Here is a 111,609-nt window from a genome sequence, read left to right as displayed (position 1 = left end):
AAGCTTTTGTCGGCGAGAACCGCGTCTGCTTCGCCGTTCTTGACGGCGGCAACGGTTTCATCGGGGGTTGCGAATTCGACCAGCGTCCAGCCTTTTTCGGCGATGAAGGCCGCCTGGATGGTGGTCGCTTGTGCCGCGATCACGCCGCCTTCGACATCCACGTCAGCCGACATGGCGACATAAGCGGACGGATCCGGCGGGGTGTAGGCTTGGGTGAAGTCGATGACTTCATCGCGCTCGGCGGTGATCGACATGCCGGCGATGATGGTGTCGTAGTTGCCCGAGACGAGGTTCGGAATGATCGAATCCCAGTCGTTCTTGACCCATTCGCAGGTCAGATCGGCGCGTTTGCAGAGCTCGTCGCCCAGTTCACGCTCGAAGCCGTCGATTTCGCCAGCGTCGTTGACGAAGTTCCACGGTGCATAGGCGCCTTCGGTGCCCATGCGCACGGTGTCTGCCGCGGCGAAGCCTGCGGTCAGCGCCAGTGCGGCGGTGGTCAGGATCAGTTTTTTCATTGATACACTCCCGTTTGGTTGGTTGTTAATGGGCCGTTGCGGAAAGGAACCCGCGCAGGCGTTCTGTCTTGGGGTTTCCGAACAGCTCTTCCGGTGCCCCTTCTTCTTCGATTTTGCCTTGGTGCAGGAACACGACGTGATCAGACACGTCATGGGCCATCTTCATATCATGGGTGACGATCATCATGGTGCGCCCTTCGGCGGCGAGATCCTTAATGACGCGGATCACCTCTTGCTCGAGCTCGGGGTCGAGCGCCGAGGTTGGCTCGTCAAACAAGAGCGCCTCAGGCTCCATGCACAGTGCACGGGCGATGGCGGCGCGCTGTTGCTGGCCGCCCGAAAGCTGGGCCGGGTAGACATCGCATTTGTCGCCGATCCCCACCTTGTCGAGATAACCCCGTGCGGCCTGTTCGACCTCGGCGCGGTCGCGGCCCAGCACGGTCAGCGGTGCTTCCATGACGTTTTGCAGGATCGTCATGTGGGCCCAGAGATTGAATTGCTGGAACACCATGGAAAGATTGGTGCGGATGCGCAGAACCTGTTTCGGGTCGGCCGGGTGGCGGCCATGGCCAGTGCCTTTCCAAGTCACCGGTTCGCCCTTGAACAGGATGTCGCCCTTTTGGCTATCCTCAAGAAGGTTGGCGCAGCGCAGAATGGTCGACTTGCCGGAGCCGGACGACCCGATCAGGGAAACGACATCGCCACGGCGTGCCGTGATGTCGACGCCCTTGATGACTTCGAGGTCACCATAGGCTTTGTGCAGGTCACGGATGTCGAGAACGGGCGTGTCGTCAGGCAAGGGCAATCCCAGGGGTCAGTGGCAGTTTCAGGGGAACAATAGGACGGAAAAAACGGCTGATTGCAATGCGCAAAACGGCTGACGCAGGGGGAATTCCGGCGAAATGGGCGTTTGGCTGTGCGAATGGTCAGTCGCGATGCACAGGCGCGGGCGGGATCGGCTGGGCAAGGTAGTCGGCGGCGGGCAGGCGGCAGAGGCCGCGCAGGCCGAGCGTGGCGCGATCTTCGTCCGAGAGATCGGCAATGGCCCCCTCAAGCGCGGCGGCAAGAGCTTTGGCGTCGCGGGCGGAGGCGGTGATGAAGGGCAGGGCGGGCGTCGGCGCGGTGCGTGTCACCTCGACCAGATCGGCGGCGAAGGCGTCATAGCGCCGGATCAATTCCCATGTCAGGGCGTCGAGCGCGGCAAAGCGGGCAGTGCGGTTGGCAACGGCCTCGGCGGAAGCGCGGTGGCCGCCGGTTTGTACCAGTGCGGCAGGCACAAGACCGAGACCCGACAGATGCGCCTCGGGCGCGGCCCAACCTGATTGTGAGAGCGGTTCGTTATAGGCGAGCGCGCCGGTGGCGAGTTCTGCGAGGGAGGCGCCCGCATCGTCGCGATGGGCGACAAAGACACTATTGTAATGACCGGGCGGACAGCCGGGCAGGCCGTAATCAGGAGTCGCCACGAGCGTCACCTTGTCATGCAGGCGGGCGCGATAGGGCAAGCCACAGGTCTGGGCGAGCAGGAGGTCGGGCGATTGCCATGCCTCCCAGAAATCGCAGCCTCGGCTCAGAGCCTCGGGGCCATAGCCGAGACGGGCGCGGATCGCCGTCCAGAACCGATCATTGGCCGCCGCCGTCTCGGGGCGGTCATACATCCCGAGCAGAACGATCATGTGTCAGGCGTCACGCGTTGGCGAGCGAGCGCCGAATCGCGGTCATTGATGCCAAGCAGGTTTGAGGCGAGGCGCACCAGCGCGTCTTCTTCGGCGTCGCGGATGCCATCGGCAAGGACGACTTTCCAAAGCGCCTCGATCACGCCAATCCGGTCGTCGTAGGGCACGGCGTCCTTGATGGCGCGGGTAAAGCGGACGGTGTCGGGGGCGCTGGCCTCGACCTCTTCGGCCTGTTTGCGCAGTTCGGTCGCCTCAAAGGGGGACAGGCCGTAGCGGTCGCGCGAAACGCGGTCGATCTGGTCGGCCTCTTCGTGGGCATATTCGCCATCGGCGCGCGCGATCCGCACCAGAAGCGCGGTCAGGGCAAGGCGGGCATCGTCATGGGAAACGGTTTCGGGGCTGGCCTGTGTCAGGCGTTTGAAGAACTCTGCAAGCATGGTCTTGATTTACGTCCCGGCCCGGATGGGCGCAAGGCACCTCCTCAAAGCGTGATCCGGTCTTCGGGTTTGATACCGAGCATATCCTCGATTTCAAGCACAGTGTCCTCTTCGGCCTGCACGTGCACGCCATCTGCGATCACCACGCGACGAAAGGCGGGCAGGATCGAAAGCCGGTGGGCATAGTCGATGTTCTGGCGGATCAAGAGGGCAAAATCCGGCGTGCCGGGGGCCTGTGCCTCGAGACGTTCGCAGGTGGCGCGCATCTTGGCGGCCTCGACCGCGTTCAGATCAAAACTTTCCTGCAGGATATGGTCGATCTCGGAGATTTCCTGAATGTGGTAGTGCGAATCGGATTTTGCGATCCGTACCAGAAGTGCGCCAAGGGCGAGGTGTTCGTCCGGCTCGGGCAGGGGCGGCGTCGACGGTGTGCCGGTCAGGCGCTTAATCAGGTTCTCAAACATCAGGCGTCATACCCTTCCACGATCACGAGTTCACCAGTGCTCACCGGGTCGCGAAGGGCTTTCGCAGCCTGATAGCCAGCGGAATGGTAGCAGTCGAGCGCAGCCTTGTAAGAGGGAAATTCGATCACCACGTTGCGCGACCGGGCCGCGCCCTCGACGGCCTCATAGGTGCCGCCACGCACGAGAAAGCGCGCACCATATTCGGCAAAGGGGGCGGCGTTGGCTTTGACATACTCCTTGTAGGTGTCGATGTCGTCCACTTCGATGCGCCCGATCCAATACCCCTTGGCCATTGCGGTCTTCCCTTCGTTTTTAGAAATCTCAGTAAAGTCTTTGGGTAACTTGGAAGAGGATGTCGTCCAAGGCAATCCCTCCCGGATCGAGATTTGTCACGAGCACGCCTGCGATGCGGGGCAGGTCATCGGAGGTGCGCAAGCCGATCTCGGTGATGCCGGGGCCGGGGCGGAGGGTGTTGCGGGCAAGCTGCTTGCCGGAACGGTCGTAGATATGGAGGGTGACGACGCCTTGGGGGCGGGCGCGACCGAGGGGGGCGGCGTAGTCGGTATGAAGCCGCAGGCCAAAGGCGGATTGGTCGCTATCGAAGAGGAGCGCCACCGCGCCTTCGCCACGTCCGGAGAGGCGGGCAAAGCCGTCAGGGCCGAGTGGCAGAAGCGCGTTGGAGCCAAAACCGCGGGGAAAGGCCACGGGGAGGGTTTGGCCGGGCGCATCGGTGCGCAGCGGGAGGGGGCGGGGCGGCGTGCCGGGGCCAGGGGCGTCATGAGAGGCGCCGGGGGGGCCTTGGCGCGTGATCAGGGGCTGCCCCGCGAAATGGCTGCCGATGGTGAGGCCGGGGGTGCGTATGTTCTGATTGAGGTTGAAGCCCGGCTCTGGCCGGAGCGGCAGGGTCTCGAAATCCTGCCTCGCGCCCAGTGTCGCGGCGAGCTCAGCGTAGGGCACAGGCCGAATCTCGGCCCGCAAGGGAAGGGCCGAGAGGCAGAAGGCGATGAAGAGGGCCAAGCGCATGGGCAAAGGATAGCGCGTTTGGCCAAGGGACCAACGCCTTTTGAAAGGCGTTGGTGCGCGGGCCTCAGACGAGGCGCGAATTGTCCTTGGCAGCGCGGATGAAATCCTTGAACAGCGGATGCGGATCGAAGGGTTTCGATTTCAGTTCCGGGTGGAACTGCACGCCGATGAACCACGGGTGATCCTGCCATTCGACGATCTCGGGAAGGCGGCCGTCGGGGCTCATGCCGGAGAACTTGAGACCGACCTCTTCGAGCTTTTCGCGGTAGGTCGTGTCGACCTCGTAGCGGTGGCGGTGGCGTTCCTCGATGGCGGTGTTGCCATAGACCTCGGCCACTTTGGACCCGCCTTCGAGCACGGCGTCATAGGCGCCGAGGCGCATCGTCCCGCCCTTGTCGTCGCTGGCCTTGCGGGTGACCTTGGCGTTGCCCTGCACCCATTCCTTGAGGTGATAGACCACGGGTTCGAAACGTTTTTTCCCGGCCTCGTGGTCAAACTCCTCAGAGCCTGCGTCTTTGATGCCGGCCATATTGCGGGCGGCCTCGATGACGGCCATCTGCATGCCAAGACAAATGCCGAGGTAAGGCACCTTACGCTCGCGGGCGAATTGCGCCGCCTTGATCTTGCCTTCGGTGCCGCGCTCGCCAAAGCCGCCGGGTACGAGGATGGCGTCGAAGCCTTCGAGATAAGGCGCGGCGTCTTCCTTGTCGAACACCTCGGCGTCGACCCATTTGACATTGACCTTGACCCGGTTGTGCATTCCGCCGTGGATCAGGGCCTCTTTGATCGACTTATAGGCGTCTTCGAGTTGGGTATATTTGCCGACGATGGCGACATTGACCTCGCCATCGGTCTTGTGGATGCGGTCGTTGACGTCTTCCCAAGTGCGCAGGTCCGGTTTTGGCGCAGGCGCGATGTTGAAAGCGTCGAGCACCGCTTGGTCGAGGCCTTCACGATGATAGGCCAGCGGCGCTTCGTAGATCGAGTTCAGGTCATAGGCAGCGACCACGGCCTCTTTGCGCACGTTACAGAACAGGGCGATTTTCTCGCGTTCCTTTTCGGGGATCGGCTGTTCCGAGCGGCACACGAGGATGTCGGGGGCGATCCCGATGGATTGCAGCTCTTTCACGGAGTGCTGGGTCGGCTTGGTCTTCAGTTCGCCCGAGGCCGCAAGCCATGGCAGAAGTGTCAGGTGCATGAAGATGCACTGGCCGCGCGGTTTGTCATGCGAAAACTGGCGGATCGCTTCGAAGAAGGGCAGGCCCTCGATGTCGCCGACCGTCCCGCCGATTTCGCAGAGCATGAAGTCGACCTCGTCATCGCCGATATCAATGAACTCTTTGATTTCGTTGGTGACATGCGGAACGACCTGGATTGTCTTGCCGAGGTAATCGCCGCGGCGCTCTTTCTCGAGCACGTTGGAATAGATGCGGCCCGAAGAGACGGAATCCGTCATGCGGGCGGGGACGCCGGTAAAGCGTTCGTAATGGCCAAGGTCGAGATCGGTTTCGGCGCCGTCATCGGTCACGAACACTTCGCCATGTTCAAAGGGAGACATCGTGCCGGGGTCAACGTTGAGGTAGGGGTCCAGCTTGCGCAGGCGCACGGTGTAGCCGCGGGCCTGAAGCAATGCGCCGAGCGCGGCAGAGGCAAGGCCCTTGCCCAGAGACGACACAACACCACCGGTGATGAAAATATACCTTGCCATGGGTCGGCAACTCCCGTGATTTCAAACTTTCTGAGGTGCCCACGACAGGAGTTTCCAAACAGAATCTGTCGCAGCATCACGGGACTTAAGTGTATCAGGATTCGCACAGGCTTGGCAACCGAACCGCAAGATGCTGTTGCGATTCAGAGGGATTAATCAAGCAGTGGTGGGGAGGGTGCACAGCAAGGCGCACCCGAATGAACCGGTCGGGACGTGCCGATCAGTCGGCGCGCGGCACCAGCGGCGCGTCTGCGTCATCGCCGCTCGGCGGCAGAAGCGTATCGCTTGCCGGTGCGTCCTCGGTCTCTTCGACCGCGGCGGGCTGATCGCTCAGACGATCGAGCACCGAGCTGCCGGAAGCGTTTTGCGCGGCAAGAATGGTCAGGGTGATCGAGGTCGCGATAAAACCAATGGCAAGAATCCAGGTCAGTTTGCCAAGCGCGGTTGCCGCGCCACGGCCGGATACGGCACCGCCGCCCCCGCCACCCATACCAAGGCCACCGCCTTCCGAGCGTTGCATCAGCACGGCGCCGATCAGCGCCAGCGCGAGGAGGAGATGGATTGTAAGGACGACGTTTTCCATGGGACCTGTCAGCGTTCGGTTGGTTCAGCGCGCTATGTAGGCAAGTTTGCCGCGCGGGGCAAGCGGGTTTCCGAAAGGAATCTGGCGCGCGCGGTCCGTGCGTGCTCAGTGTTCGACGTCGTCGGTATCGAACTGCCCCGAGAGCATCCGGCGCACGATCGACCAGCCGAGACCGATCCCGAGCACCGCCGACAGCGCGAAGATGCCGAGCCATGTGTTGAGGTCAGGGTTTTGCAGCGAGAGCATCTCCCAATCATAGAGCACCCAGATCAGTGCCCCGACCACAGACAGCACGAGGAACATGCCAAAGCCACCGATCGAGCGCAGGGTGGCGCGCAGATAGATGATATAGCCAATCGCAAGGAGCAGCCCCAGAAGGACCGTCAGCGGCGTCTCCTCAAGATAGTTGCCCCGGCTCCAACGGACGTAATTCCATTGGGTGGGATTGTAGGTGAGGGCCAGCAGAATGAATGCAAAGACCCAACGCAGGAACAAGCCCATTGTCTCTCCAAATGCTTTTACAATGGTTTGCTAAAATTTGCGCCCGCTGTCCAGTGCCATGGCACATTTGCGGTTTCGCGCGCCGAACAACGCAGCTAAAAGGGCGCGGGTTTGACCTCTGAAAGGACCGGATATGGCTAACGTTGTCGTCGTGGGCGCCCAGTGGGGCGATGAAGGCAAGGGCAAGATTGTGGATTGGCTGAGCGAGCGTGCCGATGTGATCGCGCGTTTTCAAGGCGGTCACAATGCGGGCCATACGCTCGTGATCGACGGGAAGGTTTACAAGCTGCATGCGCTGCCGTCTGGCGTGGTGCGGGGCGGCAAGCTTTCGGTGATCGGCAATGGCGTCGTGCTTGATCCGTGGCATCTCATGAACGAGATCGAGACCGTGCGTGCGCAAGGGGTCGAGATCAGCCCCGAGACATTGATGATCGCGGAGAATACGCCGCTGATCCTGCCGATTCACGGCGAATTGGACCGGGCGCGCGAAGAAGCGGCCTCGAAGGGCACGAAGATCGGCACCACCGGGCGCGGCATCGGTCCGTGCTATGAGGACAAGGTCGGTCGCCGGGCAATCCGGGTTGCCGATCTCGCCGATGATGCGACGCTCGAGGCGCGCGTCGACCGCGCCCTTCAGCATCATGATCCGCTTCGCAAGGGGCTTGGGATCGAGGCTGTGGATCGCGACGCGCTTTTGGCGCAACTCAAGGAAATTGCACCGAAAATCCTGCCTTTCGCGGCACCGGTCTGGAAGGCGCTTAACGAAAAGCGCAAGGCGGGGAAGCGGATCCTGTTCGAAGGGGCGCAGGGCGCGCTTCTCGACATTGATTTTGGCACCTATCCCTTTGTCACCTCGTCGAATGTGATTTCGGGGCAGGCGGCAACGGGCGTCGGCATCGGGCCGAACTCGATTGATTACGTGCTTGGTATCGTGAAGGCCTACACCACCCGCGTGGGAGAAGGGCCGTTCCCGACCGAGCTTGACGATGATGACGGGCAGCGCCTTGGCGAACGCGGGCATGAATTCGGCACCACCACCGGGCGCAAGCGGCGCTGTGGGTGGTTCGATGCGGCGCTGGTGCGGCAGACCTGTGCGATCTCCGGCATCAACGGTATTTCGCTGACCAAGCTTGACGTGCTCGACGGGTTCGAGACGCTGAAGATCTGTGTCGGGTATGATCTCGATGGTGAGCGCCTCGACTATCTGCCGACGGCGGCAGATCAGCAGGCGCGCTGCCAGCCGATCTACGAAGAAATGCCGGGCTGGAGCGAATCGACGGAAGGTGCGCGCAGCTGGGCCGAGCTTCCGGCGAACGCGATCAAATACGTGCGCCGCGTCGAGGAGTTGATTCAGTGCCCTGTGGCCCTACTTTCCACATCGCCGGAGCGCGAGGATACGATTCTCGTCACCGACCCGTTCGCGGATTGAGGAAAGGGCGATCATGGCACTGAGCTACAAGGCGCGCAAACGCTGGGCATTGTTGATCCTGCTGGTGGGGATTCCGGTCTATCTCGGGGTCGCTTGGGGCGTGCTGAGCCGGTTGTCACTCTGGCAGTTGCCGGTGATGCTTGAGTTCGCGATCTACGTCTTCTTTGGCGTGATCTGGGTCTTTCCGCTCAAGCCGATCTTCAAGGGGATCGGACAGCCCGATCCGGAAGATCCGGATCAGGACCTGTCGTGATCGCGACCAAATAAAAAGGCCTCCCGCTTGGGAGGCCTTTTTGGTTTCCGCCGGGGCGGGCGATCAGCCGGCCGCGCGCTCTTCGGGTTTGAAGGCGATGGAGTCGGAGGCGGTAAAGCGGCCGCCCTCGAGCTTGGCGATCTTCTTTTCGCGCAGCAGTTGGCCAAAGGAACGCAGCGTGTCCTCGCGCGAACAATTGTCCTCGTCGACATTGCGGGCCATGCGGATCACCTGCGGGCGCGAGAATTTCTCCCGGCCCTCGACGAATGTCAGGTAGGCCGCGGCCGCCTCGAGCACGTCGGGCAAACGTGTGGCCCCCATGTTCTCGGCGAAGTCGGCAAAGTCTTGCGCGCTGGCGGCTGCCGCAGCGACCGGCGCAGTGCTGCGCGGCGCGGGGTCGGCCTCCTTGCGTTCTGTTGCGGAGACGCGGCGCGGACGCACGGGCGCGCGCGGCGCTTCCGCGGCCTCTTGCGGGGCGGCGTCCTCCTCTTGGGGGCTGTCATCGACACGTTGCTCGGCGACGAGCTTGAGCGGGGCAGGGCGCTGACCGGCGGGGCGCTTGGGCGTCTCACCGACCACCGAGGCAAGATCTTCGCGATAGGCTTCGGTCTCGTCCGCGGCGTCTTTGGCGTCCCCGGCTTTCTTTTCGGCCTTGGTGGCCGCGACGGCGGCGCGCAGATGGGCGATGGCCTGGCGACGGCGGTTGCCTTCAGGTTCGTCCATATGGTTGTCGGTTTCGCGCATCAGGCGCGACATGTCAGTGCCAGCTTCCGAGAGCGCTTTGGGACGTTTCGGCGCGACGGGGGCGGCCTCTTCCTCAGCGGCGGCGGCGTCGCTCCGGTTCAGTTCGGCCTCGACCTGCGCCAGTTCTGCCAGAAGCTCGGCCTCGTCCTCCGGAGAGAGGCTTGTCGGCATGTCCTGCGCGTCGGCGGCTTGGGTCGCGTCGGCCTCGGCGATTTCGTCGGTGTCTTCTTCTTCTGGCTCGGCCTCGAGAAGACCGTCTGAGACGGCGGCTTCGAAATCGGACTTTTTGAGACGCAGCACGCGGGCACGCACCTCGCGCGGGGCGGGGTCGGCGTCCGGCATGGCGTCTTCGGCGACGCTTTCCACATCGTCCTCAACCGCGGCGGCGGCCATTTCGTCGTCCAGCTTCAGAACGGATTCGATTTCCCGGCGGGTGTCGGCCAAGAAGCTCTCGGCGTGCTCATCCTCGGAAAAGTCCTCTTCGTCCGGCTCTTGTGCGGATTTGGAGACAACGGCGCGAATGCGCTGAAGCTTGGCTGCGATGCTATCGTCTTCGGCCTCGAAATTCTCTTCCGGTTCAACGATTTCGGCGTCTGCGAAGTCGGCCTCGTCTTCTGTGATGACCTCGGCCGTCTCTTCGACCGCTTCGACGACGACGTCGGCAGCGATTTCACCTTCGGCGGTGTCTTCGATGTCGTCCTCAGGTGCACCGGCTTCGTCCATGGGGGCTTGGGCCTGCACAGCTTCGAGGATTTCTTCGGTCACGTCCTCGACTTCGACCTCGGGCTCGGCTTCGACCTCGGGCGCGCCCTCGACCTCTGCGACGTCGGGCGTTGCCTCGGCCTGCTCTTCGAGTGGCGTTTCCTCCGGTGCGTCGGCGGGTGCCTCGGCTTGCGGTTCTTCGGGCGTCTCGAGGTCGGGCTGCGGAGTGTCCGCCGCCACGTCGACAGCGGCCTCTGCGACGCCTTTATTGTTCGCGCTCAGATAGATGGCACCCGCTTCGGTGCGCGCGCTGACACGGCGTTCGATCTCGCGCTCGGCAATACGAGCGAGCATCTCGGCATCAGGTGTGGGCGGTTCAGCCCCGAAATAGCGGTCGTCGGCGGCAAGATCGCGGAAATACTCGGCAATCGCCTTCATCGTATCAAATGAGTCGTCGAACCCTTCGAGGGTGCATGAAAAAGTCCCATACGAGACCGTCAAAACTTTGTTATTCGTAACCATAGAAGCGGGTCCTTTGAACTACTCGGCGTTCTGTTTACCACGTAAGGCAAGACGAAAGCTGACCGATTCTGTGCAATGCAGCGTATCATTTCTGGGCCAATTTGTGGCGAACTTGCTAATAAAGGGTAAGAATTGACTGTATCCTCCGAGATTGTTGAAGATTTGGAACCAATTACACTGGTCGGGGCCGGGCGTCTCGATCTGGGCGACATTGCGCTCGCGCGGGGGCATGCGCCACGTGTTGTGGCGGCAGATGGTGGCGGGATTACCTGTCTCGATGCGGGCATCGAGCCGGAGCTTATCATCGGAGATATGGACAGTAGTGCGGGCCTTGAAGGGCGTGACACCGGCGCAGCGCGGATCCTTCGGATCGACGAACAGGACAGTACGGATTTCGACAAGGCGCTGCGCCATATCCGGTCGCCGTTGGTGATTGGCGTCGGGTTTTCAGGGGCGCGGATCGATCATGAGTTGGCGTGCTATAATGCGTTGGTGCGCCATGCAGAGCGACGGTGTCTCTTAATCGGGGGCGAGGATCTTGTGTTCCTGGCGCCTCCGCATATCACGCTACCGCTTGCGGCGGGCACGCGGGTGTCGCTTTTCCCGATGGGGGAGGTGCAGGGGCGCTCAGACGGCTTGCGTTGGCCGATTGAGGGGCTTCGGTTTGCGCCGGATGGCCGGATTGGCACGTCGAACGTGGCGGACGGGCCGGTGGTCCTTGAGATGACGGCGGCAAAGATGCTTGTGATGGTGCCGCGCGCCTGTCTTGATCTTGTGGTGGCGGCGCTATTGGAGACCGAGGCGGGCTGGACCCGCTAAAAAAGCGGGCCGGTACAAGACCGGCCCGACAGGGAGCGAGTTCGGCGGATACACAATAGCCGAACATCGGGGAAGGTCCTTGGGACGTTTCCGGGAGTAGGAACCCGCCCCCTCCGAATGCAAGCAACAGGTGGAGGGAGCGGGACATCCGACCTTAGATGGCCAGATATTCGGAGCGCAGCTCTTCGTTGGCGAGCACTTCGTCGGCAGAGCCGTCAAAGACGATGCCGCCCGTGTCGAGGATCACCGAACGGTCCGCCAGTTCGAGCGCGCGCACGGCGTTCTGTTCGACGATGACGGTGGTGATGCCTTGTTCCTTGATGATGCGCAGGGTCTTTTCGATCTCGTCAACGATCACCGGGGCGAGGCCTTCGTAGGGTTCGTCGAGCAGCAGCACCTTGATGTCACGGGCCAGCGCGCGGGCAATGGCGAGCATCTGCTGTTCGCCGCCCGAGAGCGTCACGCCTTCCTGCTTGCGGCGTTCACCGAGGCGCGGGAAGAGTTCGTAAAGACGATCCAGTGACCAGCCGATGGGCGGGGCGATCTGGGCCAGTTGCAGGTTTTCCTCGACCGTGAGGCCGGGGATGATGCAGCGATCTTCGGGCACAAGGCCGATCCCGGCCGCCGAGGCCTCATGGCTTTTCATCAGGTGCAGCGGCTTGTGGTCGAGCCAGATTTCACCATGCGTGACCTGCGGGCTATCCATGCGGGCGATAGAGCGCAAGGTCGAGGTCTTGCCCGCGCCGTTGCGGCCAAGGAGGGCAAGGATCTCGCCCTCGTGCACGTTGAACGAGATGTTCTGCACGATGTAGCTCTCGCCGTAGTAGCTCTCCATGTTCCACACAGAGAGGTAGGCGGGGGCGGTTTCGGCCAGGTTGTGGCCCTTGGAGAAGTCGGGTTTGACGTTCATGGCAGGGTCTCCTTATGCCGTCTCGCCGAGATACGCTTCGCGCACCTTCGGGTTGCCGCGGATGTTTTCCGGGTCGTCTTCGACAAGGGGCGTGCCTTGGGCGAGGACGGTGATCCGGTCGGCCAGCGAGAACACCACGTGCATGTCGTGTTCGATGATGGCGATGGTGATGTCGCGCTCGTCGCTGATCTGCTTGAGTAGGTCGATCGTGTTGTTGGTATCGGCGCGCGCCATACCGGCGGTCGGTTCATCAAGTAAGAGCAGGCGCGGTTCTTGCGCAAGGCACATGCCGATCTCGAGGCGGCGCTTGTCGCCGCGCGACATCGAGGCAGAGTGCATGTCCTTCTTGTCGGCCATGTTCATATCAACAAGCATGGCTTCGGCTTTTTCGACCACATCCTTCTCGTTCATCATGCTTTCGATCGCATGCATGCGGAACGATCCGTCGCGCTTGGCGAAGCAGGGGATCAGCATGTTTTCCATGACGGTCAGTTCGCCGAAGATCTCGGGCGTCTGGAACACGCGGGAAATGCCCATCTGGTTGATCTCGTAGGGCTTGCGGCCGAGCACGGACTGGCCGTCGAACATGACGGAGCCGGTATCCGGGATAAGCTTGCCCACGAGGCAGTTGAGCAGGGTCGATTTGCCGGCACCGTTGGGGCCGATGATGGCGTGAACGGTGTTTTCCTTCACGCTCAGGTTGACTTCGGAGAGCGCCTGGAGGCCGCCGAACCGTTTGCCAACGTCTTTGACTTCAAGAATACCCATCGGTCAATTCTCCTTATTCTGCCGGTTCGGTCTTGGCGGTGTTGCTGTTGTCGTCTTTCTTGCTCACGAGCTTCTTGAGGCGCTGACCGCCTTCCACGAGGCCACCGGGCAGGAAGATCACGACGAGCATGAACAGGATGCCGAGGGTCAGGTGCCAGCCCTTGCCGATGAAGGGGTGGATGATGAAGACAACGAAGTCTTCGAGACCATCGGGCAGGAAGCTGAACCAGCCGTGCAGGATGTTGTCGTTGATCTTCGAGAAGATGTTCTCGAAATACTTGATGAAGCCTGCACCGAGGACCGGTCCGATCAGGGTTCCGGTGCCGCCGAGGATGGTCATCAGCACGACTTCGCCAGAAGCGGTCCACTGCATCCGTTCCGCACCAGCGAGCGGGTCCATTGCGGCCATCAGGCCACCGGCAAGGCCGGCATACATGCCCGAGATCACGAAGGCCGCAAGCGCATAGGGGCGCGGGTTGAGGCCTGTGTAGGCCATGCGGGTGTTGTTGGACTTGATCGCGCGCAGCATCATGCCGAAGGGCGAGCGGAAGATGCGGATCGCGAGGTAGAACATCACCATCAGGACCACGGCACAGAAGTAATAGCCATTGTTGAAGGTGAACTCCCAACCGCCCATGGTCAGCTTGCTTGACTGGTTCATCACCAGACCGAAGAGATGCGGCGAGTTGGCTTCCGTGGCCCCCAAGAGAACCTGCGGGTCTTCGGTATAGACCTGAAGGCCGGTCTCGCCGTTGGTGATCGGGGTCAGGACCGAGTAGGCGAGGTTGAAGGACATCTGCGCAAAGGCCAGCGTCAGGATCGAGAAGTAGATGCCCGAGCGACGCAGGGAGACATAGCCGATCAGGAGCGCGAAGACGCCCGCCGTCGCGACGGCCAGGGGCAGGCCCCAGATAACGTTATAGTCGAGCAGCTTGTACATCCAGACGACCGAGTAAGAGCCCACTCCGAGGAAGGCCGCGTGGCCGAAGGAGAGGTAGCCGGTCAGGCCGAACAGGATGTTGAAGCCGATGGCGAAGATGCCGAAGATCGCGAAACGCTGCATCAGGTCAGGATAGCCCGCGTTGAACTGCGCCATGGCGCTGTCGACGGGGAACGGGTTGAGCAGGATCGGCGCGCCGAGGGCGAGGATCGCCACCACGATCATAAGGCTGGTGTCTTTTTTGTTCATTCCGAGCATGGCTTATTCCTCCATCACGCCTTTGCGGCCCATGAGACCCCGCGGACGGGTGAGCAGGATGATGATTGCAACCAGGTAGATGATGATCTGGTCGATACCGGGTAGGATGGATTTCACTTCGTTCATCGAAGCGAAACTCTCGAGCACGCCAAGGAGGAAGCCTGCGGCCACGGCGCCCGGAAGCGAGCCCATGCCGCCAACAACCACCACGACGAAGGAAAGGACGAGGAAGTCCATGCCCATGTGATAGTTTGGCGAGTTGATCGGCGCATACATGACGCCCGCAAGTCCCGCCACGGCGGCGGCGATGCCGAACATGATGGTAAAGCGGCGGTCGATGTTGATGCCGAGAAGGCCGACGGTTTCGCGGTCTGCCATACCGGCCCGCACCACCATGCCGAAGGTGGTGAACTGAAGGAAGGCAAAGACCCCGCCGATGACGGCGGCTGCGAAGAAGAAATAGACGAGACGCCAGTAGGGGTAGATCACCGTGTTGGGATCAAAGCCGAGCAGCGTGCCGAAATCGAACGCGCCGGTCAGAGCGTCGGGCGCACCGGTGGGGATCGGGTTCGCGCCGAAGAAATATTTGACCACTTCCTGCAGGACGATGGCGAGGCCGAAGGTCACGAGGATCTGGTCGGCGTGCTCGCGCTTGTAGAAATGTTTGATCAGGCCGCGCTCCATGATGAAGCCGATGGCGATCATGATCGGGATCGAGAACAGGATCGAGAGCGGCACCGCCCAGTCGATCAACGAGGCGCCGAACTCGGGGCCGAACCAAGCCTCGACATAAGGGGTCTTCACAACCAGCGGATTGCCGAGGAAGTCCTTTTGCGTCGGGTCGATGGTCTCGAAGCTGATGGTCAGGATTTTCGAGAGGGTGACGGCACAGAACGCGCCGATCATGAACAGCGCGCCGTGTGCGAAGTTCACAACACCGAGCGTGCCGAAAATAAGTGTGAGCCCCAGCGCGATCAGCGCATAGGCCGAGCCCTTGTCGAGCCCGTTCAGAATCTGAAGGATGATTGCGTCCATGGTCCCCACCATTTGACTATTGGGAAAGGCGCCTCATTGGGACATCTGTTGCGTCCCTGTCGCGGCGTTGGCGCTTGCCGGAAAGTGGCGGGCGGAAACCCCGCCCGCCACTCCGCGTGTCGCTAGGATCAGGCGCCCGGGTTGCAGGTGCCGAGCGATGCTTCGGCGCCGCCGAACATTGCGTGATCCGGTGCGTAGGTGACCTGATCGACCGGCGTCTTCTCGACCACTTCGAGCGTATCGTACTCGTTGGTCGGGTTGTCGCGGCCTTTCATGACCAGCACGTCTTTGAAGCACTGGTGGTCTTCTGCGCGGTAGAGGGTCGGACCGTTGCCGAGACCATCGAATTCGAAGCCTTCGAGGGCTTCTGCGACGGCGCAGGGGTTGAACGAACCGGCGCGTGCCACGGCGTCTGCATAGAGCAGGGTCTGGGCATAGCAGGTCTGAGCCGAGTTGGACGGCGGACGGCCATACTTCTTGCCGAAGGACTGCACGAATGCCTTGGTGCCTTCGTCCTGAAGCTGCCAGTTCCAGTTCATCGAACCGTAAACGCCTTTGATGTTCTCACCGGCACCAGCCGCCATCAGCTCGGAGTAGAGCGGAACGACGATCTCGAACTGTTTGCCGTTGACCATCTTGTCACGCAGGCCGAACTGAATCGCGTTGGTGAGCGAGTTGACCATGTTGCCGCCGTAGTGGTTCAGAACCAGCACGTCCGCGCCGGAGTTCAGAACCGGGGCGATGTAGGACGAGAAGTCGGTTGCGGCGAGCGGGGTCAGCACGTTGTTGACGGTTTCCCAGCCCATGGCTTCGGTTGCGGCCGCGATCGACTCCTGCTGGGTCCAGCCCCAGGTGTAGTCGGCGGTCAGGTGATAGGCGCGACGGTCCTTGCCGTATTCTTTCGCCAGCACCGGTGCCAGAGCGGCAGCGGACATGTAGGCGTTGAAGAAGTGACGGAAACCGTTGGCCTTGCGGTCCTTACCGGTGGTGTCGTTGGAGTGGGTCAGGCCAGCCATGAAGATGATGCCTGCCTCTTGGCAGAGACCCTGAACAGCCACGGCCACGCCCGAGGACGAACCGCCGTTGATCATCACGACGCCGTCTTTTTCGATCATCGACTTGGCCGATGCGCGGGCTGCGTCCGATTTCGTCTGCGTGTCGCCGGTGACGAACTCGACCTTCTTGCCGAGAACACCGTCGCCGCCAAGAGCCTTGGAGCTGAAGGTGTTCAGCGCGCCGCCGTCACCCATGCCGTTGATGTGCTCGATGGCGAGCTCCTGAGCGCGCAGCTCGTCCATGCCTTCGTCGGCATAGGGGCCGGTCTGGGGCACGTTGAAGCCGAATTTCACGGTCGAGCCGGTCGGTTCGTTGGTATAGGCAGCCGCCGAGCTGGCGGTGAAGATGGTCGGCAGCGCAACACCCGCGTCAGCAACGGCACCGGTCTTGAGCACGCCGCGACGTGTCATAGTGGTTTTGGACATGTAATCCTCCCATTTTGTAAATCTTGGCACGCGGCTCCTCTTCCGCAGGCCAAACGCACAGATGTGCAAAGTCATTATCAGGGAGGGATGGAAAATTTCGCAACAACTGCTTTCAAAGCAACAATTTTTTTGTAAAGTAATCCACAATACCATGGTATGCATTGTAAAGAAATTATTCTGCGTTGCGGAAAGCTGTTGAAATAACGGAGAAATGCCCTTGGCTCGTGACACCTTGACCGGAAGCCGTATCCGCGAGCGCCGCGCGATGTCGGGAATGCGTCAATCGGAACTGGCGCGGGAGGTCGGGATCTCGGCGTCCTACCTCAACCTGATCGAGCACAACCGGCGCAGAATCGGCGGCAAACTCCTTGTAGATATTGCGCAGGTATTGGGTGTCGAGCCTTCTTTGCTCAGCGAAGGCGCGGAAGCGGCGATGATCGCGACGCTGCGTGAGGCGGCAGCGGGCACGGGGCGCGCGCAGCCCGAGCTTGACCGGATCGACGAATTCGCGGGGCGGTTTCCGGGCTGGGCGGAGTTGGTGGTCGAGAACCATCGGCGGATTGCTTCGCTGGAGCGGGTGGCGGCGACGCTGACCGACCGGCTTACGCATGACCCTCATCTTGCGACCTCGATGCATGAGGTTCTGACGATGGTGACGGCAATCCGGTCAACCGCGTCGATCCTTGCCGAAACGCAGGAAATCGAACCCGAATGGGAGAAGCGGTTTCAGCGCAACCTCAACGAGGACAGTCGCCGTCTTGCCGAGAGCACCCAGCAGCTTGTGTCATACCTCGACGGAGCCGGGGACGTGGGGGCGAGCCTCACCTCACCGATGGAAGAGGTTGAGGCGATGCTTGCGGCGCACCGCTATCACTTTCCGCAGTTCGAAGAGGCGGACGCGGAGGCGCAGCTTGACCTCGAGGCCTTTATCGCAGAGCAGCCGCAGCTGACCTCGCAGGGCGCGCGCGATCTCGCCTTGGCGGCGCTGCGTCAGTTGCGGGCCGATGCGCGGGTGATGCCGCGGGACGAATTGTCGGGCGTGCTTGAGCAGCACGGCATGGAGTTCACGCAGATCATGCAGCATTTCCGGGTGTCGATGGCCACCGTCTTCCGGCGGCTCGCGATTTTGTCGGACACGCTCTTGCCGCAGTCTCTTGGGCTTGTGATGTGTGATGGGTCCGGCACCTTGATGCTGCGCAAGCCGGTCGAGGGTTTTCCGGTGCCGCGGTTTAGTGCCGCCTGTCCGAAATGGCCGCTTTTCCAAGCGTTGAACCGTCCGTTGCGCCCCATTCGGCAGGAGGTCACGGTCACCGGGCGCGAGGCGCGACCGTTTGAATGTTTTGCCGTGACAGAGGCCATCGGCACGGCCGCGTTCAACGAAGATCCGCTCTATCATTCTTATATGTTGGTGGTGCCGATGGAACGCGCGGTCGCGCAGGCGCGCGAGGTTGGGTCGAGCTGTCGGGTCTGCCCGAGCGTCGATTGCGAAGGGCGCCGGGAGCCTTCGATCCTCATACAGGGTCTCTGATTGTGGTTTGGCCTGCTTTTTTCTACCAGGACCAACAGGCGCGGGGCCTTTGGGATGGCCACGCCTCAACGCCGAAAACGGCGCGAGATCAGGGGATTGCTTTGCACGGTCACGGCCGGGTGGTATGACAGGAAAAGCACGCAGTTGAGGCCGAGCCTTCCGCTCGCCCCTTCGGGTTTCGCGGGGTTCGCGCCATACGTCGTTGCATGGCTTTGAAATAGAACCACTATTCCTGCGCCCATGTGCCTTGTGAGCTGCGAGAGCTGCGGAACTGAGGCGTGGACATTAACGGGCCCTGTGCATAAGATCGCCAGACTACATAAGACGCACAGCGCGTGTCGGGGAGGGCAAGCGGTATGGGCAAAAGGGTTCTTCTTATTGAAGACGAGCCGAATATCATTGAGGCCATCAGTTTCATTCTTTCGCGGGATGGCTGGGCCGTGGCCACCCATTCCAATGGACATGACGCGGTCGATGTCGTGCTAGGCGCGCCGCCGGACCTACTCATCCTTGATGTGATGTTACCGGGCAAAAGCGGGCTCGATATCCTGCGAATGCTGCGCGAAAAGCTCGGGCCGGGGGACTTGCCGGTGATGATGCTGACGGCGCGGGGACAGCTCAAGGATCGTGAGATGGCCGAAAAGGCCGGGGTCAATCGCTTTATGACCAAACCGTTCTCGAATGCAGAGATGCTGGAGGCGGTGCGCGAGTTGGTCGAGACGTGAGCGAAGGACGCTCTCCTCTCTTCCTCGAGCGGCAGGGCTATCGTGGCCGTCGCCTTGTTGATTTTCTGCGCATCCTTCCCTTGATTGGCGGCCTGCTTTGGGCTGTGCCGCTGCTCTGGCCAAGTGGGCCGGACAGTTCGGTGACCACTTCCGAAGCCATCATCTATATATTCGGGGTCTGGTTCTTCATGGTCTTGGTGAGTGCGGTTGTGTCGCTTTTCCTGCGTCGCTCGGGGCTCGATCTTGAGCGCAAGGACGGGTAGGCCGCCATGGCGACAATGAATATCCTTGTCGCGGTTTGCCTTGTTTACGTGACTTTCCTGTTCGCGGTGGCCTTTGGTGCCGAGCGCGCGGCGCGGCAGGGACAGGGCGGCTGGTTGCGATCGCCGTTGGTCTACACGCTCTCCCTTTCGATCTATTGCACCGCTTGGACGTTTTATGGCGCGGTTGGGTATGCGGCGCGTTCGGGGATGGAATACCTGACCATCTATATCGGTCCGACGCTTGTGATGATCGGCTGGTGGTGGTGCCTGCGAAAACTGGTGCGGATCGGACGCACGCAGCGCGTCACCTCCATCGCCGACTTGATTTCGTCGCGCTATGGCAAATCGAACCTGTTGGCGATCGGAGTCACGGTGCTCGCCGTGATCGGCACGACGCCCTATATCGCGTTGCAGCTTCAGTCCGTGACCCTCAGTTTCTCGGTGTTTGCCGATGCCTCCGAGAGCAATGGCGCGCTGGCCGATATGGATTCCACGGCGCTTCTCGTGGCGATGGGTCTGGCGCTTTTCACGATCCTGTTCGGGACGCGCAACCTTGATGTCAATGAACGCCACCATGGGGTCGTGATCGCCATTGCGGTCGAAGCGATTGTGAAGCTATTCGCGCTATTGTGCGTCGGGGCCTTCGTCGTCTGGGGCGTTGTCGGGGGTGTCGGTGAAATGATGGCGCGCATTGATGCGTCAGAGATCGGACATTGGCAGATGCGGGGTGATCGCTGGGCGTCTCTTATCTTCCTGTCGGCGGCGGCCTTCCTCTGCCTGCCGCGGATGTTCCAGGTCATGGTGGTCGAGAATGATGACGAGGGCCATCTGCGCACCGCGTCCTGGGCCTTTCCTGCCTATCTCATGGTGATGAGCCTGTTTGTGGTGCCGATTGCCGTCACCGGGCTCGACCTGTTGCCGGAAGGGTCGAACCCGGACCTTTTTGTCCTGACCTTGCCTTTGGCCATGGGGAAGGAGGGGCTTGCGATGCTTTCCTTTATTGGTGGGTTTTCTTCGGCAACCTCCATGGTCATCGTCGCGGCCTTGGCGCTTTCGACGATGGTTTCGAACCATATCGTTATGCCGATCTGGCTCTCGTTGACGGGCAGCGGTGCGATGGTGTCGGGCGACGTGCGCAACGTGGTTATCATGGCGCGGCGGTTCTCGATCGCAGGGGTTGTGGTGCTTGGCTATCTCTACTTCCGCTTTTCCGGCGGCGGCGCGGCGCTGGCCTCGATCGGGCTTGTCTCCTTTGCCGGGGTGGCGCAGTTTCTGCCGGTGCTTCTTGGCGGTGTGTTCTGGCGCGGGGCAACGCGGGTTGGCGCGTTCACGGGGCTGAGCGTTGGCTTTGTGGTCTGGGTCTATTGCCTGCTTCTGCCGAGTTTCGGCCCGGATGTGCTCATGCCGACACAGATTATGCAGGAGGGGTTGTTCGGTTGGTCCTGGCTGCGTCCACAGGCGCTATTCGGGATCGAGGGGATCGACCCGATGGTGCACGCGATCCTGTGGTCTATCTCTCTCAACGGGTTGAGCTTTGTGCTTGCTTCCATGCTCGGCTTCCCGACGCCGCTTGAGCGTTTGCAGGGCGCGCAATTCGTCAACGTCTATGAACATAGCTCAACCCCGCAAAGCTGGAGCGGGAATGCGGCGCAGAGCGAAGACCTGATGATCATGTCGCAGCGTATCCTTGGGGCGCGCGAGGCGCAGGCCCTGTTTGAGAGCGAAGCGCGGCGGCAGGGTGTGAGCGGCTATCTCCCGGACACCACGCCGGATTTCCTACAGGCGCTGGAACGCGCGTTGTCCGGCTCGGTCGGCACGGCAACGGCGCATGCGATGATCGGGCAGATTGTCGGCGGCGCCTCTGTCTCGGTGGAAGACCTGCTAGCGGTGGCGGATGAGACGGCGCAGATGATGGAATACTCCAACCGTCTTGAGGCGAAATCCGAAGAGCAGGCGCGCACGGCGCGGCAATTGCGGCAGGCCAACGAGAAGCTACAGCAGATTTCGGTTCAGAAAGACGCCTTCCTCAGTCAGGTGAGTCATGAATTGCGCACGCCGATGACATCGATCCGGGCGTTTTCGGAAATCCTGCGGGACAGCGAAAAGCTTAGCGAGACGGAGCAAGTCAAATACGCCTCGATCATCCATGATGAAGCGCTGCGCTTGACGCGGCTTTTGGATGATCTTCTTGACCTCAGCGTGTTGGAAAACGGTCAGGTGAACCTCAATATCCAGCAAGGACAGCTCTCGCGGGTTCTTGACCATGCGATTGCCTCGGCGCTGACGGGAAGCGGGCAAGAGGGCCTAAAGATCAGCCGCGACACGGCGCAGGAAACGGTGCTGCTTAGCACGGATCTCGACCGGCTTAGTCAGGTGTTTATCAATCTCATCTCGAACGCGCGCAAATATTGCGACGCGGAGGTGCCCGAACTCGTGCTTCGGGTGACCCATCGTGATGACACCATTTTGATTGATTTCATCGACAACGGGTCGGGGATATCGAAGAACGATCAAGCGGTGATCTTCGAGAAATTCGCCCGCGTTGGCGCGATGCGTGCCGGCGGGGCGGGGCTTGGGCTGGCGATCTGTCGCGAGATCATGGCGCGGCTTGGCGGATCGGTCAGCTATCTGCCGGGACAGGGCGGTGCGGCGTTTCGTGTGATCCTGCCAGCATCAAGCGCAATGGCCGCGCAATGACAGGCCTGTAAAGGGCTTGGTAACCCAGGCGCGTTAAGGATTGGGCATGACGCAGAATGCCATGACCCATGCCTGAGACCGCCAAACCATCGATCCTGCAGAAGATGACCTCGCCGAAAACCGGTGCGGGGCTTCCGGTTGCGCGCCAGTTGCGGCGCGCGTTGGAAACCGCAGCGGACCGCAGGCTTGGATTGTCGGTTGAGGTGCGGGCGGTGCATCAATCCCTGCGCCCGCTCGAAGAGGTGCGCGGGCTTCTTGACGGAAGCGGCTTTCTTGCCCTCTTGGAAGGGCGCCCCGGGGCCGGGTTCGGCCTCGACATGGCGCTGCTTGGTGGCTTGGTCGAGCACCAGACGATTGGTCATATCCCGTCGCGGGCCGATGTGGCGCGGGCGGCGACCCGGGTAGACGCGGCGCTCCTTGCCCCGTTGCTAGACGATTGCCTTGTGCGGTTCAGCGAGGCGCTCGTGGCGGATGGCGGGGGGCCTTGGGGCTGTGGCTATGGGTTCGGAGCGATGGTCGGCGCCGCGCGGGCGCTTGTTCTGGCGTTGAATGAGGGGCTTTACCATGTGTTCGAATTGGACGTGGCGCTCATGGGGGGCGTGCGGGAAGGGCGGATGGTTTTTGCCTTTCCCGACAAGGTCGAGGCCCCACAATGCGCAGAGAAAGAGGAAAAGACCCCGGTCCCCCCGGGCGAGAGCCTGCGCGCGGGTGTGTTGACGGCACAGGCGACGCTCGATGCGGTGCTGGCGCGGGTACCCTTGCCGTTGGCGCGGCTACAGGGGTTGCAGGTTGGAGAGATGATTGCCCTCCCGCCGGGTGCCCTCAAGGAGGCGCGGCTCGAGATGGGGGGCGACGGCGGCGGTCTTTCGGTCACGCTTGGCCAGTTGCATGGTTTTCGTGCCGTGCGGCTTAGAACCGGGCAAGACCGGAGCCGCGACGAGGCGGTCCTGGAGACATCGAAGCCCCCCGCGCCGTCATTGCGCGATGCGCTTTCGGAGACGCCGGATGTGGCGGAGGTGCCGCTTGAGGCGGTGGCGGTCGCGGAGGAGGTTGACGCAGCAGAGGGCCTTGATGCGCCTGTCGCGCCTTCGGCGGAAGACCCGCTAGAGGATCTCGATGATTTGTTGGACGAAGCGGAGCTGCCAGAGGCGTTACCCGCCTGAGTCACCCTGTGACTGTGCTTCGAGATAGGGTTGGATCGGCGAGAGATCATAGCCGGCCTCTGCCGCGGCGGTGAGAATGGTCTCGGGCGCGAGAGCCCCGGCATTGGCGAGGCCCCAGACGAAGGTCGACCGTGTGCCAGAGCGGCAATAGGCCAGCGTCTTGCCGGTTTCCGTCGCCAGCGCGTCTTGCTGAAGGGCGATGTTGTCCGGGGTCATGCCAGCATTCGAGACCGGATTGAGCACGAACGCGAGACCCGCGGCCTCTGCGGCCGCGCGCAGGGCGTCGGCCTGAAGCTCTGGCGGCACTTCTTCGTCCGGGCGATTGCAGATGATCCGGGTAAATCCGGCCTCGGCAAGGGCAGGTATGTCTTCCACCGCGATTTGCGGGGCAACGAAATAGCTATCGGTGATTTTACGCGCGTCCATATGGTCTTCTATACCGTATCGAGAAAGGCCTGCAACGAGGCTTTTGCAACAGGCGGCCTCTGGTGGGGAGATCGCCTGCCGGTGGTCTCGGGCTGGTGTCAGGCGGCAGAGCCGCGCCCATCGACCGCGCGTCGCAGGGCCGGGGTCAGGGCCATGCCAAGGAGCATCGCGCCGAAGAAGACCCAATGGGGCCAGCCGCCGTAGCTTAGCGAAGCGATGGCCGGGCCGGGGCAAAGGCCGGCGAGCCCCCAGCCTGCGCCGAAGAGGACCGAGCCGACGACAAGGTCGGAATCCGTTTCCGCCTTGGCGCGCTCGGGGAAGGTGCCGCCGACAAGCGGTTTGCGGCCCTGTGTGAGGCGCCAAGCGATGAGCATCGGCAGGATCGCCCCGCCCATGACGAAGGCCAGTGTCGGATCCCAGTCGCCAAAGACATCAAGCCAGCCCTGCACCTTCTTGGTGTCGGTCATGCCGGAGATGAATAGGCCTGCGCCAAAGAGGCCCCCAGCGAGAAAAGCAAAGATCTTGCGTTGCATCAGATGACCCCCAGGATGTGACGGAACAGGAGGACGGTCAGGCCGCCCGCGAGGATGTAGAACACCGTTGCGACGATGCCGCGCAGGGAAAAGCGCGAGATGCCACAGACGCCATGCCCAGAGGTGCAGCCATTGGCGATGCGTGTGCCGATGCCAACGAGAAGTCCTGCCGAGATCAGCACTGCGAGGTTCTCGCTCGCATGGGTGGAGAAGGGGCGGTAGATCGGGTTGAGGAGGATTGGCAAAAGCACCACCCCGGCGAGGAAGGCGAGGCGCTCGCCCGCGCTATTGCGGCCAGACCCATCGACGAGCCCGCCGAGAATACCGCTTGCGCCCATAATGCGGCCATTGGCGAGGAGGTAAACCGCGCCGCCGGTGCCGATCACTAGGCCCCCGATCAGGCCCCAGATCCAGTCTGCGGGAATGGAGTCAAACATATGCGTTTCCTTTTTCAGTCCTTGGCACCGCCGAAGCGATGAGAAAGCGCGGCGCATCCCTGTTCGCGGTGGATGCGCCGTCTTGTTGGGGGTGGCCCTTATAGTTTGTTGACCGGCACTTTGAGGAAGACATCGCCCTGCTCGTCGGGCTCGGGCATTTGGCCCGCGCGCATGTTGACCTGCAGCGAGGGGATGATGAGCTTGGGCATGGCGAGGGTGGCATCGCGGGTGTCGCGCATCTCCACGAAGGTGTTCTTGTCCTTGCCAGCGCCGACATGGATATTCGCGGCCTTCTGTTCCCCGACCGTGGTTTCCCATGCGTATTCATCACGGCCCGGCGCCTTGTAATCGTGGCCGACGAAGATGCGGGTTTCATCCGGCAGGGCGAGGATTTTCTGGATCGAATTGTAGAGCGTCTCGGACGAGCCGCCGGGGAAATCGCAGCGCGCGGTGCCGAAATCGGGCATGAAAAGCGTATCGCCCACAAAAGCCGCGTCGCCGATCACATAGGTGAGGCAGGCGGGCGTATGGCCCGGCGTGTGCAACACGTCGCCGCGCAGCTGGCCGATGTGAAAGCTGTCGCCTTCTTGGAACAGCTGGTCAAACTGGCTCCCGTCGCGTTGGAATTCGGTGCCCTCGTTGAAGACCTTGCCGAACGTGTCCTGCACGATCTTGATCCGATCGCCGATGCCGATCTTGCCGCCGACGCGTTCCTGAATATAGGGCGCGGCCGAGAGGTGGTCGGCATGGACGTGGCTTTCGAGGAGCCATTCCACGGTCAGCCCTTCCTTCTGCACATGCGCGATCACGGCGTCTGCGGATTTGGTATCTGTGCGGCCCGAGGAATAGTCAAAGTCGAGGACACTATCGATGATGGCACAAGAAGTGCCTTGCGGGTCTTTCACGACGTAGGAAATCGTATTCGTGGCGTCGTCAAAGAATGCGGTGACTTCAGGGTTCATGTCGCTACCTCCGTTTCGAAGGAACATATAAGGCTTTGCGCATGTGTCGCAAGGGGCGACTGACGGTTGACCTATGTCAATGCCTTCTTGAAGTGTTCATGACAGGGTGTTTCGGCAATTGAAGGAACACGCGATGATTGATATCGAAGCACGCAAGACCGCGCTTATGGACCGTCTTCGGGAGTTGGATACGCGTCTTCACGAGATCGAAGACGAGCTGGACAATCCGCCCTCCAAAGACTGGGAAGAAGCTGCCGTGGAGCGGGAAGGGGACGAGGTTCTCGAACAGCTTGGGCAAAGCGGGCAAGACGAAATCCTGCGTATTCGTGCAGCATTAAAGCGGATACGTGATGGAGAATACGGCATTTGCGTCCGGTGTGGCGACGAAATCTCGCCTGAACGTTTGGATGTGCTTCCGGATGCGCCATTGTGCAAAGATTGCGCGGCAGCCGTCGCGCGGTGACATTGGGACAGATTGAGGAGGATCCCGCCGTGACCATTGAAGACCTTTTGGAAAAAGCCAAATCGCTTGAAGCAAAGATCGCGACCGCTGAGGGGGATGCGCGCTATGCGTTGCATCAAGAGCTCCATCGCGCGCTTGAAAACATTCGCGCCAAAGGCGGCGCCGTGCCTGCGCATTTGCGCAATCTCGATCTTGAGCTCGTGGATGAGGAGGTCGAAGACTCCTTCGACAACATGCCGGTCTGACGCCAACACAAGATCGGTTCTGACATCTACCACACCGGGCGCGCGCAGGTTTCTGCGGGCGCCTTTTCCATTGCAGGCTTGCGTGAAAGGGCGGTCCGCCTAAAGATAAGGTTAAGGTTTTGTGAAAGTGTGTCCGGGAGGGCAGCGGCACATGGGAGAGACGGTCGGCTACGAGGTCAAGGAAGGGATCGCGGTGTTAGCGATCCGCAATCCGCCGGTCAACGCGGTTGGCGCGGACGTCCGCAAGGGATTGGCCGAGGGGCTGCGTCGCGGCATGGCCGATTCACAGGTGGCCGCAATCGTGATCCTTGGGGCTGGGCGCACCTTTCCGGCGGGGTCGGACATGCGCGAGTTTGGCGAGAGGCCAGCCGATCCATGGCTGCCGGGGCTTTGCAACGAGATCGAAGCCTGTCCGAAGCCGGTCGTGGCGGCCATTCACGGCACAGCGCTTGGCGGTGGGTTCGAACTGGCCTTGTCGGCGCATTATCGTATCGCCTCAGAGCGCGCGCGGATCGGTTTTCCGGAGGTGACGCTTGGCATTCTGCCCGGTGCGGGCGGGACGCAGCGCGCGCCGCGCCTTGCCGGAGCGGCGGATGCGCTTGACCTCATGTTGTCCGGACGCCCGATCGGCGTCACACGCAAGGAGGCGGCGCCCTATATTGACCAGATCGTGCATGGCGATCTTGAGACCGAGGCGATTGCCTTTGCGCGGGGCCTCCTGGCGCAGGGCAAAGGGCCAAGGCCGACGCGGGACTGTCGGAAAGGGTTTGACGATCCCGCCGCGTATCAGAGGGCGATCACGCTTCGCAAAGAAGTGGTCGCGGACCGACCGGACCGCGCGCCGGGGGAGATCGTCAAATGCGTCGAGGCGGCCGAGCTATTGTCCTTCGATATGGGGATGGCCTTTGAGCGCGCGGCCTTTGAAGATTGCGTGCGCTCGGATCAAGCCGCGAGCTTGCGGCACGTTTTCTTTGCCGAGCGGCGGGCCGCCAAGTTTCCAGAGCTTGATGGCACACAGCCAAGGCGCGTTGCGCAGGTCGGGATCGTGGGGGGCGGCACCGCGGGGCGGGGCCTTGTCCTTGCCTGTCTCGAGGCCGAGTTCGATGTGGTCCTGATCGAGCGCAATGGGCCGGCGCTGCGCGACAGTCTTGGCAAGATCAATGCCTATCTCGACCGACAGGTGGCGCAGGGGCGCCTCCGGGGGCAGCTGCGCGACGAACGCATGATGCGGCTACATGGCAAGACAGATTTTGTTGCCCTGTCAGAGGCCGATCTGGTGATCGAAGCGGTGGCAGATGACCTACGCGAAAAAGAGCAGGTGTTTTATCAACTTGATGCTGTGGTGCCGGAGGGCGCGGTGCTTGTCACTACGACGATGCGCCATGATGTCAGCCGGATTGCAAAGCAGACCGGCGATCCGGGGTCTGTGCTTGGGCTTGGGATCGGGACACCTGCGCATCTTCAGCGGGTGGCAGAGGTGATCGTGCCCAGCGAGGCCTCGGCGGATGCGGTGGCTGCGTTGGTGGGTGTCTTGCGCCAGATCAGAAAAATTCCTGTCCGGGTCGGGGGCGCGACGGCGCATATCGGACGTGCGATGGCTGATGCCTGTCGTCATGCGGCCGAGCTCATGGTCGAAGATGGGACGACGCCTTACCTCGTAGATGAGGCGATGCGTGCCTATGGCATGGCGATGGGGCCATTCGAACGGCTTGACCGCGACGGTCTTCGGGAGGACTGGGCGCTGCGTCGGACGATGGCGGAGCGCGGTGCGCCGGAGGGGCGGCAGGTTGCCATCTTGGACCGGCTTTGCGAGGCGGGGCGTTTTGGCAAGGCCGCGGGCAAAGGGTATTACATTTATGACAGCGAGAGCCCGCATGGCCGCAGGGATCCCGAGGTGATCGCGCTTATTCGGGCCGAACGCGAAAGCAAGGGGATTCAGGCGCAGGGGATCTCGGCGGACGAGATCCAGCGCCGGTGCCTTGCTGCGATGGTCAATGAGGGAGCGCGGCTCTTACGGCTTGGCGTGGCGCGGTGCCCGTCGGATATCGACGTGGTGATGGTGCACGGCTACGGGTTTCCGCGGTGGCGCGGCGGCCCGATGAAGGCGGCAGACCTTATCGGCCCGCGCATCATCCAGAGGGACATCGAGAGCTTTGCAGCGCAAGACGGCGTGTTTTGGTCGCCAGAGCCCGTCTTTGACAGTTTGTTCAAGGCCGGGCAGGGCTTTGATGCGCTGAACGCCTAGCCGAGAAAAATGCCGAGGATCACCAGCATCAGGCCGATGACCGACAGGAAGAGCGAACCGAGGTTAAGCGGCATAACCTTTTGAACGGCGGCGCGCAGCTCTTCGTCCGACAGGCCAGCCTTGCGGGCGCGCGCGACGCGCACGATCGAGAGAACGAGGCCACAAAGCCCCACGAGCGAGACGGTTGCCCCGCCCCAAACCAGCCATTCCATGCGTTCATTCCTTCAGGCATTGATTGCGCAGGACGTAGCCGATGGGCCCGGATTGGGCAAGCGGGCAAATTTTCGCGCGGGCGGGGCTCTTGGCCGCTTGCGACGCCGCAGGGAGGGCGATAGGTTGCGGCTTCGTTCCCATTGCCGATCCGCTTCGGCCAATCCCATAGGAGTGCTCAATGAGCGATAATCCAAGCGATGAAAGCTATCGCGTGACGGCTGGCGAGCTGCGCCAGTTCATTGAACGGTTCGAACGGCTCGAGATCGAGAAGAAGGACCTTGCGGACCAACAGAAGGAAGTCATGGCCGAGGCCAAGGCGCGCGGGTACGACACCAAGGTGATGCGCAAGATCGTGGCGTTGCGCAAGCGCGACAAGGACGACATTGCCGAGGAAGAAGCGGTTCTCGAGATGTACAAGGAAGCGCTCGGGATGTGAGCGCGGCGCGGGGTCCTAGGGGGAGATGAAGGTCACCCCGGGCATCCGCGCGATTTCATAGACGTCCTCGTCGTAGATATCTGTCAGGGCGTCGACGACATCCTCGGTCCAGCCGGGGATGTCCAATTCTTCCTCAAGCTCTTCCTCAATCGCAAATTTATCGAGGAAGGCGGCGATGACCCGGCGCTTTTGCATCTCGGTCAGGCCGGGGTGTTTCTCGACATAGGCATCGAACCGCTCGAGCCCTTCGACTGTCATGATTTCATGCAGAAGGTCGTTGCCCCCATCCAGCGGTTGAGTCGGTTCGACTCCCGAAAGCTCTCGCAGCAATTGCTCCCAGATCAGCGGCGTATCTTCGTTGCACCAGACCGTCAGCGAGGCGTTCGGCAGGGCGTGACGCACGCGGTGGATCATTTCTGACCAGCGCAGCGCGGTCGGTGCAGAGCCGCCGGTGATATCGTCAATACGGTCGTCCGGCGTGCCGTCGAGCAATGCAGGAAGGAGCGTGGCCGGATTGCGGATCGCAAAGAAGATTTCGACCTCGTCACTATGGAAGATGCTGCAGAAATCCTGCAGCCGTTCCTCGCCACGCGGATAGTAGGCATTGTTGCGGATCGCGAGGCGCGGCACGCAAAAGAAGCTGCTATTGGAGAAAATGATGCGGTCCGGTTCGCTGACGCTTGGGTCTTTGAGGTCGGAAAGCACGTCTTCGCGCACGGTTTCGTCGATCAGATGGTCATGCAGGAAGCCACGCAACTTGTTGCGATAGCTTCGCGGTTTGGGAATGGAAACACCGCGTGCCGCCAGAACGTCCCGGTTTTTCCCCAAGGATTTCAAGAGCCTGTCATCGTCAGTGAAATGGGCGCCTGCGTGAAGGACTATCTGCATTGCGTTTCGGAAGGCCTTTGCTATCAGCGTCTCATTATATCTTCGTTTCTGGACAGTGAAACCAGATTCAGGCAACACGGGGCGCATGAAACTGTCGCAGTCATTTTCGGGGCCGTTCCCCTTCCGAATCCGGGTACCAAGCATCTGGTCCATCGGGGCGCTGGTGATTGCCGCGGTCGTGCTGCTTCCGATCGCCGCGGTGGTCGTTTTGGCGCTCAATCCGACCGAGAACATCTGGGGGCACCTGATCTCGACGACCCTGCCGCGATACATGCGCAACACGGTTGTTCTCATGCTTTGTGTCGGGCTTGTTGCTGCGAGTATCGGGACGGTGGCGGCGTGGCTCGTGACCCGATACCGCTTTCCGGGCGTCGGCTGGCTGCAATGGGCGCTCTTGTTGCCGCTGGCGATCCCGGCCTATGTCGGGGCCTATGCGCTCGTGGATTTCCTCGAATATGCCGGACCGGTGCAGACGGGGCTGCGCACGCTGTTTGGTTGGCAGAGCGCCCGAGACTATTGGTTCCCGGAAATCCGCTCTCTCGGCGCGGCGATCCTGGTCTTGTCCGCGTCGCTATTTCCTTATGTCTATATCCTTGCGCGCGCCGCGTTCCGCGAGCAATCCGGCGCAGGCGAAGAGGTCGCGCGCTCGCTCGGGGCGGGGGCCTTTGAACGGTTCTGGCGCGTCGGCCTTCCGATGGCACGCCCGGCAATCGCCGCAGGCACAGCGATTGTCATGATGGAAACCGTGAATGATTTCGGCACTGTCGACTATTTCGCCGTGCAAACACTGACCACCGGCATTTTCAGCGTCTGGCTTGAAAGCAACAATGCGGGCGGCGCGGCACAGCTTGCCTGTGTCGTCCTTGCTTTGGTGATCTTGCTGGTGACCATGGAGAAGGTCAGTCGCCGCAAACTCCGTTATTTCAGCATGACAACGCGCCAACGCCGGCCCGAGCCGACAGAGCTTCATGGGGGCGCCAAATGGATCGCGACCTTGGCCTGTCTGATGCCGTTCCTCATTGGTTTTGTCTTGCCGATCAGTGTCATCACCTCGCATGCCATCGGGAATTTCGAACGGTGGAGCGATCCGATGTTGCTCCGCGCGCTTGGTAATACGCTCATGGTGGGCGGTCTGGCTTCGGTGATCACCGTGGCGGCGGGGGTCTTCCTTGTCTACGGGGTGCGGCTCTCGGGGCGTCGCATGCCACGGTTGCTTTTGCCGTTGACCACGATTGGATATGCGGCACCGGGTGCCGTTCTTGCGGTCGGTATCCTTATTCCCTTGGCCCTTCTCGACAATCGCCTTGCCGATTTCCTCGAGGCGCTCACCGGTCAGTCGATGGGGCTTCTTTTGACCGGGTCGTCCTTTGCCATCGTGCTTGCCTATTGCGTGCGTTTCTTTGCCATTGCGCAAGGGGCGGCGGATGGTGCGATGGGGCGCGTGACGCCGAGCCTTGCCATGGCGGCGCGCTCGCTTGGACGCACGAGAGGGCAGGTGCTTGGCGATGTGTATTATCCGCTGATCCGCACCACGATCGGCTCGGCCTTGCTATTGGTCTTTGTCGATTGCGTGAAGGAGTTGCCTGCGACCATGCTTCTGCGACCTTTCAACTTTGATACGCTTGCCACACAGGTCCACGATCAGGCGAGCCTTGAAAACCTCGGGGATGCAAGCCCTGGCGCGGTTTTGATCATGCTCGTCGGGCTTTGTGCCGTTGCTCTTCTCGCGCGGGCAAACCGATAGCGGATTTAGACTTGCAGGCCTGAGATTTTCACCGTAAATCCCCTCCAGCGCCCCTATAGCTCAGCTGGTAGAGCAACTGATTTGTAATCAGTAGGTCCGCGGTTCGAGTCCGTGTGGGGGCACCATCTTCCTGCAATTTGCGATGCTGTCAGCCTATGGTGAGCTGGGTGGCGATCTCGTTGGGCAGGTCGAAGTATGTCTTGCCCAGCACGGTTTTCCAGAACGGCAGGTTGTAGAGTTCGAAAGCGTGGCATCCGGACGGAAGCTGTTGGTTGTTGAGGTCATAGAGGGTTTCCGGGGCCGCTTCGAAGGCGAAGCGTATCGCGTCTTCGGTCGGGGCGAGGCGGTAGTCTTGGTTGATCTTTGGCGCAACCTTGCCCCAGAAAAGATCTTCGTTGATCCGGGTTCTGAGCGGGCCAGTGGTTCGCGCGAGGATGTATTCGTGCTCGATCTTGTTCAGGAGGTTCCAAAGCGTGCTTCGAGAACGGCCCCATTCTGTAAAGGGAGCGTGGCGAAAGTCCGTGAGGGTCTGGAGCGCGCGTGGGATGGAGCGGAGCGAATAGCCGCCATTGCCAACGCCTTTCATGCGTAGATGCGGGAAGGGACCGGGCTCTGTCGGCTCTTTGACCCATTCGATCCAAGGCGCGCCGATGTAGTCGTACCCGGCCGCGCACCACTGCTCGAGATCATCTCTGAAGGTCAGCGTGTCGGTCTGGGCGATCAGCATGTAGTCATAGGCCGCGAAGGTCTTGAAGAAGGCAGGCGACATCAAGAGCTTGTTGTAGGTCTTGGTGGAGCGGAAGAACGCCGCATCAAACGTCTCGAGGTGGATTTCTGCGCCATTCAGGCTTTGGGGGGCGACCTGGTGGAGCCACGGCGGCCCGACCATGTAAATATCGTGATTGCACAGGACTTGCGTGGTCTTGTCGACCGAAAGCGCGTCCATCCGAGTCAGGGGCCAGCGATAGATCGGAATGATGATCGCGCAGGTGCGGTGCGGTTGTCGCGGTCTTGCTGACTTGGCTGACTTCAGGTCTTTCATATCAGGTTTCTAGTACCTCGAGGGCCAGCGCCGCGCGCCAAGAGGACGGCTTTGGTCTTCAACCTGCCTTGTTTGTGCAGATTGATCCAGTGGGTTCTGTGCCGCTAGCAAATGTTCGAAGAACGGCATGTGGCGCGTGCCGGCACAGAGGGGCGTGCCTGATGTTGACAGGGGCGCGTTCGGGTGATGTTGTCGGCGGCGTTTTACCTTGTCTCACGGGAGCGTAGCGATGACTCTTCACCTTGCCGATATCCTCGCTGCGCGTCAGCGGATCAAGGGCGTTGCCGATGCAACGCCACTTATCCCATCGCCTTTCATGTCCAAGGCAATCGGGCGGGAATTCCTAATGAAGATGGAGATCATGCAGCCGATTGGCGCATTTAAGCTGCGTGGGGCAGTGTCGGCAGTGATGGCCTTGCCTGAGGATGTGCAGGGGGTGACGTGTTGTTCGACAGGTAACCATGGCCGCGGCGTAACCTTTGCCGCGAACCAGCGTGGCATGAAGGCCGTGATCTGCATGTCGGAGCTTGTACCGCAGGCCAAGGTCGACGGGATTCGCGCGCTTGGCGCAGATGTGCGGATCGTGGGACAGTCGCAGGACGAAGCAATGGCCGAGAGCCAGCGTCTTTGCGAGGCGGAAGGTCTTGTCGAAATCTCGCCTTTCGATGATCCGCACGTGATTGCCGGGCAGGGGACCATCGGGGCCGAGATGCTCGAGGCGCGGCCTGATCTCGAGACGCTTCTGGTCCCTCTGTCTGGTGGTGGTCTCGCGGCGGGCGTGGCGGTCGCGGCGAAAGCGATCAATCCTGAGATCAGGGTGATCGGTATTTCAATGGATCGCGGTGCGGCGATGTATGAAAGCATCCGCGCAGGGCATCCTGTTGAGGTGCCGGAATATGCCTCGCTTGCCGATAGTCTTGGCGGGGGCATTGGTCTTGAGAACCGTCTGAGCTATCCCTTGTGCCGCGAACTCTTGGATGACACGGTGCTTGTCACCGAAGAGGATATTCGCCGCGCGATGCAGGTCATGTTCTACGAGGATCGCATTGTGGCGGAAGGGGCCTCTGTCGTTGGGCAGGCGGCATTGCTTGCAGGTAAGATCGCCATGCCAAAAGGGCCAGTGGGCACGATTGTCACTGGGCGCAACCTTGATATGGCGAGTTTCGCGCGCATCATGGTGGGCGAAGATGTGGAGATCGGGGATCTTCTTGTGAAAGGACAAGCCTATGGCGCATGACATCCAGATTGTCACCGAGGCCCAGCTTCGCGAGGTCGTCTCGCTTGATCTGCGGGTTGTGGATGTGGTCGAACAGGCTTTTGTCGCGCTCGCCGGTGAGGGCGTCGTGATGCCGCCGATCTTATCCATGGACCTGCCGGAGGCGAATGGCGAGGTGGATGTCAAAACGGCGTTCATTCCCGGCTTTGACGGGTTCGCCATCAAGGTCAGCCCCGGCTTTTTCGACAACCCGACACTCGGTCTTGCGAGCCTCAACGGGTTGATGATCCTGTTCTCAGCCAAGACGGGCCTCGTGGAGGCGCTCTATCTCGACAATGGATACCTCACGGATATTCGCACGGCGGCGGCGGGCGCGGTGGCGGCCCGGCATATGGCGCCGGAGACCGTCGAGACCGCGGGCGTGATCGGAACCGGCGTGCAGGCGCGGCTCCAGATGCAGGCGGCGCATCTCGTGCGACCGTTCAAGCGGGTGCTGGTGTCGGGGCGCGATCTCGAGAAAGCGGCGCTTTGCGCGGCGGACCTTCAATACATGCTGGGAGTCGAGGCCGAGGTGGTGAGCGATCCGGCAGAACTCGTGGCGCGGTCTCAGCTTGTGGTGACGACGACGCCCTCGCGCGCGCCGGTCTTGAAGGCCGAGTGGCTTCATCCGGGTTTGCATGTCACGGCGATGGGATCGGACCAGACCGGCAAGAACGAGATCGACCCGGCGGCACTTGCGGCGGCGGATGCCTATGTTTGCGACCGGGTGAGCCAATGCGAAGTCAGTGGTGAGTTGGAGGCAGCGATGGCTGCCGGAGTCTGGGATAAGGGGACGCCTGCGGAGCTGGGCGAGGTGATCCTTGGCAAAGCCACTGGTCGACAGGGCGACAAGGATGTCACCATCTGTGATCTGACAGGCACCGGTGCGCAGGACACGGCGATCGCGAGTTTTGTGCGCCAAGAGTTCGCCCGTATCGGCACCGTGATCGAGGCCTGATGCGAGATGCAGCTTGATCAACGGGATATCGAGATTCTGCGTGTTCTAACGCAAGAGGGGCGGATCACAAAGGCCGCGCTGGCCGATCGTATTGGTCTTTCGCCGACGCCATGTTGGGACCGTCTGCGCAAGCTTGAAAAGGCGGGGCTTATTGAGGGGTATGGCGCGCGGGTCAACCTGCGCAAACTCGCGCCGCATGTGACGGTTTTCGTGGCCGTTGAGATCGCAGATCACACGGCAGCGAGCTTTCGCGCCTTTGAAGAGGCGATGGAGCGCTATGACGAGGTAGTGGCCTGTTGGGCGCTTGGCGGGGGGTTCGACTATATCCTGCAGATCGTCACCCGCGATATCGACGCCTATCAGAGGCTGATTGATGCCATGCTCGATGCGCGGATCGGTTTGTCGCGCTATTTCACCTATGTGGTGACCAAGCCCGTCAAAGGCGGTGGTGTGCCTCCGTTCGATATCCTTCTCTCTGACGAGTGATGAAATCCGGGCTGTGAGAAGCAGCGCGCGCAGTTGAATCGTCTGCGCGCGGGCAAAAGTTCAGCCACCTTTTCTGTGACAAACAGGCACTCTCTCTGGGCAAACAGGGGAGAAAGCGATGTGTGAGACAGCTCTTTCAGCGCGCAGCGATATTGAGGACAAGGCGCTTGTGCGGTCTTTTTCTTATATCAACGGCAAATGGTGTGCGGCCAAGGATGGCGCCGCGATCAAGGTTACGGACCCATCGAACGGCGAGTTGATTGGCGACGTGGCAAGCCTTTCAGCAGAAGAATCAACTGCGGCAGTGGATGCGGCGCAGGCCGCATTCGACGCCTGGGCCAATCTCTTGCCACAGGATCGCTCGGCGCTTCTGCGCAAATGGTTCGATCTGATGATCGCGCATAAGGAAGACCTTGCGCGGATCATGGTGCTCGAGCAGGGCAAACCGCTTTCCGAGGCGCGGGGAGAGATCGACTATGGCGCGGCCTTTGTCGAGTTCTACGCGGAGGAAACCAAGCGTCCGAACATCGAAGGCGTGACAAGCCACCTGCCGGATGCCGAGGTTGAGCTTTGGCGCGAGCCAGTGGGCGTTGCGGCACTCATCACGCCTTGGAACTTTCCCTCGGCGATGCTCACCCGCAAAGCCGCCGCTGCGCTTGCCGCAGGCTGCACGGTTGTGGCGCACCCGTCGGCGGAGACGCCGTTCAGCGCGTTGGCGCTGGCCGAGTTGGCCGAGCGTGCGGGCATTCCCGCCGGGGTCTTCAACGTGGTGACGGGGGATGCGGCGACGGTCGTCAAGCCTTGGACCGAAGACCACCGCGTGCGCGCGCTCTCGTTCACCGGCTCGACGCCGGTCGGAAAGCTGCTTTATCGCCAGTCGGCAGATACGGTCAAACGGCTCGTGATGGAGCTTGGTGGACATGCGCCGGTCATCGTTTTTAAGAATTGCGACCTCGACCTCGCGGTAGAAGAAACCATCAAGGCGAAATTCGCGACCTCCGGGCAGGATTGCCTAGGGGCGAACCGGATTTTTGTCGAGAAGGCCATCTACGATGCCTTTTGCGCCAAGTTCGTCGAGGCGACCAAGGCGTTGAGCGTCGGAGTTGGCATGGATGACCCCGATATTGGGCCACTCATGAACGAGAAGGCGGTTCTCAAGCAGGAAGAGCATGTCGAGGATGCGCTTGCCAAGGGGGCGAAGCTGGCTTGTGGCGGTGCGCGACTTGATCTTGGGCCGCTGTTCTATGCGCCGACGGTCCTTGTTGATGTACCGATGGAGGCCAAGATCATGCATGACGAGACCTTTGGCCCGGTCGCGGCGATCACGCCGTTTGAGACCGAGGACGAGGTCGTCGCCAAGGCCAATGACACGGAGTATGGCCTTGTCGCCTATCTCCACAGCCATGACCCACGCCGCATCTATCGCATGAGCCGGTCGCTGCAATTCGGGATGGTCGCCGTGAACCGCACCAAGGTCACTGGCGCGCCGATTCCCTTTGGCGGGACCAAGCAATCCGGCCTTGGGCGCGAGGGATCGCGTCTTGGCATGGAAGAGTTTACAGAAATCAAATACGTCTGCCGTGATTGGGCATAAGAAAGGACAACAAATGCTTCGTAATGACCAACTGGAACAATGGGATCGCGAGAACTTCTTCCATCCCTCGACCCATCTTGCCCAATTCGCGCGCGGCGAAGCGCCGAACCGTGTCCTCCGCACCGCCGAGGGCGTCTTCATCGAAGACCGTGACGGCAACAAGCTTCTCGACGGGTTTGCCGGGCTTTACTGTGTGAATGTCGGCTATGGTCGTCAGGAGATCGCCGAGGCCATCGGTGAGCAGGCGAAAGAGCTTGCGTATTATCACGCGTATGTGGGTCACGGCACCGAGGCGTCGATTACGCTTTCGAAGATGATCCTTGATCGCGCGCCGAAGAACATGTCGAAGGTCTATTTCGGTCTTGGCGGCTCGGACGCGAACGAAACCAACGTCAAGCTGATCTGGTATTACAACAATATCCTTGGCCGCCCCGAGAAGAAGAAGATCATCTCGCGCTGGCGCGGCTATCATGGCTCTGGTCTCGTGACGGGCTCGCTGACCGGGCTGGAGTTGTTCCACAAGAAGTTCGACCTTCCGGTCGAGCAGGTGATCCACACCGATGCGCCCTATTATTTCCGCCGCGAGAACCTCGACCAGACCGAGGCAGAGTTCGTGGCCGAGTGCGTGGCTTCGCTCGAGGCGCTGATCGAGCGCGAAGGCGCGGATACGATCGCGGCCTTCATTGGCGAGCCGGTGCTTGGCACGGGCGGGATCGTGCCGCCGCCGGCGGGCTACTGGGAAGCGATCCAGGCGGTGCTCAAGAAGCATGACATCCTTCTCGTCGCGGATGAGGTTGTGACCGGCTTTGGCCGTCTCGGGACGATGTTTGGGTCTGAGCATTACGGGATCGAGCCGGACCTCATCACCATCGCCAAAGGTCTGACCTCGGCCTATGCGCCGCTTTCAGGCTCCATCGTGGGCGACAAGATGTGGAAGGTGCTTGAGCAGGGCACGGACGAGAACGGCCCGATTGGCCACGGCTGGACCTATTCGGCCCACCCGATCGGAGCGGCGGCAGGTGTCGCGAACCTCAAGCTTCTGGACGAGTTGAACCTCGTGTCGAACGCAGGGGAGGTTGGCGCCTATCTCAACAAGGCCATGTCGGACGCGCTTGCAGGTCATGCCAATGTCGGCGATGTGCGCGGCGAAGGGATGCTCTGTGCGGTTGAGTTCGTGAAGGACAAGGACAGCCGGACCTTCTTTGACGCCGCCGACAAGATCGGCCCGCAGGTCTCGGCCAAGCTTCTCGAGCAGGACAAGGTCATCGCACGCGCCATGCCGCAGGGTGATATCCTCGGCTTTGCGCCGCCGTTCTGCCTGACGCGTGAGGAGGCCGACACCGTGGTCGCCGCCACCGTGCGCGCCGTGAAATCGGTTCTTGGCTAAGTGCCAGACAATACAAGGGAGAGGCCGGCCATTGCGCCGGCCTTTTTCATGTCAGAGCACGTCGAGTGAGACCTTGACCCGGTCCATGACCACGGCGGTCTTGAAGCGGCTGATGTTGGATTCATCAAAGAAATAGGTCTGGGTGAACGCCTCGTATTCCTGAATATCCTCGACGGTGAGGATCAGGACGAAATCCGCTTCGCCAGTGGTATAGTAGCATTGCTGCACACAAGGTGCGCCACGCATCCGGCGCTTGAACGCGTCGAGATGGGCGCGGCTTTCACGTTCAAGGATCACCTCGACGATGATCGTCATCTCGCGTCCGAGCTTCGATGGCGACAGGACGGCGATATCGCGTTCGATCACCCCGCTTTCGCGCAGGCGTTTGAGCCGCTTCTGAACGGCGGGCGCAGAGAGTCCGACCTCGTGGCTGATCGCGTCTGCGGTCAGGCGAGCGTCACGTTGTACGAGTCGCAAAATGTCGAGGTCTTTGTCATCCATGTGCCGATTTTGATCGCTCAAAGCGCGATTGGAAATGAAATTCGTCACGGTGGCGGGAATTTCGACATTGCGCCGCCCGTGTTTGCGCTAGGCTGGCGCAACAACGCTGGATCAAGACAAAGGCCCAATGGACACGTTCGAACAAAAGCTGGTGGCGCTTCGGCATGCCTTCCACAAGTCGCCGGAGATCGGGTTCGCCTTGGATCGCACCAAGGCGCGGGTGGCAGACGCCCTGCGGGATCTCGGTCTCGAGGTGCATGAAGGTGCGGGCGTGGTGGGTATCCTGCGCGCGGGGACGGGCAATCGCGCCATCGGTTTGCGCGCGGATATGGATGCGTTGCCGATTCAGGAGCGCGGGACGCAGGACCATGTCTCGGAAATCGAGGGGGCTATGCATGCCTGCGGCCATGATGGGCATATGACCATGCTCCTTGGGGCGGCGGAAACTCTTGCCAAGGACGGCGGCTTTGACGGCACGGTGGTTTTCTTGTTCCAACCGAACGAGGAGCACGGCCTCGGTGCGCAGGCGATGATTGCGGAGGGGGTGCTTGAGCGGTTCCCGGTCGAGGAGGTTTATGCGATCCACAACCTGCCCGGTGCGCCGGTGGGGCAGGTCTCGACCCGAAAGGGGCTTATCTGCAATAGCGAGAGCCTTTTCGAGATCCGTATCAAGGGCCAGGGCGGACATGCGTCGATGCCGCATGTGGGGGTGGATGCGCTCACCGTGGGGTCCGAGATGGTGCTGGCGCTTCAGACGGTGATCGCCCGCAAGATGGCTCCGGGGTCGGGGGCGGTCTTGTCTGTGACGGAATTCTTAACCGATGGACAGCGCAATGTCCTGCCCGGCGAAGCGGTGCTCAAGGGGGAGGCGCGTGCCCGGGCGCCGGAGGATCGCATCGCGCTTGAGACGCATATGCGGCGGCTTGTCGAGGGGATTGCGGCGGCGCATGGGGTCAAGGCCGAGATGTCCTTTGAGACAGAGTTCATCGAGACGATCAACGCATCCGGGCCTGTCGAGGCGGTCTATCGCGCGGCAGAGAGTGCGGGGCTTGCCGTGGTGAAAGAGCGCCCGTCGATGAGTTTCTCCGAGGATTTCGCGCATTTCGCCGCCGCCGTGCCGGGGTGTTTCCTATTGATGGGGAATGGCGAGGACGGGGCGCATGGACAGCCGCTCCACTCGGATACGTATGATTTCAATGATGCTCTGCTCACCCAAGGGGCCGCGTTCTGGGCGTCGCTTGTGCGTGATCGACTGAAGACGGAAAGGACAGATCCATGAACGAGGCATTTGCCAAGGCCAAGCTGGCGCATGTGGCCGTAGCACCCGAGAGAGGCGACGCCGCAGAGCGGGTCCTCACGCGGGATGATTTTGCGCGCGCCTATGAGGAGATCACGCAGTGGACGGGCTATGCGCCGACGCCTTTGGTCTCCTTGGAGGGGGTGGCCCGTGCGCTGGGCGTGGCACGGATCGAGTATAAGGACGAAGGGCCGCGCTTTGGACTTGGCAGTTTCAAGGCGCTGGGCGGGTCTTACGCGGCGTTGCGCGTATTGCAGAGAGAGATCGTGCGACGCACAGGAGAGGAAGTGGCACTCGAAGCGATCAGGGAGGGACGCTATGCCGATGCCTGTCGTGAGATCACGCTTGTGTCGGCGACGGATGGCAACCACGGTCGTTCGCTCGCCTGGGGGTGTCAGCGGTTTGGCGCGCCTTGCCGGATCTATATCCATGCGGAGGTGAGCGAAGGGCGCGCACAGGCGATGCGCGATCTTGGCGCCGAGGTGGTGCGAATTGCCGGGGACTATGACGACTCGGTTGCGCTTGCCAAGGCAGAGGCGGAGGCGAATGGCTGGTTTGTGGTCTCGGACACGTCCTGGCCCGGCTATAGCGCCCCGCCTCGTGACGTGATGGCAGGCTATGGCGTTATGGTGCGCGAGGCCTGCGAAGCGATGGAGGCCGCGCCGACCCATGTGTTCCTGCAAGGCGGGGTCGGCGGGCTTGCGGCTGCGGTGGCGGCGGCCCTGCGCCAGTATTGGGGGGCGGAGAGCCCCCGTGTTGTTGTGGTTGAGCCGGAGCTTGCCGCGTGCTTGATCGAGAGCGCCCGCAAAGGGGCAGCGACGCAGGTTGTCATTGCCGAAGAAACGATCATGGCGGGGCTCTCTTGTGGGGAGCCTTCGGAGATGGCTTGGGAAGTGCTTCGGGAGGAGGCAACGGACTTTCTCACGATCCCCGACAGTATCGTCGCGCCGACCGTGCGCCTCCTTGCGCGCCAAGAGACCGGGGACGCCAAGGTCGAGGCGGGCGAGAGCGCAGTCGCGGGACTTGCGGCATTGATCGCGGCACAGATGGATGACACGCTTTGGCAGGCACTTGGCCTTGGGGCAAACTCGCGGGTGCTGTTGATTGGCTCCGAGGGCGTGACAGACCCGGAGATTTTCCGGCAGATCATGGAGGGCGATATGCATGGCTAAGACGCCGCTGCGTGGGTTCGCGGAAGCGGAGTTCAGCGCGCGCACAGAGCGGGCGCAAGCGGGCATGAGGGAAAAGGGGCTTGCCGGGCTTCTTCTTATGACCGAGCCGGAAGTGCGTTATTTCACAGGGTTCTTCACGCCGTTCTGGCAAAGCCCGACGCGGCCTTGGTTCCTGTTTGTACCAGTGAAGGGCAAACCGATTGCCGTGATCCCAGAGATCGGCGCGGTGCTCATGGGTAAGACTTGGATCGACGATATCCGCACATGGGCGGCCCCGTGCCCGCAAGATGACGGCATCAGCCTTCTGCGCGACCTTCTTCAGCCGCTTGCGGCGGGTGGCGAGAGTGTCGGGCTGATGATGAGGCATGAAACAACGCTCCGGATGCCGCTGGCCGATTTCGAACGGCTGCGCGCGGCGTTGCCGGGGTTGATGTTCCGGGATGCGACGGACCTCGTGCAGGGGTTGCGCATGGTGAAGTCAGAGGCGGAGATCGCGAAGATCCGCCATATTTGTGGGATTGCGTCCCGTAGTTTTGACCGTGTGCCAGAGTTGATCTCGGAAGGCATGCCCTTTGAAGAGGTCTTTCGCAGCTTCCGGCGCGAGGCGCTTTTGCAAGGGGCGGATGAGGTGCCGTATCTTGTCGGCGGGGCGGAGGAGGGCGGCTATCACGACGTGATCTCTCCACCGTCGATGCGACCCTTGCAGGCTGGGGATATCTTCATGCTCGACACGGGCATGACCTGGGACGGGTATTTCTGTGATTTCGATCGGACTTATGCCGTGGCACACGCGGATGCAGCGTCCTGTCGCGCCTATGAGACCCTGTGGCAGGCGACAGAAGCCGGTATTGCCGCGGCACGACCCGGTGCGACTTGCCGCGACGTGTTTGCCGCAATGAACGGTGTTCTGAAGCAGGCCGGGGGCGAGGGCGGCGATGTCGGGCGGCTTGGCCATGGATTGGGGATGCAACTCACCGAGGTGCCCTCGATCGCGGGGTTTGACGAGACGGTTCTTCAAGAGAACATGGTCTTGACCCTCGAACCCTCTCTGGACTACGGCGAGGGGCGTCTCATGGTGCAGGAAGAGAATATAGTGATCCGCGCGCAGGGCGCAGAACTGTTGACGAAACGCGCGCCGGAGCGGCTTCCGGTGATCGGTGGAACTGCATGAAACTTGGCTTCGAAACAGACAACGGCATTGGCACCCGTGCGACGCTCGGTGCAATCGTTCTGTCGACGGATGAGACCTTTGAGCCGGAACTGGCGCAGATGACAGGCGTGCTGGATCATGTGGCGCTCTACCATAGCCGCATCCCAATGAAGACAGATGTGAGCGAAGCCACGTTGGCACAGATGGAGGCGGACATGCCTGCCTCCGCGGCGCTTCTGCCGCAGGCGCTTGATTTTGACGTGATTGGGTATGGCTGTACCTCGGCATCCTCGGTGATCGGGTCAGAGAACGTCGAGAAGGCAATTCAAAGTGTTTTTCCCAAGTCGCGCGTGACAAATCCCCTTGCCGCGATCATTGCGGCGGGAAGACGGCTTGGGATGACGCGGATCGGGTTTGTGACGCCCTATGTGCCTGCTGTGTCGGCGCGGATGCGGTCGCGGCTGGAGGATGCGGGGTTTGCGATCGCGGGGTTTGGCTCTTTCGAGGAAGGCGACGACCGCGTGGTGGCGCGGATCACCGAAGCGTCCATTGAAACAGCGGCACGCAAAATGGCGGAGACGACCGACTGTGACGGGATCGTCATCGCCTGCACCAACCTGCGGTGTCTCAATGTGATTGACCGGGTTGAGAGCGCGACCGGGGTTCCTGTCCTGTCGAGCAATCAGGCGCTGGGCTGGCATATGTTGCGCCTTGCGGGGGTGCAGGAGGCGATGCCGGGTATGGGGCGGCTTTTCACATGTGACCTGCCCGAGGGCTAGTCCCTAGAGGTCGAGCAAAGCAAGGCTCTGATCGGCGATCACGTGCTCTTCGTTGGTGGGGATCACGAGGGCTTTGACCTTGCTGCTCTGCTTGGAGATCACGCGCGCGTTCTTGCTGTTGGCGTCGTCGTCGAGGTCTACGCCAAGCCATTCACATCCTTCAAGAATTCCCTTGCGCACCGTGGCGGCGTGCTCGCCGATCCCAGCAGTGAAGACAATCGCATCGACCCCGCCAAGCGCGGCGGCCTTGGCGCCAATTTGAGTCACACAGCGATAGATGAAGAGGTCGATGGCTTCTTGTGCGGCGGGATCGGCGCTGGCCGAGAGGTCGCGCATGTCGCTGCTAAGGCCGCCGGAGACACCGAGCAGGCCGGATTGCGAGGAAAGGAGGGTTTCGGTCTCGTCGGTGTTCAGACCCTTGGCGCGTTGCAGATGAAAGATCACACCGGGATCAATCGCGCCGCACCGCTTGCCCATCATTAGCCCGTCGAGCGCCGTGAACCCCATGGAGGTCGCGATGCTTTGGCCGTCTTTCATGGCGCAGAGACTCGCGCCGTGGCCGAGATGCAGGACGATGACGCGGCGGCGATCTTCTTCGGCGAGGTGGGCAGGGAGCCGGGAGGCGATGTAGTCATAGCTCAGCCCGTGAAAACCGTAGCGCAGGATGCCTTCGTCGCTCAATGCGCGCGGGATCGCGAAAAGCTGGGCGAGGCGCGGTTGCGAACGGTGGAACGCGGTGTCGAAACAGGCGACCTGTGGCAGGTCGGGCCAAACGGCGGCAATGGCCTCGATCCCGGCAAGGTTATGTGGCTGATGTGCCGGGGCGAGTGGCGAAAGCGCTGCAATCTTTTCAAGGGCTTGCGGGGTGATCCTTGTGGGCTCTGAGAAATCCTGTCCACCGTGCACGACGCGGTGCCCGGCGGCGATCACTTGCACCTCGGGGAAGCGAGATTGCAGGCGGTCCGTCAGCCATGCGAGGGCGGCTTTGTGGTCGGTGCCGCCGGATGTCGGCAAGGGGGTGTCGCCCTCGGTATCATGATGCTCAGGGGATTGGCCGATGCGATCGATCAGTCCCTTGGCGATCAAGGGGCGCTCTGTGTCGGTGCCATAGAGGGCATATTTGATCGACGAACTGCCGGCGTTGAGGGTCAGGATCGCGGATTGGCTCACAGGATGCCCTTTCCGAGGCGGTGATGCACGAGAAGTTGGGCCAGAGCGGCAGAGACCACGCGCGACAGTGTGCCGTCGGCGCGGCTTGTCAGCATGACGGGCACACGTCCACCAAGGACAAGGCCCGCGGAATCGGCGCCGGCGAGATACATGAGCTGTTTTGCGATCATGTTCCCAGCCTCGAGATCGGGAGCGATCAGAATGTCGGGATCACCCGCCACATCCGAAACAATCCCTTTTGTTTCAGCAGCTTCCTTGGACACCGCGTTGTCGAAGGCAAGCGGGCCATCGAGGATGCCACCAGTGATCTGACGCCGGTCGGCCATCTTGCAGAGCGCGGCGGCTTCGACCGTGGATGGGATGCGCGGGTTCACGGTCTCAAGTGCCGACAGGATCGCGACTTTGGGGGTGTCGACGCCGATGGCCTGGGCCAGTTCGATGGCGTTCTGGACGATGTCGGCCTTGGTTTCGAGGTCGGGGAAGATGTTGATGGCGGCGTCGGAGATCAGGAGAGGCTTGGGGTAGGTTGGCACATCAAGCACAAAGATATGGCTCATGCGGCGTTCGGTGCGCAATCCGCGCTCCTTGTGAACCACTTCGCCCATCAATTCGTCCGTGTGCAACGCGCCTTTCATCAGCGCCTGTGCCTTGGCCTCATGCACCAGACAGACCGCTTTCTTGGCTGAGTCGTGACTGTGCAAAGAAGGAACAATTTCAATGCCTTGGATGTTGAGGTTCGCAGCCTTTGCGGCGGCGCGGATCTTGGCTTCAGGGCCGACGAGGATGGGGGTGATGAGGCCGTTTTGTTGGGCGTAGAGGGCGCCTTCTAGGGAGGCTTCGTCGCAAGGATGCACCACGGCAGTCGGGATCGGGTCGAGATCGCGGGTCGCGACGAGCATCTGATCGAAGGTGGCGCCCTTGGCGTGCACTTCCTTTGTGGCGTGATCGGCGGGATCTACAGGCAAAATCAAGGGCTTGTCTCCTATGTCGGCGCGTGCGGAAGGGGCACGGGGAAGCGGGGTTGCCCCGTCATAGACCAGTTCTAGCAAGGGCAAATGACATAGGGCAAATTCCGTTGCGTATCGCAGGGGTTCCGTAACGGAAGTGCGTGTCATTTCGGCAAAAAACGCGGGTCTGCATCGCGTCGGTATCACGTCGGTATTGCGTCGGTGCACAAGTCACAAAGGAAAACCCCCGGTGCAAGGACCGGGGGCTTAAGGGTTTATTCGGCGTTGTAGGTAAAGAGCTTTTCGCCGTTCAGCGTGTAGCCATCAATCAGGGCCTTGGCGCGGTCACTCAGGAACCAGTCCTGAAGCTTGGCGGCGAGGTCGGCTTTTACATGGCCGTGCGTCTCGGGGTTCACGATGATGTAGCTATATTGGTTGAACAGCACCGGATCGCCGGAGAACAGCAGCGCCAGATCGCCCTTGTTGGCGAATTTGAGCCAGCTCGCGCGGTCGGACATGATGTAGGCGTTCATGCCGGAGGCGGTGTTGAGGGCCGCGCCCATGCCTGCGCCGACGGCGCGATACCATGCGGTGTCGAAGTCGGCGGCCTCGAGCCCTGCACCGGACCAGAGCGAGAGTTCTTTCTTGTGGGTGCCGCTATCGTCGCCACGGCTGACGAAGGGCGCCTCGGCGGTACGGATCGCGTTCAGGGCGTCGGCGGCGGTCTCGGTCGAGGCAATGCCTGCCGGGTCGGCGGCGGGGCCGATCAGGACAAAGTCGTTATACATGAACGGCACGCGCGCGACGCCGTGGCCTTCGGAGACGAATGCCTCTTCGGCCGCCTTGGCATGGACGAGGATTGCGTCCACGTCGCCCGCGCGGCCAAGGCGCAGGGCTTGGCCCGTGCCGACGACGACGAGGTTCACCGTCAGATCGAGGTCTTCCTTGATTTCGGGCAGGAGGACTTCGGCGAGACCGGAATTGTGGAACGAGGTCGTGACGGCCATGCGGATGTCATCGGCAAGCGCCTGACCGGCGAGGAGGGTTGAGGCCGCAAGGGCCATGAGTGTGGTGCGGATCATAGGACGATATCTCCCTTGAGGAAGGCCCTGGCTTCTTGGGTGGCTGGGCCTGTGAAAAACGAAGTGGCGGGGGCGTGCTCTTGGACTTTGCCTTTGTGGACAAAGAGCACATCTGTTGCGAGGCGGCGGGCCTGACCGAGGTCATGGGTGGCCATGACGAGGCGGGTGCCGTGTGCGCTTGCGTCTTGCAGGAGGGCTTCGATCTCGGCGGTGGCCTGACCGTCGAGATTGGAGCAGGGCTCATCCAGGAAAAGCACCGAAGGCTCGCGAATGAGGGCGCGGGCCATAGCCATCTTCTGTCGCTCGCCGCCGGAAAGCGTATTCGCGGCGCGGTTGGCATGGGCTGTGAGACCGATCCGGTCGAGCCAGTCGCAGGCCGCATCGCGGGCGGCCTTGCGGGGCGTGCCGTGGGCGATCAGCGGGTAGGCGATATTGTCGAGCACGGAGCGGCGCAGGAGGATCGCGTGTTGGAAGACAAAGGCCTGATGCAGGTGGGCGATGTCGCGTGGTGCAGCCCAAGAGAACGAACCGGAGGCGGGGCGGTCGAGCCCGTGCATGAGGCGCAGGAGCGTTGATTTCCCGGCACCGTTGGGCCCGAGGAGGATCGTGGTGCCGGGGCCGGAAAGGGTCAGGGACACAGGGCCGAGGATCGTGCGGCCACCTTTGCGCACGCTGGCGTCGGTCACGGTCAGGGGCAGGAGATCTACCATCGCGGCGTCCTTTCCGTCCGCGACAGGCCATGCACGGCGAGGTTCACGCCAATGGCCAGGGCGATCAGGATCAGGCCGAGGGCGAGCGCCATGGCGAGGTTGCCCTTGGAGGTTTCAAGCGCGATGGCGGTCGTCAGAACGCGGGTCACGTGGTCGATATTGCCGCCGACGATCAGGATCGCGCCGACCTCACCGATGGCGCGGCCAAAGCCTGCGAGCGAGGCGGTCAGGAGCGCGCGGCGTCCGTCCCAGAGAAGCGTGCGGATGCGGGTCAGGCGGCTTGTCGAGATCGAGATCAGGAGATCATGGTACTCCGCCCAGAGATCGCGCAGTGCTTGGTGGGCGATGGAGGCGATGAGGGGGGTGATAATGATGCATTGGGCGATGATCATCGCTGTGGGGGTAAAGAGCAGCCCGAGGACGCCGAGGGGACCGGCGCGCGAGAACATCAGGTAGACGATCAGGCCGACCACGACCGGCGGCAGGCCCATCAGGGCGTTCAGAAGTGAGATCACCACGCGGCGCTGGCGAAAGCGGCTCACGGCGAGCCATGCGCCAAGTGGCAGGCCAATGGCGGAGGCGATGAGCGTGGCGGTCAGCGTGACATAGAGCGAGCGGCCGATGATCTCGAACAGGTCCGCATCCAGCGCCACGATAAGGCGCAGGGCCGCGAGCATGCCTTGCCAGAGGTCGTCCATATCTATCGCGCTTTCCTGCCGAGTCGGGGGCAGGTTAGGCGATTAAGGCGCTGGAGCAAGGGGCTGAAAGCGGCAGGGTTTGATGCGAAAGCGGATCAGGCGTCTTGAAAGGTGCCGTAACCGTGCTGGCTAAAGATCAGGGGTTTGCCGGTGTCGTTGAGGAAGACGTTTTCCACGGCGCCGACGAGGATCGTGTGGTCGCCCGCGTCGTGGCGGGCCTCGGTGCGGCATTCGAACCGGGCGAGGCAGGAGTCGAAGACCGGGACGTTTGCGGCGTTGAGGCGGGGCGAGACGAGCGAGAGCGCGTCGGTGTCCTTGGCAAAGGCTTTGGCGATGTCGAACTGATCCTCGCGCAGCACATGGATGGCAAAATGCGTCGCCTGCTTGAAGATCGGGTAGCGCAGCGAGTCTTTGGCCGCCGACCACAGGATCAGCGCCGGGTCGAGCGAGACGGAGGCGAAGGAGTTCGCGGTCATGCCGATGCCGCCCTCGGGGGTGGGGGCGGTGATGACGGTGATGCCGGTCGCGAACTGCGCCAGCGCGTGGCGGTAGTCGCGTTGATGGTCGCCCTCGGGGATGAACGTCGTGGCCATTGTCTCGTGCTTTCCTGTTCGCGCGTCCCGCCGCATGTAGCGGTGGCGGCGTCGGGTGTCCAGCAGGTCAGTTCAGGTCTTCGAGAAGGCGACCGTGTTTGCGGGTCTGGCGGATGACCTCGCCAAAGGTCACGTAGCCGCGCGACTTGAGCATCGGGATCATCTTGCAGAGCACTTCTGCCGTGGCCTGCGCATCTCCGAGTGCGGTGTGGCGCAAGTGCGGCGGGATGGTCACCCCGAGCCGATCACAGAGCGCGTCGAGCGTATGGGTTTCCGAGGCCCCGAAGAGCACGGCCGACAGGAGCACCGTGTCGATGATCGGGTGATCCCACGCAAGGCCGAGGCGTTTGCCGTGGCGTTTGAGGAAGGCCATGTCGAAGGGGGCGTTATGGGCGACGATGACGGCGCCGCCGGCGAACTTGTGAAAGTCGCTTGCGGCAGTGTCGATGAGGGGCGCGTCGGCCACCATGGCGTTGGTGACATGGTGTACCTTGGTCGAGGCGGGCGGGATCGGCATGCCGGGATTGACCAGTTGGTTGATCTCTTCGCCGGGCACGATACGGCCATTGACGACACGCACGGCACCGATCTGGACGATCTCGTCTTTGTGGGGCAGGAGGCCCGTCGTTTCGGTGTCGAAGACCACGTAGGTCAGCGATTGGATCGCGCGTTCTTCGATGGCGCGCTCGCTGTCGTGTTCCATGAGGTCGAAATCATAGATCAGCGGCCGCGCGGCCTCGGGCGAAATCTCGGCGTGGGCGTCGTCGATCAGGAGCATGTACCCCGGCGCGTGGCCAAGCGGCTTGAGGCGGGCGTCAAAGGAGAGCTGACCCTCGGAGCCGTGGGCAGTAAAGGGGATTTCCTCGTCCTTCTCGATCAGCTTGGCATGGGCGGCGCGCAGTTCGTCCTCACGCAGGTAGTCAAAGATCGAAGCGTTGAGGCGGGGCGGGTGAATCTGGCCCAGAACAGAGGCGGCCTGACCATCGTAGAGCACGATCTGGTGGGTCGGGCTTATGAGGACCATGGCGACGGGAATCTCGGTCAGGAGCGCGGTGAGGCGTTCTTTCTCTGATGCGAGGCGGGCGGTCTCGGCGGCGACGGCCTCGGCGGTGTCGAGGGTTGATTGGCTCAACTGGGTTGAGACGGCGGCGGCAGCGGGTGCGAGATCGCCGAGGTAGCGCGCCGCGTGCGTGTCGAGATCGAGCGATACGCCAGCATGGGCGCGGGTGCGCATGGAGGCGGCGATACGTTCGATTGGTTTGGCCACGTTCTCATCAAACAGAAGCCAGACCCCTGCGGCGAGCGCCGACAAGCCAAACCCGGACAGGATCGCGGAGAATAGGAAGGCTGAGCCGAGACCGGTGTCGCCGCCAAGGCTGCGGCGATAGCCGACGTAGAGGGCGCCGGAGGTCACGACGATCCCGGCGAGCGCAAGGAAGACGAAGAAGAGGAAGACGCGCAGGCGGAGGCTCAGGGTCATCAACATCAGCTTACCTCGCACATGGTCGAGACAAGCGGATCATCCAGCGGCACGGGGAGCCAGGCCGCGCCAGTGGCGGAGCCATCGGCGTTCAGGGTCACGCCTTCGGTGACGGCGGCGCGGCGCAGGGCGGCGCAGTCGGCAATCACGCTTAGTTTGTTCACCGGGGCCCAGCGGCCGAAGAAATACATATCGGCCATACGCATCGCGGGGGCCTCGTCGTGGCGCTGCACCGATTGCACGTCGAGCGCGGCGAACCGGTCGACATAGGGACGCACGTAGGTCCAGGGGCGGTAGAGCGCCTTGCTTTCAACGGTATCGACGATCATGAACTCGTCGGGGAGCGATTTCGACGTGCGGCCATACCAGCCGTATTCATTGGAAATCGTAGCAGCGATCATCGCGGCTCCCGCCGCAACGGGCGTGAGCCATTTGGGCAGGCGTCCACCGCTGGCGCGGGTGATAACCATCATGATACCGGCGGCTGCGATCCCGGCGACAATCGTCGCGATCAATTCTAGAAACATGTTTTCCTCCTAAGGGGTGTTTGCCCCGGCCCGACCTGTCCGGCCTCCGCTCCGGCCAGATCGGGGTAGATGACTTATTAGCTTAACATGCCCCGGCCGTGGCCGATGGCGGATTGTAGGGTTTTGACGACGACAAAGGCGTCGCGCAGGTGGCTGCGTTCGAAGTCCGACAGATCAGACGGCAGCAGATAGTTGTCCGGGGAGTCGCCCCGTTTGACGAGATTTGCCTGATGCTGAAGCCGGGTTTCGGCAATCAGGTCATAGGCGTCGATCAGGTCGCGCGCACCGGAGGCGCTCAGCACGCCCGCATGTTCGGCGGCCTCGAGCCGGGCGCGGGTGTTGATTGCCGTGAGCTCGCCCTGAAGCGTGTAGATGCGGGCAAGATCGACGATTGGCACGACGCCGTTGTGTTTCATATCGAGTTGGTTCTTGTGCTCGCCCGAGCGGATCGTCGCAAAGCCGCGCAGAAGGCCGAGCGGCGGTGTGTGCTTGAGAGAGTTGGAGACCATATGGGCGACGAAGATCGAATTCTTGGCCGCTTTGCGTAGGGTGTCTTCCTGCAGGTCTTGGAACAGGTGGGTGTGGCCTCCGATGGGGCGCAGATCGAACATCACCGAGGCGAGCATCTGTGCCTCTGGATCGGGCTTGTTGATCCAGCCCTCGAAATAGCTCTGCCAGACTTTCAGCGGCTGGCACCAGCGCGGGTTGGTGGCCATCATATCGCCGGGGCAATAGACATAGCCGCAGGTGTTCAGGCCGTCGCAGACGAAGGCCGCGAGGTCGCGGAAATAGGGCATGTCGGCCTCGGTCACCGAGTCATGCAGGAAGAGGCAGTTGTCCTGATCCGAGACGCCGGTCTGTTCCTGGCGCCCTTGGGAGCCGCAGGCGAGCCAGAGGTACGGTGCGGGCGCGGGGCCGAGTTTCGCCTCTGCAAGGGCCAAAAGGCGGCGCGTTGCAGTGTCGGCGATATCGGTGATGAGCCGGGTGACGACTTCGTGGCGATTGCCGCCCGCAACAAGCTGTACGAGAAGTTTCGGAATGCGGGCCGTGACCTTGGCCATCTCCTCGGGCGTGTTGGCCTGAGCGATTTCGGAGACCAGTTCGGCAGAGGATACCGCTTGAAAGCGGGTGAGGTCGGTCTGTGTCACCATGCCGACGAGCTTGGCGTTCTCGACGATGGGGATATGCGAGATGCGCCGTTCCATCATCACGTGCAGCACATCCGAGCCAATGGCAGAGGGGGCGAGGGTGACGGGGTTCGGGGTCATGATCTCGGAGACCGGGGTCGCGACGGGCAGGGCATTGGCCAACACCTTGCCCGAGAGATCGCGGGTCGTGAGGATGCCTTCGAGCGCGCCGGATTCGTCACAGATACAGACTGACGAGATGCGTTTGTCGCGCATGAGGATGGCGGCGTCCTGTGCGCTGGCATCGGCGGCGCAGGTGACGGGGCTATGGGCCATGAGCGTTTCGACGCGGCTCGTCGCGAGGTCGTTGCCGCGGGGCTTCTCGACACGGGTGCGATCAAAGAACTTGCGCGCCACCTCGTGATCTTCGACCAGCTTGTAGAAAGGAATTGGCGGCAGCACGAGGACGATGGAATGTGCCTCGGCGCGGGCGCTTGTCGCGGCGGTGCCGTCGCGCAGCAGGCCACGTTCACCAAAGGAATTGCGGACACCAAGATGCGAGACCACCACGTCGTTCTCATCGCGCACCTCGATCTGACCCTCATAGACGAGGAACAGGCCGGGGAGCTTGTCGCCAAGGTCATAGACGGAAAAGCCCTGTTCGACCTCCCAGGCCTCGAAGAGCGGGACGAGGTCTTCGACAACGCCCGGCGCGAGCGCGTCATAGGGGTGCACGGATTTCAGAAAGCGAATGATCTGGTCTTGGGTGAGCGGCATGGAAATCAGCCTTGCAAGCGATAAAGAAAAAGTCCTGCCCGATATGCACCGGGCAGGACCAGATTAGAAGAGGACGGGCCGTCGCAAGGGGCGGCCCATCGAGACCATCTTAGTGATCCTGCGCGGCGCCTGCACCTTTCGGCACGCGGACGCTTTCGACGAGATCCTTGATCTCCTGCGGGGTCTCTTTCGTTGCGTTCGCCACGAGATAGGCAACGGTGAAGTTCACCGCGGCCCCGATGGCGCCGAACGAGGTCGACTTGACGGTGCCCAGCAGCGGGTCCGCATCCGTGAAGGAGTTGGTGCCCGGTACGAAGAACCAGCCTTTGTGCAGGAAGATGTAGATGAGGGTCACAACCAGACCGGCCAGCATACCAGCGACTGCGCCGGTGTTGTTGATCTTGGTCGAGAAGATACCCATCATCAGCGCCGGGAAGATCGACGCAGCGGCCAGACCGAAGGCGAGAGCCACGGTTTGCGCGGCGAAGCCCGGAGGGTTAAGGCCGAGATAGGTTGCCACGGCAATCGCAACAGCCATCGCAACACGTGCCGACATCAGTTCGCCTTTTTCCGAGATACCCGGGTTGATGGCGCCTTTGATGAGGTCGTGCGACACAGCCGAGGAGATCGCGAGCAGAAGGCCTGCTGCGGTCGAGAGGGCTGCGGCGAGACCACCGGCTGCGACCAGACCGATCACCCAACCCGGCAGGTTGGCGATTTCGGGGTTGGCCAGAACGAGGATGTCACGGTTGAAGTTGGTCAGCTCGTTCTCAGAGCCCCAGCCGGCCGCTTCCATCTTGGCCACGGTGTCTGCGTCTTTGTCGTTGAAATACGCAATCTTGCCGTCGCCGTTCTTGTCTTCCCAGCCGAGAAGGCCAGTCTGCTGCCAGGTCTGCATCCAGTCATAGGCGGCATCGTTGGCGATGGTTTCCGAAGAGACCGGTTCGCCCGAGGCGCCGTTCGGCCAGAACTGTTCAGAGATGTTCAGGCGTGCCATGGCACCTACAGCAGGCGCGGTGAGGTACAGAAGCGCGATGAACACCAGTGCCCAACCTGCCGACCAACGAGCGTCTGCGACGCGCGGGACGGTGAAGAAGCGCATGATGACGTGCGGCAGACCTGCGGTACCGATCATCAGCGACAGGGTGAAGAGCACCATGTTGAAGGTATCGGCGTGATGCGCGGTATACTCGTTGAAGCCGAGCTCGGTCACGATCGCGTCGAGTTTCGCCAGAAGCGGCTCGCCCGATGCTGCGTGGTCACCGAACAGGCCGAGGGCCGGGATCGGGTTGCCCGTCAGTTGCAGCGAGATAAAGATCGCCGGGATGGTGTAGGCCATGATGAGCACGACATACTGGGCCACCTGGGTGTAGGTCACACCCTTCATGCCGCCGAACACCGCGTAAGCAAACACAACACAGGCGCCGATGAGGAGGCCGGTGGTGTTGTCCACTTCGAGGAAGCGACCGAAGGCCACGCCAACACCGGTCATCTGACCGATCACGTAGGTGGTCGAGGCGACGATAAGGCAGACCACGGCCACGATGCGGGCGGTCTGGCTATAGAAACGGTCGCCGATGAATTCCGACACGGTGAACTTGCCGAACTTGCGCAGGTAGGGCGCGAGAAGCAGGGCGAGAAGCACGTAGCCGCCGGTCCAGCCCATCAGGAAGGAGGAGTTGTCATAGCCGGTGAAGGCGATGAGACCTGCCATCGAGATGAACGATGCTGCCGACATCCAGTCGGCGGCGGTTGCCATACCGTTGGTGACGGGGTGAACGCCGCGACCTGCAGCGTAGAATTCCGATGTGGAACCCGCGCGGGCCCAGATCGCGATGCCGATGTAGAGCGCAAAGGACGCGCCAACAAACAGCAGGTTGATAGTAAACTGATCCATCTGTGTCTGTCCTTCTTACTCTTCACCGACGCCGTGTTCGGCATCAAGCTTGTTCATCCGCCAGGCATAGTTGAAAATCAGTGCCAGGAAGACGAGGATCGAACCTTGCTGGGCGAACCAGAAGCCCAGATCGGTTCCGCCAACGGCGATGCCGCTCAGCATGGGGCGCAGCAGAATGCCGAACCCGAAAGAGACCAGCGCCCAGATGACGAGGCTGATCAGAATGATCCGCACGTTTGCGGACCAGTAGGCGTTGTTATTGGATGAGTTGTCGGCCATTTTTGGCTCCTCCCTCTATATCCGTTTCCTCCGCAAGAAGATCGCCCGCCAGGCGTGCAATCCCCCCACATTCCCCTTTGCGCGCTTGCCGAAACGGCCCTCACGCTCAGATTTGCCGCGAGTGCGCCCGTGTCGCCAGAGGCGGGGGCGGTCGAGGCTGCCCTTGTCCTGAAATCCTGGACCGGGGCGGTGCCGGGTGACCGTGATGGCACGTATTCTTGCTGTCACGGTGTCGGCGATATCGTCGGCGCGTCATTAGAAATCCGTGCCGCCGCATCTTCTTGCGGTCTGCCCGTTGGGGCAGGCCGCGTTCTTACGTGTTGGCCTAGCTCCCGGCCTTGTCGATGATCGCGCCGATGCTGACCGCGACTTCGTCGATCGCGCCGAGGCCATCAATCGACTGAAGGGCGCCCTTGGCGTGGTAATAGCCAATCAGCGGCGAGGTCTTCTTGTAATATTCCATCAGACGCAGCTTGAGGCTCTCCTCGTTGTCGTCCGCGCGGGCCGTTCCGCCCGCGGCGACTGCCTCGGCAGCGCGGCCCACGATGCGGCCGACGAGAACCTCGTCATCCACCTGCATCTCGATCACGGCATCAAGGCTCTGGCCGGTCTTCTCGAGCAATGCGCCAAGCGCGTCGGCCTGGGCCAGCGTGCGCGGGAAGCCGTCGAAGATGAACCCATTGCCTTTGGCGGTGGTCAGTTGTTCTTCGATCAGGCCGATCACGATCTCGTCTGTCACAAGCTCGCCACGGGCCATCACGTCGGCGACGCGCTTGCCCATTTCGGTGCCGCTGTCCTTGGCGGCACGCAGCATGTCGCCGGTGGAAAGCTGCACCATGTTGCGTTCTTCCACGAGGCGGGCGGCTTGAGTGCCCTTCCCGGCGCCCGGAGGGCCGAGAAGGATGACGTTGACGGGGGTCTTTGCAGTCATAGTGCCGATTACCCTTTGTTCATGCGGTTTTCGATGAGGTCATCGACCACCGAAGGATCGGCGAGCGTCGAGGTGTCGCCGAGCGAGCCGTAGTCGTTCTCGGCGATCTTGCGCAGGATACGGCGCATGATCTTGCCCGAACGGGTCTTCGGCAGGCCGGGAGCCCATTGGATGAGGTCGGGCGATGCGATCGGACCGATCTCGGTGCGGACCCAGGTGCGCAGTTCCTTGTAGAGTTCATCGGAAGGTTCGACGCCGTTCATCAGGGTGACGTAGCAATAGATGCCTTGGCCCTTGATGTCGTGCGGGTAGCCGACAACGGCGGCTTCGGCGACCTGTGCGTGGGCGACGAGGGCGCTTTCGACCTCGGCGGTGCCCATACGGTGGCCGGACACGTTGATGACGTCATCGACGCGGCCGGTGATCCAGTAGTCGCCATCTTCGTCGCGACGGCAGCCGTCACCTGCGAAGTAGTAGCCTTTGTAGTCGGAGAAGTAGGTCTTCTCGAAACGCTCGTGGTCGCCCCAAACGGTGCGCATCTGCGAAGGCCAGCTATCGGCGATGCAGAGCACGCCCTCGGTCGGGTAGCTGTCGATTTCCTCGCCGGAATGCGGGTCGAGGACGACAGGTTTGACGCCGAAGAAGGGTTTCATGGCCGAGCCGGGTTTGGTCGCGTGGGCGCCCGGCAGCGGGGTCATCATGTGACCGCCGGTTTCGGTCTGCCACCAGGTGTCGACGATGGGGCATTTCCCTTTGCCGACAACGTCATTGTACCAGTTCCAGGCTTCCGGGTTGATCGGCTCGCCCACGGTGCCGAGGATGCGCAGGTCAGAGAGATCGCATTTTTCGACATACTCGTTGCCCTGACCCATCAGGGCGCGGATCGCGGTCGGCGCGGTGTAGAATTGATTCACCTTGTGCTTTTCGCAGACCTGCCAGAAGCGCGAGGCGTCCGGGTAGGTCGGCACGCCTTCGAACATGACGGTGGTCGCGCCATTGGCGAGCGGGCCGTAGACGATATAGGAGTGGCCGGTGACCCAACCCACGTCCGCGGTACACCAGAAGATGTCGCCGTCTTTGTAGTCGAACGTGTATTCGTGGGTCATCGAGGCGAAGACAAGGTAGCCGCCCGAGCAATGCACAACACCCTTCGGCTGACCTGTGGAGCCAGAGGTGTAGAGGATGAAGAGCGGATCTTCGGCATTCATCTCGGCGGGCTTGGAATACTCGTCCGCCTCGAGCGCCATTTCATTGTAGTCATAGTCACGGCCATCGATCCAAGTGGTCTGGTCGCCGGTGCGCTTGACCACGAGGCATTTCACCGTGTCTTTGCAGTGCAGCAGCGCCGCGTCGCAGTTCGACTTGAGCGCGGTTTTGCGGCCCCCGCGCGGTGCGGTGTCGGCGGTGATGACAACTTTTGCGTCAGAGCCGTTGATGCGGGCCGAGAGCGCGTCCGGGCTGAAGCCTGCGAAAACGATCGAGTGGATCGCGCCGATGCGGGCACAGGCCAGCATTGCGTAGGCTGCTTCAGGGATCATCGGCAGGTAGATGACAACGCGGTCGCCTTTGCGCACGCCGAGATCTTCGAGGATGTTGGCCATCTTGCAGACCGACACGTGCAGCTGCTTGTAGGTGATGTGCTGGGCCGCTTCGTTGGGATCATCGGGCTCAAAAATGATGGCGGTCTGGTCGCCGCGGGTGGCGAGGTGACGGTCGACGCAGTTGGCGGCGACGTTCAGCGTGCCGTCTTCAAACCATTTGATGTCGATGTTGCCCGGGGTGAAGGAGGTGTTCTTGACCTTCGTGAAGGGCTTGATCCAGTCGACCCGCTTGCCGTGCTCGGCCCAAAAACCTTCCGGATCATTGATCGAGGCCGCGTACATCTCCTCATATTTCGCGGCGTCGATATGGGCAGATGCGGCGAGCTCTTTCGACGGCGGATAGGTGGGGTTTGCGGTTGCGTCAGACGACATCGAGGTTCCTCCCTCATTTCAAAAAGAATGCTGTGGTGAACAGCCGGACTGCCGGAAAAATGCGGTTATCCGGAGTTGCGCAGATCATACCCAAGACTGAAAATTTTGAAATAAGTGCCGAAAAGGAAAGGAAGTTTTTGTAAAAACATTTCCATTTGTAAAGGGTGCTTTGTAAAGACTTGTGAAAATGTTAAGAAAACAAAGTAAAAGCAATGGCTTGCTAGTAAAGGGTGCGGGGGTGTTCTTGCACGGTATCACGTTCGTGTGAGGTGTTTTCCGCTCCTACCCAAAAATAGGTATGAAAACCTGATCTTTTGGTCAAGCGACGCGGCGTCACTTCGCGGGAATCAAGTCCTGCTTGTTTTCGGTTTCGCTGTGCTCCAAATCATGGCAAACGAGGGCTTTCGCGCCGAGGGGTGCGGTTTGCTTGCAACGAGAGGCTCGGGGAGCGGTTGTTCGGATGACGGCGACGGGACAACTTGATTGGGCGGCGCGCCTGTCGGTGGCGCCGATGATGGACTGGACGGACCGGCATTGCCGTTACTTCCACCGTCTCATGTCGCGCGAGACATTGCTTTATACTGAGATGGTCACATCGCCCGCATTGGTGCGGGGCGGGGCGCTACATCTTCTTGATTACAACCCCGAGGAACACCCCGTCGCGCTTCAGCTTGGTGGGTCAGATCCGAAAGAGCTTGGTCAGGCGGCGAAGATCGGGGCGGATGCGGGCTATGACGAGATCAACCTCAACGTCGGCTGTCCGTCTGACCGGGTTCAGTCGGGCACGTTTGGCGCAGTTCTGATGCGCCAGCCGGAGCTTGTCGCCGAGTGTGCCGCGGAGATGATCGCGACGCAGGGTCGGGAGGTCACGGTCAAATGCCGGATCGGTGTCGACGATCAAGAGCCGCGCGAGATCCTACCACAGTTCCTTGAGACTGTGACCAAGGCCGGGGTGCGTCGCTTCACGATCCATGCGCGCAAGGCGTGGCTTCAGGGTCTGTCGCCCAAGGAGAACCGGGATATTCCGCCGCTCGACTATGGTCTCGTGCAGGAGATGAAGGCGGCCTATCCCGCGCTTCACCTGTCGATCAATGGCGGTATCGAGACGCTTGACGCGGCAGAGGCGTTTCTTGCCGCGGGTCTTGACGGTGTGATGATCGGGCGCGCGGCCTATCATACGCCGGCAGATATCCTGCTTGAAGCGGACGCGCGGATTTATGGTAGGGCCCATGCGACGACGGCGCGGCAGGCGGTGATCGACATGCTGCCTTATATCGAGGCGCACCTGTCGCAAGGTGGCAAGCTCAACCAGATCACACGGCATATGCTTGGCGTGTTCGCCGGAAAACCGGGCGCGCGGGCGTGGCGGCGATATCTTTCGGAAAACGCCTCGCGCCCCGGCGCAGGGCCAGAGGTTGTCCTTGATGCGCTCGCGCATGTGGATGAGGCAGGGGAATTCAACAAGGTGGGGACGGCGTGATGCCATCAATCGTAGATATCTGGCCGCTGGTGGTCATGCTCGTGGTGATCGGTGGCTTTGCCGGGGTCCTTGCGGGGCTTCTTGGGGTCGGTGGCGGGATCATCCTTGTGCCAGCGTTCTTCTATGCGTTTCAGGGTCTAGGCTATGGCGGGCCGCAGATCATGCAGGTCTGTCTTGCCACGTCGCTTGCTACGATCATTGTCACGTCGATCCGATCGGTGCTCAGCCACAACAAGAAAGGTGCGGTGGATTGGTCAATCCTGCGCGCCTGGGCGCCGGGAATCGCGATTGGTGCGGTACTGGGCGTGCTTGTCGCTGCGTCGCTACGTTCCATGACGCTTCAGGCGATCTTTGGCTGTCTCGGTGTCGTGATCGGCCTTTATATGGGGTTCGGGCGGTCGGAATGGCGGCTTGGTGAGGCGATGCCCGGCGGTCTGCGCCGTGCGGTGATGAGCCCGGTGGTCGGGTTCCTTTCGGTTCTGATGGGGATCGGCGGCGGCAGTTTTGGCGTCCCGCTGATGAGCCTCTACAACACGCCGATCCACCGAGCGGTGGCCACGGCGGCGGGTTTTGGCGTTCTCATCGCGGTGCCGTCCGTGGCGGGGTTCCTGCTTTTGGACATCGCAGCGGAGTCAAAGCCGCCCTACACGGTCGGCGCGGTGAATGTGCCGTCCTTTCTTCTGGTGATCGCGATGACGCTTTTGACTGCGCCGATTGGCGTCAAGCTGGCGCATTCGCTTGATCCCAAACCTCTCAAACGGGTGTTTGCGGTTTTCCTGACGCTTGTGGCGTTGAACATGCTGCGCAAGGCGTTCGGATGGTAGACGCGCTTTTGCAACGTGGCTGGTGCCGCTTTGCAGAGGATGCGGCGGTCCGCGCTTGGGCTGAGGCGGCGTTGCCAGCCGCGCGGGTGGCGATGCACGATCCCGCGCAGGCGCATTGGTGGCAATGCGAAGACACATGGTTTGTCGGGGTCGACGCTCTCGACAATGATGCACGGGGCGCGGTGGCCGGTGGGCCTTCGCTTTGCGGCGCACCTGTGAGCGTCATTTCAGAGATGTTCGGGTCGCTGCCCGCGCTGCACAAAGCACAGGTTTCGGTGGTGCGGGAAGGGTATCCCAAGCCGCGCGCGGGCGAGAGTGAGGCGGCGTTCGGCTATCGCCTGCGCCGGGATGCGGCGCATGTGGATGGCATTCGCGCCGAAGGGGCGGCGCGGCGGCGCAGGATCGCGGAGCCACATATGTTCATCCTTGGCCTGCCGCTTACGGATGCAGGGCCGGATGCGGCCCCGATGGTGCTTTGGGAAGGCAGTCACGAGATCATGCGCACCCGTCTTCGCGACGCACTCGCAGATCACAAGGCCGAGGATTGGGGGCAGGTCGATATCACGGAGGCCTATGTCGCGGCGCGGCGCGAGGTCTTTGAGACCTGCGAGCGGGTCGAGGTGCATGCTGTGCCGGGAGAGAGTTATCTTCTGCACCGGCTGACCTTGCATGGTGTTGCGCCGTGGCGCGCGGGGGCAGGGGATCGCATCATCGCCTATTTCCGTCCCGAGGTTGCCACAGTCGCAGAGTGGATCGAAGCGCCCTAGCGGTCGAGGCGTGCAGCCCGCCCGCCGCGGCGTTTCTTGAGGCGCGGCGCGCGGGAGGGCAGTTCCTGCATGATGGCGCGGCGCTCTTCCGGGGTCTTGCGGGCCCAGCCTGTGATTTCTTCAATCGACCTGTAGCAGCCCGTGCAGATGCGTTCCTCAGGGTGAATCACGCAGAGCTTGATACAGGGACTTTCAATTTCGTCGCGTTTCCAGACCTTGTCTGTCTCGGTGGGTCCGCTCATGACAGGCTCCTCAGATGGCGCAGGCGATCCAGCGCTCCTTGGAGGATATAGGAGGCGGCGACGTGATCGATAACCTCTGCGCGACGTTTTCTTGACGTATCCGCCTCAAGCAGCGCACGTTCGGCGGCCACGGTCGACAGGCGTTCATCCCAGAAGCAGATCGGGATTGCCGTCAATTGCGCCAGATTGCGCGCGAAAGCTCGGGTCGATTGGGCGCGCGGGCCTTCGCTTCCGTCCATGTTGCGAGGGAGGCCGAGGACGATACCGCCGACGCTTCGGGACTCGATGATCTCGATCAGGCGAGCGGCATCTATCCCGAATTTCTTGCGCTTGATGGTCTCGGTGGGCGTGGCGACCGTCTGGAAGCTGTCGGAGAGCGCGACGCCGATGGTCTTGGTGCCAAGATCCAGCCCCATGAGCGTCTGGGTGTCGGCGATGGCCGGCAGGAAATCTTCGACGCTTTCATGGATATGGATCATTCGGCCACACCTGCGCGGGCAGCACCGTTGAGCAAGATCGCCAGAGCGGCCTCATCCCCGGCAAAGATCTCTTGAGCTTCGGCATAGGCGGCTGCGGCGCGCGGCGTGTCGCCAAGGACGCCATAGGCGCTGATGAGTTGCGACCATTCCATCGCGGAGCCGCCTTCCTCGGCGAGACGCTCGGAGAGCTGCGAGACCATGTTCTGAATCATCGCCTGCTGGTCCTCTGCGGTCATCTCGGAGGCGTTTTCCATGTCTTCCTCGCTCGGACCGCGCAGCATCGGGGCGTTTGTGGCGGGCTGTTCTGGAGGAAGGGTGAACTTTTCGCCCGCGCGCCATGCGAGTTCTTCGATCCGGCTTCGGATGGCGGGAATCCAGGGCGCGTTCGGCGGGCCTTCGCGCAAGAGGCGTTCCCACATGTCAAAGGCAAGGTCCGGGCGATCGCTTTGAACCAGCATCAGGCCCCAGTAGTAGCGCACAACCGGGTGGCGCGGGTTCTTCTCCATCGCGGCGCGCAGTGACGCTTCGGCTTCAGGCGAGACATAGCCCTGTGCGGCGTTGATGAGCAGTTCTGCATGGAACAGGTAGTCTTGCACCTCGGCCTCGGCACCCTTGAGGCGCAGAACCTCGCCCTGTGCCTTATAGGCGGGGCGCACATTGCCGAGATTGGCCTCGTTCCGTGCAAGGAGCACTTGTCCCTGAAGGTCATCGGGGCGTTCGGCCACCGTGTCGCGTAGCTTGGCGATCAGATCCTTGAATTCGCCCTGCGGTTCATTCAGGGGCATTGGCGGCAGCTTGGCTTCGTACTCGGCTTGGCTTGGTCGCGTGTTGTGCTTTTCCTCGGCTTCGGCGATGCGGGTTTCGAGGGGCAGGTCGCGGAACCCTGGTTTTCCGACGGTGAAATAAAGACCAACGCCACCGGCCACCACGATGAGCGCGACAAGAGCGGCAAGGGGGGCGTCGCCGCGGGTATCGGATTTGCCGCCCTCTTCGGCGTGGCGCAGCTGAGCGTCTGCCGACAGGATGCGGCGCGAGACTTCGGCGCGCAGACGTTCGCCATCTTCTTCGCCGATCACACCGCGCGCGACATCCTTGTCGATCTCCTTGAGCTGATCTCGGTAGACGCGGAGATCATAGGCAGCGGGATGCTCTTGGCCTTGCTGGCCACGCGTCAGGGCGCGGGCCAGAAGCCCTGCGACGATCAACGCGAGAACGAGAGCGATAATCCAGAATGCCATGGTGCCTCCTTGGGGTGCCAGCAAAGGTATTTCGCCTCTTCATCTATAGTTTCGGGGCGATGTGAAAAAGGGCAAATGGACGCGGACGACATAGATGTCGCAACCAGGATGCAAACTGACGGTTTACGGTCGTGGTTTTTCTGCGTGACGGTCCAATACAGGATGACACCCGTTTCAGATCGGAATCAGCTGCACATGAGACGTTATTCAGCCTTTGCCATCGCCCGTGAAGCCGCCCGGTATCATACCGGTTGGGAGCGCGCATGGCGTTCGCCCGAACCTAAGAAGAAATACGACGTGATCATCGTCGGTGCCGGGGGGCATGGTCTTGCGACCGCCTATTACCTCGGTAAGAACCACGGCATCACAAATGTCGCGATTATCGAGAAGGGGTGGCTTGGCGGCGGCAATACCGGCCGGAACACGACCATCATCCGCTCGAACTATCTTCAGGATCCTTCGGCCGCGCTCTACGAAAAAGCGCGCTCGCTCTATGAGACGATGAGCCAGGACCTGAACTATAACGTGATGTTCTCGCCGCGCGGCGTCATCATGTTGGCGCAGACCCAGCACGAGGTGCGCGGTTATCAGCGCACGGCCCATGCCAACGCGCTTCAGGGTGTGCAGACCGAATTTATCGGGCCGGAACGTGTCAAGGAATTGGTGCCGATCATCAATATCGACGGGCCGCGGTATCCGGTGCTCGGCGGTCTCTGGCAGGCGCGCGGCGGCACGGGCCGTCACGATGCAGTGGCCTGGGGCTATGCGCGGGCCTGCTCGGATATGGGCATGGATATCATCCAGAAATGCGAAGTCATCGGCGTGCGCCAGGAAAGCGGCAAGGTCAAAGGCGTGGATACCACCAAGGGCCCGATCGACTGTGACAAGCTCGGCCTCGTGGTCGCGGGAAATTCCGGCGATCTCGCCAATATGGCGGGCTTCCGTCTGCCGATGGAATCCGTGGCGCTTCAGGCGCTGGTCTCCGAGCCGATCAAGCCCTGCATGGACGTGGTCGTCATGGCCAACACGGTGCATGGCTATATGAGCCAGTCCGACAAGGGCGAGATGGTCATTGGCGGCGGCACCGACGGGTTCAACAACTACACGCAGCGCGGCTCGTTCCACCATGTGGAAGAAACCGTGCGCGCGCTTTGCGAGACCTTCCCAATCGTGTCGCGCCTGAAGATGCTGCGCCAGTGGGGCGGGATCGTGGACGTGACCGGCGACCGCTCGCCCGTCATCGGCAAGACGCCGCTTGGCAATTGCTTCATCAATGCGGGTTGGGGCACCGGCGGGTTCAAGGCGATCCCGGGCGGTGGCTGGGCCACGGCGGATCTCATCGCCAAGGGCGAGCCCGGTCCGCTTTGTGCCGAATTCGGCATGGAACGTTTCATCGAAGGCCGCTTTATCGACGAGAGCGTCGCGGCCGGTGTGGCACACTAAGGAGAGGGCAAGGACATGTTGACACTTCAATGCCCCTATTGCGGCGTTTGGGCCGAGGAAACGGAGCTTCATGCCGAGGGCGAGGCGCATCTTAAGCGCTTTGGGCCCGGCTCGGAAGACGAGGCTTTCGAAGGCTATCTCTTCATGCGCGAAAACCCCAAGGGGGTGCATTTCGAGCGCTGGCGCCATTCGAACGGCTGCGGCAAGTTTTTTCACGCCGCGCGCTCGACCACGACGCTTGAGGTCTTTGGCACCTATTCGGCACAGACTTTGGAGCCGCCGCAGGAGATCAAGGACAAGATTTCGGCCAAATATCCCGGCTGGAGCTGGAGGGAATTCGCATGAGCACGCGTCTCGCACAAGGCGGCCGTCTGCTGAACAAGGGCAAACAGCTCCATTTCAGCTTTAACGGCAAGCAGTTTACCGGCTACGAGGGCGACACGCTCGCCTCGGCGCTTCTCGCCAATGATCAGCTCATGATGGGCCGGTCGTTCAAATATCACCGTCCGCGCGGGCCGGTGGCGAGCGGGGCCGAAGAGCCCAACGCGCTCGTCAACCTCGGCAAGGGCGGCAACTTCGAGCCGAACCAGCGCGCCACGACGACCGAGCTTTTCAATGGTCTGACCTGCGAAAGCCAGAACCACTGGCCGAGCCTCGAATTCGATGTCGGCGCGGTCAACAACTACATGACCCGTTTCTTCCCGGCGGGGTTCTATTACAAGACCTTCATGTTCCCGCGCGCAGCGTGGAAGCACGTCTTTGAACCCATCGTGCGCCAGTCGGCGGGCCTTGGCAAAGCGCCGAAGGATCGCGACGCGGATACCTATGAGCATTTCTACGCCTATGTGGACGTGGTCGTCATGGGCGGCGGTGTCGCCGGTCTTCAGGCGGCGAAAGCGGCGGGTCTCTCGGGTGCCAAGGTTCTCCTGATGGAGCAGACGGCGCATTGGGGCGGTCGCTCTATGGTCGATGGCGGTGAGGTCGATGGTCAGCCGGTGGCGGACTATGTCGATGCCCTCGTGGCCGAGCTTGAGGCAATGGAAAACGTCACCCTGCGCAACCGTATGATGGGCGCGGGCGTCTATGACCATGGCTATGTGCTTGGCTATGAGCGGGTGCGCGATCATGCACCGCTCGAGTCTGGGCCGCGTCATCGCCTGTGGCGCATCCGTGCCAAGCAGATCGTCACCGCAACCGGCGCGATCGAACGGCCGCTTTCTTTTGCGGGCAACGATATTCCGGGCGTGATGCTCGCCTCTGCGATCCGCGATTACGTGGTAGACTATGGCGTGTCCGTTGGGGATCGCACCGTGGTCGTGACCAACAATGACGATGCCTATCGCACTGCGATTGCCATCAAGCAGGCGGGCCTCGAAGTGCCGGTCATCCTTGATGCGCGCGCCGGTGGCGGCGGGGCGCTGGCCGATGAGGCACGCGCGCTTGGCATCCGGGTTGAGAACGGTAAAGGCATTGCCAAGGTCAAAGGCGGCAAGCGCGTCACCGGTGTGGCGATCTGTGCGCAGGCCGGGGAAGGCGCTGTGCTCGAGGAAATCAAGTGCGATGCGGTCGCCATGTCGGGCGGTTGGTCGCCAGTGGTGCACCTGTGGTCCCATTGTGGTGGCAAGCTCACCTGGGACGAGGCGCAGGCGCATTTCCGCCCCGACCCTTCGCGCGCGCCGACGAGCCATGATGGCGAGGCCTTTGTGACTGTGGCCGGGTCGGCCAATGGCTATCTCGATCTCGCGCTAGGGGTGAAAGACGCCCATGATGCGGGCAAGGCCGCGGCCAAGGCGGCGGGCTTTACCGCGACGCGCAAGGCGGCACCGAAAGCCGCAGAGGCGCCCGAAGCAGCGATGGAGCCGGTCTGGCTTATGCCGCAGGGTGCAGGGCCGGAGCTTCGCATCAAGGCGTGGCTCGACTATCAGAACGACGTGAAGGTCTCGGACGTGCGGCTTGCCGCGCAAGAGGGCTATGAGAGCGTTGAGCACACCAAGCGTTACACCACGCTCGGCATGGCCTCGGATCAGGGGAAACTCAGCAACATCAACGGTCTGGCGACGCTCGCCGGTCAGTTGAACGCGCCGATCCCGTCGGTGGGCACCACCACGTTCCGCCCGCCCTATACGCCGATTTCCATGGGGTCGATCGCGGGCGAGGCACGGGGCGACGTGTTCCAACCGCTGCGCCGCACGCCGATCCACGCATGGCACGATGAACAGAAAGCGTTCTTCGAGCCGGTGGGCCATTGGCGCCGTCCGTACTGTTATCCGCGCACTGGCGAGAGCCACGGCGAGGCGGTCAAACGCGAAATCCTGCAAACCCGCAACAGCGTGAGCATGCTCGATGCCTCGACCCTCGGCAAGATCATTGTCAAAGGGCCGGATGCGGGCAAGTTCCTCGACATGCTCTACACCAACATGATGAGCACGCTGAAACCGGGGCGCTGTCGCTATGGTCTGATGTGTAACGAGAACGGCTTTCTGATCGACGACGGCGTTGTCGCCCGGATCGACGAGGACACCTTCCTCTGCCACACCACCACCGGCGGTGCGGAACGTATCCACGGCTGGATGGAAGACTGGCTCCAGTGCGAATGGTGGGACTGGAAGGTCTTTACCGCCAACGTGACCGAGCAATATGCGCAGATCGCCATCGTGGGTCCGAATGCGCGCAAGGTGCTTGAGAAACTCGGCGGGGATATGGATATCTCGAAAGAGGGCCTGACCTTCATGGGCTGGAAAGACGGCAAGATCGGCGATTTCGATGCGCGGGCCTACCGAATTTCCTTCTCGGGCGAGCTTTCTTACGAGATTGCCGTCCCGGCAAGCCAGGGCCGCGCCTTCTGGGATGCGATCCTAGAGGCCGGCGAAGAGTTCGGGATCATGCCTTACGGCACCGAAGCGCTGCACGTGATGCGGGCCGAGAAGGGCTTTATCATGATCGGGGACGAGACCGACGGGACGGTGATCCCGCAGGATCTCAACATGCAGTGGGCGATCTCCAAGAAGAAGGAAGACTTCCTTGGCAAGCGCGCGCAGGAACGCCCCCACATGGCGAGCCCGGAACGTTGGAAACTCGTCGGCCTCGAGACGCTCGACGGATCGGTCATTCCCGACGGGGCCTATGCGATTGCCGAAGGTGAGAACGCCAACGGCCAGCGCAACACCCAAGGGCGCGTGACTTCGACCTACTATTCACCGACCCTTGACCGGGGCATCGCGATGGCGCTTGTCCATCACGGGACGGATCGGATGGGCGAGGTGATCGAACTCAACAAGGTCGATGGCAGCACCGTGAAAGCGAAAATCGTCGATCCGATCTTCTTCGACAAAGATGGAGAGAAGCAAAATGTCTAATGTCGTCAGTGCATTGAATGGCGTCTCCCAGTCGGGGATCGCTTTGGTCGAGGAAACCGGCCTGCGGGGCATGATCACGGTGCGGGGCGATCTCGCATCCAAGCCGATGGCCAAGGCCCTGAAAGACGTGCTTGGCGCGTCGGTGCCGGAACAGCGCCAGATCGCCAGTGGCGAGAAGGGCGCGGTGGCCTGGATGTCGCCGGACGAGCTTCTTGTGATCTGCGATCACGGGGCCGCCGAGGACATCATCGCGTCCCTCAACGCGGCGCTGGCGGGCGAGCATGTGCTTGTCGTCAACGTCTCGGATGCGCGGGCGGTGTTCAAGGTTTCGGGCGAGTGCGCGCGCGAAGTCATCGCCAAACTCGCGCCGGTCGATCTTGCTCCGGGCGCGTTCGAGCCGGGCATGATGCGCCGCACGCGGTTTGCGCAGGTCGCGGCGGCGTTCTGGATGAATGATGATGGCTCTTTCGAGATCATCTGTTTCCGCTCGGTGGCGCGGTATGTATTCGACCTGCTTTGCGTCGCCAGTGTGGACGGCAGCGAGGTTGGCTTCTTCAACTGAGCCTTCGCAGCGCAGGACTTTACCGGACGCCGCCTCGCGATGAGGCGGCGTTCTGCGTTTCCAGGGATCACATTTGCGCCAAATGGCCCGGGTTCGGCGCGAATTGGTTGAGATGCGCGGGCAGGGCGGGTAGGTCTTTGCCTGACTGTTCTTAAAAGGATCGCTGCCCCGTGTTTACATTCCACCAAAGCTCTGTCCTTGCCGCAGGGGCGCTTTCCCTGCTGATCGCCGCGCCTGCGCTGGCCGAGACCTATGAGTGCGAAATCCGCCAACGGAGCTGGGCCGGGTTGATCTCGGAGAGCTACCGTTTCGAAATCGAGGCCGAGAAAGGCCGGGTTCTGGTGCTTGACCCGATCATTCGCTTTGCCGAGGGCAAACCCGTCAAAGGGGCGTTTGAAAGCCTGTCGGATACGGAGTCGCGGGTCATGTGGTCGGTCGAGGACGTGCCGATCGCGCCGGAAGGCGGACCGACGGATGCCACGTTTGAAGCGGTTCTGACCAAAGACGAAACCACCACCGTGCAAGTCAAAGCAGTTTGGTCCGATGAGAGCGATGCGGGCAACGGCAAGGGGCGTTGTGTGCTGGCGCAGTAAGGGGTTTGGGGATTTTCGGTTGAAAACCCGGGCTTTTAGGGCGCTTTGGGGTTGACCTTCCGGGGGTGACGGACCCATTTGTTGTGCAGAACAACCGCACGAACACGAAGGAACCTTACAATGGCTTTTGAACTTCCCGATCTTCCCTACGCTCATGACGCGCTGGCCGATTTCGGCATGTCGGCGGAAACGCTCGAGTATCACCACGACCTGCACCACAAGGCCTATGTCGACAACGGCAACAAGCTGATTGCTGGCACCGAATGGGAAGGCAAGTCGCTCGAGGACATCGTAAAGGGCACCTACGATGCAGGCGCCGTGGCGCAGAACGGTATCTTCAACAACGCGTCGCAGCACTGGAACCACATGCAGTTCTGGGAAATGATGGGGCCGGGCAAAGGTGCGATGCCGGGCGCGCTTGAGAAAGCGATTGTTGAGAGCTTTGGCTCGGTCGACGAGTTCAAATCGCAGTTCTCCGCAGCAGGTGCTGGTCAGTTCGGCTCGGGCTGGTGCTGGCTCGTGAAGAACGCGGACGGCTCGCTTGCCGTGACCAAGACCGAGAACGGTGTGAACCCGCTCTGCTTTGACCAAACCGCGCTTCTGGGCTGCGACGTGTGGGAGCACAGCTACTACATTGACTTCCGCAACAAGCGTCCGGCGTACCTCACGAACTTCCTCGACAACCTCGTGAACTGGGAAAACGTGGCGTCGCGCCTCTGATCGTTTTTCAATCGCATTTCAGGAGACCCCGCAGCCCCGCGCTGCGGGGTTTTCTTTTTGTCCCTTGCCATTCCCGCTGCGCCTCGTCAGCAATGGATCTGTGAGACGAGGGAATTGCGCGATGAATGAGACACGGGCCGGTGTTCTGGCGATGGTGACGGCCTGCGTGGTGTGGGGTTTGTCGCCGCTCTACTACAAGCTCTTGGCGCATATACCGCCGATCGAAGTTCTTGCGCATCGCACCTTCTGGTCCGCAGTGATCTTTACCGGTGTGTTGCTGCTACAGGGGCGTCTTGGCCTATTACGCAGGGCCCTGGGCACGTGGCGCTCTTTCGGGATCGTGGCGGCGGCGGCACTGGCGATCTCGACCAATTGGTTCGTCTTTATCTGGTCGATTGGGGCGGGGCATGCGACCGAAGCCTCGCTTGGCTACTTCCTCTTTCCGCTTGTTGCGGTGTTGATCGGGCGGCTTGTCTTTGGCGAAAGCATGGTCGGTCTGCAGGGCGCGGCGATTCTCATTGCCGGGGCGGCTGTGGCGCTCTTGACCTTTGGCCTTGGCGTGGCGCCGTGGATTGCGCTTATCCTTGCGTTTAGCTTTGGCATGTATGGGCTCGTGAAGAAGCGCCTTGAGGTCGGGCCGGTGGTCTCGGTGACGGGCGAGGTCGTGGTCTTGGCACCGATCGCGCTTGTGGTTTTCTGGTGGCGCTATAGCGCGGGCGAAGCCGCCTTCGGCGCCAATACACAGGACACGGCGCTTCTCGTCTTCTCCGGCGTGCTCACCGCGACTCCGCTTATCCTGTTTAGCTTTGCGGCCAAGCGGGTTGCCTTGGCGACCGTCGGGCTCATCCAATACCTGAACCCGACGTTACAGTTTTTCTGCGCCGTGTTGGTCTTTGGCGAGCCATTCGGCCTCTGGCACGGGATTGCCTTCCCGATGATCTGGACCGCGCTTGCGCTTTATACGCTTGCCTCGTGGCGTCAGGAAAAAGCGCGTTCGAGCGCGGCTTCCAATGTCGCGAGATCGCCAACCACCTGAAGGAAGTCTTTCAAAGAGGCATCGGCAAAGCCCTGTTCGATCACATGATCGACGAGGCCCACGAGCGGATCCCAATAGCCATTGATATTGGCAAGGATGATCGGCTTTTCATGCAAGCCGAGTTGGCGCCAGGTGAGAACTTCGAAAAGCTCGTCAAGCGATCCCGCCCCACCGGGCAGGACAACGATGGCGTCAGAGTTCATGAACATGACCTTCTTACGTTCATGCATGTTTTCCGTGACGATGAAGCGGGACAGGTCAAGCTTGCCGACTTCACGCTGCATCAGGTGCACAGGGATGACGCCGAAGGTCTCGCCGCCGGCCGATTGCGTTGCATTGGCCACCGCTCCCATCAGGCCGACATCGCCCGCACCATAGACAAGGCGCCAGTTCCGTGCAGCCAAACGCGTCCCGAGATCGGTTGCGAACCGATGATATGCCGGGTCTTGCCCCGAACGTGAGCCGCAAAAGACACAGATCGATGGGTTGGACATGGCGTGCTCCAGAAAGTTCAATGCTGTTTTGACCAGTGTTAGCGGGGTTGATATGGTCGCTCAACCGGAATGGCGGGCTGAACCTGGGGAAAGGCTGGCATGAGCAAATTTGCATCGCTCCTGAGTGGGAATATCGTTGCTGTGGGGGGCGCTGCTGCAGTTGTGGTCGCGGGCGTCGCAGCGGCTATTATCGGAGGGGTCTTTGAGAAGGATGCTGTTGCGCCTGAACCGAATGCCCCTGTCGTTGAGGCCCCTGTGGTCGAAGAGGCACCGATTGCCGCCGCGCCGGACCCAGAGCCCGTCGTCGAGACGATCTTACCCGCGTTTGACGTGGTGCGCGCCGAGGTGGACGGGACGACGTTGATTGCCGGAAACGGTGCTCCGAAAAGCGAGATCACCGTTCTGATGGACGAGGCAGAGCTTGTCGTCGCCAAGACCGATGCAGCCGGGAAATTCGCCACTTTTACCACCATCGCCCCGAGCGACGCGCCGCGCGTTCTTCAGCTTGTGCAGCGGCGCGCAGAGGGAGACCTGTTTTCCGACGCCAAGGTGATCCTTGCGCCCACACCAGAGCCCGAACAGGAGGTCGTGGCGGAGGCCACGCCTGAGCCCATCGAGGACGCCCCAAAGACACCGCGCGCGCCGACCGTGCTTGTTCAGACCAAAGACGGTGTGAGCGTCATGCAGTCTTCTGCGACGCTGGACGCCGCGCCGGACGTGATGGCAAGCGTGGCCCTTGATGCGATCAGCTACTCCGATAGTGGTGAGGTCGAACTTTCTGGGCGCGGCAGGGAGGACCGGTTTGTGCGGGTCTACCTCGACAATAGCCCGATCACGACTTCACGCATCATGGAAGGCGGGAGCTGGCAGATGCAACTGCCGCAAGTGGATACCGGGATCTATACGCTGCGCGTCGATGAGGTGGATGATGACGGCACCGTGGTGTCGCGCATCGAGACACCGTTCAAGCGCGAAGATCAGGCGGTTTTGCAGGCGGCCCCGAAACCGGATGTGCCAGCCAAGGTGGTGACTGTGCAACCGGGATCGACACTCTGGGCGATTGCTGCGGAGCGCTATGGCAGCGGTACGATGTATGTGCGCGTCTTCGAGGCGAACAAGGACCGGATACGTGATCCCGACATGATTTTCCCCGGTCAGGTCTTTGACATCCCCGAGTGATCGACGCACCGCCGGGCGGAAAAGTGGCGGCTGACTCTGGTCTTTCAGCGGGGGCGGGGTTACCTCCAGTGCAAAGACATCCGAAAGGCTTTGCATGAGTAGTTGGCACACGGCATCCGCCGAGGAACTGGCGCGACAGGAACAGCGCTCGGGTATGCGCACGATCCGCAAGGTTCTTCCTTATCTCTGGAATGATGATGAGCCATGGGTGAAACGGCGCGTGGTGCTGGCGCTCGTGGCGCTCATGTTTTCCAAGCTGATCGCGGTCGGCGTGCCGATGATCTATAAGGCAGCCGTGGATAGCCTTGCGGGCGAAGGTGTGTCGCCGATGCTTCTCGGGGCGGTGGGGCTGACCGTGGCCTATGGCATGGCCCGGCTGATGACCGTTGGGTTTCAGCAATTGCGCGATGCGATTTTTGCGCGGGTTGGGCAGCGGGCCTTGCGGTCTCTCGCGCTCGAGACCTTTGAGCATATCCACCGCCTTTCCATGCGTTACCACATTACCCGCAAGACCGGTGGCCTTAGCCGGATCATCGAACGCGGGGTGAAAGGCGTCGATTTCCTGTTGCGCTTCATGCTGTTTTCAATCGGGCCGCTTGTGCTTGAGCTTTTGCTTGTCGCGGTGATCCTGTTCTGGCTCTTTGACGCTTGGTATCTCGCGGCTGTGGCGCTCACCATTGCCCTCTATATCTGGTTTACCTTCAAGGTTACGGAATGGCGCGTGCGTCTGCGGCGCGAGATGAACGACCAGGATACGGATGCAAACCAGAAAGCGATCGACAGCCTTCTGAACTTTGAAACGGTCAAGTATTTCGGCGCCGAGGCACGCGAGGCGAAACGCTACGATGAGTCGATGGAAGGCTATGAGAGCGCCGCGCTGAAGACTTCTTATTCGCTGGCCTTTCTCAATTTTGGCCAATCCTTCCTCATCACCAGCGGCCTTGTCGCGGTGATGGTGATGGCGGCGATGGGTGTGCAGGCGGGAGAGCTTACCGTCGGCGATTTCGTGATGGTCAATGCTTACATGGTGCAGATCACCATCCCGCTCAACTTTCTTGGCACGGTCTATCGCGAAATCCGCCAGAGCCTTGTGGATATGGGTGAGATGTTCGACCTACTCGAACAGCCGAGCGAAGTCAGCGACAAGCCGGGTGCGCTCGATCTCAAGGTTGACGGTGGGGCCATCCGCTTTGACAAGGTGTCTTTCGGCTATGATAGCGCGCGGCCGATCCTACACGGTGTCAGCCTCGATGTGCCAGCGGGGCATAACGTGGCCATCGTGGGCGCGTCGGGGTCGGGGAAATCGACCATCGCGCGGCTTTTGTTCCGCTTCTATGACGTGAGCGGCGGCGGCATCGCGATAGACGGGCAAGACCTCCGCGACGTGACACAGGTCAGCCTGCATGATGCAATCGGGGTCGTGCCGCAGGATACGGTCCTGTTCAATGACACGATCCGCTACAACATCGCCTATGGGCGTGACACGGCAAGCGAAGCGGACGTCGTCGCGGCGGCCAAGGCGGCGCGGATTCACGATTTCATCCTGAGCCTGCCGGAAGGATATGACACGATGGTGGGCGAACGGGGGCTGAAACTCTCGGGCGGCGAGAAGCAGAGGGTCGGCATCGCGCGGACACTTCTGAAGAACCCGCCAATCCTGCTTCTCGATGAGGCCACCTCGGCGCTTGATACGCAGACCGAAGGCGAGATCAAGGAAGCGCTTGCACGGGCAGGGCAGGGGCGCACGGTCATCACCATTGCGCACCGCCTGTCGACGATTGCCGAAGCCGACCGGATCATCGTGCTCGACAAGGGCGAGATCGTCGAGGAAGGCACGCATGAGGCGCTCTTGGCCGAACGCGGACGGTATGCGGCGATGTGGACGCGTCAGGCAGCGGCAGAGGATGATCTCGACGGAGCGGAAGGCGCGGCGTAACATATAGCGTCAGACATAGAAAAGGGCGGCCTTTTGCGGGGCCGCCCTTTTTGGTTTGTCCTTGGCACCAGTTATTCAGCGGCGCGCAGATCCTTGTCGAGAACGGTGCCGTCTGCAAGCACCTCGGGCGCATCGTCGGGGGCGCCTTCGTCATCCCACATCAAGAGCGGTGCCTTGACCTTCTTGGCCTCGCGGCGCAGTGCCCAATCGCGGGCGGCCTTGCTGCCACGGCCCATCGAGAGGCGCGCAAGCACCGACGCGATCCAGTGCACATAGGTGCTCAACCAGACCCGCAAAGCGAGCATCGAAGGCGTGAAGACAAGGGTCAGCACAGTTGCGATCCCGAGGCCGAAGACCACGGCGGTCGCAAGTTGTTTCCACCAAAGCGAGGTTGGGCTGTCTATGGCGTAGCCGCCGTCGATGAAATCGAGCGACAGGCCGAACATCATCGGAGCAAGACCCGCCATCGTGGTGACGGTTGTCAGGAAGACCGGGCGAATACGAGCCTGTGCGGTGCGGGTGATCGCCTCGAGCCGGGGCATGTATTGCGAGTATTCCTGATAGGTGTCGATCAGAACAATGTTGTTGTTCACCACGATCCCGGCAAGCGCCACGATCCCTGTCCCGGTCATGATGATCGAGAAGGCCTGATCCATGACGATCATGCCGATCAGCACCCCTGTTGTCGAAAGGACGACCGCCAGAAGCACAAGCACCGAGTTGTAAATGCTGTTGAACTGGGCCAGCAGGATGATGAACATCAACCCAAGTGCCCCGGCAAAGGCGCTTCCAAGGAAGGCTTGGCTTTCGGCCTGATCTTCCTGATCACCGGTCCATTGCCATTCGATCCCAGCCGGGAAAGGTTCGGTCTCGAGCCACTGGGTCAGGGCCTCGATGCGCTCATTGGGGTTAAGGGGCTTAGCGCTAAAGCCCTGCGCGATCAGGTCTTGTTTCTGGGCCACATCATTGGTCCAGGTCTCGGTCGAGACAAGCCGCGTTTCTCCGGTTTCGCCATTGGTGAGGATCATCTGACCACTCATGACGTTCGCCTTGACGTCGAAATAGCGTTTCTGGTTGGTGCGGTTGATCTCGGCGAGCTTTTCGACCGGTGTGCGGGTGATGAAGTTCGACAGGGGAACAAGCCCGTCTTGTGTCCGAACCTTGAGGGTGTCGAGCGTCGAGAGTACGCGGTCGTCCTCGGGAAGGCGGACGCGAATCTCGATTTCCTCGTCGGAACTATCAACGCGCATCGTGTCGAGCAGGATACCACGCGTCACGAGTTGCACCATCGCGCCGACGGTGGCGACGTTGGCGCCGTAGCGACCGGCTTTCTCCACGTCGACATTGATTTGCCAGTCGATACCGGGAAGCGGGCGGGTGTCTTCGATCAAGGTCAGCCCGGGGGAGGCGTCAAATTTCTCGCGTGCAACGCGGGTGGCGTCGATCAGCGTTTCCCAATCGTCCCCCAACAGGCGCAGGTGCACCGGCTTGGCCGAGGCGGGGCCGCGGCTGGCCTCGAAAATCTCGATCTTCGCGCCGGGAATGCGGGAAAGGGCGACCTCAAGCTCGTCAATGACCGTATTGCCGTCAAATGCGGGGTCTTTGACGTGCCGTGTGACCTCGTAGCCAATCAGCGGCACCGTGAACCAAGCTTCGTCGATGTCCGGACGATCTTCCCACGGGATGGTTTCGAGGTTGATCTGGCCGATGGCGTCTTTGGGAGCCTGCGCGCCGCCAGTGTTCTGATTGAGACCGCCTTCGCCGGCAAAGGCAAAGGCTGTGTCAACGCCGGGGTGGGCGAGGACGATATCCTCGGCCTGATGCATGAGGTGGTCTTTTTGTTCAAGCGAGAGGTTTCCGCGTGCCAGCACGTAGACGATCGCCTGCTCCGGTTCGGATTCGACGAAGAATTCGGTGCCTTTGTTGTTCTGGCCGTAGTAGGCAAAGACCGAAACCACGAGGAAGATCACGCTGCCTACGGTGACGAGGGGGAGGATCGGGTTGCCTGTGATGAGGTGGATCAGGCGACCGAAGGGCGAATAGCCGCTCTCGGTTTCGATCTTGGTTTTCACGCGTTCGATGCGTGCGGCGTCCAGCGTGATCGAGGCCGCAAAGGCCCCGAGGACGAAGAGGACAAAGCCCGGCAGGAAGCCCATGAGGCCACCGCTCGGTGCGGCAGGCCCAAGCAGGAGCGCCGGGTTCAGCGCGACCATGATGCCGAAGAACAAGAGCGCAATGGAAGGCAGTACCAGCACGGCACGAAGCCACCACGAGGTCCGGGCGCGCAACCATTCAGAGGCGAGATGGAATTTGCGGCTCAGTCGGCCCGAGACGCCGCCCATGACAGGCAGGTAGATCAGCGCCACGACGAGCGAAGCCGACAGCACAAAGATCAGCGTGACGGGCAACATGCCCATGAACTGTCCCGGCACGCCGGGCCAAAAGAGCATCGGCAGGAAGGCACAAAGCGTCGTCGCGGTCGATGAGACGATCGGCCAGAACATGCGCCGGGCCGCCTCGACATAGGCGTGCATCGGGCCCGTGCCTTCGGAGATACGCTTGTCAGCGTATTCCACCACAACGATGGCGCCATCGACGAGCATCCCCACGGCGAGGATCAGGCCGAACATGACGATGTTGGAAATCGAGACATCCATGAGCGCTAGAAGCGCGAAGCAGAGCAGGAAGGAGGTCGGGATCGCGAAACCGACGAGCAGCGCCGCGCGCGACCCGAGTGCCGCAAGCACCACGATCATCACCAGCGCGATGGCGGTCATCACCGAACCTTCTAGCTGTTTCACCATGGATTCAACGACGCGGGATTGGTCATTCGATGTGCCGACCTCAATGGCTGTCTGAAGGCCTTCAGGCCATTCTTCGGATTCCTTTGCCACTTCTTCCCGCACGAGCGCGGCGGTCTCGATCAGGTTGAAGCCCTTGCGCTTGACCACCTGAAGCGCGACCGTGGTTTCACCATTGAAGCGGGCGGTGCCCTCGCGGTCCTCAAAGGTGAGCTTGATCTCTGCCAGATCGCCAAGTGTGACAACGCGGTCGCCATTGGTCTTGACCGGCAGGTTATAGACATCCTGTGGCTCGTCGAAGGACGAGGGGATCTTGACCGAGAATTTACCCTGTGCGGTCTCAACTTCGCCTGCCGCGATCAGTTGGTTGTTGTTGACCACCACATTGATGAGCTCGGTCGCCGTCACATTGTAGGATTCAAGGCGCAGCGGATCGATCGTCACCTCGAGCATCTCGTCACGCCCGCCCGCGATCCCGGCTTCGAGCACGGGTTCAAGGGATTCAAGCCGATCTTGCAGGCCGTTGGCGATCTTCGTCATTGTGCGTTCGGGGATGTCGCCGCTCAGGTTGACGATGATGATCGGGAATTCCGAGAAGTTGATCTCGTTGATGGAGTATTTCTCAAACCCATCTGGGAACTTTGATTCCGCGGTGTTCATTGCATCGCGCACGTCGGCGATGGTCTTGGACTTGTCCCAGCCGAAATCGAACTCGAGAAAAATCCCGGCATAGTTTTCCTGCGCGAGAGAGTTCATGTTGTCGAGCCCGTCGAGGTCGGCCAGTTCGGTCTCCATCGGCTTGATCAACAAGGTCTCGGCATCCGAAGCAGAAATGCCGGGGAAGGGCACCGAAACGAAAAGAGCCGGGATTTGAATGTCCGGCTCGCCTTCCTTTGGAAGGTTCATGTAGGAGTATCCGCCCACGAGGATCGAAAGCGCGATGAAGGCAAGGATCATGCGGGCGCGGGACGCGGCCCAATCGACGATGCCGGTCATTGGGCCGGCTCCTCTTGGTCAAAGACCGGTTCAACCTTGACCCCACGGACCACGAATTCCTGGCCAATGGTGATGATATTGGCGGTTTCAGGCAATCCAGAGAGCCAGAGCCCCTCCGTGGTGTCGCGCAGGATATCGACTTCGGAGAAGCCAACGATGCCATCTGCGTCGACGGTGCGAACGCCTAGCGTGCCGTCATCATTCAGGGTCAGAGCCGATTGCGGCACAAGATGCGCCTTCGTGCCTTCGGCCCCGATGACGATTTCCGCCGTTTGACCATCGCGGATTTCGAGGTCGGGGTTCGGGACGTTGATTTCGACCCGGAAGGTGCGGGTCGCAGGGTCGGCGGACCGGGAGAGGAAGCTCACTGTGCCGGTGATCTCTTGCCCGGTGGTGAGGCGTGCTCCTGCCGGAGCTCCGAGCATGACGCGTCCGACCTCTGTCTCAGGTACAAATCCGACAACGCGGATCGGGTCGAGGCGGATCACGGTGGCGCAAAGTGATCCCGGTTGTAGCAGGCTTCCGAGTTCTGCTGTGTCGGACTCGAGCAAGCCATCAAACGGCGCTGTGATCGTCAGGCGTTTGATCTCGCGACTGGCCGAGGCCACGGCGGCTTCGGCGGATTCGACACCAGCCTGTGTCGATTGCAGCCCCGATTGCGCGGCGGCAACACCCGCTTGGGCCGAGCGCACGGCGGCTTGGGTCGAGGCGACACGCGCTTCCGAGGCAAACCCATCCTCGGCCAGCTTGCTCGCGGCGTTGAAGTTGATCATTGCCTCGTCGAGTTTGGACTTGGCCTCGTCAAGGCGGGCCTCGGTCTCGGGCTTGCGGGCGCGCGCTTCGAGGAGGCGTGCCTTGGCCTCCGCCAATGTTGCTTCGCGTGTGCCGGGGTCAAGACGGCAGAGCACGTCCCCCGCCGCAACCGTGCTGCCACGGGCGAGCGGCTCTGAAATCACCTGAGCCGAGGTTTCGGCGCGCACATCGACTTGGCGGTCGGCCTCTGTCTGGCCGCGTAGGATAACTGCGCTGGAGATGGTCTTGGCCTCGGAGGCAAGTGCCACAACACGCAGCCGGGCTGGCTTCTCAGCGTCCTTGGCCGGTGTCGGCGCGCTATTGTCGCTCTGTTCATCAGGGCTCGCCGCAGCAAGCGCAAGCAGCGTGTCACGTTCGACAACAACATAAAAAAGAAAGAGCGTCACCAGAATGGCGGTAAGAATAGGAATGGGGCGCATGTCGCCTCGCCTCGCTTGTGGGTTTGGGTCGCCGAAAGAGCGTAGACCTGTTTCGCGAAATAATCGCCCCGCGCATGATTGCAAGCGATCATTGCTTGTTTCTGAACTGTTCGGTTCAGTTTATGCGGTTTGCGCCTGTGAGGCAAGCTTCTGCCCGGTCAATGAGCAGGGAGTCTTGGCACTTGTCCGGCTTCGGGTTAAGAGGGGGCAAATCAAGGGAGGCCGGGCGTGAGCGACACCGACAGTTTCATCGAAGAAGTCACCGAAGAAGTCCGCCGCGACAAGCTTTTTGCGTTGCTGCGCAAATATGGCTGGATCGGTGTTCTTGCCGTGCTGCTGATCGTTGGCGGCGCGGGTTTCAAAGAGTGGCAAAAGGCGCAAGCGCGCGCCGAAGCCGAGGCCACGGGCGACATGCTCTTTGCCGCCGTCGAAAAGAACGACGATGCCGCGCGTGCCGAGGCGCTGAGCGCGCTTGAAGTGCCGTCGCAAGAGGCCGAGGTGGTTGTCGATCTGCTAACCGCCGCGCATCAGCTTGCATCCGGCGATAAGGCTGCCGCGTCTGCAACGCTTGACGGCCTGGCCGGTGGCGATGCCGAAACGCTCGAGATCTACCGCCAGATCGCATTGTTCAAATCCGTGGTGATCCAAGGTGCTGCGATGCCATCTGACGAACGTCGTGTGCGCCTTGAGTCGCTCGCGACGCCCGGCGCGCCGCTGGCGCTTCTGGCAGAGGAACAACTTGCGCTCGTGGATATCGAAGACGGCAATGCGGAGGCCGCGATTGAGCGCCTTCAGGGCGTGATTGCAGATGCTGCGGTCACGGCGGGCTTGCGTCGACGCGCATCTCAGTTGATTGTAGCGCTAGGCGGTACGCCACAGGCGGCGAACCAGTAACAGACAAGCGGCGAGGGCCTGGGCAGTGAAACGACAGAATTTGATTTTGGCATTGGTCGGTGCAGCTGTGATTGCAGGCTGTTCGGAGCGGGAATTCATTCTACCCGGCAAGCGCGAGAACCTGCGCGGCGACGAAGCCAAGGCGACGGAGATCGTCAATGAGACCCGCGCCATTCGTCTTCCGGGACAATCCCGAAATGCAGAATGGACGCACCGGATCGGTTCGCCGTCCTTCCGTGTCTCCAATGCGGCTCTCTCGCAGACACCGGCCTTGGCCTGGACTGCGAATATCGGCGCCGGGAATGCCAAGCGCAATCGCATCACCGCCGATCCGGTTGTCGCCGATGGGCGCATCTACACGATGGATTCGGAAGGCCAGTTGGCCGCGGTCTCGACCAGTGGCGAGCTTATCTGGACCCGTGACCTCACCCCAGAAGGGGACAAATCCGACGATGCGTCGGGCGGCGGGCTGGCTTACGGGGCGGGCGCGCTTTTCGTCACCACCGGGTTTGGACGGCTTGAAGCGGTCAATCCCAAGGACGGCACCGTCCTTTGGGAGCAACGCCTTGGTGCGATCGGCAATGGCTCTCCCACGGTCTACGGGAACCTCGTTTACCTTGTGTCCGGCGATGACAAGGGCTGGGCGCTGGACGTCAAGTCCGGCAAAGTCGTCTGGCAAATCAACTCAATCCCCGATGTCGCCAATGTTCAGAGCCCGGCAGCGCCCGCGGTGAATGAGCGTGTCGCGATCTTCCCGTTCGGCTCGGGCGAGGTTCAGGCCACCTTCCGCCGTGGCGGCTTGCGTCTCTGGGATGCAGGCGTCGCTGGGGAACGCCTTGGCCGTGCCGCGAACAAGATCGGCGATATTTCCGGCGATCCCGTGATCGACGGGAGCGTGGTCTATGTCGCGAACCACTCTGGCCGTCTTGTGGCCTTGGAAACCGAGACGGGCGAGCGCAAGTGGACCGCGGAGCAAGGCTCGCTTGGTCCGGTCTGGCCGGTCGGGGGATCGGTGTTCCTTGTGAATGACAAGAACCAGATCATCCGCCTGAACGCACGTGACGGGAGCCCGGTCTGGGCCGTGGATCTGCCGCTCTTCGTCAAGGATCGTCCCAAGAAGCAATCCGCGATCTTCTCGCATTATGGTCCGATCCTTGCCGGTGGCCGCCTGATCGTGGCGTCCTCGGATGGTGTCTTGCGCAGCTTTGACGCGACCTCGGGCGAATTGGTGCATTCCGTCGAGATCCCGGGCGGTGCAAGCTCCAACCCGGTTGTGGCGGGTGGTGTGCTGTATGTCGTCGGTGGCAAAGGGCAATTGCACGCTTTCCGTTGATCCGGAAATGGTATATCGGGGCGTCTTCTGACGTGTCGGAGGCACAAGATGAGTTTCACTCTCGCCATCGTGGGGCGGCCCAATGTGGGCAAATCCACCCTGTTCAATCGCCTTGTGGGCAAGAAGCTCGCGCTGGTTGACGACCAGCCGGGGGTCACGCGTGACCTACGTGAAGGCGAGGCCAAGCTTGGCGATCTGCGCTTTACGGTGATCGACACGGCTGGCCTTGAGGATGCCACCGATGACAGCCTTCAGGGGCGGATGCGCCGCCTGACCGAACGGGCCGTGGATATGGCCGATATCTGTCTTTTCATGATTGATGCGCGGGCAGGTGTGACGCCGACCGATATGGTTTTTGCCGAGATCCTGCGTAAACGGTCAGCGCATGTGATCCTTGCCGCCAACAAGGGCGAGGGGGCGGCAGCGGATGCGGGTGTGATCGAAGCTTATTCGCTTGGCCTTGGAGAACCGATCCGCCTTTCGGCAGAACATGGCGAAGGTCTCAACGATCTTTATGCGCAATTGATGCCGGTGGCTGACAAATTCAGCGAAGCCGCAGAGGTCCATGCGCCCGAGGTTGACATCGCGCTCGAGGAAGACAGCGAGCACGAGGAAGATGAGACTCCACAGCCAACCGCCTCGAAACCCTTGCAAATTGCGGTTGTGGGCCGGCCGAACGCAGGCAAATCGACGCTTATCAACAAGATCATCGGCGAAGACCGTCTCTTGACCGGGCCGGAAGCCGGAATCACCCGAGATGCGATCTCGTTGCGGACCGAATGGAACGAGACGCCGGTGCGGATCTTCGACACGGCGGGGATGCGTAAGAAAGCCAAGGTGCAGGACAAGGTCGAGAAGCTCTCGGTGTCCGATGGCCTGCGCGCGGTGAAATTCGCCGAAGTGGTGGTGGTGCTTCTCGACGCGGCGATCCCGTTCGAGCAACAGGATTTGCGTATCGCGGACCTTGCCGAGCGCGAGGGGCGGGCCGTTGTTGTGGCGGTCAATAAGTGGGACGTCGAGGACGAAAAACAGCAGAAATTGCGCGACCTTAAGGAGGCGTTCACACGTCTTCTGCCGCAGTTGCGGGGCGCGCCGCTCATCACTGTGTCTGCCAAGACGGGACGGGGGCTTGATCGCCTACATGATGCGATCCTGCGTGCTTATGATGTGTGGAACCGCCGGGTGCCGACCTCGCATCTGAACCGTTGGCTCACGGGGATGCTTGAACAGCACCCGCCGCCTGCGCCGCAAGGCAAGCGGATCAAGCTGCGCTACATGACCCAAGCCAAGACACGCCCGCCGGGTTTTGTTGTCATGTGCTCCCATCCAGACAAGGTTCCGGAGAGCTATTCCCGCTATCTTGTCAATGGGTTGCGCGAAGACTTTGATATGCCTGGAACGCCGATCCGGCTTTATATGCGCGGGCAGGGGGATCAGAACCCCTATAAGGGCAAGAAGAAGTCTACGCCGTCGCGCCTTCGCAAGCACCTCAAGGGGCGGTCGTCGGACTGAATTCACGCGTTGAGCGTTATGCGCTATACTCCGCAGCGCAGGCGTCCTGTCATGTGGCTGTTACGCCTGCGTTTCATGGTCCCAACGGGGGTGTGTGAGCGGGGGTGCGATGGATATTCGCGAGCGTTTAAAGGCCTATACGGTACAGGATGACAGGATCGGCGCGGCGAGTTTCTTCGGCACGTTCGGCGCTTATTTCCTATCGCTCTATCTGGCGATTTTCCATGTGGATCAGTGGCTTATCTTCGTTCCCGCGGGCGTTATAAGCGCTTTTGCGGCGGTGCGGCTCTACGTGTTGCAGCACGATGCCGGGCACGGGACGCTTTTTTCGAAGCGTTGGATGAATGTCGCGGCGGGGCATGTGCTTTCTGTATGGTCGATGGCACCGTTCACGATCATGCGGCACAATCATAATCTGCACCATTCCCATGTCGGCAATCTTGAGGAGCGCGACACGGGCGAAGTGCATACGATGACCGTCGCGGAATGGCAGGCGGCGGATTGGACGACGCGGCTTTTCTATCGGCTTTATCGCAACCCGTTCATCCTTATTCCGCTGGGATCGGCGTTCACCTATTTCATCCGCTACCGCTGGCCGAAGAATGCCGCAGAGATCGGGCTTCGGGGGCTGGCGTTGCACAATCTCGCACTGGCCGCCTGGGTCTCTTTTCTATATTTTTCAGCGGGATGGACAGGGGTTCTTGTGTGGCTCGGTTGGGGCTTTGTGGGCGGGATGATTGGCGTTTTCCTCGTCTATCTACAGCATAATTTCGAGGACACGCATTGGGATCGCAAGCCGTCGCTCAATCCGCGCGTGGCGGCGCTTGAGGGGGCGTCGGCGCTTGATCTTGGGTGGTGGATGGATCTTGGGTCGGCCAATATCGCCTATCACGACATCCATCATTTCAACGCCCGCATACCGCATTACAACCTGCGCCGCTGTCATCGGGAGATACGCGAGGCGTATGGTCTCAGGGTGATCCGGTGGCCCGAAGCGCTTAGGAGTTTCACGCTCAAGCTCTGGGATGAGGAGCGCCAGCGGCTTGTTCCGTTCCCTGCGCATTCGCCCGGTGCGGAGGCGATGAAGGCGTAGGGGTTAACCCCGAAATGCCACGTCGGTATTACGTCGGTATTGCATCTGTATCGCGTCCGTGCGGGGCGCGTCGAACCGTCAAACCTTAACAGCGGCTGATCCTCCACAAGACCGTCAGAGACAGATGAAACCGGCGTCGAATAGATCGGTGCGGGTATTGGAATCGAGGATGCGGACGTTGGAGTAGAGGCTTTCGATGCCATCGCGGCTCACCGCCATGATCGCGTAGCGGTGGTTATAGGGGTAGGGCGGGATCACGTCTTCGACCTGTGCGGATGTGCCGATCTGTGGGGCACCGTTCAGGGGGTGCTGGCCCATCGGATAGTTGCCCTTGTAGACGGCACGGTAGAGATTGAAGCCGAGCAAGCGATCGCTGCCTTCGTCCGGGTGATGCCAAGCGAGATCGACATAGAAGCCAGCGGGCTTTTGATTGGGGGCAAAGATCGGCCCCGGCTGGGGGCGCAGGATCGCCATGTGCAGGATCGGGCGCTCGGGGAAGATCAGGTCGGGGAGGGCCTCGGAGAGGAATATCTGATCCCCGCCAGCAACAACCACATCTGCAAACCCGTTGCCGGGGATGCGGTCTTCGTCGACATTGCCGCTTTTGGTCATGTGACGCAGGACGACATCCGCCGCGTCGTGATTGAGCAGGCGCAACCGCCCCGGCACGCCCTCATTTGCGGCGGTGATGGTGAGGCGATCGAACTTCTCGAAGATCTGGCTGCTGCCTCCGGCGAGCATCAGATTGCCCGCGGTCTCGGCGCTGGTTTCGAAGCGGGCAACGATGACCGTGCCCGCCCCGCTATGGTTGGTGATCTCAACCTTTGTCCGTAACATGGATCACTCTTCTTCGCTGGCCATCAGGGTATCGTCCTCCGGGGTGGCCCAGTGGATGTGGTTGGCATGGCGCAGCAAGTATTGGTTCATGCTGACCGGAACCACGATCAAGCGGTCGCCCACGTCGAGATCATAGATATGGGAGGCGCCAACATGTGGGTTGAGGAACTGCTGTTGGATGTTCTGCCCATTGGTGCGCAGGAGGTTGACCTCGTAGAAGCAGGCGTTGTGCGCCCGGTTGGTCAGTTTGACCGGCGGATCCTGATGCAGGCGGATATACCACATGGTCAGGAAGCTGAAGTTCTGCACGGTCTGGGCGCCATGCGGCGGAATGCGCAGCCGGGCCTGTTTGCCGGAGAAGTCGATATGCAGGCCGAGAAGATGCCCTGTCGGGTCGATGTTGCGGATCTCAAGGGAGCTGTGCAAGTGGCGTTCCTTGGCCTCTTGCGCGGCAATCGCGGCCATCTTGGCAATATCCAGCTTGGCCAAACCTGCTTCGAGTTGTCCATAAAGGTCGTCTACGTCGATTTTGGAAATGTCGAAATGTTCAGTCATGGTGTGTCTCCTTATGAAGTCATTCAAATTCGCCGGTGGGAATAAGCATCAGCATCTCATCCTTGCGCAGGCTCAGCCGGCGTTTGCGTGGGCCGATCAAGCTTCGCTGGCGTAGGGTCCGGTTTTCCGAGATGCGATACATGTCGAGCCGGGCACCTTTGCCGGGCAGGTGAAGCTCGAGCCGCAACACACCGGGCTCAACGCTTTGCACCGCCAGAAAGCGCCATAACGGCAGCGCCTTCTGTTCGTCTTCCGCAAGGTAGATGATTTCGGAAAGGTCGCCCGAACGCCCTTCGATTTCGGCGCTGATGCGGGATAGGTTGGTTACTCTCAAGTAGCTCATAACACCCTCCTTTCGCTCGTAGATTGTACTGCGAAAGCGGAGGGCGCGCCTTGTCTTAGGTCATGTTGGCGCCTTTTCGGGGCGCCAGTGCGACCGGATCAGCGGCGCAAGTTGTCCAAGGCGCGCAGTACGGGCCATGCAAGGAGCGGGAGGCCAAGGCCGCAGAGCGCGACCACGGCACCGTTCAGCGGCGAGACATTGTCCACGAGGATGCCGACCGTGGCCCAGATCACGGCGAGGCCATATTCGGGGGTGTCGGCGACGCGGGTTTGGACCCAGAGCGCGAGGAGAAGGGCGAGGGCGATCATTGCAAGTGCCGCGATTTGTTCTGAGAGGAGGCCATGCCCGGCGAGGACGAGCCCTGTTGCGACGCAGGAGGCCGCGGTCAGCCAGCCGGTATAGAGACCGATGGGGGCGCGCAGCCAGAAATGGTCAGAGCGCCCGGCACGGGCCAGCGCGGCCAGCCCCGCGCCAAGCATGATCCAGATCATCGCGGTGGCGGCGACCGGATCCATATTTGCCGCCGGGATCCAAGCGGCGCCGACCACCAGTGACAGAATCAACGGCCAGCGCATAGTGGTCCAGTCGCGGGCCCGGTCGCGCTTGAAGAGACCGAAGAGCGCCCCCGCCATGAGCCAGAGATAGATCACGCCCCAGATCGAGAAGGCATAGCCCGCGGGCTGAACGGGGGGATCGGTCTGGGGGATGGGGAACTGATCGGCGGTGAAACCGTTAAAGCCAGAGGTGGAGAGCGGCGACAGCAGGAAGGCGAGCGCCGCTGTCACTACGAAGATGGCTTTCATACGTTCCATGGGGGTGTCCTCTTGCCATGTGACTCATGGCAAGAGATAGGGCGGTGTGGCCTGACGAAAAGGGATCAGGCGAGGGTGCCGTCCGCCGTCAGGACCGACTTGCCGCCAAGATAGGGGTGCAGCACTTCGGGAAGGGCGACCGAGCCGTCCTCGCGCTGGCCGTTTTCCAGCACCGCGATAAGGCAGCGGCCCACGGCGAGGCCAGAGCCGTTCAGCGTATGGACAAACTCCGGCTTGCCGCCGCCCGCCGGTTTGAAGCGGGCGTTCATGCGGCGGGCCTGAAAGTCGCCGCAGACAGAGACCGAGGAAATCTCGCGGTAGGTGTCCTGACCGGGGAGCCAGACCTCGATATCATGGGTGCGCTGTGCGCCGAAGCCGATGTCGCCGGTGCACAGGGCGACAGTGCGATAGGGCAGGCCGAGGCGTTCAAGGATACCCTCGGCGCAGGCGGTCATGCGGTCCAGTTCTTCGCGGCTCTTGTCCGGGTGGGTCACCGAGACCATCTCGACCTTCTCGAACTGGTGCTGGCGCAGCATGCCGGAGGTGTCGCGGCCTGCGCTGCCCGCCTCGGAGCGGAAGCATTGGGTATGGGCGACGTAGCGGTGGGGCAGGGTTGCCTCGTCTACGGTCTCGCCGTTGATGATATTGGTCAGCGTCACTTCGGCGGTCGGCACCAGCCACCAGCCATTGGTGGTCTGATAGGAATCCTCGCCGAATTTTGGCAGTTGCCCTGTGCCATACATCATGTCCGGCTTTACGAGGACCGGGGTCCAGGTTTCTTGCAGGCCGTTTTCGTCGACATGGGTGTTGATCATGAACTGCGCGAGGGCGCGGTGGATGCGGGCAACGGCGCCGGAAAGGACGACGAAGCGCGAGCCGGAGAGTTTCGCGGCGGTCTCAAAGTCCATGCCCGGCTTGACCCCGTCGAGGTCAAAATGTTCCTTGGGCGCGAAGGAGAAAACGGCCGGGGTGCCCCAGCGTTTGATTTCGACATTGTCATTCTCGTCTTCGCCATCGGGCGTGTCGGCAAAGGGCAGGTTGGGGATGCCCATGAGCATGTCGGTGAGCTTTTGATCGAGCTCTTTCGCTTCGGTCTGCATCGCGGCAACCTCGGCCTTTTTCTCGCCCACGAGGGCGCGCAGGCGCTCGAACTCGGCTTCATCACCGCTCGCCTTGGCGGCACCGACGTCTTTGGCGGCCTTCTTCTGATCGGACTGCGCCTCTTCGGCGGCTTGGATCTTGGCGCGGCGCTCGGCGTCGAGGGCGAGGATCTCGGACGACAAGGGCGCGGCCCCGCGGCGGGCGAGGGCGGCGTCGAAATCGGCCGGGTTTTCGCGGATCGCTCGGATGTCGTGCATGGGTCTTCGTCCTATCGATGGTGAATCACTTTTCAGAGCCAGCTTATGGCGCATTTTTTGCCGGATCGTAAGCGGCTCTGGCGGCTCGGGCGCAAAACTCTCTCGATTGGGACATTTTCGGGACCGTTCCCGCCTTGCAAGTGCGCCCAATGCCTCATAGGTTCCCTGCGACTTGGCGGGGGGTGGCCCCGCACGCAAACGAGGAACACCCACATGGAACAATTCGGCCAGTTTCTGCCGCTTATCCTGATCTTCGGGATCATGTATTTCCTGCTCATCCGTCCGCAGCAGAAGAAAATGAAAGACCATCAGAAAATGGTCGAGGCCCTGCGCCGGGGCGATCAGGTCGTCACGCAAGGCGGTCTCATCGGCAAGGTGGCGAAGGTCAAGGACGACAATGAAATCGAAGTCGAACTGGCCGAGGGCGTCAAGGTGCGTGTGGTCAAGTCGACCATTGCCCAAGTCCTGAGCAAGACCGAACCGGCGAGCGCCGAATAAATCTCCTGCTGACAGGGTTCTGACGATGCTGCAAATCGACCTTTGGAAACGGGTCCTGATCTGGGCCACTTGTGCGATCGGCTTGCTTCTTGCGACGCCGAACGCGTTCTACGAAAGGGTCGAGGCGAGCAATGACGCCGTGGCCGCGCTTGAGCTTGGCTATAGCGGCAACGGGTTGGAGGAGCAGGCGGCGCTTTGGCCATCGTTCCTTCCATCGGGCCTTGTCAATCTTGGCCTCGACCTTCGGGGCGGGGCGCATCTTCTCGCAGAGGTGAAGGTCGCGGATGTCTATGACACGCGGATCAAGTCCATGTGGCCCGAAGTGCGTGATCTTCTGCGCGAAGAGCGGGCCACCATCGGCACCATCCGTCTTCAGGACTCGGCCCCCGGCATCATGCGGGTGCGGATTTCCAAGCCCGACCAGGTGCAACAGGCGGCGTCGCTTGTCCGTGGCCTTGCGCGGCCCGTGGCCTCTGTCGCGGCGGCGGGACAGTCGGATATCACCGTTCGTGTCGAGGGTGCGGATATTATCGTCGAACTTTCGGAAGCCGAGAAACTTGCCACGGACGAACAGACCGTGCGTCAGGCGCTCGAGATCATTCGGCGCCGGATCGACGAGGTTGGCACCCGTGAGCCGACCATCCAGCGACAGGGTGCAGATCGTATCCTGATCCAAGTGCCGGGCATTGGCTCTGCGGCGGAACTTAAGGAAATCATCGGCACCACGGCACAGTTGACCTTCCACCCGGTTGTCGGGCGCGGCGCGGATGCCGAGGCAAACCCCGGACCGGGCAATGAGATCGTCCCGGCGCTCGACCAAGAGGGCGTTTTCTACTCGGTGGAGAGCGCGCCAGTCGTGACGGGCGATGAGCTTGTCGATGCACAGCCGTCCTTTGACCAGAATGGCCGTCCTGCGGTGTCGTTCCGGTTCAATGTCGGGGGCGCGCGCAAGTTTGGCGACTACACCGCCGAGAACATCGGATCGCCCTTTGCCATCGTGCTTGACGGCGAGGTGGTGTCGGCGCCGGTCATCCAGTCGCATATTCCGGGCGGCTCGGGGATCATTACCGGCAACTTCACCGTCGAAGAATCCACCAATCTTGCTGTTCTGCTGCGCGCGGGTGCGCTTCCGGCGGGGCTTGAGTTCCTCGAAGAGCGCACGATTGGCCCCGAGCTTGGCCAAGACAGCATCGAGGCGGGTAAGGTCGCGTGTATCGTGGCCTTTGCCGCGGTCCTCGTCTTTATGTTCCTCAGCTACGGCACCTTTGGTCTTTTCGCCAATATCGCACTGATCCTCAACGTGGGTCTGATCTTTGGTCTTCTGAGCCTTGTCGGCGCGACGCTGACCCTGCCGGGGATCGCGGGGATCGTCCTCACCATCGGTATGGCGGTGGATGCCAACGTGCTTGTCTTTGAGCGTATCCGCGAAGAGAGCAAGGCGGGGCGGGGTCCGGCGCGGGCCATCGACCTTGGCTATGAAAAGGCGCTTTCGGCGATTGTCGACGCCAATATCACCACCTTCATCACTGCGGCCATCCTGTTCGCTGTGGGCTCCGGCCCGGTGCGCGGCTTTGCCATCACCCTCGGCCTCGGCATCGTGACCTCGGTCTTCACGGCGATCTACGTGACGCGCCTGATGATCGTGATCTGGTACGAACGCCGCCGACCCAAGACAATCGAGGTATAAGCCATGCGTTTGAGACTCGTTCCGCAAGAGACCAAATGGGATTTCTTCAGCCGGCCTGCGCTTTGGCTTGGCATCTCGGGGTTTCTGATGGTGCTCGCGCTGGTGAGCTTTTTCGTCCAAGGGCTCAACTACGGCATCGACTTTCGCGGTGGCACGACGATCCGCACCGAGAGTGCGCAAAGCGTGGATGTCGGGGTTTACCGAGACGCGATCGCGCCGCTTGAGCTTGGCGATGTGACGATCACGGAAGTGTTCGATCCCAATTTCGACGAAAACCAGAATGTCACGATGATCCGTATTCAGGCTCAGGATGGGCAGGAATCGGTGACGGCCGACGTGATCCAGCAGATCGAATCCGCGCTTCGGGGTGTGGTGCCGGATATCAGCTTTGTCTCGGTGGAATCGGTTGGTCCGAAGGTTTCGGGCGAGTTGATCCAGACAGCCGTGGTCGCGGTGCTTCTCGCGATTGGTGCGGTCCTGATCTATATCTGGCTGCGCTTTGAGTGGCAGTTCGCGCTCGGCGCGGTGGCCGCACTTGTGCATGACGTGGTGTTGACCATCGGTGTTTTCTCGGAGCTTCAGATCCGCTTTGACCTTGCGATTATCGCGGCGCTTTTGACCATCGTGGGCTATTCGCTCAACGATACCGTGGTTGTGTTCGACCGGGTGCGGGAGAACCTGCGCAAGTATAAGAAGATGGAGCTCAAAGAGGTTCTCAACCTCTCGATCAACGAGACTCTGAGCCGGACGGTGATGACCTCGGTGACGACGCTTCTGGCGCTGATCTCGCTCTTCGTGCTTGGCGGCGACGTGATCCGCGGCTTTGTCTTCGCGATGATCTGGGGCGTGATTGTGGGGACGTATTCCTCGGTCTTTGTGGCCTCGGCAGTGCTTCTCAAACTCGGCGTGAAGCGCGATTGGTCCAAGCCCTCGAACACCTCGGGCAACCAGTTCGCCAATATTGATGCCTGATCTTCTTGGTGGGGTGGCCTCGGTCGAGGGGCTGCCCTGGCTTATCCTTGCGGCCTTTGTCGCCGGGACGGTGCGAGGGTTTTCAGGCTTTGGCACCGCGTTGATCTACCTGCCCCTCGCGGGGCGGTTCATTGATCCGATCTGGGCCATCCTGACGCTGGCGGTCATGGATATGTTCGGCCCGCTTCCAAACGCCCCGTCGGCGTGGCGCAATGGACATCCGCGCGATGTCATGCGGCTTTGGGCCGGGACGTTGGTGGCGCTGCCCATTGGCCTTATGGTGCTTTACGCGGTCGATCCGGCGGTGTTTCGCTATGGTGTGTCTTTCCTCGCCCTTGGGATGCTTGCGGCCTTGGTTCTTGGGCTGCGGTATCAGGGGATGGTCACGCGGCCCATGGTCTACGGGATTGGCGGTGCGGCAGGGTTCCTTGGCGGCGCGGCGGGCCTGCCGGGGCCGCCGGTGATCCTATTTTACATGGCCAGCCCGCATGGCGCGCGTGTGGTGCGGGCCAATACGATGATCTACCTGTTGGGGTATGACGTGTTGCTCATGGGGGTTCTGGCGCTGCAAGATCGGCTGACGCTGACGCCGGTGCTTCTTGGAGTGGCGCTCGCGGTGCCGAACATCCTTGGCAATCTCCTTGGGGCGCGGATCTTTGACCCAGCGCGCGAGACCCTTTATCGCTGGGTGGCCTATGCCATGATTGCCGCCTCGGCGATTGGCGGATTGCCGTTCCTGTCGGGAGGACATTGAACATGAAAATGAGCGAAGTGCAGTATGACGAGGCCGTGCCGATCGAAGGCTATGGGCCGGGGTTCTTCCGCGTTGGCGGCGAGATCATCGAGGGCGGCGCGATCATTCATGCGACCGGCGCGCGCAGTTGGCAGGGTTATGACGATCTGGACAGTGTCCTTGCGCTCGGGGGGAAGGTCGATGTGATCCTGATGGGGACGGGAGAGACCATGGCGCCGATCCCGGCGACGTTCAAAGAGCCGCTCGAGGCGGCAGGGATCGGGGTTGAACCGATGGCCTCGGCCTCGGCCTGCCGAACCTATAACGTGCTGGTCTCGGAGGGGCGGCGCGTGGCGGCGGTGGTCCTGCCAGTGGGGGCGGCGGACTGAGCGCCCTGCGACATCGCTTCCCGGTCCAAGCATTTCCCTTTTGTCAGGGGGCGCGATGGGGTAAGCGAATGCCATGACTTTGACGGTGACAGACCTGACCATTTCTCGCGGCGGTATCCCGGTGCTGGAGGGGCTTAACTTCACGCTCGCACCGGGGCGTGCGCTCGTGTTGCGCGGGCCGAACGGGGTTGGCAAAACCACGCTTCTGCGCACGGTCGCGGGGCTCCAGCCGCCGGTGCGCGGCACGGTGACGGCCGATCCTGAGAGCATGGCCTATGCGGCCCATAGCGACGGGCTCAAGGCGACGCTGAGCGTGCGCGAGAACCTCTTGTTCTGGGCCGATGTGTTCGGCACCAAGGAGATCGACGCGGCGCTTGACGGGTTTCGTTTACGTGAGTTGATTGACCGTCCGGCGGGCGGGCTTTCGGCGGGTCAGAAACGCCGTCTTGGCCTTGCGCGGCTACTCGTCACCGGGCGGCCGATCTGGATCTTGGATGAACCGACCGTCTCGCTCGATGTGGAGTCGGTCGCGCTTTTTGCGGATGCCGTGCGCGCCCATCTTGCAGGCGGGGGCAGCGCCCTTATCGCGACGCATATCGATCTTGGTCTTGAGGCAGATGTGTTCGATGTCGGCCCATACCGCGCCAAGGCGACCTCGAACCACGATGCGTTCTCGAGCGATTTCGATGAGGGCTTCTTATGATTGCCCTTTTGATGCGGGATCTGCGTCTTGCGATGCGCGCAGGCGGGGGCTTTGGGCTTGGCCTTGCCTTTTTCCTCATCGTGACGGTGCTTGTGCCGTTTGGCGTCGGGCCGGAGAGCACGCTTCTGGCCAAGATCGCGCCGGGCATTCTTTGGCTTGGCGCGCTTTTGGCCTGCCTGTTGTCGCTTGACCGGATTTTCGCCCTTGATTGGGAGGATGGCTCTCTCGACCTTCTGGCGACCTCGCCTTTGCCGATGGAGGGCGTGGTATCAGTCAAGGCGCTGGCGCATTGGGTGACGACGGGCTTGCCGCTTTGCCTTGCGGCGCCGATCTTTGGCGTGCTGCTGCACCTGCCGGATCAAGGCCACACCTGGGTGGTGCTTTCGCTCCTTATCGGGACACCGGCGCTTTCGGTGATTGGCACGTTTGGCGCGGCGTTGACGGTGGGTCTCAAGCGGGGCGGGCTGCTTCTGTCGCTGCTCGTGCTGCCGCTCTATGTGCCGACGCTCATCTTTGGCTCGGAAGTGGCGCGGCGTGGGATTGAAGGCTTGAGCACGACGACACCGCTCTTGATGTTGGGCGGGATCACCTTTGGCACCATTGCCTTGCTGCCCTTTGCCAGCGCCTTGGTGCTTCGGGTCAATCTTCGGTAGGGAAACGTAAATGCGATCCGCATCATTTGATCCGGATCAGGGACGCCGGGGCGGCTCACTGTCATGTGAGATGCAAGAGGCGCAAAGGAGCGTTAGGAGACGATATGGCATCACTCTGGGAATATGCGAATCCGGTCAAGTTCATCCGCACCGCGGAAACCGTTCTGCCGTGGGTGTCCATTCTCGCGACCGTGACTCTTGTTGCCGGGCTGGTCTGGGGGTTCTTCTTTACGCCGGATGATTATCGGCAGGGATCGACCGTGAAGATCATCTATATTCACGTACCGGCCGCCCTTATGGCGATCAACGTGTGGTTCATGATGCTTGTCACCTCGCTTGTCTGGCTCATCCGGCGGCACCATGTTTCGGCGCTTGCGGCCAAGGCAGCGGCGCCGGTGGGGGCGATCATGACGGTGATTGCGCTTGCCACCGGGGCGATCTGGGGTCAACCGATGTGGGGCACGTGGTGGGAATGGGATCCGCGTCTGACCTCGTTCCTGATCCTGTTCCTGTTCTACCTTGGCTACATGGCCCTTTGGGAGGCGATTGATAACCCGGATACGGCGGCGGATCTGACGGCGGTTCTTTGTATTGTGGGGTCGGTCTTTGCGATCCTGAGCCGCTACGCGGTCAACTTCTGGAACCAGGGGCTGCATCAGGGGGCGTCCCTTTCGCTTGATAAGGAAGAGAACGTGGCGGATGTGTTCTCGACCCCGCTTTATATTTCGATTGCCGGGTTTATCTTGTTGTTCATCGCGCTTGTGTTCCTGCGCACGCGAACGGAAATCTATAAGCGGCGCACGAAGGCGCTGCTCGCTCGGGAGAGACTCGGATGATGCCGGATCTTGGGAAATACGCGGACGCGGTCCTGTCGTCCTATGTGGTGTCGATCCTCTTGTTGGTCGTGCTTGTGGTGATGAGCCTGCGCGCCGCGAAAAAGGCGCGTGCGGAGTTGCAGAAACTGGAGGATCGCCGTCGTGGCTAAGATCTCGCCCCTGATGATTGCCCCGCCTGCGATTTTTGCGGGCCTTGCGGCGTTGTTCTTCATCGGTATGAACCGGGATGACCCGGATGCCTTACCCTCGATGCTTATCGGGAAACAGGTGCCGACCGTGGAGGGGCTTCAACCCTTGTCGGGGACAGAGCTCCTCACTGATGAGGTTCTACAGGGGCCGGGGATCAAACTGGTGAATTTCTGGGGCACGTGGTGCGTTGCCTGTCGGGCGGAGCATCCGACGCTTTTGGTCATTGAGGACATTTTGCCGGTGACGCTTCATGGTGTGAATTTCGACGACACCAAGGCTAAGGCGGAGAAATACCTTGCCGAAGAGGGCAACCCGTTCACCACGCTCGGCGAAGCGTCGACGACGCGGACCAAGATCGATTGGGGCGTCTATGGCGCGCCTGAGACCTTTGTCATCGATGAGGACGGCACGGTGCTCTATCGCTTTGCCGGGCCGATCACCAGCCGGGTGATCGAGACGACGATTGGCCCAATCGTGGCAGAGGCGCTGGCGGACTGATCTTCGCGGAAAACTGGTAGTCAGTGGAGTGGCCCCTGTTCGGGGCCACGCTTGTTTGAGCCTTGGTCTTTGCGTGGCAAAGCCCAAGGCGGAAGGTCTGCTCGGAGTCACCAAAGCAGCGACATCGGGGGAAACGAAAAAGCCCCGCCGGGCGTGGCGGGGCTTTTCTGTGTGTTGGAGGGGGTCAGGATTTGGCGAGGTTGCGCAGCACGTAGTGCAACACACCGCCGTTCTCGACATATTCCTTTTCCGGTGCGGTATCGATGCGGCACTGGAGGGTGATGGTCTTGGTGCTGCCATCCGCAAAGGTGATGTCGCATGGGACCTGATCCTGTGGCTCGATCGTGTCGAGGCCGTGGATGGAGACGGTTTCGTCCCCTGTCAGGCCGAGGGTCTTGCGCGTGTCGCCGCCGGTAAACTCGAACGGGATCACGCCCATGCCGACAAGGTTGGAACGGTGGATGCGCTCGAAGCTTTCGGCGATGACGGCCTTGACGCCGAGCAGTGCAGTGCCCTTGGCGGCCCAGTCGCGCGAGGAGCCCGCGCCATATTGTTCGCCGCCGAACACGACAAGCGGTGTGCCGTTCGCCTGATGCGCCATGGAGGCGTCGAAGACGGAGGTTTGCGCGCCGTCGGGGCCTTTGGTGTAGCCGCCTTCAACCCCGTCGAGCATCTCGTTCTTGATGCGGATATTGGCGAAGGTGCCACGCATCATGATCTCGTGGTTGCCGCGGCGCGAGCCGTAGGAGTTAAACTCGCGCGGCTCAACCTGACGTTCCATGAGGTACTGGCCAGCGGGCGAGGATTGCGCGAAGGAGCCTGCGGGCGAGATGTGGTCGGTGGTGACCATGTCACCGAGCAGCAGGAGGACGCGCGCCCCTTCGATATTGGTGATCGCGCCTTTTTCCATGCCCATGCCCTGAAAGTAGGGCGGGTTCTGGATATAGGTCGAGGCGGGGGGCCAGTCATAGGTTTCGGCATCCGTGGTCTCGACCCCGCGCCATTTCTCGTCGCCCTTGAAGACATCGGCGTATTTCGACTGGAACGCCTCGCGGGTGACGGTCTGTTCGACAAGCTCGGCGATTTCGGCCTGGGTCGGCCAGATGTCCTTGAGGTAGACATCCTTTCCGTCGGGCGTCTGGGCGATGGGGTCGGTGGCGATGTTGATGTTCATGTCACCGGCCAGCGCATAGGCCACGACGAGGGGCGGCGAGGCGAGGTAGTTGGCGCGCACGTCGGGCGAAATGCGGCCCTCGAAGTTGCGGTTGCCCGAGAGCACGGAGGTTGCCACGAGGTCGCCCTCGGCGATGGCTTCGGAGAGCTCTTTCTGGATCGGGCCGGAGTTGCCGATGCAGGTCGTGCAGCCGTAGCCGACGAGGTTGAAGCCGATGGCGTCGAGGTGCTTTTGCAGACCGGCGGCCTCGAGATATTCGGTCACGACTTGCGAACCGGGGGCGAGGGAGGTTTTGACCCAAGGCTTGCGGTTGAGGCCAAGCTCGTGCGCCTTCTTGGCCACCAGCCCGGCGCCGATCATCACATAGGGGTTCGAAGTGTTGGTGCAGGACGTGATCGAGGCGATCACCACGGAGCCATCGCGCAGTTCATAGTCTTCGCCCGCGACTTTCTGGGATTTGCGCGGGTCGATGATGGGGTCGGGGGTGGGGCCTTCGGAGGCCATGTCCTCGGCCTCGGCGGTTTGGCTTTCGCCGCGGTATTCGGAGACCACGTTGAAGAAGGCGTCCGCGGCCTGATCGAGCGGGGTATAGTCCTGCGGGCGTTTGGGGCCGGAGACGGCGGGCACGATGGTACCCATGTCGAGCTTGAGCGTGTCGGTATAGATCGGGTTGTAGCTCGCGTCGCGCCAGAAGCCGTTTTCCTTGGCGTAGGCTTCGACGAGGGCGATGCGGTCCTCGTCGCGGCCGGTGTTGCGCAGGTAGCGCAGGGTTTCGCCGTCGATGGGGAAGAAGCCGCAGGTGGCGCCGTATTCGGGGGCCATGTTGGCGATTGTGGCGCGGTCGGCGAGCGGCAGGCGGTCGAGACCGTCGCCGAAGAATTCGACGAATTTGCCGACGACGCCTTTTTCGCGCAGCATTTCTACAACCTTGAGAACGAGGTCGGTGCCGGTTGTGCCTTCGACCATTTCGCCGGTGAGTTCAAAGCCGATCACCTCGGGGATGAGCATCGAGATTGGCTGGCCGAGCATGGCGGCTTCGGCCTCGATCCCGCCAACGCCCCAGCCGAGGACGGCGGCACCGTTGACCATGGTGGTGTGGCTGTCGGTGCCGACGAGCGTATCGGGGTAGGCGACCATCTCGCCGTTCTGGTCCTCGTCGCTCCAGACGGTCTGGGCGAGGTATTCGAGATTCACCTGGTGGCAGATGCCGGTGCCGGGGGGCACGACGCGGAAGTTGTTGAACGCCTTCTGACCCCATTTGAGGAATTGGTAGCGCTCCATGTTGCGTTCATATTCGCGGTCCACGTTCATCTGGAAGGCGCGGGGATTGCCGAACTCGTCGATCATCACCGAGTGGTCGATGACGAGGTCCACGGGGTTCAGCGGGTTGATTTTCTGGGCGTCGCCACCAAGCGCCTTGATGCCATCGCGCATCGCGGCAAGGTCGACCACGGCGGGCACGCCGGTAAAGTCCTGCATCAGCACACGGGCCGGGCGATAGGCGATCTCGCGCGGGTTCTTGCCGCCATTCGCGGCCCATTCGCCAAACGCCTTGATGTCATCGACGGAGACGGAAAAGCCGTCATCTTCGAAGCGGAGCATGTTCTCGAGCACCACCTTGAGCGCGGCGGGGAGGTTTGCGAAATCCCCGAGACCGGCTTCTTGGGCGGCGGGAATGGAATAATAGGAGATCGTCTTGCCGTTGACGCTCAGGGTCTTGCGCGTCTGGGCGGTGTCCTTACCTACCTGGATTGTCATGGAAAAATACCTCCGAATCAACGTGGCATCAAGCAACGGCGGCCTTGCCGCTGCCAATTGGCATATAAGCAGTTCTTAGCACATTAAAAGCGATCCCGCAGGGCGCGGCCACCCTGATTGGAGGCTTGGGAGAAATAATTCCGGGCTTGGGGCGATCAGGAGGTGCGCTTTGCGGCGACTTGTGAGACATGAAGGAAAACGCCGCATGTCTTGCAACCAAAATGGAGTTGGTATACAGCGGCATACAATTGCATTTCGAGAGTCGGCACGCTCCGGTTTGGGCCGCCTGACTTTCCAGTTTTTCAGACACTAGACCGTAGGGAATGTCATGAGCCTGTACACCGACTACCTAACCGAGATCGAGACCCGCAAAGCAGAGGGTCTGCATCCGAAACCCATCGACGATGGCGCGCTGGTCGAGGAGCTGATTGCGCAGATCAAGGACACGGGCCATGCCGACCGCGCGGACTCGCTTGAGTTCTTCATCTACAACACGCTGCCCGGCACCACGAGCGCGGCAGGTGTGAAGGCGGCGTTTCTCAAGGAGATTATCCTTGGCAATGAGGCAGTGGCAGAGATCACGCCGGAATTCGCCTTCGAGCTGCTGTCGCACATGAAGGGCGGGCCGTCGATCGCAGTGCTTCTTGACATTGCGCTTGGCGAGGATGCGGCGCTTGCGGGGCAGGCGGCCGAGGTTCTGAAGACCCAAGTGTTCCTCTACGAGGCCGATATGGAACGCCTTGCCGAGGCCAACACGGCCGGCAACGCGGTCGCCAAGGATATTCTTGAAAGCTATGCCAAGGCGGAGTTCTTCACCAAGCTTCCCGAGGTTGAGGACGAGATCAAGGTCGTCACCTATATCGCCGCAGAGGGCGATATTTCGACCGACCTCCTCAGCCCCGGCAACCAGGCGCATTCGCGTTCGGACCGTGAACTGCACGGCAAATGCATGATCACCCCCGAGGCACAGGAAGAAATTCAGGCGCTTCAAAAGGCCAACCCGGATGCGCGCGTCATGCTCATCGCGGAAAAAGGTACGATGGGCGTCGGCTCGTCGCGGATGTCGGGCGTGAACAACGTTGCACTCTGGACCGGCAAAAAGGCCTCGCCCTATGTGCCTTTCGTCAACATCGCACCGGTTGTGGCGGGCACGAACGGCATCTCGCCGATCTTCCTCACCACCGTGGGCGTCACCGGCGGTATCGGCATTGACCTCAAGAACTGGGTCAAGAAGATCGGTGAGGACGGCAAGCCGGTTCTCGATGCCAATGGCGATCCGGTGCTTGAGCAGGTCTATTCGGTCGAAACCGGTAAGGTGCTGACCATCAACACCAAGGACAAGACGCTCTACGATGCCGAAGGCAATGCGCTCGTCGATATCTCGGCGTCCCTCACGGCGCAGAAGGTTGAATTCATCAAGGCGGGCGGGTCTTATGCCGTGGTCTTCGGCAAGAAGCTGCAGACATTCGCCGCTGAAGCGCTTGGGCAGGAATTGAAATCGGCCTATGCGCCGTCTCAGGAAGTCTCGGTGGCAGATCAGGGCCTGACCGCTGTTGAGAAGATCTTTAACAAGAACGCACGTGGCACGACGCCCGGCAAGACGCTTCATGCCGGATCGGACGTGCGGGTGCAGGTGAACGTGGTCGGGTCGCAGGACACCACCGGCCCGATGACGGCGCAGGAGCTTGAGGCGATGGCCGCGACGGTGATTTCGCCTTCCGTGGATGTCGGCTATCAGTCTGGCTGTCACACGGCGTCGGTCTGGGACAAAAAGGCCCAAGCCAACATTCCGCGCCTGATGGCGTTCATGAACAAGTTCGGCCTCATCACCGCGCGTGACCCGAAGGGCGAATATCACGCGATGACCGACGTGATCCACAAGGTGCTGAACGATATCACCGTGGATGATTGGGATATCATCATTGGTGGCGACAGCCACACGCGTATGTCCAAGGGCGTGGCCTTTGGCGCGGACTCGGGGACTGTGGCGCTAGCGCTGGCGACCGGCGAAGCAACGATGCCGATCCCGGAATCCGTCAAGGTCACCTTCAAGGGCGCGATGGCTGATCACCTCGATTTCCGCGATGTGGTGCACGCCACGCAGGCGCAAATGCTCAAGCAGCATGGCGACAACGTCTTCCAAGGCCGTATCATCGAAGTGCACATCGGCACGCTTCTGGCGGACCAAGCGTTTACCTTCACCGACTGGACCGCAGAAATGAAGGCGAAGGCCTCGATCTGTATTTCCAATGATGAAACGCTTATCGGGTCGCTCGAACTGGCGAAATCGCGCATTCAGGTGATGATCGACAAGGGCATGGACAACGCCGCGGGGACGCTTCAGGGCCTGATCGACAAGGCCGACAAGCGCATCGCCGAGATCAAGTCGGGCGAAAAGCCGGCGCTGACCCCGGATGCCAACGCGAAATACTTCGCCGAGGTTGTTGTTGATCTCGACGAGATCACCGAACCGATGATCGCGGACCCGGATGTCAACAACGCTGATGTCTCCAAACGCTACACGCATGACACCATCCGCCCGGTATCGTTCTACGGTGCCGAGAAGAAGGTTGATCTTGGGTTTGTCGGCTCGTGCATGGTGCACAAGGGGGACATGAAGATCGTTGCCCAGATGCTCAAGAACCTCGAGAAGACCGCCGGTAAGGTCGAATTCAAGGCGCCGCTCGTTGTTGCTGCGCCGACCTACAACATCATCGACGAGTTGAAGGAAGAGGGCGATTGGGAAATCCTTGAGCGCTACTCGGGCTTTGAGTTCGACGATCTCTTCCCGAAATCGCAGGCGCGCACCGAGTATGAGAACATTCTCTACCTTGAGCGTCCCGGCTGTAACCTCTGCATGGGCAACCAGGAGAAAGCCGCGAAGGGCGACACAGTGCTTGCCACCTCTACGCGCCTGTTCCAGGGCCGCGTCGTGGAAGACAGCGCCGAGAAGAAGGGCGAGTCGCTTCTGGCGTCGACCCCGGTTGTCGTTCTGTCGGCGATCCTTGGCCGCACGCCCAACATGGACGAGTACAAGGCCGCCGTGGAAGGCATCGATCTCACCAAGTTCGCTCCGCCGCTTGCCAAGCCGGAAGGCGCGCGTTCGGTGCACTTCTAAGATGGCGGCCCGGTGACGGGCAGAGCCGCGTATAGAAGGGGCCTCGCGGCGATCCGTGAGGCCCCTTTTTCATGTTTTTCGGATGCGTCTTTGTAACATAGCGCTCGCGAAACCTTTATTGGCCTTTGTGGCGCTGTGAGCCTAGTTTCATCAGCGTTCAGGCAAGGGGCGCCACCACAATGAAATCACTTTTCGCACTTATGACATTCGGTTGGCTCGCGCTCGCGGGCAGCATGGCAACGGCGCAGTCCGGGCCTGTTGTGGTCGAGCTTTTCACCTCGCAGGGGTGTTCTTCGTGCCCGCCAGCGGATGCCTATTTCGCGAAGGAGCTTGCGGGGCGGGAGGATGTGATCGCCCTCGCATTGCATGTGGATTACTGGGACTACCTTGGCTGGAAAGACAATTTCGCCAACCCCGCCTTTACCAAGCGCCAGAAGCAATATGCGCGCGCGTCGGGGCATCGGATGGTCTATACGCCGCAGATCATAGTCGGAGGACGCGATCATGTCGTCGGCAATCACCCCAAGGAAGTCAAAGCGCTGTTGAAGTCGCATCGTGCAGCGCCCTCTGCGGTGCGCGTTAATCTCAAGCGTGTCGGCGGCCGGGTTGAAATCAAGGCGAGCGCCAGCGAGACACCGGGGGCGATGGTCGTGCATCTGGTGCGCTATGAGCCAGAAGACGAAGTGGCGATCAAGCGCGGTGAGAATGCGGGGCGCAAGCTCGTCTATGCCAATATCGTGACGGATTGGCACGTGGTGGCGGAATGGGACGGACGTGCGCCGTTGCAAATCGAAGCCCCGGCGGCAGGCGATGCGCCTGTGGTCGCTCTGGTGCAGGGCAAGGGCAATGGCCCGATCTTTGCTGCGGACCGGATTGAGTAGCCTCAGGACGAGGCGCCGGGCTTCTTTCGTAGGTCGATGTCGGCGTATTTCCAGCGGCGGTGAATCCAGAACCATTGATCCATGTTCTCCCGCACGAGGCTTTCCAGCCCGTCATTGACGGCTTGCGTCATGGTGATGGGATCGGAATGGGGGATTTCATCCTGCGCCACGATGCGAAATCCGAAACCGTCAGGATCGCGTAGTCCGTAAACCGGGATCAGCGCGGCGTTGAACTTGAGCGCGAGCTCGGCCGTGACGAGGGAGGTGCGGGCCTTCTGACCGAAAAAGTCGAGCGCTTCGCCGTCCTGCACGTAGAGATCGGTGAGGATGCCGAGGATGCCGCCGGCCCGGATATGGCGCACCATCTCGATCATCCCCTTGCGGCCTTGCTCAAAAAGTGGCGTACCGATGCGCGAGATGGAGCGCACGTAGTGGGCATTGAAATAGGGGTTCGACATGCGCCGATACAGCGCGCCCATGTTGTAGCCGCGATGGATCAGGTTGGCGCGCACGGCGTCGTAATTGCCCATGTGGCCGGTGACGAGGATCACCGGTCGGCCCTCGGCGCGGGCAGCTTCGAGCCGGGCAAGGCCGGGGCCCTCGATCGGGGCCTCGATGGCGCGGGCGACAAACTCGGGGCCGGAATAGATTTCGATCAGGGTGCGGCCGACATTGTCAGGCACCGCGTGGCAGAGCCTGTCGACCTCGGCCTGCGGCAGCTCTGGGCAGGTATGGGCGAGGTTCTCGCGGATGCGGCGGCGATAGCCTGCGATCGGTGCGATCACCTTAGCCACAAGCCAGCCCATGAGGCGCACGCGCGTCTCGTAAGGAAGGGCGAGCGCACCGCGGATCGCCCCGCGCAGGACAAGGTTGCTCAGATAATCGGTGCGGCTGCCCTTTGGGCTTTGGATGGGATCGGACATATGCGGGACCGGGCCTAGCGGAAGGTTTCGCGGTGCCAGACATATGTCCCGGCACCGGCAATCACAAGCGCGCCGACAATCGTCCAGAGATCGGGGACTTCGCCATAGAAGATGAGACCCCAGACCGTGGCAAAGATCAGGCCGGTATAGGCGAAGGGGGCGAGAAGGCTTGCTTCGCCCTCAGAGAGCGCGCGGATCAGCAAGAGTTGCGACAGGGTGCCGAACGCCACGAGAAGACCCATCAGGCCAAGCGCGGTCATGTCGGGGGTCTGCCAGTCGGGCAGGACAATCGCCGAAAGCACGATGGCGCCAAAGAGCGCGGTGTAGAGCATCGAGGTCCAGACGTTTTCATCTTTGCCGACAAACCGGGTGGCGAGGGCGTAGCCTGAATAGAACAGGGCAGCGCCGAGTGGGTAGACCGCGTAAGGCGAGAAGACATCGGTGCCAGGGCGGATCACGATCAGCGCCCCGACGAGCGACACGGCAATCCCGGCGATGCGCCGCGGCCCGAGCCGTTCATGCAGGAAGAGTGCCGCGCCAAGGGTGATGAGGACGGGATTCACATCCATGATCGCGGTCGCCTCGGCCAAACCGATATGGGTAATCCCGGTGAAAAAACAGAAGGTTGCGCACATCAGGAAGACGGAGCGCATGAGTTGCAGTTTCGGATAGCGCGTCTTGAGCACGCCGGGTATGTGCCGTGCGACGAGGATCAGGACGATCAATGTTTGCCCCGCGTAGCGCGTCCAGAGCGCCTGCATCACGCCGATACGTGGCGCGAGCGCCTTGGCGGTGGCATCCATCAGAGAAAAGAACAGGATGGCGCAGATCATCAGCAGGATGGCGCGCGCGTTGGGTGAGAGGCTCTTCATGGCCTCTTCCCTATGCCGGGGCGCGCGGCCTGTAAACTGTTAAGCGGTGTCGGCGTCCTCGTCGTCGGGGTTGCGCAGCGTGATCTCGCCCGCATCTGCCAGAGCACGGATCGCGCCGACGATTTCGGCCATGGCGGCTTCGCCCTCGGGCGGCGGGACGCGGCCGCGCTCTTCAACCTCTTCGCGCAGTTGATCGGCCATTCGGCTCGACATGTTGTCGAGGAGAAAGGCGGCGACCGGCGACGTTTCGGGGGCAATGGCCGCCCCAAGGGCGGCGATGAGGCGGGCCTGATCCACGTCGCGGATCACGCGGGGCACATCGCGCGGACTGAGCCGAGCGGGGATGTCAGGGAAGGTGAAGATCGCCTTGCGCACGGCCTCGGCAAAGGCGGCGTCGGCCTCGTCTAGGCCAGTAAGCACGTCATCGCGGGTTGTTGAACGGGAGTAGTTCAGGATCGCGCCGACGCGCGAAGAAGGATCGTCAGCGAAGGCGCGGGGCGGTGTGTCGTCAAGTTGCGCGACGAGCGAGAGGCCAATCCGGTCCACCGCGTCCGGGGTCACGGCGCCGGTGAGGGACATGGCATAGGTGATGCGGCGGGCCTTCTCGCCGGGCAATTCTCCGAGAAGTTCGGCGGCGCGGCTCACGTCGAGCTTGGCCAGCATGACGGCGGCGACTTCTGTGCTCTCCCGGTCGCATATTTCGGTCAGTTGCTCCGTAGAGAGCGCCCGCAGCCGTTGCCAGGGATCGCCCGCCTGCCGCACCCCGGCCTCTTTGCGAAGGCGCGCGGCGGTCAACGGTGAGATCCGCCCTTCAAGCGCAGAGAGCGCCCCGCCGATCCCGGCAGGAAAGGTTAGGCCCACGGCCTCCAACTCGCCCGCAAATTCAAGCACCACCTCGGCCAGCGTTTCGCGGTCGATATAGCGCATGTCGCCCATGAGTTTGGTCAGGTCGGCCTGCATATCGTCGGGGAGGTCGGAGAGCGAGACATCGGCGCCTTCGTTCAGCAGGAAGCGCACGATGATCGCGGCTTTCTGGCGGCGGGAGAGGTGGGCAGAAGGGAGGGCGCCCGGCCGCGGGGCGGCCAGGGGAATTGGTGCGGTCTCACTCGGCATGGGCTACCTCCTTTCCGGTCGGAGGCAGTTAACCCACCAAGGGTGAAGAAACCCTTAGTAGCTGTAGGTCGAACCTGAGCGGATCGCCGTGGCGAGGGCGGTCTCAGCCCATGTATCTTGCCCGCCACGGGCGCGGATTTCGCGCAGTTGCGCCTTGGCGAAGGAGATCTGGCCAGACTCGACAAAGGATTGCCCCATATAAGAGCGCACCAGAAGGTTATCGGGATTGGTCTTGAGCGCCTTGTTGTAGAAGCTCATACCAAGCGCGCGGTTGCCAAGTTTGCGGTGCGTAAAGCCCCAATAGGTCAGGACGCGATCATCGCTTTGGTCGGACATCGCGGCAAGGATCGCTTGGGCGGTCTCATATTGCCCGGCGTAAGCATATTCGCGCACCGCACCATAGAGCACATCATCAGAGAGGCGCGATTCACGCGGCGCGACGCATTTCTTCTTGGCAGGATCCCAGACCTCGCCTTTCTTGCAGTCCTTCGTGGTCTGCGTTGGCTTTGGCGGCGAGAAACTGTCGGAGCCTGCGGCAAGGGCGGCCATGGGAAGTGCAAGACAGGTTGCGGCGATCACTAGGGATTTGTGTAGCATGGGGTGTCCTGTGAGAGAGGGATGTTGGGATGCTATTTGGGGGCGTAGAGCGACGTCAAGCGAGGACGCTTCGCGGGGAAAAGCTACCGGCGCAGGGTATCTGCGACGCAGGTTTTCTCTTCGGCATCCCAGTAGTAGCCATCATTACAGTTCTCACGGTTCTCATCCGAGAAGATCGTCAAAGTGCTGAAATGGCCCTTGGGCAGCAATTGGGCCTGGGCGATGGCGGGGAGGCTGGCAAGCGTGGCAATCAGGGCAAGGCGTGTCATCGGAGTCTCCTGTGAATATTATTGCGCATGTAGCGGGCCGCTTGGGGCGGGCCAGTCGGGGCGTTTCACATTTCCGTCAGAACCAATCCCGTCACCGAGTTGCATTGCCGGGTCTGCGCCCGGCATAGTGGGGCTGCGGGCCTTTTGGGTTCGACGGCAAGAAAGGGAAGACATATGCGGGTCTTTCAAATTCTGATCTCGGACAAACCCGTCACGGAAGACAGGTTCTCGCCCGACCTCAATCGCAATATCGTCTCGCTCAAGGCGACCTATCCAGAGGCGGACTATGTGCGCTATGGCGAGGAAGAGTTGCTTCAGTTTCTGGCGGATGAGTACCCAAAGGAGGTTCTCGAAGCCTATACGGCGCTGACGGCGTTTGCCTTCAAGGCCGATCTCGCCCGGCTTTGCCTGCTGTATCACTATGGCGGGGTGTATTCGGATTTGTCCTATTTTCATCTGCGTCCCATGGCGCTTCCGAAGGACAAGGATATGATCGCCTTTCGAGATATCGCGGGGCATCCGTCTTGGGCGACGAGCAATGGCATGATCTGTGCCCGCGCGGGCGCGCCGCAGCTTGCCCGAGCCATTGATCGGATCGTGGCGCATCACAAGGCGCTCTATTACGGGCAGCATCCGCTAGATCCGACGGGGCCGTTCATGTTCGGCCGGGTGCTTTGCGAAGGCGAGGATTGGCCGCGTGTGGCGTTCGGGGACTCGCGGTCGCTTGGCAAGGACGCAGGCGGGCGCAATCAGATCGCCAAGATCCTACCTGGTGGCGAGATCGTCGCCATCCGCAACAAGGACCGCGATTGCTGTATCGACGAGATGGTGAAGGGGCATTCCAATCACTACGTGAAAATCTGGGAGTCCGGACGGCTTTGGAGCGAGCCGGGGATTGTGACGCGGCTGAGATCAAAGATCTTGCCTTGAACCAGGCGCTGGACTGTGGTCGGGTTTCGTTTTCGCAGGTGCGAATTTCAATGTGACAAGAAGGGGTTAGACGGTGATGTTGCAAGACGCAGGGGCACAAGTTGCAGAACTTGATGCGGAGGGCGTGTGTGTTCTGAGCGGGGCGCTTGATGCGGAGAAGATCGCAGCGCTGCGCGACACCTGCCTTAGGCAACGTGGCCTCATGGGCCAGACGCGCGACATCGACCACTCGCAGCACCTTGCCGGGTTTCACCGCTTCGACGCCTTTGCCGGGGTGGATCAGGCGTTTCAGCACTGCGATGCAATCAACGGGTTCCTCGATGCTTATTTTGGTCCGGGAGCATACGCGCCCATCGGGCTGAGCGATATCACGATCAATCGCTCTCAACACTGGCATACGGATTTGCTGCGCGGGCCCTATGCGCGGTTTCTGGACGGTGTGGACCCGTGGGCATCGACACGAGGAGAGTGCCTCAAGGCTTTGATTTACTTGCAAGATGGCAAGAGCTTGCGGTTTGTGAAAGGATCGCATCGCGCGCCGTCGCCGCTTGACGATGCGGCGCTGGACGAATTGGCGCGGGCGCAGCGGGATACACAGCTCGACATCAAGGCGGGCGACGTGGTGATGATGGATATTCGCGGTTTGCATCGCGGCGCGACCGATGCCGAGATGGCGCGGGCCGAGATGGTCGATGCGCCCAAGATCCTCTTGGCGCATGTGTTCGGAAAACGCGGCGCGCCCTTCGCAGAGGCGATGGAGAAGGGCAATGCGGCGCGGATGCAGGACTGGGACGCCAAGTTCCTGCCCGAAGGTCTTCGCCCCGCATGAGGCATGAAAAAGCCGACCTGCGGGACAGGTCGGCCTTGTTGTTCAGTGACGTCTGTCGGGCTTAGCCGAACACGCGCTTGAAGATCGTATCGACGTGTTTCGTATGATAGTCCATGTCGAATTTCGCCTTGATGCCATCGACACCGAGCGCCTTCACCACGTCCTCATCCGCGAGCAGTTGCTCTTGGAAATCGACGCGCTCTTCCCAGACCTTGAGGGCGTTACGCTGAACCATGGAATAGGCGTCTTCGCGGCTCACGCCGGCTTGGGTCAGGGCAAGGAGGACGCGCTGTGACATGACGAGGCCCGGGAATTTGTTCATGTTGTCGAGCATGTTCTCGGGGAAGATCAGCATCTTCTCGACCACACCGGCAAGGCGGTTCAGCGCGAAGTCGAGCGTCACGGTGGCGTCCGGGCCAATGCCGCGCTCGACCGAGGAGTGCGAGATGTCACGTTCGTGCCAGAGGGCGACGTTCTCCATCGCCGGGATCACCGTCATCCGCACGAGGCGGGCAAGGCCGGTGAGGTTCTCGGTCAGAACCGGGTTCTTCTTGTGCGGCATCGCCGAAGAGCCTTTCTGGCCCATCGAGAAAAACTCTGCGCCTTCAAGGACTTCGGTGCGCTGCATGTGGCGGATTTCGATGGCGATATTCTCGATCGAGGATGCGATGACGCCGAGCACGGCAAAGAACATGGCGTGGCGGTCGCGCGGGATCACTTGCGTCGAGATCGGCTCGGGCGAGAGGCCCATTTCCTTGCAGACGTGTTCTTCGACCGCCGGGTCGATGTTGGCAAACGTGCCGACTGCGCCGGAGATCGCGCCGGTGGCAACCTCGTCGCGGGCTTGTTGCAGGCGCGCCTTGTTGCGGTCCATTTCGGCATAGAAACGCGCGAAGGTGAGGCCCATGGTGGTCGGTTCGGCGTGGATGCCGTGGGAGCGGCCGACGCGGACCGTCATCTTGTGTTCCATGGCGCGGGTCTTGAGGGCGGCGAGCACCTTGTCGAGATCGGCGAGCAGGATGTCGGCGGCGCGCACCAGCTGCACATTGAGGCAGGTGTCGAGCACGTCCGAGGAGGTCATGCCCTGATGGACAAAGCGGGCCTCTTCGCTGCCGACATGTTCGGCGAGATGGGTGAGGAAGGCGATCACGTCATGCTTGGTCACGGCTTCGATCTCGTCGATCCGGGCGACGTCGAATTCCACGTCCTTGGCTTTCCAGACGGCCTCGGCGTTTTCCTTCGGGATCACGCCAAGCGCGGCCTGTGCGTCGCAGGCGTGGGCCTCGATCTCGTACCAGATTTTGAACTTGGTTTCCGGCGACCAGATGGCGACCATTTCGGGGCGGGCATAGCGAGGGATCATGTCTCGGGCTTTCCGTATTGTGTGCGTGGACCTGTTGCGCGCGGTTTAGACCGAAGGGGGCCTGTGGGCAAGGTGCCGGGCGCGCACGGTGGCGAAAGACCTGCAAAAAAGGCGTTCTGCGGCGATCTGTATCGCGTCGGTATCACGTCGGTATTGCGTCGGTGCGCCGAAACGCCCGCTTTGGTTCACAGAGTTTGCCAGAAGGTGACCGCCACCCGGCTAGGCATCGCCCATGAGACGGGGATCGAACGGGTATTGCGTCAGGTTCTCGTGGCCGGTCTCGGTAATCAGCACTTGATCCTCGAGTTTGATCGAGAAGTCGCCGCCCACGGCGCCGGCGAGCACCTCGACGCAGAGCACCATTCCGGGCTCCAACTCGTAATCGAACGCGCCTTCGACCATGCGGTCGGGATAGGCGATCAGGGGCCATTCATCGCACAGGCCCACCCCATGCATCATGCAGCCGTATTTCTGATCCTGAAACTGGTCGTCGAGGCGGTGACAGGCGCGGGAGATGTCTTGCATGTTCACGCCGGGTTTCAGAAGCTCCATGTTGGTCATGATGTGCTCATGGGCATGTTGCATGGCATAGATCATGTCGGGGCGGGGGGCCTGATCCCCGATCCACCATGTGCGCGAGATGTCGACGCAGATGCCATAAGAGCCGACGAGATCGGTATCGAAGGCGACGATCTCGTTGTTCTGGACAATGCGGGGGCCGCATTCCTGAAACCACGGGTTGGTGCGGGGGCCGGAAGTCAGGAGGCGGGTCTCGATCCATTCGCCGCCGCGGCGGATGTTTTCGGCGTGCAGCACGGCCCAGATATCATCCTCGCTCATCTCGCCGCGCGGCACGCCGCTGCGGGCGGCGTGTTCCATCGCGGCAACCGCCGTTTCGCAGGCATGCGAGGCGCAGCGCATGGCGAGGATTTCGTCGGGGCCTTTGACGGAGCGGGCCTTCTCGGTCACTTCTTCGCCCTCCATGATCTCAAAGCCTTGCGCCTTGAGGGCGCGAAGCCCGTGGATCATGATCTTGTCGACGGCGAGGCGCGTGTTGCCGGGGCTATGTTCGGCGAGGATCTGGCGGACCTCGTTGGAGAACGTATCGGCGGCGATGTCGATCTTGTCGCCACGGTCGAAATAGAACAGGTCGGCACCGGAACGGGCTTCGCGCACGAGCGGGTTGAATTCCGACAGGAAGGGCGAGTTCTTGTAGTCCCAGATCACCATGTAGCCATCGGCGCACAGGAGCAGGGCGCGGAAGGGGTTATGGGTGTTCCAGAGCTGCATATTGGTCGAGTCGGTGGCGTAGCGGATGTTGAGCGGGTCGAACATCAGTAGGCCCGCATAGCCGCGCTCGACGATATGATTGGTCAGCCGTTCCCAGCGGTAGCGGCGCATCGCCTGAAGATCGGGCAGCACCAGCCCCGCCGCGTCCCATTCTGCGAGCGCGAGGCGCGTCGGGCCGATCTCGACACGGTTCATGTCGTTCGGGGTATTGTCGCGCGTGCGCTCGCCTTGGGTCGGGTCGATCTTGCGGATGTCACGGTAATGATCGCGCATGGCCAGTCCTCCTCTGGGTCGCGAGAAGGGTGGCGCGCGATTTGCCGGCGATCCTATCCGTTTGCGACGTGGTTCATGTCTTTTTTCGGCTGTGACCGGATTTTGGCGGTGCTAGGGTCCGGACCATGAGCGAGATATTACAGACGACGATCCCCTTTGAGGCGCTGTCCGAGGCGCGCTTGCCGGGGATTTCACCGCTGGAGCCGACGGATTGGATTGTCATCGACGAGGCCTATGACGGGCAGATGGCGCGGCGTGAGGCGTTGTTGGAGGGGCGGCGCGCGACGGTGCTTGCGCTGGACGAGCGCGCGCGTCCTGCGGCGCGGGAATTGCTTGAGACCGTGTTGGCCGCGTTGGACGCGCGGGCGGATTTCATCGAGGCCGGGGCGCAGGTCATCTGTCCGGATGGGCGAAGGGTTGCGATTGATTGGGACGACCCTCTCGGCACGTTGGGGCGGCTTGTGCAGGAGGATTTCTGTCTGCTTGAAAAGCGCGGCGAAGAGCATGTGTTGATCGGGGCGGTCTTGTGTTTCCCGGCAAGCTGGACGCTGGCGGAGAAGTTCTTGCAGCCGCTCGTCGGCATCCATGCGCCGGTGCCCGAGTATACCGAGGATATTGCGCGGCGGGTGCAGCGGCTCTTTGACGGGGTGCGTCCGGAGCGGCCCCTGTGGCGGTTCAATGCGCTTTGGTATGATGATCCAGAGCTACATCAACCGCGCTCGGCCAAGGAGCCGAGGCGGGTCTCACCCGGCGAAAGCGGCCCCTATTTCAGGTGCGAGAAGCAAAGCATCCTGCGTCTGCCGGAAACGGGCGTGGCGGTATTTTCGATCCATACTTTTGTGGTGGCGCGCGAAAATATGATGGCGGATCAGAACGCGCCCATGGCCAGCCCCGCGCCGAGCGCCTGACCAAGCTCGCGGCATTGGGCGAGGGCCTCCTCGGGGAGGGTTTTCTCGGCAAGGATGGCCTCGGGGGTCTGGGCGGCGGTGTTGATGATGAAACCGGGCTGAACTTCCTTGAGGCGCCAGCCGGTGGCGATGCGGGCCAGTTGGCGCTTGGCGTTTTCACCATCGGAGCCGGCACAAATCATCAGCGCATAGGGGCGGCCTTCGATGCGGCCCAAGACCGGGTAGTAACAGCGGTCAAAGAACTCCTTCATCGCGCCGGACAGGGCTGCGAGGTTCTCGGGGCCGCAGAAGATATAGCCATCCGCAGACAGGAGATCGTCGGGGTTCGCGTCCTCGGCCCTGAGGAGGGTCGTGTCGACCTCCTCCTTGGCGGCCGCGTAGGCGGCCTCCGCCATCTGACGGCTTCCGCCGGTGCGGGAATGATAGACGATCAGCAGTTTCGGCATGGGGCCTCCGTTTGGGGAGAGCCTAACGGGATTGGGGCGGCGAGGGG

General features: G+C 61.6%; 110 protein-coding genes and 1 tRNA gene (1 of these 111 only partly in view). 54 read left to right on the top strand and 57 right to left on the bottom strand.

Annotated features, from left to right (window positions below):
• The 10 genes from MK745_RS04450 to MK745_RS04405 form a co-directional block, all read right to left on the bottom strand.
• Positions 1-515, bottom strand: the 5' portion of a protein-coding gene (locus MK745_RS04450) for a transporter substrate-binding domain-containing protein (RefSeq protein ID WP_243612068.1). 196 nt of this gene lie to the left of the window's left edge; 515 of the gene's 711 nt are visible here — the first part of the coding sequence; it begins with the start codon at positions 513-515; its stop codon lies beyond the left edge, outside the window.
• Between the two features lie 25 nt (positions 516-540).
• Positions 541-1,314 (bottom strand): ABC transporter ATP-binding protein, encoded by a 774-nt coding sequence (locus MK745_RS04445; protein WP_243612067.1) that lies wholly within the window; start codon positions 1,312-1,314, stop codon positions 541-543.
• A 127-nt stretch (positions 1,315-1,441) separates the two neighbouring features.
• Positions 1,442-2,188: a phosphate/phosphite/phosphonate ABC transporter substrate-binding protein gene (locus tag MK745_RS04440; protein WP_243612066.1), complete on the bottom strand. Its 747-nt coding sequence runs from the start codon at positions 2,186-2,188 to the stop codon at positions 1,442-1,444.
• A complete protein-coding gene (locus MK745_RS04435; RefSeq protein ID WP_243612065.1) occupies positions 2,185-2,625 on the bottom strand; it encodes a TerB family tellurite resistance protein in 441 nt (146 codons plus the stop codon). The genes MK745_RS04440 and MK745_RS04435 overlap by 4 nt, the downstream gene beginning before the upstream one ends.
• Before the next feature lie 44 nt (positions 2,626-2,669).
• Entirely contained in the window at positions 2,670-3,089 is a 420-nt protein-coding gene (locus MK745_RS04430) for a TerB family tellurite resistance protein (protein ID WP_243612064.1), read from the bottom strand.
• On the bottom strand, positions 3,089-3,382 hold the full coding sequence (locus MK745_RS04425) for a DUF1330 domain-containing protein (protein ID WP_243612063.1): 294 nt from the start codon (positions 3,380-3,382) through the stop codon (positions 3,089-3,091). Before MK745_RS04425 ends, MK745_RS04430 begins: the two co-directional genes overlap by 1 nt.
• A 28-nt stretch (positions 3,383-3,410) precedes the next feature.
• Positions 3,411-4,112 (bottom strand): hypothetical protein, encoded by a 702-nt coding sequence (locus MK745_RS04420; RefSeq protein ID WP_243612062.1) that lies wholly within the window; start codon positions 4,110-4,112, stop codon positions 3,411-3,413.
• A gap of 64 nt (positions 4,113-4,176) precedes the next feature.
• Positions 4,177-5,820, bottom strand: coding sequence for a CTP synthase (locus MK745_RS04415; protein ID WP_243612061.1), 1,644 nt, complete (start codon positions 5,818-5,820; stop codon positions 4,177-4,179).
• Between the two features lie 220 nt (positions 5,821-6,040).
• Positions 6,041-6,403: a preprotein translocase subunit SecG gene (gene secG / locus MK745_RS04410; protein ID WP_243612060.1), complete on the bottom strand. Its 363-nt coding sequence runs from the start codon at positions 6,401-6,403 to the stop codon at positions 6,041-6,043.
• A 105-nt stretch (positions 6,404-6,508) separates the two neighbouring features.
• Positions 6,509-6,904, bottom strand: coding sequence for a DUF6524 family protein (locus MK745_RS04405; protein ID WP_243612059.1), 396 nt, complete (start codon positions 6,902-6,904; stop codon positions 6,509-6,511).
• A 133-nt stretch (positions 6,905-7,037) separates the two neighbouring features.
• Between MK745_RS04405 and MK745_RS04400 the strand changes: the two genes are divergently transcribed.
• Positions 7,038-8,333, top strand: a complete 1,296-nt coding sequence (locus tag MK745_RS04400) for an adenylosuccinate synthase (protein ID WP_243612058.1) — start codon at positions 7,038-7,040, stop codon at positions 8,331-8,333.
• A 13-nt stretch (positions 8,334-8,346) separates the two neighbouring features.
• Positions 8,347-8,586 carry a DUF2842 domain-containing protein gene (locus tag MK745_RS04395; protein WP_243612057.1) on the top strand — a complete coding sequence of 80 codons (240 nt, stop codon included), beginning with the start codon at positions 8,347-8,349 and terminating at the stop codon, positions 8,584-8,586.
• A 63-nt stretch (positions 8,587-8,649) separates the two neighbouring features.
• Here MK745_RS04395 and MK745_RS04390 read toward each other — a convergent pair whose 3' ends face one another.
• On the bottom strand, positions 8,650-10,554 hold the full coding sequence (locus tag MK745_RS04390; RefSeq protein ID WP_243612056.1) for a hypothetical protein: 1,905 nt from the start codon (positions 10,552-10,554) through the stop codon (positions 8,650-8,652).
• Positions 10,555-10,686: 132 nt separating this feature from the next.
• Here MK745_RS04390 and MK745_RS04385 point away from each other — a divergent pair, with 132 nt between their 5' ends.
• Complete coding sequence (locus MK745_RS04385; RefSeq protein ID WP_243612055.1) at positions 10,687-11,373, top strand: thiamine diphosphokinase; 687 nt, start codon at positions 10,687-10,689, stop codon at positions 11,371-11,373.
• A 154-nt stretch (positions 11,374-11,527) separates the two neighbouring features.
• On the opposite strand, the gene MK745_RS04380 is transcribed toward MK745_RS04385, so the two are convergent.
• The 5 genes from MK745_RS04380 to MK745_RS04360 all read right to left on the bottom strand — a co-directional run bounded on the left by MK745_RS04380 (position 11,528) and on the right by MK745_RS04360 (position 16,765).
• Positions 11,528-12,283, bottom strand: coding sequence for an ABC transporter ATP-binding protein (locus tag MK745_RS04380; protein WP_243612054.1), 756 nt, complete (start codon positions 12,281-12,283; stop codon positions 11,528-11,530).
• Positions 12,284-12,295: 12 nt separating this feature from the next.
• Positions 12,296-13,051, bottom strand: coding sequence for an ABC transporter ATP-binding protein (locus tag MK745_RS04375; protein WP_243612053.1), 756 nt, complete (start codon positions 13,049-13,051; stop codon positions 12,296-12,298).
• 13 nt (positions 13,052-13,064) lie between these two features.
• Positions 13,065-14,249, bottom strand: a complete 1,185-nt coding sequence (locus MK745_RS04370) for a branched-chain amino acid ABC transporter permease (protein ID WP_243612052.1) — start codon at positions 14,247-14,249, stop codon at positions 13,065-13,067.
• A gap of 3 nt (positions 14,250-14,252) precedes the next feature.
• Positions 14,253-15,284, bottom strand: coding sequence for a branched-chain amino acid ABC transporter permease (locus MK745_RS04365; protein WP_243612051.1), 1,032 nt, complete (start codon positions 15,282-15,284; stop codon positions 14,253-14,255).
• A gap of 128 nt (positions 15,285-15,412) precedes the next feature.
• Positions 15,413-16,765, bottom strand: a complete 1,353-nt coding sequence (locus MK745_RS04360; protein ID WP_243612050.1) for a substrate-binding protein — start codon at positions 16,763-16,765, stop codon at positions 15,413-15,415.
• Positions 16,766-16,982: 217 nt separating this feature from the next.
• Between MK745_RS04360 and MK745_RS04355 the strand changes: the two genes are divergently transcribed.
• From MK745_RS04355 to MK745_RS04335, 5 genes are all read left to right on the top strand, one after another.
• A complete protein-coding gene (locus tag MK745_RS04355; protein ID WP_243612049.1) occupies positions 16,983-18,293 on the top strand; it encodes a helix-turn-helix domain-containing protein in 1,311 nt (436 codons plus the stop codon).
• A 356-nt stretch (positions 18,294-18,649) separates the two neighbouring features.
• Entirely contained in the window at positions 18,650-19,018 is a 369-nt protein-coding gene (locus MK745_RS04350) for a response regulator transcription factor (RefSeq protein ID WP_243612048.1), read from the top strand.
• Positions 19,015-19,281, top strand: coding sequence for a hypothetical protein (locus tag MK745_RS04345; protein ID WP_243612047.1), 267 nt, complete (start codon positions 19,015-19,017; stop codon positions 19,279-19,281). The genes MK745_RS04350 and MK745_RS04345 overlap by 4 nt, the downstream gene beginning before the upstream one ends.
• 6 nt (positions 19,282-19,287) lie before the next feature.
• Complete coding sequence (locus MK745_RS04340; protein WP_243612046.1) at positions 19,288-21,978, top strand: ATP-binding protein; 2,691 nt, start codon at positions 19,288-19,290, stop codon at positions 21,976-21,978.
• A gap of 68 nt (positions 21,979-22,046) precedes the next feature.
• Entirely contained in the window at positions 22,047-23,141 is a 1,095-nt protein-coding gene (locus tag MK745_RS04335; protein WP_243612045.1) for a hypothetical protein, read from the top strand.
• Here the strand turns inward: MK745_RS04335 and MK745_RS04330 are convergent.
• The 4 genes from MK745_RS04330 to MK745_RS04315 form a co-directional block, all read right to left on the bottom strand.
• Positions 23,130-23,567: a TIGR01244 family sulfur transferase gene (locus MK745_RS04330; protein ID WP_243612044.1), complete on the bottom strand. Its 438-nt coding sequence runs from the start codon at positions 23,565-23,567 to the stop codon at positions 23,130-23,132. The genes MK745_RS04335 and MK745_RS04330 overlap by 12 nt on opposite strands.
• Positions 23,568-23,665: 98 nt before the next feature.
• Entirely contained in the window at positions 23,666-24,100 is a 435-nt protein-coding gene (locus tag MK745_RS04325) for a DUF6691 family protein (RefSeq protein WP_243612043.1), read from the bottom strand.
• Positions 24,100-24,525 (bottom strand): YeeE/YedE family protein, encoded by a 426-nt coding sequence (locus MK745_RS04320; protein ID WP_243612223.1) that lies wholly within the window; start codon positions 24,523-24,525, stop codon positions 24,100-24,102. Before MK745_RS04320 ends, MK745_RS04325 begins: the two co-directional genes overlap by 1 nt.
• Before the next feature lie 110 nt (positions 24,526-24,635).
• Entirely contained in the window at positions 24,636-25,499 is an 864-nt protein-coding gene (locus MK745_RS04315; RefSeq protein ID WP_243612042.1) for an MBL fold metallo-hydrolase, read from the bottom strand.
• A 133-nt stretch (positions 25,500-25,632) separates the two neighbouring features.
• On the opposite strand from MK745_RS04315, the gene MK745_RS04310 reads away from it, so the two are divergent.
• From MK745_RS04310 to MK745_RS04300, 3 genes are all read left to right on the top strand, one after another.
• Positions 25,633-25,962, top strand: coding sequence for a TraR/DksA family transcriptional regulator (locus MK745_RS04310; protein WP_243612041.1), 330 nt, complete (start codon positions 25,633-25,635; stop codon positions 25,960-25,962).
• A 29-nt stretch (positions 25,963-25,991) separates the two neighbouring features.
• Positions 25,992-26,207 carry a hypothetical protein gene (locus MK745_RS04305; protein WP_243612040.1) on the top strand — a complete coding sequence of 72 codons (216 nt, stop codon included), beginning with the start codon at positions 25,992-25,994 and terminating at the stop codon, positions 26,205-26,207.
• A 151-nt stretch (positions 26,208-26,358) separates the two neighbouring features.
• Positions 26,359-28,452: a 3-hydroxyacyl-CoA dehydrogenase NAD-binding domain-containing protein gene (locus MK745_RS04300; protein WP_243612039.1), complete on the top strand. Its 2,094-nt coding sequence runs from the start codon at positions 26,359-26,361 to the stop codon at positions 28,450-28,452.
• Here MK745_RS04300 and MK745_RS04295 read toward each other — a convergent pair.
• On the bottom strand, positions 28,449-28,664 hold the full coding sequence (locus tag MK745_RS04295; protein WP_243612038.1) for a hypothetical protein: 216 nt from the start codon (positions 28,662-28,664) through the stop codon (positions 28,449-28,451). The two genes, MK745_RS04300 and MK745_RS04295, sit on opposite strands and share 4 nt — an antisense overlap.
• Positions 28,665-28,843: 179 nt before the next feature.
• Between MK745_RS04295 and MK745_RS04290 the strand changes: the two genes are divergently transcribed.
• Entirely contained in the window at positions 28,844-29,101 is a 258-nt protein-coding gene (locus MK745_RS04290) for a DUF2312 domain-containing protein (protein ID WP_243612037.1), read from the top strand.
• A gap of 15 nt (positions 29,102-29,116) precedes the next feature.
• Here MK745_RS04290 and MK745_RS04285 read toward each other — a convergent pair whose 3' ends face one another.
• Complete coding sequence (locus tag MK745_RS04285; protein ID WP_243612036.1) at positions 29,117-29,989, bottom strand: hypothetical protein; 873 nt, start codon at positions 29,987-29,989, stop codon at positions 29,117-29,119.
• 85 nt (positions 29,990-30,074) lie between these two features.
• Here MK745_RS04285 and MK745_RS04280 point away from each other — a divergent pair, with 85 nt between their 5' ends.
• Positions 30,075-31,733: an ABC transporter permease gene (locus tag MK745_RS04280; RefSeq protein WP_243612035.1), complete on the top strand. Its 1,659-nt coding sequence runs from the start codon at positions 30,075-30,077 to the stop codon at positions 31,731-31,733.
• 49 nt (positions 31,734-31,782) lie between these two features.
• Positions 31,783-31,858: transfer RNA gene (locus MK745_RS04275), tRNA-Thr, on the top strand.
• A gap of 23 nt (positions 31,859-31,881) precedes the next feature.
• Here the strand turns inward: MK745_RS04275 and MK745_RS04270 are convergent.
• A complete protein-coding gene (locus tag MK745_RS04270) occupies positions 31,882-32,775 on the bottom strand; it encodes a DUF5672 family protein (protein WP_243612034.1) in 894 nt (297 codons plus the stop codon).
• Positions 32,776-33,004: 229 nt separating this feature from the next.
• Here MK745_RS04270 and eutB point away from each other — a divergent pair, with 229 nt between their 5' ends.
• From eutB to MK745_RS04245, 5 genes are all read left to right on the top strand, one after another.
• Positions 33,005-34,012: a hydroxyectoine utilization dehydratase EutB gene (gene eutB / locus MK745_RS04265; protein ID WP_243612033.1), complete on the top strand. Its 1,008-nt coding sequence runs from the start codon at positions 33,005-33,007 to the stop codon at positions 34,010-34,012.
• A complete protein-coding gene (locus tag MK745_RS04260) occupies positions 34,002-34,988 on the top strand; it encodes a cyclodeaminase (RefSeq protein WP_243612032.1) in 987 nt (328 codons plus the stop codon). Before eutB ends, MK745_RS04260 begins: the two co-directional genes overlap by 11 nt.
• 6 nt (positions 34,989-34,994) lie before the next feature.
• A complete protein-coding gene (locus MK745_RS04255; RefSeq protein ID WP_243612031.1) occupies positions 34,995-35,474 on the top strand; it encodes an Lrp/AsnC family transcriptional regulator in 480 nt (159 codons plus the stop codon).
• A gap of 118 nt (positions 35,475-35,592) precedes the next feature.
• A complete protein-coding gene (locus tag MK745_RS04250; RefSeq protein WP_243612030.1) occupies positions 35,593-37,068 on the top strand; it encodes an NAD-dependent succinate-semialdehyde dehydrogenase in 1,476 nt (491 codons plus the stop codon).
• A gap of 13 nt (positions 37,069-37,081) precedes the next feature.
• The gene (locus MK745_RS04245) at positions 37,082-38,455 is read left to right on the top strand and encodes an aspartate aminotransferase family protein (RefSeq protein ID WP_243612029.1); all 1,374 of its coding nucleotides are present in this window, start codon (positions 37,082-37,084) and stop codon (positions 38,453-38,455) included.
• Positions 38,456-38,506: 51 nt separating this feature from the next.
• Here MK745_RS04245 and MK745_RS04240 read toward each other — a convergent pair whose 3' ends face one another.
• On the bottom strand, positions 38,507-38,956 hold the full coding sequence (locus tag MK745_RS04240; protein WP_243612028.1) for an Lrp/AsnC family transcriptional regulator: 450 nt from the start codon (positions 38,954-38,956) through the stop codon (positions 38,507-38,509).
• A gap of 127 nt (positions 38,957-39,083) precedes the next feature.
• Here MK745_RS04240 and MK745_RS04235 point away from each other — a divergent pair, with 127 nt between their 5' ends.
• The 4 genes from MK745_RS04235 to MK745_RS04220 are packed head-to-tail and all read left to right on the top strand — an operon-like array spanning position 39,084 to position 43,354.
• Complete coding sequence (locus MK745_RS04235) at positions 39,084-40,235, top strand: amidohydrolase (protein ID WP_243612027.1); 1,152 nt, start codon at positions 39,084-39,086, stop codon at positions 40,233-40,235.
• A complete protein-coding gene (locus MK745_RS04230; protein ID WP_243612026.1) occupies positions 40,232-41,425 on the top strand; it encodes a diaminopropionate ammonia-lyase in 1,194 nt (397 codons plus the stop codon). The genes MK745_RS04235 and MK745_RS04230 overlap by 4 nt, the downstream gene beginning before the upstream one ends.
• Complete coding sequence (locus MK745_RS04225) at positions 41,418-42,596, top strand: M24 family metallopeptidase (protein ID WP_243612025.1); 1,179 nt, start codon at positions 41,418-41,420, stop codon at positions 42,594-42,596. Before MK745_RS04230 ends, MK745_RS04225 begins: the two co-directional genes overlap by 8 nt.
• Positions 42,593-43,354 carry a maleate cis-trans isomerase family protein gene (locus tag MK745_RS04220; protein WP_243612024.1) on the top strand — a complete coding sequence of 254 codons (762 nt, stop codon included), beginning with the start codon at positions 42,593-42,595 and terminating at the stop codon, positions 43,352-43,354. The genes MK745_RS04225 and MK745_RS04220 overlap by 4 nt, the downstream gene beginning before the upstream one ends.
• Positions 43,355-43,357: 3 nt before the next feature.
• On the opposite strand, the gene MK745_RS04215 is transcribed toward MK745_RS04220, so the two are convergent.
• From MK745_RS04215 to acs, 13 genes are all read right to left on the bottom strand, one after another.
• Positions 43,358-44,524 (bottom strand): acetate/propionate family kinase, encoded by a 1,167-nt coding sequence (locus MK745_RS04215; protein ID WP_243612023.1) that lies wholly within the window; start codon positions 44,522-44,524, stop codon positions 43,358-43,360.
• Entirely contained in the window at positions 44,521-45,495 is a 975-nt protein-coding gene (locus MK745_RS04210) for a bifunctional enoyl-CoA hydratase/phosphate acetyltransferase (RefSeq protein ID WP_243612022.1), read from the bottom strand. The genes MK745_RS04215 and MK745_RS04210 overlap by 4 nt, the downstream gene beginning before the upstream one ends.
• Before the next feature lie 251 nt (positions 45,496-45,746).
• Complete coding sequence (locus MK745_RS04205) at positions 45,747-46,553, bottom strand: substrate-binding domain-containing protein (protein WP_243612021.1); 807 nt, start codon at positions 46,551-46,553, stop codon at positions 45,747-45,749.
• Positions 46,550-47,263 carry an ATP-binding cassette domain-containing protein gene (locus tag MK745_RS04200; protein ID WP_243612020.1) on the bottom strand — a complete coding sequence of 238 codons (714 nt, stop codon included), beginning with the start codon at positions 47,261-47,263 and terminating at the stop codon, positions 46,550-46,552. Before MK745_RS04200 ends, MK745_RS04205 begins: the two co-directional genes overlap by 4 nt.
• Entirely contained in the window at positions 47,257-47,961 is a 705-nt protein-coding gene (locus MK745_RS04195) for an ABC transporter permease (RefSeq protein ID WP_243612019.1), read from the bottom strand. The genes MK745_RS04200 and MK745_RS04195 overlap by 7 nt, the downstream gene beginning before the upstream one ends.
• Before the next feature lie 95 nt (positions 47,962-48,056).
• Positions 48,057-48,554 carry a flavin reductase family protein gene (locus MK745_RS04190; protein WP_243612018.1) on the bottom strand — a complete coding sequence of 166 codons (498 nt, stop codon included), beginning with the start codon at positions 48,552-48,554 and terminating at the stop codon, positions 48,057-48,059.
• Between the two features lie 67 nt (positions 48,555-48,621).
• A complete protein-coding gene (locus MK745_RS04185) occupies positions 48,622-50,040 on the bottom strand; it encodes a 3'-5' exonuclease (protein WP_243612017.1) in 1,419 nt (472 codons plus the stop codon).
• The gene (locus MK745_RS04180) at positions 50,040-50,561 is read right to left on the bottom strand and encodes a hypothetical protein (RefSeq protein ID WP_243612016.1); all 522 of its coding nucleotides are present in this window, start codon (positions 50,559-50,561) and stop codon (positions 50,040-50,042) included. The genes MK745_RS04185 and MK745_RS04180 overlap by 1 nt, the downstream gene beginning before the upstream one ends.
• Before the next feature lie 77 nt (positions 50,562-50,638).
• Entirely contained in the window at positions 50,639-52,465 is a 1,827-nt protein-coding gene (locus MK745_RS04175; protein ID WP_243612015.1) for a DUF294 nucleotidyltransferase-like domain-containing protein, read from the bottom strand.
• A 109-nt stretch (positions 52,466-52,574) separates the two neighbouring features.
• Positions 52,575-54,362 (bottom strand): sodium:solute symporter family protein, encoded by a 1,788-nt coding sequence (locus MK745_RS04170; protein WP_243612014.1) that lies wholly within the window; start codon positions 54,360-54,362, stop codon positions 52,575-52,577.
• Between the two features lie 15 nt (positions 54,363-54,377).
• Positions 54,378-54,641: a DUF4212 domain-containing protein gene (locus MK745_RS04165; RefSeq protein WP_243612013.1), complete on the bottom strand. Its 264-nt coding sequence runs from the start codon at positions 54,639-54,641 to the stop codon at positions 54,378-54,380.
• A gap of 325 nt (positions 54,642-54,966) precedes the next feature.
• The gene (locus tag MK745_RS04160; RefSeq protein ID WP_243612012.1) at positions 54,967-55,572 is read right to left on the bottom strand and encodes an adenylate kinase; all 606 of its coding nucleotides are present in this window, start codon (positions 55,570-55,572) and stop codon (positions 54,967-54,969) included.
• Between the two features lie 8 nt (positions 55,573-55,580).
• Positions 55,581-57,545, bottom strand: a complete 1,965-nt coding sequence (acs, locus tag MK745_RS04155) for an acetate--CoA ligase (protein ID WP_243612011.1) — start codon at positions 57,543-57,545, stop codon at positions 55,581-55,583.
• Positions 57,546-58,005: 460 nt separating this feature from the next.
• Between acs and dusA the strand changes: the two genes are divergently transcribed.
• The 3 genes from dusA to MK745_RS04140 are packed head-to-tail and all read left to right on the top strand — an operon-like array spanning position 58,006 to position 60,616.
• The gene (gene dusA / locus MK745_RS04150; protein ID WP_243612010.1) at positions 58,006-59,025 is read left to right on the top strand and encodes a tRNA dihydrouridine(20/20a) synthase DusA; all 1,020 of its coding nucleotides are present in this window, start codon (positions 58,006-58,008) and stop codon (positions 59,023-59,025) included.
• The gene (locus MK745_RS04145; protein WP_243612009.1) at positions 59,025-59,849 is read left to right on the top strand and encodes a sulfite exporter TauE/SafE family protein; all 825 of its coding nucleotides are present in this window, start codon (positions 59,025-59,027) and stop codon (positions 59,847-59,849) included. The genes dusA and MK745_RS04145 overlap by 1 nt, the downstream gene beginning before the upstream one ends.
• Complete coding sequence (locus tag MK745_RS04140) at positions 59,843-60,616, top strand: hypothetical protein (protein ID WP_243612008.1); 774 nt, start codon at positions 59,843-59,845, stop codon at positions 60,614-60,616. The genes MK745_RS04145 and MK745_RS04140 overlap by 7 nt, the downstream gene beginning before the upstream one ends.
• On the opposite strand, the gene MK745_RS04135 is transcribed toward MK745_RS04140, so the two are convergent.
• Genes MK745_RS04135 through ccmI form a run of 3 tightly spaced genes read right to left on the bottom strand, consistent with a single transcriptional unit; the run spans position 60,613 to position 62,575 of the window.
• Positions 60,613-60,858: a DUF1289 domain-containing protein gene (locus MK745_RS04135; RefSeq protein WP_243612007.1), complete on the bottom strand. Its 246-nt coding sequence runs from the start codon at positions 60,856-60,858 to the stop codon at positions 60,613-60,615. The genes MK745_RS04140 and MK745_RS04135 overlap by 4 nt on opposite strands.
• Positions 60,855-61,337, bottom strand: a complete 483-nt coding sequence (gene ruvX / locus MK745_RS04130; RefSeq protein WP_243612006.1) for a Holliday junction resolvase RuvX — start codon at positions 61,335-61,337, stop codon at positions 60,855-60,857. Before ruvX ends, MK745_RS04135 begins: the two co-directional genes overlap by 4 nt.
• Entirely contained in the window at positions 61,334-62,575 is a 1,242-nt protein-coding gene (gene ccmI / locus MK745_RS04125; RefSeq protein ID WP_243612005.1) for a c-type cytochrome biogenesis protein CcmI, read from the bottom strand. The genes ruvX and ccmI overlap by 4 nt, the downstream gene beginning before the upstream one ends.
• A gap of 195 nt (positions 62,576-62,770) precedes the next feature.
• On the opposite strand from ccmI, the gene MK745_RS04120 reads away from it, so the two are divergent.
• The 7 genes from MK745_RS04120 to rarD all read left to right on the top strand — a co-directional run bounded on the left by MK745_RS04120 (position 62,771) and on the right by rarD (position 70,285).
• Complete coding sequence (locus MK745_RS04120) at positions 62,771-64,018, top strand: sarcosine oxidase subunit beta family protein (RefSeq protein WP_243612004.1); 1,248 nt, start codon at positions 62,771-62,773, stop codon at positions 64,016-64,018.
• Between the two features lie 15 nt (positions 64,019-64,033).
• Positions 64,034-64,363: a sarcosine oxidase subunit delta gene (locus tag MK745_RS04115; RefSeq protein WP_243612003.1), complete on the top strand. Its 330-nt coding sequence runs from the start codon at positions 64,034-64,036 to the stop codon at positions 64,361-64,363.
• Complete coding sequence (locus MK745_RS04110) at positions 64,360-67,374, top strand: sarcosine oxidase subunit alpha family protein (protein ID WP_243612002.1); 3,015 nt, start codon at positions 64,360-64,362, stop codon at positions 67,372-67,374. Before MK745_RS04115 ends, MK745_RS04110 begins: the two co-directional genes overlap by 4 nt.
• On the top strand, positions 67,367-67,936 hold the full coding sequence (locus tag MK745_RS04105) for a sarcosine oxidase subunit gamma (protein ID WP_243612001.1): 570 nt from the start codon (positions 67,367-67,369) through the stop codon (positions 67,934-67,936). Before MK745_RS04110 ends, MK745_RS04105 begins: the two co-directional genes overlap by 8 nt.
• Before the next feature lie 170 nt (positions 67,937-68,106).
• On the top strand, positions 68,107-68,529 hold the full coding sequence (locus MK745_RS04100; RefSeq protein WP_243612000.1) for a hypothetical protein: 423 nt from the start codon (positions 68,107-68,109) through the stop codon (positions 68,527-68,529).
• Between the two features lie 120 nt (positions 68,530-68,649).
• Entirely contained in the window at positions 68,650-69,249 is a 600-nt protein-coding gene (locus MK745_RS04095; RefSeq protein WP_243611999.1) for a superoxide dismutase, read from the top strand.
• A 121-nt stretch (positions 69,250-69,370) separates the two neighbouring features.
• Positions 69,371-70,285, top strand: a complete 915-nt coding sequence (gene rarD, locus MK745_RS04090; RefSeq protein ID WP_243611998.1) for an EamA family transporter RarD — start codon at positions 69,371-69,373, stop codon at positions 70,283-70,285.
• On the opposite strand, the gene MK745_RS04085 is transcribed toward rarD, so the two are convergent.
• On the bottom strand, positions 70,228-70,779 hold the full coding sequence (locus MK745_RS04085; RefSeq protein ID WP_243611997.1) for a TIGR00730 family Rossman fold protein: 552 nt from the start codon (positions 70,777-70,779) through the stop codon (positions 70,228-70,230). The genes rarD and MK745_RS04085 overlap by 58 nt on opposite strands.
• A 99-nt stretch (positions 70,780-70,878) precedes the next feature.
• Between MK745_RS04085 and MK745_RS04080 the strand changes: the two genes are divergently transcribed.
• A complete protein-coding gene (locus MK745_RS04080; RefSeq protein ID WP_243611996.1) occupies positions 70,879-71,958 on the top strand; it encodes a LysM peptidoglycan-binding domain-containing protein in 1,080 nt (359 codons plus the stop codon).
• A gap of 94 nt (positions 71,959-72,052) precedes the next feature.
• Positions 72,053-73,894, top strand: a complete 1,842-nt coding sequence (locus MK745_RS04075) for an ABCB family ABC transporter ATP-binding protein/permease (RefSeq protein ID WP_243611995.1) — start codon at positions 72,053-72,055, stop codon at positions 73,892-73,894.
• A 71-nt stretch (positions 73,895-73,965) separates the two neighbouring features.
• Here MK745_RS04075 and MK745_RS04070 read toward each other — a convergent pair whose 3' ends face one another.
• Both MK745_RS04070 and MK745_RS04065 read right to left on the bottom strand, forming a co-directional pair.
• Positions 73,966-77,691 carry an efflux RND transporter permease subunit gene (locus MK745_RS04070; RefSeq protein WP_243611994.1) on the bottom strand — a complete coding sequence of 1,242 codons (3,726 nt, stop codon included), beginning with the start codon at positions 77,689-77,691 and terminating at the stop codon, positions 73,966-73,968.
• Positions 77,688-78,923, bottom strand: a complete 1,236-nt coding sequence (locus MK745_RS04065; RefSeq protein WP_243611993.1) for an efflux RND transporter periplasmic adaptor subunit — start codon at positions 78,921-78,923, stop codon at positions 77,688-77,690. Before MK745_RS04065 ends, MK745_RS04070 begins: the two co-directional genes overlap by 4 nt.
• A 228-nt stretch (positions 78,924-79,151) precedes the next feature.
• On the opposite strand from MK745_RS04065, the gene MK745_RS04060 reads away from it, so the two are divergent.
• The 4 genes from MK745_RS04060 (at position 79,152) to MK745_RS04045 (ending at position 83,755) form a co-directional block, all read left to right on the top strand.
• The gene (locus MK745_RS04060; protein WP_243611992.1) at positions 79,152-79,817 is read left to right on the top strand and encodes a hypothetical protein; all 666 of its coding nucleotides are present in this window, start codon (positions 79,152-79,154) and stop codon (positions 79,815-79,817) included.
• 25 nt (positions 79,818-79,842) lie between these two features.
• Positions 79,843-81,150, top strand: coding sequence for a PQQ-like beta-propeller repeat protein (locus MK745_RS04055; RefSeq protein ID WP_243611991.1), 1,308 nt, complete (start codon positions 79,843-79,845; stop codon positions 81,148-81,150).
• A gap of 48 nt (positions 81,151-81,198) precedes the next feature.
• Positions 81,199-82,662 carry a ribosome biogenesis GTPase Der gene (der, locus tag MK745_RS04050; RefSeq protein ID WP_243611990.1) on the top strand — a complete coding sequence of 488 codons (1,464 nt, stop codon included), beginning with the start codon at positions 81,199-81,201 and terminating at the stop codon, positions 82,660-82,662.
• A gap of 109 nt (positions 82,663-82,771) precedes the next feature.
• Positions 82,772-83,755: a fatty acid desaturase gene (locus tag MK745_RS04045; protein ID WP_243611989.1), complete on the top strand. Its 984-nt coding sequence runs from the start codon at positions 82,772-82,774 to the stop codon at positions 83,753-83,755.
• Positions 83,756-83,869: 114 nt separating this feature from the next.
• On the opposite strand, the gene MK745_RS04040 is transcribed toward MK745_RS04045, so the two are convergent.
• The 5 genes from MK745_RS04040 to serS form a co-directional block, all read right to left on the bottom strand.
• Positions 83,870-84,592: a hypothetical protein gene (locus tag MK745_RS04040; RefSeq protein WP_243611988.1), complete on the bottom strand. Its 723-nt coding sequence runs from the start codon at positions 84,590-84,592 to the stop codon at positions 83,870-83,872.
• Positions 84,593-84,595: 3 nt separating this feature from the next.
• Positions 84,596-85,147 (bottom strand): hypothetical protein, encoded by a 552-nt coding sequence (locus MK745_RS04035; protein WP_243611987.1) that lies wholly within the window; start codon positions 85,145-85,147, stop codon positions 84,596-84,598.
• A gap of 19 nt (positions 85,148-85,166) precedes the next feature.
• The gene (locus MK745_RS04030) at positions 85,167-85,490 is read right to left on the bottom strand and encodes a hypothetical protein (RefSeq protein WP_243611986.1); all 324 of its coding nucleotides are present in this window, start codon (positions 85,488-85,490) and stop codon (positions 85,167-85,169) included.
• Positions 85,491-85,588: 98 nt separating this feature from the next.
• Positions 85,589-86,302 (bottom strand): hypothetical protein, encoded by a 714-nt coding sequence (locus tag MK745_RS04025; protein WP_243611985.1) that lies wholly within the window; start codon positions 86,300-86,302, stop codon positions 85,589-85,591.
• Positions 86,303-86,367: 65 nt separating this feature from the next.
• Positions 86,368-87,660 carry a serine--tRNA ligase gene (gene serS / locus MK745_RS04020; RefSeq protein ID WP_243611984.1) on the bottom strand — a complete coding sequence of 431 codons (1,293 nt, stop codon included), beginning with the start codon at positions 87,658-87,660 and terminating at the stop codon, positions 86,368-86,370.
• A gap of 213 nt (positions 87,661-87,873) precedes the next feature.
• Here serS and yajC point away from each other — a divergent pair, with 213 nt between their 5' ends.
• The 10 genes from yajC (at position 87,874) to MK745_RS03970 (ending at position 94,818) form a co-directional block, all read left to right on the top strand.
• On the top strand, positions 87,874-88,158 hold the full coding sequence (gene yajC, locus MK745_RS04015; RefSeq protein WP_243611983.1) for a preprotein translocase subunit YajC: 285 nt from the start codon (positions 87,874-87,876) through the stop codon (positions 88,156-88,158).
• Positions 88,159-88,183: 25 nt separating this feature from the next.
• Positions 88,184-89,845 carry a protein translocase subunit SecD gene (gene secD / locus MK745_RS04010; RefSeq protein WP_243611982.1) on the top strand — a complete coding sequence of 554 codons (1,662 nt, stop codon included), beginning with the start codon at positions 88,184-88,186 and terminating at the stop codon, positions 89,843-89,845.
• Positions 89,846-89,848: 3 nt separating this feature from the next.
• Positions 89,849-90,817, top strand: coding sequence for a protein translocase subunit SecF (secF, locus tag MK745_RS04005; RefSeq protein ID WP_243611981.1), 969 nt, complete (start codon positions 89,849-89,851; stop codon positions 90,815-90,817).
• On the top strand, positions 90,810-91,571 hold the full coding sequence (locus tag MK745_RS04000) for a sulfite exporter TauE/SafE family protein (protein WP_243611980.1): 762 nt from the start codon (positions 90,810-90,812) through the stop codon (positions 91,569-91,571). The genes secF and MK745_RS04000 overlap by 8 nt, the downstream gene beginning before the upstream one ends.
• A 2-nt stretch (positions 91,572-91,573) precedes the next feature.
• The gene (locus MK745_RS03995; protein ID WP_243611979.1) at positions 91,574-91,939 is read left to right on the top strand and encodes an Mth938-like domain-containing protein; all 366 of its coding nucleotides are present in this window, start codon (positions 91,574-91,576) and stop codon (positions 91,937-91,939) included.
• A 73-nt stretch (positions 91,940-92,012) separates the two neighbouring features.
• Positions 92,013-92,642 (top strand): heme ABC exporter ATP-binding protein CcmA, encoded by a 630-nt coding sequence (gene ccmA / locus MK745_RS03990; protein WP_243611978.1) that lies wholly within the window; start codon positions 92,013-92,015, stop codon positions 92,640-92,642.
• Complete coding sequence (ccmB, locus tag MK745_RS03985) at positions 92,639-93,295, top strand: heme exporter protein CcmB (RefSeq protein WP_243611977.1); 657 nt, start codon at positions 92,639-92,641, stop codon at positions 93,293-93,295. The genes ccmA and ccmB overlap by 4 nt, the downstream gene beginning before the upstream one ends.
• A 104-nt stretch (positions 93,296-93,399) precedes the next feature.
• Complete coding sequence (locus tag MK745_RS03980) at positions 93,400-94,131, top strand: heme ABC transporter permease (protein WP_243611976.1); 732 nt, start codon at positions 93,400-93,402, stop codon at positions 94,129-94,131.
• Positions 94,128-94,280 (top strand): heme exporter protein CcmD, encoded by a 153-nt coding sequence (ccmD, locus tag MK745_RS03975; RefSeq protein ID WP_243611975.1) that lies wholly within the window; start codon positions 94,128-94,130, stop codon positions 94,278-94,280. Before MK745_RS03980 ends, ccmD begins: the two co-directional genes overlap by 4 nt.
• Positions 94,273-94,818: a DsbE family thiol:disulfide interchange protein gene (locus MK745_RS03970; RefSeq protein WP_243611974.1), complete on the top strand. Its 546-nt coding sequence runs from the start codon at positions 94,273-94,275 to the stop codon at positions 94,816-94,818. The genes ccmD and MK745_RS03970 overlap by 8 nt, the downstream gene beginning before the upstream one ends.
• A 184-nt stretch (positions 94,819-95,002) precedes the next feature.
• Here the strand turns inward: MK745_RS03970 and acnA are convergent, their stop codons facing one another.
• Positions 95,003-97,750 carry an aconitate hydratase AcnA gene (gene acnA / locus MK745_RS03965; protein WP_243611973.1) on the bottom strand — a complete coding sequence of 916 codons (2,748 nt, stop codon included), beginning with the start codon at positions 97,748-97,750 and terminating at the stop codon, positions 95,003-95,005.
• Between the two features lie 328 nt (positions 97,751-98,078).
• Here acnA and MK745_RS03960 point away from each other — a divergent pair, with 328 nt between their 5' ends.
• Positions 98,079-100,868 carry a bifunctional aconitate hydratase 2/2-methylisocitrate dehydratase gene (locus MK745_RS03960; protein ID WP_243611972.1) on the top strand — a complete coding sequence of 930 codons (2,790 nt, stop codon included), beginning with the start codon at positions 98,079-98,081 and terminating at the stop codon, positions 100,866-100,868.
• A 179-nt stretch (positions 100,869-101,047) separates the two neighbouring features.
• A complete protein-coding gene (locus MK745_RS03955) occupies positions 101,048-101,749 on the top strand; it encodes a DUF1223 domain-containing protein (RefSeq protein WP_243611971.1) in 702 nt (233 codons plus the stop codon).
• Positions 101,750-101,751: 2 nt separating this feature from the next.
• Here the strand turns inward: MK745_RS03955 and MK745_RS03950 are convergent, their stop codons facing one another.
• The 5 genes from MK745_RS03950 to MK745_RS03930 form a co-directional block, all read right to left on the bottom strand.
• Positions 101,752-102,672: a lysophospholipid acyltransferase family protein gene (locus MK745_RS03950; RefSeq protein WP_243611970.1), complete on the bottom strand. Its 921-nt coding sequence runs from the start codon at positions 102,670-102,672 to the stop codon at positions 101,752-101,754.
• A 14-nt stretch (positions 102,673-102,686) separates the two neighbouring features.
• Positions 102,687-103,544 carry a DMT family transporter gene (locus tag MK745_RS03945; protein ID WP_243611969.1) on the bottom strand — a complete coding sequence of 286 codons (858 nt, stop codon included), beginning with the start codon at positions 103,542-103,544 and terminating at the stop codon, positions 102,687-102,689.
• A gap of 39 nt (positions 103,545-103,583) precedes the next feature.
• Positions 103,584-104,657, bottom strand: coding sequence for a flagellar motor switch protein FliG (locus tag MK745_RS03940; protein WP_243611968.1), 1,074 nt, complete (start codon positions 104,655-104,657; stop codon positions 103,584-103,586).
• 54 nt (positions 104,658-104,711) lie between these two features.
• Positions 104,712-105,254 (bottom strand): tetratricopeptide repeat protein, encoded by a 543-nt coding sequence (locus MK745_RS03935; protein WP_243611967.1) that lies wholly within the window; start codon positions 105,252-105,254, stop codon positions 104,712-104,714.
• Between the two features lie 83 nt (positions 105,255-105,337).
• Positions 105,338-105,523, bottom strand: coding sequence for a hypothetical protein (locus tag MK745_RS03930; RefSeq protein WP_243611966.1), 186 nt, complete (start codon positions 105,521-105,523; stop codon positions 105,338-105,340).
• Positions 105,524-105,697: 174 nt separating this feature from the next.
• On the opposite strand from MK745_RS03930, the gene MK745_RS03925 reads away from it, so the two are divergent.
• Positions 105,698-106,453 carry a glycosyltransferase family 32 protein gene (locus tag MK745_RS03925; protein WP_243611965.1) on the top strand — a complete coding sequence of 252 codons (756 nt, stop codon included), beginning with the start codon at positions 105,698-105,700 and terminating at the stop codon, positions 106,451-106,453.
• Positions 106,454-106,529: 76 nt separating this feature from the next.
• Positions 106,530-107,282, top strand: a complete 753-nt coding sequence (locus tag MK745_RS03920) for a hypothetical protein (RefSeq protein ID WP_243611964.1) — start codon at positions 106,530-106,532, stop codon at positions 107,280-107,282.
• Positions 107,283-107,343: 61 nt separating this feature from the next.
• Here the strand turns inward: MK745_RS03920 and purB are convergent, their stop codons facing one another.
• Positions 107,344-108,645, bottom strand: a complete 1,302-nt coding sequence (gene purB / locus MK745_RS03915; RefSeq protein WP_243611963.1) for an adenylosuccinate lyase — start codon at positions 108,643-108,645, stop codon at positions 107,344-107,346.
• 219 nt (positions 108,646-108,864) lie between these two features.
• Entirely contained in the window at positions 108,865-110,208 is a 1,344-nt protein-coding gene (gene dddP / locus MK745_RS03910) for a dimethylsulfonioproprionate lyase DddP (RefSeq protein ID WP_243611962.1), read from the bottom strand.
• 125 nt (positions 110,209-110,333) lie between these two features.
• On the opposite strand from dddP, the gene MK745_RS03905 reads away from it, so the two are divergent.
• Positions 110,334-111,116: a heme-dependent oxidative N-demethylase family protein gene (locus MK745_RS03905; protein ID WP_243611961.1), complete on the top strand. Its 783-nt coding sequence runs from the start codon at positions 110,334-110,336 to the stop codon at positions 111,114-111,116.
• Here MK745_RS03905 and MK745_RS03900 read toward each other — a convergent pair.
• Positions 111,077-111,562, bottom strand: coding sequence for a flavodoxin family protein (locus MK745_RS03900; protein WP_243611960.1), 486 nt, complete (start codon positions 111,560-111,562; stop codon positions 111,077-111,079). The genes MK745_RS03905 and MK745_RS03900 overlap by 40 nt on opposite strands.
• Positions 111,563-111,609 lie beyond the last annotated feature (47 nt).

This window comes from Shimia aestuarii, from assembly GCF_022814865.1.
GTDB lineage: Bacteria > Pseudomonadota > Alphaproteobacteria > Rhodobacterales > Rhodobacteraceae > Shimia > Shimia aestuarii_A.
This window is presented reverse-complemented; position numbering and strand designations above follow the sequence as displayed.

What these genes read in the sequence shown, in the direction of transcription:
- ccmA (WP_243611978.1), top strand. Translation starts at nt 92,013, where the DNA reads ATGACTTTGACGGTGACAGACCTGACCATTTCTCGCGGCGGTATCCCG.
- MK745_RS04025 (WP_243611985.1), bottom strand. Translation starts at nt 86,302, where the DNA reads ATGGAACGTATGAAAGCCATCTTCGTAGTGACAGCGGCGCTCGCCTTC.
- MK745_RS04415 (WP_243612061.1), bottom strand. Translation starts at nt 5,820, where the DNA reads ATGGCAAGGTATATTTTCATCACCGGTGGTGTTGTGTCGTCTCTGGGC.
- MK745_RS04030 (WP_243611986.1), bottom strand. Translation starts at nt 85,490, where the DNA reads ATGAGCTACTTGAGAGTAACCAACCTATCCCGCATCAGCGCCGAAATC.
- MK745_RS04395 (WP_243612057.1), top strand. Translation starts at nt 8,347, where the DNA reads ATGGCACTGAGCTACAAGGCGCGCAAACGCTGGGCATTGTTGATCCTG.
- MK745_RS04350 (WP_243612048.1), top strand. Translation starts at nt 18,650, where the DNA reads ATGGGCAAAAGGGTTCTTCTTATTGAAGACGAGCCGAATATCATTGAG.
- MK745_RS04195 (WP_243612019.1), bottom strand. Translation starts at nt 47,961, where the DNA reads ATGGACGACCTCTGGCAAGGCATGCTCGCGGCCCTGCGCCTTATCGTG.
- MK745_RS04380 (WP_243612054.1), bottom strand. Translation starts at nt 12,283, where the DNA reads ATGAACGTCAAACCCGACTTCTCCAAGGGCCACAACCTGGCCGAAACC.
- MK745_RS04325 (WP_243612043.1), bottom strand. Translation starts at nt 24,100, where the DNA reads ATGCAACGCAAGATCTTTGCTTTTCTCGCTGGGGGCCTCTTTGGCGCA.
- MK745_RS04300 (WP_243612039.1), top strand. Translation starts at nt 26,359, where the DNA reads ATGGGAGAGACGGTCGGCTACGAGGTCAAGGAAGGGATCGCGGTGTTA.
- MK745_RS04120 (WP_243612004.1), top strand. Translation starts at nt 62,771, where the DNA reads ATGAGACGTTATTCAGCCTTTGCCATCGCCCGTGAAGCCGCCCGGTAT.
- MK745_RS04400 (WP_243612058.1), top strand. Translation starts at nt 7,038, where the DNA reads ATGGCTAACGTTGTCGTCGTGGGCGCCCAGTGGGGCGATGAAGGCAAG.
- MK745_RS04260 (WP_243612032.1), top strand. Translation starts at nt 34,002, where the DNA reads ATGGCGCATGACATCCAGATTGTCACCGAGGCCCAGCTTCGCGAGGTC.
- ccmB (WP_243611977.1), top strand. Translation starts at nt 92,639, where the DNA reads ATGATTGCCCTTTTGATGCGGGATCTGCGTCTTGCGATGCGCGCAGGC.
- MK745_RS04245 (WP_243612029.1), top strand. Translation starts at nt 37,082, where the DNA reads ATGCTTCGTAATGACCAACTGGAACAATGGGATCGCGAGAACTTCTTC.
- MK745_RS04225 (WP_243612025.1), top strand. Translation starts at nt 41,418, where the DNA reads ATGGCTAAGACGCCGCTGCGTGGGTTCGCGGAAGCGGAGTTCAGCGCG.
- MK745_RS04425 (WP_243612063.1), bottom strand. Translation starts at nt 3,382, where the DNA reads ATGGCCAAGGGGTATTGGATCGGGCGCATCGAAGTGGACGACATCGAC.
- MK745_RS04405 (WP_243612059.1), bottom strand. Translation starts at nt 6,904, where the DNA reads ATGGGCTTGTTCCTGCGTTGGGTCTTTGCATTCATTCTGCTGGCCCTC.
- MK745_RS04250 (WP_243612030.1), top strand. Translation starts at nt 35,593, where the DNA reads ATGTGTGAGACAGCTCTTTCAGCGCGCAGCGATATTGAGGACAAGGCG.
- MK745_RS03920 (WP_243611964.1), top strand. Translation starts at nt 106,530, where the DNA reads ATGTTGCAAGACGCAGGGGCACAAGTTGCAGAACTTGATGCGGAGGGC.
- secF (WP_243611981.1), top strand. Translation starts at nt 89,849, where the DNA reads ATGCGTTTGAGACTCGTTCCGCAAGAGACCAAATGGGATTTCTTCAGC.
- MK745_RS04140 (WP_243612008.1), top strand. Translation starts at nt 59,843, where the DNA reads ATGGTAGACGCGCTTTTGCAACGTGGCTGGTGCCGCTTTGCAGAGGAT.
- ruvX (WP_243612006.1), bottom strand. Translation starts at nt 61,337, where the DNA reads ATGATCCATATCCATGAAAGCGTCGAAGATTTCCTGCCGGCCATCGCC.
- MK745_RS04285 (WP_243612036.1), bottom strand. Translation starts at nt 29,989, where the DNA reads ATGCAGATAGTCCTTCACGCAGGCGCCCATTTCACTGACGATGACAGG.
- MK745_RS04180 (WP_243612016.1), bottom strand. Translation starts at nt 50,561, where the DNA reads ATGTTTCTAGAATTGATCGCGACGATTGTCGCCGGGATCGCAGCCGCC.
- MK745_RS03900 (WP_243611960.1), bottom strand. Translation starts at nt 111,562, where the DNA reads ATGCCGAAACTGCTGATCGTCTATCATTCCCGCACCGGCGGAAGCCGT.
- MK745_RS04040 (WP_243611988.1), bottom strand. Translation starts at nt 84,592, where the DNA reads ATGTTACGGACAAAGGTTGAGATCACCAACCATAGCGGGGCGGGCACG.
- MK745_RS04070 (WP_243611994.1), bottom strand. Translation starts at nt 77,691, where the DNA reads ATGACCGGCATCGTCGATTGGGCCGCGTCCCGCGCCCGCATGATCCTT.
- MK745_RS03995 (WP_243611979.1), top strand. Translation starts at nt 91,574, where the DNA reads ATGAAAATGAGCGAAGTGCAGTATGACGAGGCCGTGCCGATCGAAGGC.
- MK745_RS03945 (WP_243611969.1), bottom strand. Translation starts at nt 103,544, where the DNA reads ATGAAGAGCCTCTCACCCAACGCGCGCGCCATCCTGCTGATGATCTGC.
- acnA (WP_243611973.1), bottom strand. Translation starts at nt 97,750, where the DNA reads ATGACAATCCAGGTAGGTAAGGACACCGCCCAGACGCGCAAGACCCTG.
- MK745_RS04315 (WP_243612042.1), bottom strand. Translation starts at nt 25,499, where the DNA reads ATGAACCCTGAAGTCACCGCATTCTTTGACGACGCCACGAATACGATT.
- MK745_RS04430 (WP_243612064.1), bottom strand. Translation starts at nt 3,089, where the DNA reads ATGTTTGAGAACCTGATTAAGCGCCTGACCGGCACACCGTCGACGCCG.
- dddP (WP_243611962.1), bottom strand. Translation starts at nt 110,208, where the DNA reads ATGCGCGATCATTACCGTGACATCCGCAAGATCGACCCGACCCAAGGC.
- MK745_RS04110 (WP_243612002.1), top strand. Translation starts at nt 64,360, where the DNA reads ATGAGCACGCGTCTCGCACAAGGCGGCCGTCTGCTGAACAAGGGCAAA.
- yajC (WP_243611983.1), top strand. Translation starts at nt 87,874, where the DNA reads ATGGAACAATTCGGCCAGTTTCTGCCGCTTATCCTGATCTTCGGGATC.
- MK745_RS04165 (WP_243612013.1), bottom strand. Translation starts at nt 54,641, where the DNA reads ATGGCCGACAACTCATCCAATAACAACGCCTACTGGTCCGCAAACGTG.
- MK745_RS04135 (WP_243612007.1), bottom strand. Translation starts at nt 60,858, where the DNA reads ATGAGCGGACCCACCGAGACAGACAAGGTCTGGAAACGCGACGAAATT.
- dusA (WP_243612010.1), top strand. Translation starts at nt 58,006, where the DNA reads ATGACGGCGACGGGACAACTTGATTGGGCGGCGCGCCTGTCGGTGGCG.
- MK745_RS04340 (WP_243612046.1), top strand. Translation starts at nt 19,288, where the DNA reads ATGGCGACAATGAATATCCTTGTCGCGGTTTGCCTTGTTTACGTGACT.
- ccmD (WP_243611975.1), top strand. Translation starts at nt 94,128, where the DNA reads ATGATGCCGGATCTTGGGAAATACGCGGACGCGGTCCTGTCGTCCTAT.
- MK745_RS04095 (WP_243611999.1), top strand. Translation starts at nt 68,650, where the DNA reads ATGGCTTTTGAACTTCCCGATCTTCCCTACGCTCATGACGCGCTGGCC.
- MK745_RS04290 (WP_243612037.1), top strand. Translation starts at nt 28,844, where the DNA reads ATGAGCGATAATCCAAGCGATGAAAGCTATCGCGTGACGGCTGGCGAG.
- MK745_RS04190 (WP_243612018.1), bottom strand. Translation starts at nt 48,554, where the DNA reads ATGGCCACGACGTTCATCCCCGAGGGCGACCATCAACGCGACTACCGC.
- MK745_RS04200 (WP_243612020.1), bottom strand. Translation starts at nt 47,263, where the DNA reads ATGGTAGATCTCCTGCCCCTGACCGTGACCGACGCCAGCGTGCGCAAA.
- MK745_RS04295 (WP_243612038.1), bottom strand. Translation starts at nt 28,664, where the DNA reads ATGGAATGGCTGGTTTGGGGCGGGGCAACCGTCTCGCTCGTGGGGCTT.
- secD (WP_243611982.1), top strand. Translation starts at nt 88,184, where the DNA reads ATGCTGCAAATCGACCTTTGGAAACGGGTCCTGATCTGGGCCACTTGT.
- MK745_RS04160 (WP_243612012.1), bottom strand. Translation starts at nt 55,572, where the DNA reads ATGACTGCAAAGACCCCCGTCAACGTCATCCTTCTCGGCCCTCCGGGC.
- MK745_RS04230 (WP_243612026.1), top strand. Translation starts at nt 40,232, where the DNA reads ATGAACGAGGCATTTGCCAAGGCCAAGCTGGCGCATGTGGCCGTAGCA.
- MK745_RS03935 (WP_243611967.1), bottom strand. Translation starts at nt 105,254, where the DNA reads ATGCTACACAAATCCCTAGTGATCGCCGCAACCTGTCTTGCACTTCCC.
- MK745_RS04335 (WP_243612045.1), top strand. Translation starts at nt 22,047, where the DNA reads ATGCCTGAGACCGCCAAACCATCGATCCTGCAGAAGATGACCTCGCCG.
- purB (WP_243611963.1), bottom strand. Translation starts at nt 108,645, where the DNA reads ATGATCCCTCGCTATGCCCGCCCCGAAATGGTCGCCATCTGGTCGCCG.
- MK745_RS03980 (WP_243611976.1), top strand. Translation starts at nt 93,400, where the DNA reads ATGGCATCACTCTGGGAATATGCGAATCCGGTCAAGTTCATCCGCACC.
- MK745_RS03930 (WP_243611966.1), bottom strand. Translation starts at nt 105,523, where the DNA reads ATGACACGCCTTGCCCTGATTGCCACGCTTGCCAGCCTCCCCGCCATC.
- MK745_RS03925 (WP_243611965.1), top strand. Translation starts at nt 105,698, where the DNA reads ATGCGGGTCTTTCAAATTCTGATCTCGGACAAACCCGTCACGGAAGAC.
- MK745_RS04170 (WP_243612014.1), bottom strand. Translation starts at nt 54,362, where the DNA reads ATGGATCAGTTTACTATCAACCTGCTGTTTGTTGGCGCGTCCTTTGCG.
- MK745_RS03940 (WP_243611968.1), bottom strand. Translation starts at nt 104,657, where the DNA reads ATGCCGAGTGAGACCGCACCAATTCCCCTGGCCGCCCCGCGGCCGGGC.
- rarD (WP_243611998.1), top strand. Translation starts at nt 69,371, where the DNA reads ATGAATGAGACACGGGCCGGTGTTCTGGCGATGGTGACGGCCTGCGTG.
- MK745_RS04310 (WP_243612041.1), top strand. Translation starts at nt 25,633, where the DNA reads ATGATTGATATCGAAGCACGCAAGACCGCGCTTATGGACCGTCTTCGG.
- MK745_RS04185 (WP_243612017.1), bottom strand. Translation starts at nt 50,040, where the DNA reads ATGTTGATGACCCTGAGCCTCCGCCTGCGCGTCTTCCTCTTCTTCGTC.
- MK745_RS03950 (WP_243611970.1), bottom strand. Translation starts at nt 102,672, where the DNA reads ATGTCCGATCCCATCCAAAGCCCAAAGGGCAGCCGCACCGATTATCTG.
- MK745_RS04105 (WP_243612001.1), top strand. Translation starts at nt 67,367, where the DNA reads ATGTCTAATGTCGTCAGTGCATTGAATGGCGTCTCCCAGTCGGGGATC.
- MK745_RS04390 (WP_243612056.1), bottom strand. Translation starts at nt 10,554, where the DNA reads ATGGTTACGAATAACAAAGTTTTGACGGTCTCGTATGGGACTTTTTCA.
- MK745_RS04435 (WP_243612065.1), bottom strand. Translation starts at nt 2,625, where the DNA reads ATGCTTGCAGAGTTCTTCAAACGCCTGACACAGGCCAGCCCCGAAACC.
- MK745_RS04375 (WP_243612053.1), bottom strand. Translation starts at nt 13,051, where the DNA reads ATGGGTATTCTTGAAGTCAAAGACGTTGGCAAACGGTTCGGCGGCCTC.
- MK745_RS04075 (WP_243611995.1), top strand. Translation starts at nt 72,053, where the DNA reads ATGAGTAGTTGGCACACGGCATCCGCCGAGGAACTGGCGCGACAGGAA.
- MK745_RS04205 (WP_243612021.1), bottom strand. Translation starts at nt 46,553, where the DNA reads ATGATCCGCACCACACTCATGGCCCTTGCGGCCTCAACCCTCCTCGCC.
- MK745_RS04365 (WP_243612051.1), bottom strand. Translation starts at nt 15,284, where the DNA reads ATGGACGCAATCATCCTTCAGATTCTGAACGGGCTCGACAAGGGCTCG.
- secG (WP_243612060.1), bottom strand. Translation starts at nt 6,403, where the DNA reads ATGGAAAACGTCGTCCTTACAATCCATCTCCTCCTCGCGCTGGCGCTG.
- acs (WP_243612011.1), bottom strand. Translation starts at nt 57,545, where the DNA reads ATGTCGTCTGACGCAACCGCAAACCCCACCTATCCGCCGTCGAAAGAG.
- MK745_RS04145 (WP_243612009.1), top strand. Translation starts at nt 59,025, where the DNA reads ATGCCATCAATCGTAGATATCTGGCCGCTGGTGGTCATGCTCGTGGTG.
- MK745_RS04330 (WP_243612044.1), bottom strand. Translation starts at nt 23,567, where the DNA reads ATGGACGCGCGTAAAATCACCGATAGCTATTTCGTTGCCCCGCAAATC.
- serS (WP_243611984.1), bottom strand. Translation starts at nt 87,660, where the DNA reads ATGCACGACATCCGAGCGATCCGCGAAAACCCGGCCGATTTCGACGCC.
- MK745_RS04080 (WP_243611996.1), top strand. Translation starts at nt 70,879, where the DNA reads ATGAGCAAATTTGCATCGCTCCTGAGTGGGAATATCGTTGCTGTGGGG.
- MK745_RS04280 (WP_243612035.1), top strand. Translation starts at nt 30,075, where the DNA reads ATGAAACTGTCGCAGTCATTTTCGGGGCCGTTCCCCTTCCGAATCCGG.
- MK745_RS04235 (WP_243612027.1), top strand. Translation starts at nt 39,084, where the DNA reads ATGGACACGTTCGAACAAAAGCTGGTGGCGCTTCGGCATGCCTTCCAC.
- MK745_RS04255 (WP_243612031.1), top strand. Translation starts at nt 34,995, where the DNA reads ATGCAGCTTGATCAACGGGATATCGAGATTCTGCGTGTTCTAACGCAA.
- MK745_RS04175 (WP_243612015.1), bottom strand. Translation starts at nt 52,465, where the DNA reads ATGCCGCTCACCCAAGACCAGATCATTCGCTTTCTGAAATCCGTGCAC.
- MK745_RS04085 (WP_243611997.1), bottom strand. Translation starts at nt 70,779, where the DNA reads ATGTCCAACCCATCGATCTGTGTCTTTTGCGGCTCACGTTCGGGGCAA.
- MK745_RS04360 (WP_243612050.1), bottom strand. Translation starts at nt 16,765, where the DNA reads ATGTCCAAAACCACTATGACACGTCGCGGCGTGCTCAAGACCGGTGCC.
- der (WP_243611990.1), top strand. Translation starts at nt 81,199, where the DNA reads ATGAGTTTCACTCTCGCCATCGTGGGGCGGCCCAATGTGGGCAAATCC.
- ccmI (WP_243612005.1), bottom strand. Translation starts at nt 62,575, where the DNA reads ATGGCATTCTGGATTATCGCTCTCGTTCTCGCGTTGATCGTCGCAGGG.
- MK745_RS04065 (WP_243611993.1), bottom strand. Translation starts at nt 78,923, where the DNA reads ATGCGCCCCATTCCTATTCTTACCGCCATTCTGGTGACGCTCTTTCTT.
- MK745_RS04220 (WP_243612024.1), top strand. Translation starts at nt 42,593, where the DNA reads ATGAAACTTGGCTTCGAAACAGACAACGGCATTGGCACCCGTGCGACG.
- MK745_RS04240 (WP_243612028.1), bottom strand. Translation starts at nt 38,956, where the DNA reads ATGGATGACAAAGACCTCGACATTTTGCGACTCGTACAACGTGACGCT.
- MK745_RS03960 (WP_243611972.1), top strand. Translation starts at nt 98,079, where the DNA reads ATGAGCCTGTACACCGACTACCTAACCGAGATCGAGACCCGCAAAGCA.
- MK745_RS03905 (WP_243611961.1), top strand. Translation starts at nt 110,334, where the DNA reads ATGAGCGAGATATTACAGACGACGATCCCCTTTGAGGCGCTGTCCGAG.
- MK745_RS04035 (WP_243611987.1), bottom strand. Translation starts at nt 85,147, where the DNA reads ATGACTGAACATTTCGACATTTCCAAAATCGACGTAGACGACCTTTAT.
- MK745_RS03955 (WP_243611971.1), top strand. Translation starts at nt 101,048, where the DNA reads ATGAAATCACTTTTCGCACTTATGACATTCGGTTGGCTCGCGCTCGCG.
- MK745_RS04115 (WP_243612003.1), top strand. Translation starts at nt 64,034, where the DNA reads ATGTTGACACTTCAATGCCCCTATTGCGGCGTTTGGGCCGAGGAAACG.
- eutB (WP_243612033.1), top strand. Translation starts at nt 33,005, where the DNA reads ATGACTCTTCACCTTGCCGATATCCTCGCTGCGCGTCAGCGGATCAAG.
- MK745_RS04270 (WP_243612034.1), bottom strand. Translation starts at nt 32,775, where the DNA reads ATGAAAGACCTGAAGTCAGCCAAGTCAGCAAGACCGCGACAACCGCAC.
- MK745_RS04420 (WP_243612062.1), bottom strand. Translation starts at nt 4,112, where the DNA reads ATGCGCTTGGCCCTCTTCATCGCCTTCTGCCTCTCGGCCCTTCCCTTG.
- MK745_RS04045 (WP_243611989.1), top strand. Translation starts at nt 82,772, where the DNA reads ATGGATATTCGCGAGCGTTTAAAGGCCTATACGGTACAGGATGACAGG.
- MK745_RS04440 (WP_243612066.1), bottom strand. Translation starts at nt 2,188, where the DNA reads ATGATCGTTCTGCTCGGGATGTATGACCGCCCCGAGACGGCGGCGGCC.
- MK745_RS04370 (WP_243612052.1), bottom strand. Translation starts at nt 14,249, where the DNA reads ATGCTCGGAATGAACAAAAAAGACACCAGCCTTATGATCGTGGTGGCG.
- MK745_RS04000 (WP_243611980.1), top strand. Translation starts at nt 90,810, where the DNA reads ATGCCTGATCTTCTTGGTGGGGTGGCCTCGGTCGAGGGGCTGCCCTGG.